Source organism: Parageobacillus caldoxylosilyticus, assembly GCF_019272935.1.
GTDB lineage: Bacteria > Bacillota > Bacilli > Bacillales > Anoxybacillaceae > Saccharococcus > Saccharococcus caldoxylosilyticus.
The window spans coordinates 3,785,362-3,900,704 of record NZ_CP040553.1; the positions used below are offsets into that span (position 1 = coordinate 3,785,362).

A 115,343-nucleotide genomic window follows, 5' to 3' on the forward strand; every position below is an offset into this window, starting at 1 on the left:
GATCAGCGGCAGTGTCACCCTCCAAAAAACGGTTACCGGGCTGGCTCCGAGAATCGCTGCCGCCCGCTCCAGCGTGTAATCAAAACCGCTCAACCCGGTCAGTACAAACCGGATCACATATGGTACGCAGATGACAATATGCGCGATCAAAAATCCGGTCGGCGTTCCTGCCAACAGCAGCGGCGTGAAGTAAATCAATAAGGCGACCCCCAGCACCAATTGCGGTACCGTCAATGGGGCAGTCAGCAACGATACCAGATAACTCTTGCCCGGAATGTCATACTTGGCAATCGCAAGTGCGCCCAGAGTCCCCAGCAGCACGGAAAAGAATGCTGCTAGAAAAGCAAACTTGACGCTGTTCCAGAAAGCCTCGACAAATTCCGGCCGTTCCAGCAATTTCATATACCACTGCAACGAAAATCCTTTTGGCGGAAAACTAGGATAGATTGCGCTAGTAAAAGAAGCCGGAATCGTGACAAGCAATGGGATCAGGATATAAACCAGGCTGATCGCAGCCACCGCAACCCTGATTTTTCCGGAAATTTTCATCAGCGAAACACCTCCCGGTACCGTCCTTTTTCCATCATTCTCGTAAAAATGGTGACGATGGCCAATGTGATGCCAAGCAATACATACGAGACGGCCGACCCGTAAGTCCAGCGTAACAGATTAATGATCTGGTCATATGCCACCACCGGCAGCATCGGCACATTCGCTCCCCCCATCAGAGCGGGGGTCACGTAAGCGCTCATCGACATGCTGAACACCAGCACCATACCGGACACAATGCCAGGCAGGCTGAGTGGCAGAGTGATCGATATAAATGAACGGAATGGACTAGCGCCGAGAATGGCGGCCGCTTTTTCGAGAGACGGATCAATATTGTACAAACTGGTGGCGATGGACAAAATCATAAACGGCAGATACGCGTTCGACAATCCGATGACAACTCCAGCTTCCGAAAACAAAAGTTTCAGTGGCGACTCAGTGATACCAAGGCCTATCAACAGTTGATTGACCGTTCCGTTTGGCAACAGAAGCAAATACCAGCCAAAATTGCGAACCACAATACTGATCAAAAGCGGCGACGCCACCAGCAGGGTCAGCAATCCCCGGACGCGGGGAGAGCATTTTGCCATCGTCAGTGCCACCGGATAGCCGAGAAGCAATGACACGATCACCGTGTACAGGCTCACTTTGATCGTCAACCAGAGAGAATGTAAGTAATAGGGATCGGTGAAAAAGCGGCCATAGTTGCTAATGCTATAGGTTGCATTTGTCCCACCCGGGCCTTCTGTGTCAATAAAGCTCAGATACAGGATATAAAGCATCGGGACCACAAAGAAACCGATGATAAACAGCAACAGTGGCAGCAACAGCAGCACGGCATACAGATACTTTTTCAAATTCCTGCGTTTTCCTGATACAGCCGGCTGCAACCGCAAGCTGACTATTTCTTGACGATCATCATATCTGACGGGTTCCATCCGACCATCACCTCAGTTCCTATCGTCCAGCCCGCTTCGATTGAAGGATGCAACACCTGCATCCGTTTACCTAGCAGTGACACTTCAATTTCCCAAGCAGAGCCTAGATAATTCATCTGGACAATGGTAGCGGTGTGTGAATTGTAGTTGGGATTCGTGTTTTCCACCGGCTGGATCATCAACTTTTCCGGGCGGATGTATAGCTTGACCGCATCCCCCTTCGTACAGGTACGATCCGATCCCATCACATTCTCCGCTTCGACCAGCACTTGGCCGCTATCCTCTAGTTCCACACTGATCATCCGGCTGTCGATCGATTTCACTCTTCCTTGTAATTGGTTTGATTTTCCGATAAATTGAAAGACAAATTCGGTGCGCGGATGGATATAAATTTCGGTCGGCGTTCCGACCTGTTCAATTTTGCCCTTGTTCATCACGACGATCCGGTCAGACATGGAAAGCGCTTCCTCTTGATCGTGCGTGACAAAAATCGTGGTGACCCCTACTTCTTTTTGCAACCGTTTGATTTCGGCCCGCAATTCATGACGCAACTTGGCGTCAAGATTGCTCAATGGTTCGTCGAGCAACAACAACTTCGGTTGCACCACCAGTGCCCGAGCTATAGCAACGCGTTGCCGCTGACCGCCGGACAGTTCGCGCGGATACCGGTCTTCCAGCCCGGTCATTTTCACTAGTTCCAGTGCTTTCTGGATGCGCCTTTTTTTCTCATCTTTCGGCACTTTGCGCAGGGACAGGCCAAAATCGAGATTTTCATACACAGTCATATGCGGGAACAATGAATACGTTTGAAACACCATTCCCAAATCGCGCTTGTAGGCGGGAATATCATTCACTCGACGTCCTTTGATAAACACATCCCCCTGATCGATGTCGAGAAAACCAGCAATCACGTTGAGCGTTGACGTTTTGCCGCAACCGGAAGGGCCAAGCAAGGTGAGCAATTCACCTTGCTTGACCTCCAGATCGATACCGTCTAGGATCACGTTTCGGCCAATTCGTTTGTAAATGCCACGTATTTCCACGTCATTAGCAAGCGCTTGCATATATCCGTCTCCTCTTTCCTTATTTTTTCACGTTCTTTCCTAATTCCGGTGTGACTTCTTTCGCCCATCTATCTGTCCATTGCTCCCGGATTTCAGCCATCTTCTTGAAATCCGGCCGGAAGACAGGATCGCTGTCTTTCAAGCCGATCGACTTTTCATATTTTGGCGCCACTTTCATTCCTTTCAGAACCGGATAGAAACCGCTTTCTGCAATCTGCTTCTGCGACTCTTCGCTAATTAGAAAATTGACAAAATCCATTGCCGCTTTTTTATGAGAGGCATTTTTCACAACCGTCGCGCTGAACGCTTGCAACGGTGCCCCTTCTTTCGGAATCACCATTTTCAGTGGCACCCCAGACTCGATCAGTTCGGCGATCGCATAGCTGCCCATCACTGTTACGTCGGCTGCCCCCTGTTGCACGGCCGGCATCATTTGGGTGGAGTTTTTGTAGAACGTATCCGAATAGCTGGCGAGTTCTTTCGCCTTTTTCAGACCAGGTTCCAGATTGTCGAGGCTGCCGCCGTTCGCATTAGCGAGGTTATAGAGAAGAGCGAATCCCCAGTCGTTAGCGATGTCGGCAAACGCTGTTTTTCCCTTGTAATCGGGGCGAATCAAATCGTTCCAAGACGTAATCGGTGCCCATCCGTTCTTCTCGAAGGTTTTCGTATTGTATGCAGGAGCGATTACCAACCCGAATACGGGTACCCCGATATTATCCACCGCGACAAACCGCGGGTCGACCTTAGTCATGTTAGGAATCGCCGATGGATCTAATTGCTCGGCCAACCCTTTATCGGCCGCTCGTTGCACGTCAAGCGGTACATACATCGCGACATCGTATTGAGGAGCGTTTTTCTGCAATTCGACTTTTGACAGGATTTCTCCTGACAACCCCGGTACGAAATTCACTTTGATGCCATATTTTTCTTTAAATTTCGGTGCGATTACTTCGCGGATCGCTCTTTCAATCTTGCCGCCGTTCCCGGCAACCGTAATCTCCGTCACATCGTCCGACGACTTGTTGGCCGGTTTCGCCTCACCAGGCGGTTTCGCGTTGGGAACTCCACATCCGGCCAGTGCCGCCATCATCATTACGAGTCCAATCATCATCCATCTTTTCATGACACAACCCCCATTTTTTACTCTTTTAGCTCCAACAGTTTTTTCCGAACGTTTTCCAAGTGTTGCCGCATACAGGCAACCGCCCCTTGCGCATCACGTTTTTCGATGCAGGCAAAAATCTCCTTGTGCTCCTGAAGTACGCTTCTTCGTTTCTCTAAATTCCCCATATTTTGATAGAGAGTATAGTTCAGACTTTGTTTCAGCACCGGCGATAGATTGTCGATCACTTGAATCAAAATCGGGTTTTTCGATGCGATAGCAACCGCTCGATGAAAGGCAAAATCGGCATCGACTCCAGCTTCCCCCATTTCCAGCTCGTACTCAAAATCGAGCAGCGCCTTCTTCATTTCTTTCAGATCATGCTGATCGGCTCGTAAAGCGGCCAGCTCGACGGTACCCAATTCGATAATTTTGCGGGTCTCCAGCAAATGCAGCGTTTGTTCCTTTTTTGCGACAATCGAAAGAGCTAACGGATGAATGTAGTCACTGAGGTCGACTTTACGTACAAAGGTGCCTTCACCTTGCCGCGTTTCGATGATCCGGGCGGCCGCCAGCATGCTCAGCGCCTCGCGGATACTGGAGCGACCAACGCCAAACATGTCGCTCAATTCCTTTTCTGAAGGTAGTTTGCTGTCTGACGGAAGCTCGCCCTGTTCGATCAATCGCTTGATTTCTTCGACTATCTCTTCTGATACTTTTTTTCGGCGGACGGGCTTGACTTTTCGCATGGCAACCTCCTTTCCTGCAAGGTAAGCGGCTGTTAGGTCCGCAGACCGCTTTTTGAAAGCGGTTACAGAAAAACAGTCATCGATTCCGTCCGGAGTACTGCTTTTTCAACCGCAAAAATCGTCCGGCGCATTCAGTCGGCAGTGTGGTCGCCCTTCATCTAGCAGCACCCTTCCGTCAATCAGAAATGCGGATAATGCAGCAGATTGTCCATAGCGATCTGTTATCAGACAACCTGATATCCGTATATTTATATTTCTACCAAACATTCGATATCCCTTTTTAATTAACAAAATTTTTATTTAATTCAAAAAATTATAGCGAGCAGCGATGGTGGCTGAAGCTTCCGCATGCCAATTCATTCTGTTATCTATTGGAACGGATTTACAGGATTTTAGTATCTATGTGTAATTTAACTGCTTATTCGGATAAAATAGCGACTTGACCTGTATGCGGAAAATTGTCACGTACGGTTTTTAGAGGGAAAGCTCGTGAGGGACTATCTTCAACCCAACGTAAGTGACCTGAAAAAGGGAAGAAAAACGATCCTAAAAAATTCTATTTTCTATTTTTAAGGAAATATGTATATTTAAGGGTATGAAATAACTTTGAGAAAGAGGTTATATTATGAAAAACGATACTTTTACGTATACTCAATCCCCCTTGATGTTTCAAGGGGGATGATTTTATTGAGAAGTTTGGAATTAGAGTTTGTTTTTTGCAAGCAAAAACTAGAGGTGCTTTTCCTTCAGTTAAAATTAAAATACCCACCTGTTTCTTTTTTAACGACCTGTAATACCTCGGCCCGCCATACTCAGTTAGTTGAAAACTTTAACACATACTCTCCTCTTATCTGCCCTTAAATACCGGCTTTCTTTTTTCTTTGAAGGCAGCGACGCCTTCCTTGTGATCCTCTGTCTGAACCATTAATGTTTGTATCAGCCGTTCTTCCTCCAGTATTTCTTCGAGTGTAGACGTAAAGGAATGTTCGATTAATTTCTTCTGTTTTCCGAATGCTTTACTTGGTCCATGTGCTAATTTTAATGCTAGTTTGATTGTTTCTTCCTGAAGTTTTTCTAATGGGAAAAGATAATTAATGACGCCTAATTGATACAGTCTTTCAGCCGGAATCGGCTCTGCGGTAAAGAAGAATTGTTTAGCCAAATGCGGACCGACTAATCTTGGCAGAAAATAAGAACCTCCGCCATCCGATACGAGACCAACTTGAGAGAAGCTTAAAGCAAACTTACTATCCTCCGCAGCGACAATTAGGTCGCAAGCTAACACTAGATTGAACCCTGCACCGGCTGCGAAGCCGTGAACAGCAGCAATAATCGGTTTTTCTATTTCCTTCATCGTCAAAATCAGTCTATTGAGCCTGCCGATATGTTCATAAACTTGGACGCCGTTTGCTTGCCCCATCGTTTTTACATCGCCGCCAGCACTAAATGACCGGCCTGCACCAGATAAGACGATCACCCGGACATCATCATCGTTTTTGGCATTCTTGATAGCTTCTGTTAAACCTAAAATCATTTCCGGGCTGAAAGCATTTAAGCTTTCCGGACGATTTAGTGTGAGCGACAACACAGGTCCTAATTTTTCAATGACTAAATGTTTTTGAGACATGCCAATCTTCCTCTCTTTTATTCGTTATTTTATCAGCCAGCCGCCATCAACAAGTAAATCAGACCCAGTCATATAGGATGCTTCACTAGAGGCCACAAAAGCGATTACATTGGCAATTTCCTCTGGTGTGCCGACTCTTTGCAGGGCTGTATTTCTTTGAATGGCTCTAACAAAACGATCATTTTGCAACGCATCTTCTGTTAACGGCGTCTCTACAAAACCGGGAGATACGGAGTTGACGCGAATTCCGTATGGTGATAACTCAAGGGCAAGTGATCTGGTAAAATTAATAACACCTGCCTTGGCAGCGCTATAATGGGGAATTTCCGCACCAGCCTGATGTCCGGAAAGGGAAGCAACATTTACAATCGCACGGTCACGTTTTTCCCGCTTTGCTCCTTCTGCCATCACTTTCCCTAGTGCTTTCGAGACAAGAAAGACACTTTTTAAATTGACATGTTGGACATAGTCCCATTCTTGTTCAGACATTTGTAAAATCTTCGTGTGGGTAGAACCGCCAGCGTTGTTCACTAAAACATGCAAATCCCCATATTGCTGCTCTACATACTCCGCTAATTTCTGGACATCTTCTCCATCGGTTACGTCCGCAGGGAAAATGTCAGCCGTTGGAATTCCGCTGTTGCGGTTAATCTCCTGTGCGGTTTCTTCAAGCTTCGTTTTTGTCCTGCCGACTAAAATAACCTTTGCACCTTCCTTTGCCAAACGAAGGGCTGTTGCCTTGCCAATACCACTTCCGGCCCCTGTTACTAAAGCAATGGTTTGTGAAAATCTCATCTTACTGCCCCCTTTGTTTTATCATAACTTTCAACCAGCACTTTCCTACCCTGTCCCCTTTTTGTTGCAATGCGTCAGTCATTGGTTTTGAATTTGTTTTAGTTTACATAATATATTTATGATAAATTAAACCTTTTGTTAAAATGTGAGCCCACCGCCATCAACAGAAAGGGTAGCACCAGTAATAAATGAAGCTTCATCCGATGCCAAAAATAAAACAGCATTTGCCACCTCCTCCGGAGTGCCAATTCTGCCAAGCGCATTTGCCCTGGAGATAATTGGCCATTTTCTCGCGTCCTGCTTCCAGCCATCAATAATTTTTGTATCAATGACACCTGGTGCTATCGCATTAACACGGATGTTGTACTTGCCGTATTCCAGTGCGGCATTTTGCGTTAGCCGTATGACACCAGCTTTGGATGCATTGTAAGCCGCTTGATATTTCTTCCCTTTTAATCCTAGTAAACTAGAAGTATTAATGATCGCTCCACCTCCAGATTTTTTTAACTCAGGAACAGCATACTTGATGCCAAGGAATACGCCTTTTAAATTGACGTCAATGACCCGGTCCCATTCCTCTTCTGACAAATCAACACTTCTCACTTCAGAATTCGCGATTCCTGCATTGTTGAACATGATGTGCAATCCGCCGAATGTACTTGTTGTTATATGAACGAGCTCTTTTACTTGATTGGAGTCCGATACATCCGTTTTCACAAAAATAGCATCTCCCCCAAATTGTTGAATCATGTTAACTGTTTTCTCACCACTTAAGGAGTCTATGTCACTAACGGCCACCTTTGCTCCTTCTTTGGCAAAGCGGATGGCTGTCGCGCGTCCAATTCCTCCTCCGCCGCCAGTAACAATTGCTATCTTTCCTTTCAGTCTCATGCATACACACCCTTTCTATCTTAAAGAGTTGATTAACTTTTTGGCCTATATTATTGGTCCTAGCTTGGCCATCTTGGCTCGGTGCACTTCATCAGGTTCGTCAGCTTGTCTCCATGCCCTTGCGTTCGCCCATGAAGCAGCAAGTGGGAAATCGCAGATACTCCTACGCTTGAATCGCACGTCAATAGCTCCCAAAGCCATTGACGAATTTTGAACGCGCTTACACAAAAAACATTTAGCCGCACCCCAACGACTTTCTTTCTGATTCTGTTGCTGTTCATACGCTCGTTCAGGCAGGCATATACTCTTCCATGAAGTTTATTACCTTTTCCCGTAATTCTTTCATAAGCGATAAGGAAATGAAGTTCTTGCATTTAGACGTGGGAGAATTGATCCTTCCTAAAATACTAACCGGTTGGTATGTTATAACACTATTATACATCTAAATATTAAATATTCAAATTATTATCTAAATATTCTAAAAAGAAATTTGCTACGTGAACCTTCCCGACTAAATCAAAGAATTTTAGTCGGGGCATCAACGGTCTTTTTCTATTGGCTGATTAATAAATTTTCGGCCAATGACAGTTCCGTCAAAACGAATAGCGGAATTGGTTAATCCCAAATCCGCAGCGACAATCACTTTTTTCATGCCAACTCTTCCAAAGAGAAGACATTATTTCTCTCAAAATCACTAATTATTTCTGGAGTCAATAGCAATCTCAATTGCTCTTTAGTCGACCAGCGGTAATCAATGTGTTCCTTTGAGAGAACGACATCTCTATTATTGCTCCTACATAAGTAGGTAAGAATAACTACCTGTCTTGTTGGGTCAGTTTTGAATGTGATTGCATATAAAATCTTTTCAACTGTAACATCTAACCCAACTTCTTCCTTAATTTCTCGTACAAGTGCAGTTTCCAAATCTTCTCCAAATTCTACTTTACCCCCAACTAATTCCCACGTTCCTCCGCCGATTTCATCATCCTTTGCACGTTGTACAATTAATACCTTACCTTCATATAAAATAAGACCTTTTACAACTACAACCATCTTATTTGCATTTGTCATTAGAAGTACCCTTCCTTATAAATACTTATTAACTCTACTTTCACTTTTGTGCTGGTGAATATGAACGACTAATTACGATTTCTGTTCAATCTTTAAAACTTTGACTTTGGCCGGATATGATTCTAAAATCTCTGAATACCACACTTTCACCTTTGTCCATTTTCTATTCCCTTTAGAGTACCAAACCCTTTAATCCATAACTTACTCATATTATATTTGCTTCTTAATTCTTGTATTGTTAACTTATTTGCGTCTTCCTGAACAAAATCTGAGTCTTCAACTAAATATACTTCGCCTTCTTTCATAATTATAAAACCTTCCAAAGTAGCTTCTTGATTAAGAGATTGATTAGTTCTATATTCGTCAAAGAAAAATAATAATACTATAAAACCTAGAATAATTCTTGCTGAAATAAACCTTTTCATACGCTTATCTCCTACCTTTTGTAAGATAGGCCTGCACAGTTACACATGCAATCAAGATCATAAGTCATTGCCAACTTCCTTTTCCTCAACTATCCCGCTTTAAGTAAGTCATTTCTCTTCATCGGTCAGTTCTAGGTCGCAACCCAAATTGAACTATTTGATCCTTGATGGTGAGTAAGCTGGCAAGCCTGTCTGGCTGTAACAAAGAAATTTTTGTTCCCCGATGTTATCCTTCCGATGGTGCCGCATAGATGCGGCATGATGTCTCCCATGAATTTGTTCCAGACTATAATATTGAAATTGTATCAAAAAGCTTTCGGAATCGGAATTTTGATTAATTTGTCATCATGATTGGCTGGAATTCCCCTTCCATCCGTGTTGTTTGTGACAAAGAACAAATGATCTCCCAATATGAATACATCCCGCACGCGGCCTACGTTGGAAACGATTTGTTTATATGTTTTATTTTTTAAATCGAACGCTAAAATACCTTCCCCCCGCAGCTGTGCAACATACAAAATTCCATTATGATAGGCAATTCCAGATGGCGCCCAAGTATGATTCCCCGAATGGAACAAAGGTGCGATCATCCCGTTTCTCGTTTCATCTCCTTGAATAAAAGGCCAGCCATAGTTTCCTTTCGGTTTAATCAAATTGATTTCATCATGTGCACTTGAACCATGCTCCGAGCTATAAAGCCGGCCCGTTTCATCCCATGCCAAGCCTTGCGGGTTGCGGTGTCCATAGCTATAGACAAGAGAGTTGGGATCAGGATTATCGTTCGGTATGGTGCCATCAAGATTCATTCGTAAAATTTTTCCGCCAAGAGATGTCTTGTCTTGGGCAATCATCGGATCTGTAGCATCCCCAGTGGTGATGTACAGTTTTTTGTCCGGTCCGATTTTGATTCTTCCGCCATGATGAAACTTTCCGCTTGGAATTTGATCAAGCAAAACTTTTTGCTCAAACCATTCATTATTTTCTTCCCGTATTTCTACAACACGATTGAATTGCCCGTTTTTATCCTCATATGTATAGTAAAGAAAGGCGTAATTTTTTTTCTCGGGATGAAGCACAAAACCTAATACACCAGCTTCAGATGCCGTTGAAAGCTTCTTTTCTAAATATAGATTCTGTCTAATTTTTTTGTTGCCTGTAATTTTTACAATGGAGCCAGTCCGCTCTGAAATATAAAAAGATGTCCCATCCCAGTCGATCGCCCATGGCACACTTAAATCTTGGGCAATGATTTCCATATTGCCATTGTTACTTGTTTGTTGTACGTTTTGAGAGCTGTTTTCTTCTTGTTTTTCATTTGAACAGCCGATTAAAAGAAAAATGATGCTGATCATGATGAGAGGATATTTTTTCATCCAATTTCCCTCCCAATAAAAATGAATCTGCAGCGTTTGTCATTCCGCTAAAGGTGAAGCGCCATCCATCATCTACATTGAACTTGGCTGCTACGATAAAAATGAATTTCTACTTAAATAATCTTTTTCCCTTCCATTTAACTATGGATAACAGATTTTCTTTGAAAATATTTCATCGTAAGCTTCATTTAAAAAAGAAGGAAGCGTTAGCATATGCCTAATGCTTTTTCATTCGTAGTGGTCTGTAAATATAACACTCTTTTGATTTGTATTATGATTCGTTTTTGTCGTCTGATTTATTGTTATTTTTTTCCTTCCAATAGCTTCCTTCGCCAAAAAACTCCGCACACACTCCATTTAGAGACTGTAGCTTTTCAATAAATCCCTTTACATCACAAGTGTGAAAAGTATCATGCAGTTCGCGATTTTCTTCCGTAACAGAATAAACATGAACTTCCATACATCCATCCCATCTGACATTGACATCGAATTGACCGTCTTCACTTTCCAACTCGAGCGCAACGGTTGCCCCATCCTCGTTCTTATGCTGTGTCTTAATAATCCACATAAAAGCACTTCCTTCTTGTTGATTATACTTGTTAGACCTTTTCACTTAATTTCCAATGGGTAGAGACAGTAGGAAAATATGAGGGAGCCACTTTGCTCCCTTGTATTTAATCCATCATTTGATTTGATACGGAGATAGGCGAACCGGTAGAAGTATGTTGATTTACCCATTCACGAGCTTTATCCAAAACTGCCGATTGGTTTGGAATTTGATCACTATGTTGTGTAATCCAATTCATGCAGTACTGCGGGTCAATATTGTGCTCTAAGCACTTGGATAAGAAAGACTCAACGTTCGACTCATTACAGTTTTTCCATGTCCCGCACGTTTCGTGCCAAATGTCTTCCATTGTTTCCTGTACGGAAGGAGCATCCACGGAGTTTTTCATTTCGTTTTCCTTTGTCATATCACTTCCTCCTTTCATCTGTTAGCATCGTCATTTACAGTATGCCCAAAAACGGCGTTAATTACGCTACTTTAAAATCGATAGATTTACTATATTATTCTCTGTTTATCATGTAATTTAGATTAAATCACTTATGTTTTCTGACAGACTTCTTCTGTCCATGTGCTTCATTTACTCAGTATCACCTTTAGTAGAAAAGTCCTTGTTTTGTCTAACAAACTCCTCCTGATGATGCCCAGCTTTGTATAAAGTTCGTGTTCCTCAGAGCGGAAGTCTACCGCACGCTTCCTTCATATTCCGCGTCACCACAGACACCCTTGCATTAGGCTAACTGCTACTTCTGCGTTCGCAGTTGGGGACTTTCGCGCTATAGACTGCACACACTAAAACAGCTTGCCGGCTTTGTCGGCAAGCTGAAACACTGACTTCTTTTCATGAAAAGTTATTGTATTCGATGGCCGATGGTTCCCATTTTTCCCATTCCCCGTTGTCCGGATCAATGGAAACAAGACGAAGCCAGCCGTTTTTCACTTTTCTACGGAAATGAGGATCATCTTCGAGCAAGTGCTCAATATATTGTCGTGGAGCTTCGATGATGACAAGCAGCCGAAGCGGAGAATGGAACATTTCTTGATCGGATGCCATGACCGACTGCCATGGAAGCCCGGTAAGCAAATCGCTCGCGTTCCCTTGCATGACCCCGATTCCTGCGGTAACCGTTTGTGTTGCTTTGCTGCCGCTGCCATAATAATGAGGGGCAACAGTTGATGCGTAATATTGTAAATTAATCCATTGCGCAACTGTCACCGGACCGGCAATGATGTTTGCAAGCGATTCTCCAAATGGATCCTCGCGCCAATCATAACTGTGCAAAAATGCTCTCCCCTCTAAATGGCAATGTTTCGTTAGCTGACGGCGCCCGATAATAAACGCAGCATTCCCTGCCAGCCCCCATTCCGGACGGATTTCGCTCCAGTCTTCGGCACGGCGATATGCTTCGGCAAGCGGGTCTCTCTTCTTGTCGTTTAAGCCGGGCAACTTCGACAACCGCTCCATATTTGCATTACGGCTTACTTTTTTGAGCTTGCTTTGCAACATATCAAACGCTTTTTGTGCCGCTTCCGAAAGCGTTGGCACATAAAGCCAGCGAAGTTCATCGACCGTTGTTATATGCTCTGCCGCAACAAAAACGGTGTCCTCTGGAATAACGATCCCTTCCTTTGCAAGCCCTTCCCGCACTTCCTTAAGGTTGCAAAGCGCTGCAAACACGCGGGCATTGTATCCCCCAGCCGCTCCGCCGCATGCACCGCAATCTAAAGACGAGGCATACGGATTGTTCGTTGTCATGCTTTCATGACCACAGACAACAACAAGAGGCGCGAAAGAAGACGTCAATCCCATTCCTTTTAATAGCTGTTGAACATATTTTACTTTTTCTTCTGCAGAAAACCCTACTGGCAAGTCGGTTGCTTTTAAGGAGTCATTCCGATGCAATGAAAGTTCTGTCTTCGGTTTACGTTCTAATGTTTCTTGTATGCGGCGGAATAAGCGGCCCGCCTCGCTTGGCGCTATGCTTCGGGCCAGCGTATGCAAACCGAGCCATGGTCCGCTTACTTCTGGAAGCAACATGCTTGCAAGCAGATGTTGTTTCATTTTTTTAAACGTATGACTAATGGAAAACAGTACGTTCCGCCGTCTGCGGTATTCCTTTAGGTTCACCGCCGCTGCATATTCTCGAACTTCATGCTGCGGCTTTGCAATCACCGGGCAAGAAGCATGTGAATAGACGCTGTCCAGTTCGCGCGTTTGGATAGGGAGGCCGAAAAAACCAGCACACCCGTATGTTTCAAATGGGCCCTCCCGTTCTAAATGCCGGCGGAAAGGTTCAGAACGAACATCAATGCAAAAGATGAGCTGAGCGGCTGCCTGTTTCGGCGCGTTGTTTGCAAAAGAGGACGTGATCCTGTTTTTTAGTTGCGCCTCTTGTGTATCTTCCCATGCTTCTAGCCAGAGTTTTTTGCGGACGATTTTGTCAAATCGATCAACAAGAGATAAACGGGCTTGCTGCTCAGTTTGCGGCAATTGCAGCCATTGTTCTGGCGTCAATTCTCCCCAGTGCATCCAAGCCGCCAGAAGCGGAAGGAGAACCGTTTCGTCATCCTCCTTTCGTTTGGCCAATGGCAAATGTGGTGCGATCAACGCCCATTCAAGCGAGAGGCGGATCGCTAAATAATCCATTAGCAGCGCATGCGCTTGGCCGGATTGCTGCGAGCGCCACAATAACATTCCCGCCCATCCCGGCAAGGAAAGAAGATGCGCTTCCAAATAGTCTTTCATCGCTCCATGCGGTATGCCAAGCGCCAGCAACGCTTGTCGCAATGCGTTTTTGGCATCATGCGGCAAATCTTTTAACCGTTTGCGTTGCTGTTTGTTTAAGGATGGATCGTTGATCACAAGCTTTCGCCATGCGTAGTAAAACCCTTTTTCCCGAAATGGCATCGTCCATAAAGCTTGTGATTCATCTAAAAATAACTTGCACCATTTTATCATTTGGTGATCAAGCATCTGAGCCCATTTTTCCTCGCCTTGCTCTTCAAGGAGAACGCTTAACGGCTGGATGAATAAACGTTTGGAATCTCCTCGTAATCGTATCTCTTTTACTTTCGCTGCCAAACTTTTTAATGTTGGAGATGTTAGCACCTCATTCGGAATTTCATCGTGCCAAAGCATTGCGCGAAAAACACGTTCAGCTTCTTCACGCGGCATCAATAACGGCTGCTCATCAAGCCAGCGTTGAAGCCGCATTTCCAAAAACTCCGGATTCAGTTCCCCTTTCCGTTGCGCCGCGCGCAGCATGGATATGGTTGGGTAAAGGTCAATATTTCGCGACAATTTGAAGCGGTACGCAACTTCCTCAAACGAAAGATGTTCCAACCCCATCCACGGATGGCGCGCGACAAAAGTGGCAATAGGCCAAAGCGGAGCAATCACTTTGCTAGCGCTTTTGACGAGCTCGCTTATGTTTATATCTGCTGCGACATCTTTTCTCTGTTGCACGCGCACACTAGAACGTTCAAGCGATACGGTTGCCTTGTTCATCCACTACCCCTTCCTCCTGCAAATAAGTTACAAGATAATGCGGATGGCCTTCCACCGACTCTGAACGCGGTTCGCCTATATGGACGAGCCACATATATAAGTATGCAAATGAATCCGATGAACGATGGACAGAAAACCATATGCTCGCTAACCCGCCGAGCCCGAACATCAAAACGGCTGCCATTTCCGTGATCATCGATGTGCTCGAACTTGGCGGCAACGTTTTATATAAAAGCGCCATGAGACCGCTATGCATCACCTCGGAAGCCAGCGCCAATCCAGCTAATACGGCCACCCCGATCCATCTCCCTTCTTTCAAAACAGCGAGCCGCCCCCACGCAAACGCCAGCGACCAGCCAAGAAGCAACGCGCTTAGCAACCTCGTGTTTTCTTCCGGCGAGGTCATCCAAAACACTAATCCTAACGCAAATCCGAATATGGCTCCGCCAAGCAGCCATGCTTTCGATAACGTCAGCGATGGGCGAAACATTTTATGTGGCCGCGGCACAACCGAGCCGGATTGTAAAAATAACGTTGCTTTAAACAGGCCGTGCAGCACTAAATGAATCACTGCTGCTGCATATGCACTTAATGCACATTGAATAAACATCATTCCCATTTGCGCCATCGTTGAGGCAACTAATTGCCGTTTATAGTCCACTTGAACCAAACTGATCCCCGTGCCGATCAACACTGACACAGAGGCGATCATAAGCAGCAGCATTTGCGAACCATTACCACTAAAAAGCGGAGAAAATCTTGTCAACAACAGACCGCCCGCATTTACCAAACCCGCATGCATCACTGCTGAAATCGGGGTCGGAGTCACCGTCGACTCCAATAACCAGCGTTGAAACGGCCACTGCCCCGCTGGAATGATCGCCGCTAATACGAGCAAAACGTTCACCCCGTCCGCTTCCCACCATTCTAGACCGGCAATGCTTTCCTTTGACAGTGCAAACGATAATCGCCAATATCCCGTTGCTTGCCACAACCATATGGCAGCTGCCAATAAAGCTATCCAGCTCAACAAAAACATCCTTGCCATTTGCATAACCGTTACTCTTACCGGCTGCCATTCTTTTTTCTGCATCGCCAGCAACGTAAGTCCGAGTAATGGCATTCCCCAGCAAAGAACAAGCAATCGTAAATCATCGCTCATCCACGTGATGGAAGCGGCGCTAACCGTAAACGTTAAAAGCATAAAATACATTCGATACGCGCGGTCGCCATGTAAATAGCGTATACAAAACCGCTGTATCATCCAGCCAAACATGAAAATATACAAGGCCATCAACCATGCAAGCATATCAGAGCGCCATGGTCCGATCGCCACATTTTTATCGGCACCAACAAGTCCTGCTAAAGCAACTGCTATCGGCAAAACAAGCAAACTGACATGAATTCGAACGTAACGGACAGGAATGCGAGGGTGTAATAGAAATACCGAGCTGATTAGAGTAACAGCAAGCGTTGCAAACAAGGTAATGAACATTGTTTCACTCAAGGCGATCCTCCTCTCCCTTTAATAACAAAAAAACCGACTATGTCATCCATACTGAGTGCCCCTTTTTAACCTGAAAAAGGTAATGGCCGCTGTATGGATTGCACATAGTCGGTTTATCTTCAACGAATCCTTAATGGATTTTTTGAAGATCTACCTTCCTTTATTTAACCCTAATGCTTCATTCGGTTTACCTTCAACAAATCCACGACAGTCACAGATTTTTTGAAGGTCTACCGACACGTTGAAACTGGTTATTCAGTTATCCAACATAATGATGTTATCAATGTTAGTGATAATATATAAATTTATATAACATTATCTATTATATTATTTTAAAAGTTTTTTCTCAAGATCATTAAATAATTTGAACACCATGATCCGTTCTCCTGTACGAGTGCTTAAATCAGTGTGAAAACTCTTCACTTTTTCCCCAGTTATATTTAGGATAATTTCCTTCAGCTCTTCCTCTCCTGATTCAACCAAGCTGGATCGATTTCTTTTTACCGATAATCTTCCTTCCTTTGATTCACAAAGTGAATATTCGGCAGGGGTTAGAATCCCGTGCAAAGAGACAATAATCATATCTCGCAAAATATCTGTCTTCACAGATACTGAACCTCGTCCAAGGAAATCTTTTTCCCATTTCGTTAATGCTTTACTTATTTCCGCTTCCATAAAGCCTTTTGATTTGTTCATTATGAATTCTCCCCTCTAGCCTATATAAGTTGCAACAATCATTTTCTCTTTCCGTCTACATCTTTATCTCCGTATAGGATGATACGATAGCGCGGTGGGCGGACAGTCGGATGTAAAATCAAACTGCAACTGATATAGCTTCTTAGTCAAGAAATATATCAATCTAATCTTATTCTTTTCTTTGTTACTTAAGTCAATATCAACATCCATAAGTAATTTCGCCCCCACTACTTCATGAAAATAACAGCCTGGACTCACCGTTATTTTCACAAAAAAAGGACTGACAATATGTAAAAGTGCCTAGTTAATTAGAAGATCAAATAAACCTCTTTCGGTTGCTATGTCTAATTATAAATTTGTCTTCGATTATACAGTATGTCAACATTAAAAAGCAATAATATTCCATATGGAGCTTTTTGGGGCAAGTCCATATTACTGTGTAAATTCCTCTTTGATAGACGCCTTCGAACAGATGATTGGACATATGGTAGGGTCCCAATTGCAGGCCAAGAATTTCCCGTTATCCTTCCCGCAGCAATAAAAAACCACTCTAATAAAGCAATAAAGGAAACTTGGAGGACCAAGTTTCCTTTCCTTATTTTGATTCTACCTTCGCAAATTTTGTCGAACCAATATTTTGATGTATGGAAGCCCATGGTCTATTATTTTCCCAATGAACTTTCAGCGCCAATTGAAATGTCTCTGATAAAAACTCATCTGTTAATACTTCCTCTTTTGGTCCTGCAGCTACAATTTGTCCCTCTTTTAACAATAATACGTGTGTCATCTCTTCTACAATTTCTTCAATATAATGAGTGACATATAGTACGTGGCATTGCTGATGGGCAATAATTTCTTTCGTTAATGATAAAATCTCTTCCCTTGCTAAAATGTCTAATCCTATAGACGGCTCATCTAATATAAGCAATTTCGGTTTTGCCATTAACGCTCTTCCGATAAGTACCTTTCTTTTCTCTCCTTCTGATAATGTGTCATACGTTTTTCCCTTTAAGTGATCGATTCGAAAAGATGCCATTAGCTGTTCCGCCTGTTCTCGGTCCTCATTGATCACCTTTTCGTACAATCCTATCGAAGCAAATTTACCGCTGATCACAATATCCTCTACCGTTTCCGATTTTAAAGTTTGACTAAACCGGTCAAGAGAACTGCTAACAAATCCGATTTGCTTTCGCAGCTCAGGCAAGTTTGTTTGCCCGAATGGATGTCCTAAAACAGAAACTTCCCCTTTTGTCGGATATTGATAGCCTGTTACGATATTTAATAGGGATGTTTTTCCTGAACCGTTTAAACCTAATATGACCCAGTGTTCCTTTTCTTTTACTTCCCAATTTATATCCTTTAAAATAACTCGATTTCCTCTTATCAAGGACACATTTTTCATACTTATGATATTTTCCATTTCACACTACCCCTCTATTTTTAAGAATATTATAACAAATCAACAGGCCAGTGAGTAGTTCCAAAAACAAGGCTTTCTTATGCGAATATTTCTGTTCTGTTTAAAAAGATAAAATTGTAACAGTTGACAATTTGTGTCTGCTCACAGATAATACAGTAATAGGAACGTATATTCGCTCATTTATTGAGACTAGAATTTAATGTCGTTCTTACATGTTCATAAAAGGAGCTGGTTATAAGTGGGAAATTCAAATCAAAAAATTACTACGTGTTTCATGTTCAATGGCAAGGCTGAAGAGGCAATGAATTTTTACACCTCTGTATTTGACCAGTCAGAAATAAATAGTGTTTTTCATCATGAAGATGGAACAGTATTACATGCTACATTCACATTAAAAGGACAAACGTTTATGGCTATGGATAATAGCAACAAGCAAGAGCACCCTTTTACTCCTGCAATATCGCTGTTTGTAACATGTGATACCGATTAAGCAGTTATCGCAAGATGGCAAAATTCTAATGCCATTAGCTGCTTATCCATTTAGTGAAAAGTTTGGTTGGGTGGAAGATAAATATGGTGTTTCATGGCAATTAAACCTTGCAAAAAGCTAACAGTTAGTTGACAGCCAATTTTTAGATTAAAGAGGTTATTCTTATGTCATCAACCAACTCAAATCCATCTATGGCTTCACTATTACGCAATCGTTTCATCCAAACGATTATGACAGCTGGTTTGTTTATTCAGGTTGGCATTTGGGTACGCAACTTTGCTATTCTATTATTTGTCACGGAGAAGACAGATGGGGATGCGCTTGCCGTCTCACTCATATCGGTGGCCGAATTTGCACCGATTTTTATCTTCTCCTTTATTGGCGGTACGTTTGCAGACCGTTGGCGACCAAAACGAACGATGATCTGGTGCGACTTCTTAAGCGCTATATCGATATTTGTCATATTAATGGCGCTCCTGTTCAGCACATGGAAGGCTGTTTTCCTCGCAACATTCGTCTCCGCGATCCTATCGCAATTCTCTCAGCCTTCGGGGATGAAGTTGTTCAAAGTACACGTTCCGGGAGAACAGATGCAGGCGGGTATGTCATTATTCCAGACAATGATGGCTATTTTCATGATCATCGGTCCGATATTAGGCACGTTTGTCTTTCAACAATTCGGTATCTACATCTCTATGATGGTAGTAGGCATAGCTTTTCTATTATCTGCTCTCGTACTGACCTTATTGCCTCCCGACCGGATGGAGAAGAAGGACGAAAGTGAGACATCGCTCTGGGATGAAATGAAGCTCGGCTTTCAATATGTGTGGTCGCGCAAGATTCTTGTGACTTTGGGAGGCGGTTTCATGGCTGCTGGGTTAGGGCTTGGATTAATCCACCCGTTGGCCATCTTTCTGGTAACAGAGCGCCTTGGTCTGGAAGAGAATTACTTGCAATGGCTGTTCACAGCCCATGGAGCAGCCATGATTATCGGTGGCGCTGTGGCAATGGTATTCTCCAATCGGATTGCGCCGCACATCCTGCTGATGCTGGGGATGGGAAGCATGGCTGCAGGAATTTTTATGATGGGTTGGTCCACTATGTTCTGGCTTACCTTAATGGCTGAGTTTATCATCGGCTTATTCATGCCTGCTCTCCATATCGGCATTAATACGATTATACTGAACAATACCGATGAAACGTTCGTAGGACGTGTTAACGGAATATTGACCCCTCTGTTCATGGGTTCGATGGTAATCACGATGAGCTTGGCTGGTCTGTTGAAAAAACAATTCTCCCTATTCACGATCTATCAGGCCTCTGCCGCTCTCTTCGTCATCGGCATTCTGGTCATGCTCCCGATGTTCCGAATGCTTAAAACAGCTGAAGCCGGAATAAATAAAAATTAACAAAGCCCATTAGCCAGCCAGGCCGCGGTGCAGCACCACAGATGATGAAAATATTGGTTTGTGTCCATTAAAATGTAAATGAGGGGGTTCTAAAAGTAACCACTTTTGGAACACCCTCTGAGTTCAGAGAAAGCCTCTGTACTTTCAGCCTTGGACAAAAAAGCGATACTGTTATTGAAGTATCGCCACCCGTTAGCCAACCATGAAGCGAGCTTCACCACAGATGATGGAAGTGAATTCGTTCTTCCATGAGAGACACCCATGCCGCATCTATGCGGCACCATCAGAATCAACTCTAAGTATCGGTCTCCAATCCAAATATTTGCTACCTGAAATCCTTTGGTCCTCTTACCGGAGGTTGGATTGAACGGAAAGCCTATTGGCGCTATTTTGTCTTTCAGGGATTCTAATTTTGTTTGATCTTGGTCGATATGCACGACAAAATGATCCAAACGTATCATAATATTGTCACTCCTTTCCAAAAACACTTCAACATTATCTCCATACCTTTTTTGCACGCTCCAGCAAAAATCCTCCTTTGCATTCGAGGGGGATGGACTAAATACGATTATTTCGAATATAGACACTTATTAACTTGTTATGGTATCAACTTTTTGGATTTGCAGGAAATCTAGAAAAACGACAATCCAATCATAAAAATAATTCCAGATACCAGTAGCGTAGTGACACAGTACCCCATAATATCTCTCACTCCTAAACCCGCAATGGCAAGAGCAGGGAGTGCCCAAAACGGTTGAGCCATATTCATCCATGCCTCACCGTAAGCAATAGCCATCGCCGCAATCCCCGGATCTACTCCTAAAGAAGCAGCAGGCATAATGAATGGTCCTTGAACAACCCAGTGCCCTCCGCCAGACGGAACAAAGAAGTTAATTACGCCTGAACTTAAAAAGGCAAGAATCGGAAAAGTATGCTCATTAGAAATAGAAATAAAGGCATTCGTAATGACACCACCTAACCCTGATTGCTCCATCATCCCTCGAATTCCCGCATAAAAAGGAAATTGAATCAAAATGCCAGCTGTACCACGCGCAGCGTTTGTGATTGCTTTCATATATGATAGAGGAGTACCGTGCAACAACAAGCCCGTAAAAAAGAAAAGTAAATTAACTGTATTCACATCAACTTTAAATCCCTTTTAAAAGCGGGTCTGCTTCCATCGTTTAGGACTGGGGTGTAAATATTTTCGTTGAGTATTGTTCCGGGTGAACGTTACGATATTGAATTTACAGCAGAAAATTCGTTCCATTGTCATGATTTGCACCATGCTTCAGCCAAAACGGTCAAAAGATACAACTTCACCTAACAACGATCGTGAGCTTGCATCTTGTGTATTGTAAAAATGGGAATCAATTCGGATTACATCGCTTCTGGCAGAAATGATAATATGTCTCTCTTTCATTATGAATTCTATCTGCCTAGCATTTGTTTTGCATAAAAAACCATCGTGGCGCCTCGCTGATTAGCAGATAGGGGTCAAAACTTGTAATCCTTTCTCTTGTCCAGAATCTAATGCTAACTGGCAGATTATTAAATTAGGAAAGAACTTTTATACAAAAACCATTTGACTATGACATTACGTCACCCTTTATCCTGTAAATAGAAAGGAGGGAACCACTTGGATCGTAATTTTTACCGTATCACCGAGTTTGCTCGGAAGGCTTCTGTTTCCGTTAGAACGCTGCGCTATTACGATAAATTAGGCTTGTTGGTACCAAAGCATAATCAATCAGGTCATCGACTTTATACAGATGAAGATCTAATTCAACTGCAATATATTTTATCTCTAAAGTTTCTTGGATTTTCTCTAAAAAAATTAAAGATTTTCTTAAAGTTGATGCTAAACATTTTTAAAAACGATTAACGCAACAGAAAGCAATGATGAAAAGAAAGATTGCTCAAATCGAAAAAATAATCGAAGCAATTGAAAACGTAGAAAATGCTTTAACGTCAAATAAAATAGATTACGACTCCATTATAAATACGATCCAAGTGATACAAATGAAACCGGAGTGGGTAAATCCATATCTCACTGCCAAAGAGCGAAAGACAATGAGAGAATTGGTAAAACAATCATATTCAAAAGAAGCGTTGCGAAAATTAACTGCGAAAGGTTGGACAGAACAAGACTACAACCAACATATCAATCAATATCGATTATTTAGAGAATCATTGACAAAACTTGTTAAGAAAGGCGCCAGTCCTGATAGCCCTGAAGCACAGGAACTTGCAGAATTTTTGATGGAGATGATCCATCGTCGCTCACAAGGCGACCCGGATATTAAGGAAGGCATGAAAAAGATTTGGGAAAACTTCAACTCATTACCAGATCAAGAGAAGCCCAAAATTTATATGATTCCAGATAATGAAAGAGAGTTCATCAAAGAGGCCTGCATCATATATCACAAGAATAAAAACAGATAAACAGATTCAAGAAAAATGTAACGGCCTTTCCTCGATTGATACCGAGAAAAGGCCAAAGCTTTTCATTGCCTACTTGCTAGGAATATTTGCAAATAGACACTTTTTTAATACGGCGCCCACCTCGGCTGGTCTAGCCAATCATTCTGGAGTCTATCGACTCTTGCACGATTCGTCTTATGCTTGTTAAGACTAAACAGGGCGCTTGCTCCTTTTGTTCTTTCAATATATTAAATCGATAAATTCTTTTTTCTCAATATTTCCGAAATAATGCTTAATATCAACATCTTGCAATGCTTTTTCAATTTCAGATTTCTCATATCGTTTTCCGATAAGTTTTGCTTCGATTTCCCCTATGTCTCCGACTCCAAAAAAGTCACCGTAAATTTTGCAATTTCTAATTATCCCCTTTTGAACTTCGAGTCTCACATCTATTTGGCCTGCCGGGAATCGGTGTGAATGCTGAAGATTAAATTTAGGCGATTTTCCGTAATTCCATTCCCAATTTTGATAACGTTCTATAGAAAGCTTGTGAATGTTAGCCCAATCCTCTTCCGTCAAGACATATTCAGGAATCTCCTTGTCTTTTCCAAAAATACTTTCCAACAGAACGGAACGAAACTCTTCTATTGTCATTTTTTCTTTTAGAAATTCAGAAATATTTGCTACCCGGCTGCGAATGGACTTAATTCCTTTTGATTCAATCTTATCTTTTTTTACATTAAGTGCTGAAACAATATTCTCTATTTTCGAGTCGAATAACAACGTGCCATGGCTGAACATTCTCCCTCTTGTTGAAAACTGAGCATTCCCTGAAATTTTTCTTCCTTTTACAACGATATCGTTACGACCGCTTAATTCCGCATTAACACCAAGTTTTTTTAACGCTTCAATAATAGGTTCCGTGAATTTTCGGAAGTTAAGAAAACTATCGCCATCATCTTTCGTAATAAAACTAAAGTTTAAATTTCCTAAGTCGTGATAAACGGCTCCGCCACCTGACAGTCTTCTGACGACATGAATCCCATTCCGTTCTACATACTCTGTATTAATTTCTTCAATAGTATTCTGGTTTTTTCCGATAATAATGGAAGGTTCATTTATATAAAACAATAGATACGTTTCATTAATATCGAGGTTTTTTAAGGCATACTCTTCGATTGCCAAATTAATTCTCGGATCCGTAATCCCCTTATTATCAATAAACAACATTTTTCCATGCACCTCGATTCAGGAAAATCCCTTACATATTCCGTTTTTTGACTGCTTGGTTGTTTAGGTATTTTTTGTTTTAATTTCATTGATTATTTAGCACATAATTCTATTTTTTATAATTTCTAAAATATAAAATAAATAAAAAATGCTACCTTCCTTTTTTGGCAATCTGGGAGTTCTCCCTCTGTATTCAGATCATTGACAAATTCGCCAGCGCGGTTTCTGTTCGGTTTATCACCGGCTGAAATGAATAAAGTCGATCTAACGGGAAATCGTGTTACTACTCATGTGTTTGACAAATAGATTATCATTTTTTTCTCCCAATGTAAAGCAAATGAGTTGATATTCCAAAAACATAAGGATTTGTCGCTGTTTCTTTTAATAGATCAATAAGTTGAGTGAACTCATGCTCTCCACGGTTTTTCCAATATTCCCACTGTTCTGGTGACAAAGCAGCGCCAATGTTAGTCGAGCCAATTAGATTTAACGTTTCAAAGCCATGTGATTCCATAAAAGGCTTAATATCTTCTATATTGATCAAATGATGAGTAATAATCAATAATAGTACGCATAAATTGTTCACCCTTCTTCAAATTAAAATGACTCTTTCCCTTCGCATCTTTTAACTATTCTTGAGCCATCCTATGTGATTTTGCAACTATAAAAATAAATAACGGAAACTTGGAGGGCCAAGTTTCCTTTTACTTATTTTGATTCTACCTTCGCAAATTTTGTCAAACCAATATTTTTATATATGGAAGCCCATGGTCTATTATTTTCCCAATGAACTTCAGCGCAATTGAAATGGCTTTGATAACAATTCATCTGTTAATACCTCTTCTTTTCGTTCCGCAGCTACAATTTGTCCCTCTTTTAACAATAATACGTGTGTCATCGCTTCTACAATTTCTTATAGTACACGGCATTGCTGATGGGCCATAATTTCTTTCGTTAATGACAAAATCTCTTCCCTTGCTAACATGTCTAATCCTATTTCACACTGCCTCTCTAGTTTAAATTAATATTATGAAATATCCTAATTAATATAAGAAAATTGAGTTATTAGATGTGTCTGATGTTGATGATGGTTTACGTTTAACGGTAAAAAGCAATCGAGGGTTTTCTCCCTGCTGCCAGCATATTTCCTCTCGTCCGCATAATCGGTATATAAAATCATCCGCCAAATTAGGAGTGAGTGAAGTTGTTCATAACTGCACACTTATATTTCGCATAGATAAACTTGTTCTTTATAAAAACGCAACGATTTTTCCCACTTTTCAATGAGCCTCATCCATTCTTGGATATTTTCGCTTTGGTCCATTAGTAAAGCGAGCGGCACTTTTAAATTTAACAAACGGCCATTGATGATAAATCGAGTCACTCCAGCTGGAAACATCCATCCGTTTGTAACATAAGCTTCTATTGCTTCGTAGCTTATAGGCTGATATTTGATTAGCACATATCCTTTTGGAGGAAGATGTTCATCCTCTTTAGGAATACGAATGACAGGATACTGTTTGGAATAATAGGAAACAACTGTATGCCAATAGGCTAAAAGATCGGATTGAATATCCTCTAGATAGAGAAAATGTGATTTATTTTCAGAAGATACTCCTTCTACAAATATAGTTCCTTCTTTTTCTTCACGAACCCATGGCAAGGATGAATCATTCAACATTTTTTCATACCATTCCCCGGTTGAGATGAGGTGATTCCACGCTGTATTGGAAAAGTCTTTTTTCTCCACTTCCTGAACAGGAACTTTTCTACATCCGATAGCCCTTAATGCGCTTAAGCGATGAACTCCATCGAGTACTAAATAACTTCCGTCGTTTAGCTTTGTCACTAGTATTGGATGACGAAGAAATTGATCTTTCCTAATCTGTGTAATGGTTTTTTCAAGCCTAGACGGCTCATATTCTTCGTGTAAACGCAACTGATTAATAGGAACGAGTTTTAAAGAAGTGATAACCTCTTTCAAGAATGACTCCTCCTTTGATTAAATATGTTTATGTTGAAAATGTTACACGTTATGTATCTAAGTAAATATGCTTTGGATGAGGATGGCTCAAAAAATCATGGTGTGAAATTGCCCAACCATACGCTCCTGTGTAACGGAAAAGGATAATATCGCCAATCCGAAGGTGATGGACGAACACATCTTTGGCAAATACATCTTTTGGAGTACAAAGTTGACCTACGATAGTGATGTTTGTTTGCTGTACTCCTTTTCTTGGAAACGGATACGTCCATTTTTCAATCGGAATAATTTCAAATGGATGGTTATGCTGCCAAGAAACAGGAAGACGAAAGTGTTGAGTCCCCCCGCGTACGACTACAAATGTTTTTCCATGATTCTCCTTAATGTCTAATACTTCAACAGCATAATAACCACAAGATGCTGTCAAAAATCGTCCACATTCAAATATAAGCTTCGTATCTTGAAAGTTTTCTTTTTCTAGTAATTCTTTCAACCGGTTAGTAAAAGTATTCCAATCAAATTGTTGGGCCAAATTCTCATAATTTACCCCTATTCCACCTCCTGCATTTACATATGAAATAGACAAATTATATCTCTTTTTCCATTGTTTCACCTTTTGGATATATAGCCTAATTAACTGTAAATGACTATTGGCATCTAATTGATTGGAAACAGAATGAAAATGAAATCCCATTAATTTCAATGATGAGCGTGATAGTGCGAAACGAATAGCATCATCCATTTGATCCTCAGCAATTCCAAATTGTGTCGGTATTCCCGCCATATGTAGCGTTGCTGATGGAAATGGCCCGATTAAATTGACGCGAAGTAATATAGATACAGTAGTTTTTAATTGCTCAGCCATCCATGCAATTCTTTGTAATTCCTGAATGCTTTCAACATGAATCAGTTGCACTTGATGTGTGATGGCTCCTTTTATTTCATCATCTGTCTTTCCGGGTCCTCCAAATATGATTGGTACGGTAGGACTAATCGCTCTTGCTTTTTTAATTTCTCCTAATGACGCAACTTCAAATCCTGAAACCAATGGATAAACAGCTTTCAATATACTCGTTTCTGAGTTTGCTTTCATCGCATAAAACATCTCACAGTTCGCTGGAAGAGCTTCTGTTACCTTCAAAACATGATTCTTTAAGGTTTGTAGATCATAAAGATAAGCACAAATTGGCTGATCACTATTCACACTGAGATGCCTAATTGTTTCGATGACGTTATTCACTCTGACTCCCCTTTCTATATTCCTTTTTGAATTCTAAATTCTCTCTAAGAGTTCGGAAAAAAATGCCACGATCATCGCCGACCACAAAAACTTGAACTCCGAGATTCAACCATTGGACAAAATCTTCATGTGCCCGAGGAATGGCACAAAAAGGAATTTGTTTCTCTATTGATATATGGAAAATTTTTTCGATTTCTTTCTTGACAATACTTGAGCGCGTTTGCCACGGCATTCCAAGTGATTGGGATAAATCTGCCGCCCCCTCTAAAACCATATCAACACCTGGAACAGATAAAATATCTGGTAAATTTTTTAATCCTTCTTCATCCTCAATCATGAAAATAACCATCACTTCTTTATTGGCTTGTTGAATGTATGAGGTTAACGATTCTTTTCCAAATCGAGCCGGTCTTCCACCGTTGAGACTTCTCATGCCGAGTGGAAAGTAGCGGCTCGAACGAACCGCTCTTTCCGCTTCTTCTTTTGTGCGAATATGAGGAACAACAACTCCTTTTGCACCTGCATCAAGCGCTCTTAAAATGGCCCCTTCACTGTTTTCACTTACTCTTACAAAAGGAGTTAAACCAGCCGCTTCAGCAGCTCTAATCATATTTTCTACTGTCTCAGGGTTAATAGACGCATGTTCTGTGTCAATGATGATGAAATCATATCCTGCATACCCTATCATCTCCACGATAAGCGGGTTAGGAATGGAACAAAACAGGCCAAAGACTTGCTTTCCATCTTTAAGCAGTTGTTTGACATGATTTATGAACATTGCTGTTTCATCTCCTCATAAACCACATACAATGGGTTTTTGACTTTCTGTATTCTTAATTCTGTTTCCGGGAACATTCTTCGTTTTGTCAACTGTTCGACCTGAATGGTTTCAGCAAAAAGAGGAAACAGCTGAAAACGTTCGGCAAGATGTGAAAAGCGCTGTTGATACTGAAGAATTACTTCAGCAACCATTTTCCAAAAACTCGCCTCCGGAAAATCGTAATACTCTTCTAAAAACAAGCAAATTTCCGACAAATTAATGAAAAAGAAAGCGTCATGAACAAAATCGCGTACTAACAATAAATCATCCGTTTCAATAAATGAATTACGATTAACTTTTGCATGAATGTCCGGTGTTGGTCTTAATAATGGGCAAAGTGTTGGATCATTCAAACCCTCTTTTGAAAATCGAATACCATCGTGAAAATCTTTTAATGCTAAACGTGTCGGCATTCCATTTTTATGGATCAGTATCATATTTTGCGCATGCGATTCCATCGCGATACCATGCGCATACAGTAAATGGATCAACGGAGTAACGGAAACATTCAACATTTGTTTGACCCATGTTTCCAGTCCATACGTTTTTATCCAATCATCAATAAGCGGGCGTTGTTGATTGGTCATACTGCACATTGCTTGAAAAGGAAACGCTTCTTCATCCTCTTGTAAATAAGAGTGAATGCTTTCTCGCCAAATAGTGGATAATGCACCATAAGTCTTTTCTTTTTCGAATTGCGTAAATACATGTGATTGATAGGATATTCCCATCACTTCTCTTAAAAACACCGTCTTCCATTCATCTTTGAGATACGCATCTTTTTCTTTTATTGTCTGCAGCCAGTCTGAAATTTTTGCCGCGTTCTCCACTGTATGCGGAGCTAAAATTCTGCTTGTTGAAGTATTGGTAATGCTTAATGCCAATTTTACATAGCATTTTTCTGGGCTGGTTTGATTGGTTAATGTCCGAATCGACTGTTGAGGAACGTATCGATCGGTTCCTTCTCCCAGCAGTATCAAACGTCTCTCTTCTATTTCTTTAAAGAAGAATGGAAGAATCATTTCTCTCCATTGCCAAGGATGCACAGGGATAAAATAGTAGTCGTTGGCATCTAGATGATAGGCTGTTATTTTTTGTACAAATCGTTCATAATCCTCTCCAAGTTCAGATTGGATAAATTCTTTATAATTGATAGCTTGAGACATGGATAATTCTATGACACTATGATGTGCTCCTAGCCATATAAGAGAAAAGGAAGGCTGAAAATCTGGTCCAAATTGCTCGTTATCTTCTAGGTTGAATCCGATTCTTGATTTATAGGAAGGATGATACGGATGTCCTTCCATTGCAGCACTTTCGATTTCGTCATAGGTAGCAGGTTGACGGTAATTAACCCTTTTCCGCCGATATTGTGCCAACGCATCTTTTATTAATGTTTGGTTTAGCTCTTCAGCAAATGTTTTAAGTTTTGTTTCATCTGCCTGTATGTAAGGCGCAATTTCTTCTAGAAACAATGAAAATGAACGCGCTTCCTCTTCCACATGCCCACTTTTTCGAATGAGGGACTCGCAAATTCGAATGCGTTGAAAACTCATTTTCCGTTCTCCGCCACATATGTACGTTACCGGATTGCCATCTTTGTCTTTTCCTTTTATTTCAAATTGCATCCTTCCATTGTTTAAAGGATATGTTTGGGCTTTTACTATATTTTCATAGATTAATGATTCTACCAGTTGACGAAAGATTCTCCTCCGAACATTACGGTACTCTTGAGATTGAAATAACTGTTCTAATTCATAAAACCATTCTTCTTTACCTAGAATCATGACTTCCACCTCTATTTCTATAAATTGGATTTGGTATATGAACATATAAAGGAGTTTCGCCACGCTCTAAAAAGCGACTGATTAAATTCGCCTTGGCTGGCAAAGAAGGACTATCTAATAAACGGCCAACGGCACGCTTTAACATATCACTGGCAGTTTCCGTCTCCAGTTCAAGTAAAAAGTTTCGAACTACAGTCCATAACTGATACTCATCTAATTTATTTATTTTGGCTAAGCTGGATACGACATGACTGAGGTGATTGACAAAGAAATAATAAATGAATCGTTTCCATGCTTCTTGATCGCTATATATAACAGGACTCTCTTTTTCTATTAATCCCGAAAAATAACCAAGTTTGTCAGCATGCTCTCGTGAAATGCTAATTCCTTCAAGGTCGCGTACGTAACATTTCTCCGGCCAGCCGTTTTTAAGTATGATCAATGAATTCTGTGCATGTGCTTCAAGGCTGATTCCTTTTTCTGCAAATAAGCATAAAATAGGTTTCAGTGTTACATGTAAATATTGACGCAGCCACTCTTCCTCATTATGATTGTACTGGCGGATTTGCTGTGCCAAAATGCTGCAATCGCTATTTGGGAGGTTTTCCAGTAATGAAGCCGCAACATATAATGATTCGTGTTCATTGATATTTATTTCCGCTGGCCCCTCCCGTAAAAGAACTGCTGTATTTTGAATTAATATCTCATTTTCTTTCTCTGTTAACATCGGGGAAAAAATCGCCCGAAAACCATGTTCTAATAAAATACCAAATGATGAATGGTTATCTTGTCGAAGTAATTTCTTGATCACTCTGCTTGCGTCGATAGTGCGTCGGATTTGTTCTAGTGTATTGGTACGAATAAAATTTGTAATTCGAATATGTAGCGGCAGCTTATAGAAAAAATTATGTGTCGGCACCCATACCGTGCGTACCGAAGCCGTTGGATACACCTTTCTTCCCATCTTTCCCAAGTCAATGATTTTCTTGGTTTCTATCCACTTTTTAATGAATGGAATCATTTTTATATAATTTGCCTGCCACGGGTGAAGAGGTAATAATCGATACTGATGATTTTCGTCTCCAATCTGGCTGCGAATATGGCTCTTCTCTTCTTCCGTAAACTCGTCCCCAAAATCTAATGCATGTCCATCAATAAATTCCTCGAATATTAAATCTTTTGCTACAGCGAAATAGTGCAACGTAAAGGAAGCACCTAATTCTGGAGCATAAAGCGGTAAATCGTACTCTGAAAAACCTTCTGAACTTTTTGGCGTAGGGTGAAACGGATGTCCTAACAACAATGATTGTTCAGACTGTAAAAATACTGGTTTCTTTTGACTACGCTCTTCCTGATGTATCGAATTTTTAAGATAAAGAGCGGTCTTATGGATGCTGTTTTCCATGTGAGATCGTAATTCTAGTTTTTTGCGATTACGTTCCGCTGCATCTTTCTCCAAAAAAGCCAATTCCTCTACAATTACATTCATTACTTCATCGGCATTTGCCGGCATCCATGTTTCATTTTCCAAAGGTTTTACATAAAATGTATCTTCATATTCGTGATGACCAGTTGCTGACCAAAATGAAAAATACCCTAAAAGTTCATACCCGGTCTGTTCTAACAATAGGTGAAACAATGCGCCATCTTTTGTTTTTTTCAATGATAAATCATTACGCTCATTGATGATCCTTGGATCAAAAATCTCTTTTTCTCTTAGGTACGAATTTAATAAACGTTGTACTTCTGCCATTTTTGCTAAATACATACTGGATTTGGTATGTAAACTTGTAAACACGTTGTTTCATTCCTTCCTCTCTTCTAACTTTTACCTATAGATGGATGTTTCATTTTTAGCAACCCGCGGAAGAACAAAGAATGCACTAACAATCAATATCGCTCCCATAACAACAAATACAATGCTTGGAGAAAACATCCCGGCAATCGCAGAACCGCTCAATGAACCGGCAATTTGTCCTGCCACTAATAAGCTGTTGGTTGCCCCAATACTAACTCCTCGATTTTGTCCGTGAGAATATTGCACAACCACAAATACGACCGATTGAATTAATGCACTAAAAGTAAGTCCTTGGAAAACTCTCAACAACAATAAACTGATCATACTTTCTGTATATGCCTGCAAAATAATGCTTACGCCACATGCTAACGTTGCAATCACATAATTGATTTCTACAGATCGTTTATCATTTTGTTTTCCCCACCAAGGCGAGCTTATAAAGGTAGCTCCCCACATGGCAGCTTGTATGAATCCAATCCATGTTGCTGCTAGGTGAGGGGACTGAGAAATATTTTCAACATACGGCGCAAATGCCGTCACAAGACCAAACACAGCAAATTTTGCTGCAAATCCTGCCATAATAAATCCTCGTGTACATTGATGGCTAAAAAGAATATGAAATGTTTGCAACACCGTAAAATGCGTTTGTTTTCTAAGTTTTTCATTAAAGATGTTTTTCTTTGATTGTTCCGTGAGGGTAAAGGCAGCTACAAGAGCACTAATTCCCGTAAGAATCCCCATGGTCAAAAGCAGCGGCCGAAATCCCCATAAATCAACCAATATTCCGCCTAGTAAAGGTCCGACTAGTGCTCCTGCTGCCTCAGCACTCTGTAAATTTCCTAACGCTTTTCCGCGCTCATCTTTTGGTGCCTCCATGCTTACAAAAGCGCTGGACGCATCAACAATTCCGCCGAATGCACCTTGCATCACCCGAATAACTAGAAACTGAAGCGGACTTGTTGCAATCGCCATTAGCAGCAAACAAACACAAAGTCCGACAAGCGCACGCACAACCATCCATTTTCTCCTAAAGCGATCCCCTAATTTGCCCCAAATCGGAGACATAACAGCAAGTGATACAGCAGGAGCGGCAAGAGCTAAGCCGCTCCAAAACTGAATGGATTGCATACTAGTCGCACCCAGTTCTTTCATATAGAAAGGTAACAAGGGAACAAGAACGGTAAGACCTGCTATGGAAATAAACTGTCCACTCCATAAGACATAAAAATTCTTTTTCCATATTTCCTCCTTTATCATGTTTGACAAAGACCCCCATCGTCATTGAAATGGATTTCGAAAGGTTCCGATGCTTGAAGGCATACTTCCTCCACCACTTCCTCTCCGCATTAGCAATGGATGAAGCACTTTCTTGACCGGCCAGCTTTTCCGTTGAAAGAAAAGTTCATGGATGATACTCCGATGTTCATCAGGGATATCGATTTCGCATAATGTTTGAATAAAGCTCTCTTTTACTTCTTGCCAAAATTCAAATTCATCTATCCCATAACTAGTACTTAATGCATCGACAATCGAATATAAGTTCACTTGAATTCCTAAAGTTTGAAAGTATGCAAGAAATGATTCTGGTGACTGATGAATCAGTGTATTTGGCGTATCTTTTCGGATCACATATTCTGGATCATTTAATCCCTTCGTTTCCATCCATCTTGGGAAAATTCTTACCGTATCATGATCTCTTAACAAAAATCCTTTTAAGCGGTATTTGTCTAAGATAAGCACAACGTTCTGCCCATGTAGCTCAGGCATAATTCCATAGCTAAGCAGACGAAGAGATAATTGAAAAAATGCTTCACATAATTCCCTGAATAGCAGACGGATATTCTCACTAGTTAGATCTTTGCCTTTTTTGTTTAACCATAATGCAAATGGATGACGATGTCCTCTTAGGTAGTTATTGGCGAAAGCGGCCATGGGCAGCAGTGAAATATCAGATGAATCGTTTAATTCCTTCGGATACTCTCGAATCTGAAAAGCCAAGTGTCCCGGTTTATCAGAAAACAAATCGTTTCCCTTATTTCGAAACGTCCACCAATGTATCTCGTTACATAGAAATAGTTGCTTATCTATTTCCTTGTTTTTCTCTTTCACCCTCTGAAGCAATTGTTGCCCCTTTTCTCCATTTATAAAGTAGCGTGGGGGAAGAAGCCGCGACGCTCCGAGGGAATATATCCCGATCGGAAGCTTTAGGTGAAAACGCCTTTGCTCTAGATGGGCAAGGGACCGCAGCGAAGATGTTGCAACCATTCCCCCTGTTTCTACTGAAAGTGGAACACAAATCTTTTGATCTATTTCGTTACGGTACAAGTCGGACAAAACATGCTGTTTCTGCCATGGATGAATAGGGAAAGCCATATAATCTGATTTAGAAACGCCGGCCTTATCAAACGCATCGTTCAATCTTTTTTTCTCTTCTTCCTGAAGCAATTGCCACAATAGCGCTTCATCGGCATTTGTTCCACTTCTGATATACGCACGATGAAGAGCAACCCATTTCAGCTTAATTTCGCGGCTGTATTCGGGGCTATATTTCCTGTATTCCTCTGCATTCCATCCCATTTTTGCTTTGGCTGTCGGGTGAAATGGACGATCTCTGAAAGAAGCAATTCGTTCAGTATGCAGCAACGATAAATCATACTTTTCTGGCAAAGATTCATTTGCTTCCATCGCTAAAGCGGTTTGTTGGATGGCCGTTGATATCTCCTCACAAAAACGTTCCAGTTTTTCTGTTGGATAAGGATGAAAATCAGATGCTAAATCCATTAGCGCTTTTATAACATCCAGCGGCTCCATCGATTGCATGAGTTTGGATGGTTTGTCAATAAGATATACTTCATTCTGGGACATACGATAAGGTTGTAAAACAGAGCGACGCACTGTAAAAACAAATGATTTTTCTTTATTTAATGGCACTTCGTACAGCATCTCATCTGATTGTAGTGAGATATGGCAGTAGTACTCTTTTTCAGAGATATCAACTATTTTCCCTTTTGTCGAAAAGCTAAAAAGATCTTCCAACAGGAAAGCATCGATTAACTCTTTTAATATTCGCCGAGATGCACGGGCATTAGTAACAGCATCTTGTCGTTCGGTGAGATGCATATGTACAAATATCTGCTCCTTTCTGTATGCGGTTCATTGAATTAATATAGTGATAATGTTGTACCAATTTGCATGTTCACTGCTCGTTGATATATAGCGTACGCGCACGCAATATCTTCTATCGCCATCCCCATCGGGTTGAGAATAATGATTTCTTCATCATTCTCGCGCCCTACTTTCTTTCCAATCACAATATCTCCTAACTCGGCATATAATTGCTCTTTTGAAAATTTACCTTCAAGCACGAGCTGATGTATGACTTTCTTTTCACGGTTTGCTTGTTCCCAATCATCAACAATAACTTTATCTGCTTTTAAAAACACTTCCTTTTGAACATCCATAATGGAAATATTGCTAATAAATGCTCCTTTTTGAAGCCAATCATATTGAATATATGGCTGATCAGTAACAGTGCACGGGATAATAACTTCTCCTTGTCTAACCGCTTTTTCAGCAGAATTTTCAATGATAAATGAAACATGAGGAAATAATTCTTTCATGTCCTCTGCAAGCTTAATAGCTGCAGCTGGATAAAGATCATAAAGGTAAATGGATGTGATTTGCGGGAATTGTTCAAGCATGGATTGTACTTGCTTACGTGCAATCAAGCCGCATCCAATGATTGCGACTGTTTTAAACCCTTTCTTAGCAAGATGTTTGGCTGCTACAACACTCACTGCTGCTGTACGCATACTGTTGATTAAGCTTGCTTCCAGCACTGCTATTGGATAATTTGTACTCGGATCATTTAAAATGATTAAGCCGCTTGCCCGCTCAAGCCCTCGCAATGTTGGATTATCATGTTTGCTTCCAATCCATTTTATTCCAGAAACAGGATGTTCCCCGCCGATATATGCAGGCATTGCAATAATTCGATCAGCAATATGCCCTTCTTTTCCTTCTGTGCGTAAATAAGGTTTTAACGGTTGGACAAATTGTTTTTGGGCGTGTAAGCATAGCACATCAGTAATGGCATTTACATATAAATCGGATGTATCTCCCCCGACTCTAGCAATATCTTCTTTATTTAGATAGAGTAGCCTAGGCTGGGGAACGCTTTTATTAGACGGCTGTTTTTGTTCTTTATGTATTAACATTTTCACAATCCTCCCTAATCAATTCTTTTTCTTTAATCGAGATAGCCATTCATCGTTATAAACCAAATCTAAGTAACGGTCTCCACGATCCGGGAATATCGTTACCAGTTTTGTATGATGAAGATGAGGAATCAATTTTTCAATAGCAGCAACAACCGAACCGGAAGATCCCCCTGCAAAAATCCCTTCTGTTTGCAAAAGTTTTCTACAACCAATTGCCGATTCATAATCATTTACATAGATGACATCGTCTATTTCATCACGATTCAAAATCTCAGGAACGCGGCTTGCTCCTATTCCCGGTATTTCTCGATTTGCTGGAGGCGCGTTAAAAATAATCGAGCCGACAGCATCTACAGCAATCACTTTCAATTTTGGAAATCTCTCCCTTAATCTCCTGCTAATCCCCATAATGCTTCCAGTGGTACTCACAGGCGCCACAAAGTAATCAATACCATCGGGCAATTGGTCTACTAATTCACTTCCAGCCCCATAGTAGTGAGCCCTCCAGTTGTTTTCATTTGCGTATTGGTTAATCCACAAAGTTTTAGGATTCTCCTGAATGATTTCCTTCACTTTCTGAATGCGTGTTTTTAGATAGCCTCCATGTTCATCCTTTTCAGTAACCATTACAACATTCGCACCAAACTGCTTTAAAATATTGAGATTTGCTGGGGAGATTTTGGGATCCACCACACATGTAAGCTGTAAATTATACACTCTCGCCACCATCGCTAAGGCAATTCCTAAATTACCAGACGTACTTTCCACAATATGGGTATCCGGAGTAATGGTTCCAGCTTTTAGTCCTTGCTCAATAATGAAACGGGCTGGGCGATCTTTCATACTTCCACCAGGATTCATGTATTCTAATTTTGCAAAGACTTGCACCTCCTTTGGCGGAAACAAACGATTGAGTGAAACGAGCGGCGTGTTTCCTATACATTCAATAACAGATTGCCTTAACATGTTGTGTCCAATTTCTGCTGCTACGTTATGTAACATTTTTTCACCTCCTGCATAAAAGAAAATGATTATTATTTTCATAGCTGAACACTAATTGAGAAAAATAATCATTATCGTATTTAAATATTAATTGAAAATGAGTTTCATTGTCAATATATAATTTAAAAAAATTTGGTTTTTTTATTATTTTTTGGTTCATCACCATAAAATGTACTTGTCAAACGATTGACTTTGTGTAATATGGGTTGCCGGTTCCCTTTTGGTACTTTATGGCTAGTGTGGCCCCTTTTTTCGTTGTTGGTATCATCATATCTATTACGTTTATGTTCCGTTATAGAAGTGAATCCAACACTAACCTTTTTTATCCTCTTATCGCTTGCTGTCCTATTAAAGTAGTCTTCGTTCTTTAGGTGTCTGGGGTTTTTATTTGGCTCGCATGATGGGGGGATAAACACACAAAAAGAGAAGGCCGGCACAGGCCTTCTCTTTTTTCATCAAAACATTTAACCAATACCTCCGAGTTTTCCTTCAGAATACAATAATCCAAACTCGTCAACCATCCACCACCCCGGATCAGAAGCAGCGTTTGCACAGAGATATCATTCGCAATTCTACATAAAAATCATCCAAACACCTGTGCAGCGATTCCATATAATGTCCCATTTCGTCGAGGTAATTGCTTTGCATTCATGATCATGATTGGAGGTTGACTTACTTTATAAAAACCGCGTTGCTCCAAAAATAACATAAACTCTTCGTGTCCTGACGGAACATCAATTCTTAATCTTCCTTGGTGATTGCGAGCCAATTCATCTATCAACAAAGAAGCTATTTCGAAATTAGGAGCTACAATTGGACCTAAGATTAGGTTGATAGGTCCCAAGATGGAAAGTCCATAACCGATGATTGTTCCGTTACTATCTTTCACTACTAAACATTCTTTTGCTTGTTCAATCCTATTAACAAGAAACTTACTTCTTTTAGCTCCAACAGCTTTCTCGTCCAATTTTATCATTTGCGTTACATCTTCTTGGCTAAAGGTATTGATTTCAATATCCATTTTATTGATTGAACGAACAGGTATGTAATGATCGCAAAGATATTTATGGACACAATCAACGACGCTGAAACCCATTTTTTCATATAAAGGTTTTCCTTGTTCCGTTGCAATAAGCATAATAGCAGTATCTTTTGAAACGGTATTTATACAAGCTCGGGTAACTATTTTTCCAAGCCCCATCCCCCTATATTCTTCATGAACGATGACCATTCCAATAGAAGCTAAAGAAGTATCATAAGGGATTATAGCCGCACTTGATACAACTTTCCCTTCTTCGTTTTTATGCCCATATATTTTCCCTGACTTCATCATTGTTCGAATTTCATGTTCATCATAATCCCATCCCACTGATGCTGATAGCAATATCAATTCCGGAATATCTTCATAACCAAATGTTACTAAGTTAACGGACGTTCCTTTCATGCCCATTCCCCTTTTGAAACTTTTAATTTACTTCTTCTTTAACTTCATTAGAAGCAAGTTAGAAAACTCCGCTATAAAGCTTTCCATTCGGTATGCACCGCCGACAAGGACAACGTTAAACGCTGTCTTTATTAGTGCAGAAATCAATGGAAACATGGGAGTGTATCCCTTAAATGGAATATTTGCATCTATTTGTAAAGGAAAGAATCGATTTTTGCAAATCTTTCTTTTGTCCGTATGAACCTCTCCCACCTACACTCTGTTTAGAGGTGGGAGAGGAATCGGTGGACATGTTAAACCACACATAGAAGACTGGAAAAGTTGCGACTCTTTTTGGTACCTTGTTCATGCCAGTTTCCCCTAATGTCCATCTTGTTAAGCTACCCGTCACTTAGTATTAAGAACCTTTGTTAGCTCCTCAATTGCCTGCCGAATTTCATCCTTCGTATTGTAGAAATGAGGAGCGATTCGGATTACATCGTTTCTGGCAGAAACAATAATATTTCTTTCTTTCATTATGGATTCTATCCGCCCGGCATCTTCTACATAAAAAGCAGTCATGGCGCCTCGTTGATCAGCAGATAGAGGCCCGACAACTTGTAATCCTTTTTCCTGTCCATAATCTAATGTGAATTGAGCTAATTCATTTAAATAAGAAGATATATTCTCCACTCCTATTTCAAGAAGCAAACGGATAGCGGCCGTAGCTGCATAAGCGCTGATAAAAAATGGTGTCCCGGTCTCAAAACGACGTGCTCCAGGCGCTGGTGTTAGTTGATGAATATCGAATTTCGAATGATTTGCCTGGCCAAACCATCCTGTTACACGCGGCTTCCATTTTTCTGCAAGTTCGGTTTTCATATATAAGAAGGCCATCCCCGGAATACCTAACATGTATTTCCTAGTTCCTGCCGCCAATATGTCAATATCCATTTTCTTGACATCAATGGGGACCTGTCCTGCTGATTGGTAAGCATCAACAAATAAAAGAGAACCTTTACGATGAACAATTTCTGCAATAGCTTTAATATCTTGTTTGAATCCATTGAAATAACAAATATGGGAAATGGATGTAATGAGCGTATCAGACGTTACAAAACGTTCGTAATATTCTATAGGGATGACCCCCTGCTGTGAGGGGATAAAACTCACGTTCGCACCAAACTTCCGCTGGGCAAGCCATACATGACCTACGGTTGGAAAGTCCATGTCTGTCGTAACAATTCTATTTTTCCCTTTTTCAAAAGAAAGAGAGGTGGCAATAGTGGAAAAAATGTCAGAGACTGACCCTAATACAGCAATTTCATTAGGTTCAGCACCAATTAATTTCGCAAAACCTTTTTTTGCTTTTTCGACTTCTTGGATTGATTGACTCCAATTAACCCCCGTCGTCAGTAAACTATTCAGGTACTCTTCCATAGCTTCGGAAACCGTTTTTGATATTGCGCCTTGTGAACAGCTCGCAAGGTGGATCTTAGAAGCTAAAACAGGAAATAAGGAACGGTAACTAGTATACGGATGATCCAAACTTAGTTCCCCCTTTCGATCCGAGTAAACAGTTTCTCTTGGTTGCTTGGCCCCCCTATTATAGTCAACAATAACACTTGATCCCCTTCTAGTTATTACTACGTTAAAATGACTTTACAAGAGTCATTTAAAATTACGTTATACCATACTACCGATAGTTGAAAAAGTAATCATCCCTAATGTATCACCGGTGGAGAAGAATGAAACCTCTATTCCTTCACATTTCGACGCGATCATCCGAACCCCCGGCTTTTATTTCACCAGTGTGAATCCAATATAAATCGCCGCTCCCCACATCACTAGCGCAGAAATCTTATTGAGGACCATCATCAAGCGTCCAGATTTATCCAGCTCCCCTGTTATTCGTCCTGCCACAGCCAGTCCCGTGAACCAGATCCAAGAAACTAGAATGGAAGCAAGTGCAAAAGCGATTTTTTCCGATCCATTGTATTGAAGCGAACTGGTCCCGATCACCCCTACTGTGTCCATGATCGCATGAGGATTCAGCAGCGAGACCGATGCCGAAAACGCAATTTGTTTGAGGGGAGTAAAATTTTCTTTGGCTGTATTTTCGTTGTTGCTATTTTCAGGGGCACTTTTCCAGGTACTCCACCCCATATATAGCAAAAACACTATTCCGACACTCAATAGTATCGTTTTGATCCAAAACGAGCCTAGGATCACCAGAGATACCCCGAAAACAGCAAGGGTGATTAAAAGCGTATCGCACAGCGAAGCAGTAAGAACGACCGGGAGTGCATGGATAAAGCGTTTCTGAAGGGCCCCTTGATTAAAGACAAAAACGTTTTGGACGCCAAGAGGAAGAATGAGCCCAAACGAAAGAATAAATCCGTGAATGAAGGCTTCTGCCATTCCAATCCCTCCTATTGCGTGTCGTATGAAAACAATTATACTCGGATATCGATCATTGTCTCCAACCAATTGGATGGATTTTATACCAACCAAATTGTATAATCGAAACAAGAATTTTGGGAAAGAAAGAAATGTAATCAGCTTGGTTATATCGTCGAAGTCAAGTCAGACGATGTAGCAAGAAATCCCAAACTCAAATATCAATCCATTTTACACGGGAGAGATTTTTCATGATTGAATTAGATTGGAAACCGGACAAATCGTCTCCAACTCCCCTCTATATCCAGATCAAAGAATATATAAAAGAAAAGATTGAAATGGGAGAATGGACCGTAGGGACGAAAATCCCTCCCCAACGCACATTAGCCCAAGCATTGGGAGTGAATCGCAGCACGATCGTTGCGGCTTTGGAAGAATTGATCGCAGAAGGATTGCTGGAAGGGAAAAGCGGGAGCGGTACAAAGGTGATTAACAATACGTGGTCCTTGATGACCTCTACCCCGCCCCCTGATTGGAACTCCTATGTGCAAGCAGGGATCCATCGCCCCAATTTGCATACGATACAGGAAATCAACAAAGCAGAGTTTGATCCAAATATCATCCGGTTGGGAACAGGGGAGCTTTCTCCTGATTTGTTTCCACGTAAGATGATGAAACAAGTATTTAACCGGTTGTCGGACCGCATTGATTCACTTGGCTACGAAGAACCGAAAGGGTTGCTTTTTCTTAGGGAACAACTTAGCGGGTATTTAAAAACCATCGGGATCGAGGCTTCCCCGTCTTCCATTTTAATTGTGTCAGGTGCCTTGCAAGCATTGCAATTGATTTCAATAGGTCTATTACAGCAAGGGTCTACGATCTTTCTGGAAAAGCCATCGTATCTGTATTCCCTGCATGTGTTTCAATCTGCCGGGATGCGATTATTCGGACTTCCTTTGGATGAAAACGGGGTTCAAACAAAAATGATTACGGAACAAAAAAAGCGGCAAAATGCTTCGTTGCTTTATACGATCCCGTCCTTCCATAATCCAACCGGAATCTTAATGTCCGAAGAAAGACGAAGAGAACTGATTGACGTATGTGAACAGGAGCGGCTGCCGATTATTGAAGATGACGTATATCGGGAACTCTGGCTCGATTCGCCGCCTCCCCCACCTTTGAAAGCCCTCGACAAAAATGGGCTTGTTCTATATCTGGGCAGCATATCGAAAACATTGAGCCCAGGTTTGCGAATCGGCTGGGTAGTCGGACCGAAGCCTGTCATTGAACGATTGGCGGATATTAAAATGCAAACCGATTACGGATCCAGTTCCTTGTCTCAGTGGGCTGTTGCGGAATGGCTATCAAGCGGGCTCTATCATCAACATCTGGAAGAGGTCAGAAAAGAATTGAAGATTCGCAGAGAGGTGATGATCGATTCATTGCAGAAGCATCTTGCCGACATTGCGACGTGGTCTGTTCCCAAGGGTGGTTTTTATATATGGTTACGCTTATTGCCTTCGCTTTCTATACGGGAACTTTTTGAAAAGGCGTTAGAGCGGGGAATTTTATTGAATCCGGGAAATGCCTATGATCACCATGCGACCCAGTACCTTCGACTTTCTTATTCCTATGCTTCTTTAGCTGACTTGAACAAAGGGATCTTTCGTCTTTCGAAAGTGATTCGGCAGCTGATCTCATAACCTTTTGTCGCGTAAAAAATCCAAACTTGGATTCACTTTTAGTACTGTATGCGACATTACTAAAAAGGTATAGACAAGTTTACCAAATTGCCCTAGATAGAGGCTGCACCTGTTGTCCGTCAGAAACCCTAGAGGAAATGAACAATGATAAAAAACCATCCGCATTTGCGGAAAATTACGTAAGCCCAGTCAAACTGATAAAAAGTCCCATATTATAAACTGAAGACAAATAAATGGAGGTGTCATTAAATGAGTGCTGGAGGATATGCAGGTGCTGGCTTTGCATTAATCGTCGTCCTGTTCATCTTGTTAATCATTGTTGGCTGTGGCTGTATGATCGGCGGCTTTGGTAGAGGATATGGATATGGCTGCGGTGGTTATGGACCAGGATTTGGATTCTGGTAATTCCCCCTTCTTATGAGGATTGGAGAATTGCTAAATGCTTACACTCCCGTTAATTGTTGAACTACGAGTGCCATGGTTGAACAAGACACACAAAAAGACTGATTTATTTCAATCTTTTTCTTTTTGTGTGGTCTAAAAAACACCGGAATTTAGCAGGCCAAATTAAAAAGAAGGAGCCTTGCTTCTCCTTCTTATTTTTTATGAACAAAAAGAGCCTACTCAAAGTGAAGTGACCCCTGTCAAGTAGACAGGAATAAAAAAGCACATTTAAGCAGCCTGAGTCCTATATTCATAAGGACTCAGGTTATTTCATTTCTTTTGGAAACGTTGATGGTTATAAAAACGAATATATTTGTGTACAGCATATTTCACCTCTTCGGCCGTGCGGAAAAAGCACAGATGGAAACACTCTGACTGGAAATGGCTGAAGAAGTTTTCCATACATGCATTATCTAAATAAATCCCCTTTTCTAGACATACTGGCCCTTTATATTGTATTGTTTAAGTAAGATGTGATATTGTCTTTTGATGTGTACTGAACTTTTTTAAATATTCATTCTCCGCACGTAAACGTTCCCGTGCTTGTTCAGGTGTGAAAGGATTTTTTCTTGGTCTACCTTTATGTAAACCTTTTGTCTTTCCCGTTTCTCTTCTAATCCTTGAATTCCTTCGTTTTTATAGTGAGTAACCCATCTATGTAACACGAAAGAAGAGATGTGAAATGGATCCATGATTTCACAATTCGTCCATCCCTCCTAACAAATATTTCTTCACCACATCTAATAAGTTTTTCTGATTTTTCCCATAAAAATATCCCCTTCCATAGCAGAGACAGTACATCCCTTTCTTTTTTCTGTCTACTATAAGGGGATCCTATCATTGTACTGGTTGTTTTTTAGATTATTCTAGAATATCCGTTTTTTCAAAGGTTGGGTAATGATAGTAGGCATGGACTTTTTGTGTTTTTTCGTCCACATAGAAAATAGAATAGCCTTTTATAGTGGCTTGTTCATCATATTCCACAAAGACGATGACCCCTTTATATTTTTTTACCCCATCAATATCTACATCATCTAATTGCGTTCCATCCTCTGCTAAGGTTGCGGTAAACTGATAATGGTCGGGGAAGGCTATATCATATCGGTACATGGTTTTCCCGTCCAACGCGCTAACGATTTTCACTCCTGTAACCTTTAGGAACGCTTCCACTTCCTCTTTGCTCATGCCTTTATGGAGAGTGCTTTTCACTTGGTCGTAAGTGAGTGCTGCGTTCGTTTGCTTCTGCTCATTGGCGGATGATTTTGTATTGGTCGGATGTTGATTAGTCGTATTTTTGAATTCTTGTAGCTGTTTTGAACCGATGGAGGATTGTGCAGGTTGCTTCGAAGTGACAGTAACGTTGTCTTCTTTTGCTGTTGGATTTTGCGTTTTGTCAGCAGGAGCGGTAACAGCCTTGTCATATTTTGGCGATGGTGTGTTTTGCTGTGGGGTATCTTTTTTCTGATTAGCAATGTTCCCGCTCTGAACAGCCGCTTCTTTGACTTGACTTCCTTCTTGTTGTACCATTTCTTCTGACGAACAGGAACTTAACAACAATAAAGGAAATAAAAGAAAAGCTGTGAATAATTGTTTTTGCATATGATATGCTCACCTCCTGTTATATAAATTGTATTCGACGTAAAATACTTTTGTACCTCTAACTCCGTTTATTTGCTCTTTTTGTTAAGACCGATTGCTTTTTGGCTTTAACAGCTCTTCATTTGCAGCTTGTCGATAAGTTGAATGCAGAGAAAGCCTCTGTACTTTTAACTTTTATATTTTCTCCGCAATAATGAAAAATCTATGCGATTTAAATTGAACAAACCCGTTTTTATGTATTTCAAGATGGATTTGATAAAGTTGATCAAAACGTTACTCATCATATCCTCTTTTGCAATGTTTGAGTGTCCACTTTTTCAACAGCTAACCATTTATAAATAGTTAAGGACAATCATACAAACGTTTCACAAAAAAACCCATAGGATAAACAGCAGGAATATAGAAAGGAATGATGTACTTTGAATGTGGAAGGAAAACATATTATCATTGATGCATTTGATTGCGATTCCTCTCTTTTAAATAACATGACACATTTAGAACAATTGCTGACAAAAACGGCACAAGATGCAGGCATGGAGGTTTTGTATTCGTATTTTTACCAATTTAACCCACAGGGAATAACAGGAATGCTTATTTTATCCACTTCGCATATATCCATTCATACATGGCCTGAAGAAGGATATGCATCGTTGGATTTTTATACGTGCGGGAAACAAGACCCTATGGACCAAGTTGAATCTCTGTTAAAAGGACTTTCTTCAAAAAGAGCGATGGTTTACTCCCTTTTCCGCGGAGTGACACAACTTCAACTTATTTCGAGCAAGGAAATGACGCCTTTTGATTCTTCGAAAGGAGGATAGCTTCCCATGAACTCAAGAAAGCAAAAAACAAAACCCTGGTTTTCTCCGGAATATGACCGCCGGTTACATTTCTCTTCCACTTCCCCAACACCGCGGGAAGACAGCAGCAACGAAAGCAGCCGCGGAGACAAATGGGATCGCATCGGATTGCAAGAGCTTTTAAATGTCAAGCATAGGAGCTTATTTAAAGAAAAAAGCGCGTTTCAAAACATCCAAATTATTGAAGCAACCGATTTAAGAATGTATTTAGATCAGCAATTGCAGTTTAGTTCCTTAGATGAACGAATTTACCATGAAGCACTTGTACACCCCGCCTTCACTTTGGCTTCCAATCATGAACGGGTACTTATTTTAGGCGGTGGGGACGGTCTGGCGTTAAGAGAAGTTCTCAAATACGGCGATGTGAAACATGTTGACCTTGTTGATTTAGATCCGTTAGTATTAGAGGCTGCTAAAAAAGTCAAAAGCTTAGCATCTCTTAATCAATATTCTCTCTATGATTCCCGAGTAACCGTTCATCCTCAAGATGCCGTAGACTTTCTCGCTTCCAATCGCTCTCCTTATCATATCATTATCGTTGATTTTCCTGACCCGACAGATCAAACGATTAGCGATCTTTATACAACAGAATTTTACTCCCTCCTAAAACGTTCGCTTGCTGATGACGGAGTGTTTGTTTGTCAATCCAATTCCCCTGAAGATACGCCAATTGTCTTTTGGAGCATCGGAAGAACAATTGAAAGCGCAGGGTTTCAAACGCTTAGCTATCACACTATTATTCCTTCTTTTGGAGATTGGGGTTTCCATATAGGGGCAAAAAGATCCATCTCGTGGGGGAACAAGTACGTTCAAGTACCGTGCCGCACTTTGCCTGCTAATCTAAAAAAATTGTCCTATTTCCCTCCTAAAATTTTAGCAAAGAAAAACCACGCTATCGTAAATTCAAAGAGAAACTCCATATTGCACAAGATATTTAAAAAGGAAAATTTATACTTGTGAGTAAAACAGAAGTCATTTCCCATTTAAAAAAGGAGTTGGCCCAAAAAATTATACTTTTGGCCAACTTTTTTCTAAAAATGGGCAACTCCATAACGAAGTTGCCCAATTCTTATAGTTAAATAGAAGAACGGAAACACCAATCGATGAATCCTAAATACTAAGAATGATGTGGATGATTCTCATGAGATTTGTGTTCTATATAAATAACTCCTTTTAATGGCTTTATTTGGTTTGTTCTATAACGCATCTTCAATATAATCTCTTGATCACGTTTTTGAAACATACAATTTCTGTCTTCGACTTCATAAGCTTCGTAAAGTTGATTGTTCTTACGTCATTGCGCTATCAATGACATAGGTTCTATTAAGTGGAGTTTTTATTTTTTATTTCATTGGTTATTTAGAACATAGTTTTATTTTTATAATACAAAAGAATTTGCGCTTGGTTGAATTTGCGCTTGGTTTTGGGATATTTAGTAAGATATAACAAAATGAATATTATTAATATTTTTTGTTTTACGATGAATAACCACTTCGGCTATTGTTGTATTTTTGTTGTATTTGTCTAATCCTTGAAATCGGTATAAATCGACTTCCGACACGCCACCTCTTCCCCATCATCCGTCTTCTTCCCTTGAAATTTATTTCGTTCTCATATGATACGGTCCTCTGCTGCTGTGCGAATGAGCAAGTTAAATGGTATAAATGCTTAAGCTGATTGTAAATCCTTGTTTTTGAAATTTTCAGAGTTATACATGGACAAAAACTGAAATAAAGCATAAATAATACAGTAACGATTAGTCCGATTGGGAGTGAAATGTAATGAAAAGGATTGACTATAGGAGAATGAAGCAAATACGTGCTAAAAAAATAAACACTTTTCAATCTTCAGGAGTTCAAAAAAAATCTATAGCCCGCTGTTATCAATGTATAAACAAAAAAAGGACAGAAAAGGGTAATCATGCTATTTACGAATCAGATACTGGACCAAGCTATGTTGATACAGTTGAGCAAATTCCCCATTCTGAAGCTAATCATGTTTCTAAAAGGGCTGGTTCCACTGATATTAAGCATGTTTTTCAGACTGGCCATGCCGATAACACAAATGCTGAGCCTCAAACTGATTCTGCTTTGGAACCTGTGCATACTTCTGAATCTGGCTTTGCGGATGAAATGAATAATATGCTTGCCAGAGAGAATATTGATGAACCCAATCGAGCTGATGATGCAGATGAATCTCATCAATACGGAAAAATACGTTCTATGACGATAAAAAGTCCATTCTCCACTTTTGTAGAAATTGACGATTTTCTTCATCCTCCTGTCTTTGGCGGTACAGTTCAACATACGGCTGAATTTCTTGATCCAAACAATAGACAAACTCCTCAATTAGACACAAAACTATTTCATACAACAACTTATTATCCTGAACAGCCTTATTGTTGTTTAATTTCCTCTAAAATTCACGAAATGATATTTTTCACTGACACGGTCCGCACTTATGGCACGAAGAACAAAAAAAATCATTATAAATCAGTTGTGATTCCCGTACATGACTCACTATTTACAAAAACAAAAGAAACAGATAATCAATCCTGTAATTCCCATGATTTCATACAAATTAGAGTTCCGGTTGTAGTCGGGGAATACGAAATTGAAATATGTTTAGAAGAAGATGTTGTGTTTGAAGAAGAGATTATGAAGGTTAATGAAATCTCTAAAGAAGTCGTACTGACAAATTGCAAATTCGTACCTACACAATTTTCTCCATCATTGGATAATGGGATATGTACAGCATTAAAGGGAAATTTATTTATAGAAGGATATATACATCAAAATATTGAGTATACCGCAGTTTACAATAGAAATACGGGTTCCATGCAAAAAGCCCCGGTAACTCATTTACGTCAATTATGCCAAAAAATTGTATTGGATTTAATCATTCATTTACTGCAAGTACAACCAGTTCGAGTCAGTTATGATGGCAAAGGGATCTAGAAGATAATCGAACGTATCTACTAATTTAAAAATGAGAAAAATCACTATTATATTACCCTATACTTTCAAATGAATGCTGAATATTGTATTAACGTAGAGCTTGAGAAAAGCTCAAAAAATATAAGGAGTGGATTAGTTATGAGTGGAGGATTTGGCAATAAGTGCGGACAACCAACCCCAGCTTGTCCAGTAACAGCGACAGAACAAATTCCATTATCCAATGAAAATACCCCGGTTATCCAAACACCAGGTCTTACGCCAATTCTTAAAGTTCCGGTTGTACTAGCAGAAAAAACCATTCAAGTTGTTGTAGAAGCAGACATTCCACTTAGCCCAGCAGCAACTGAAATTAAGAGAGTGACAAAGAATGTATTTCTAGAACAAGTGAAACTGGTACCTGTTAGATTTGAGCGTATTGGCGAAACTGACTTTTTTAGAGTCACAAGAGCTAAATTATTTGTATCAGGATTCATTCGGAAAGATATTGAATATGCTTCCAGTGCATGTAATGGAGCACTTCAAGATCGAATTGCGGAAGTTGCGTTCTCTGGTTTTACAGAAATTACAGCTGATCAGTTCCTCACGTTCCCAATTATAGGTGTTTCAGAAGACAGCAAGGCTTTCTTCCTTAATGAGAAAAGCGACTTAACTCCTCGCTTAGATAAATATTTCTTCCAAAATCTCGTCAAATATAATGAACAACCATACGGCGAATTAGTAGCTGCAAATTTCTACGAACTTGATTTTTCACCAGTTAATGTAGACATCAAAGGGCAATTTAGCACGTTACGCGAAAAAATCGTAATGGACCTTACTTTAAAAATATTACAAGTCCAACAAATGCAAGTTCAGGCTACACAAATAACTCCTGCTCTCCCTGAAGGTACTGTTGATTGCTAACAAATCTTTCACTAAGGGGGATGGAAGGTTAGACATATTTCGATTTTGGCACGATCTAAATCACCACATGGAATAAATTTTTGAAAAGGTAAAGCAAAACCTCCTGTGAAGTAGAGCGTTGTACAGGGACGCGTTCCATGCAGCTCGCGTTGACATACTAAGCTATTCATGAGACAAGGAAGCTCCTTTCCAGAGTTATTCTATCGAAGGAATGCTTCCTTGTTTCTTTTTCGATGGATTTATAATCATCATAGGAAGTGTCTTAAACTCTACTTTACATCGTCATAATAAGTATTTGTTGAAACAATCAGGTATAGGTAAACATCCATCTTACTGAATGAGGACTATTCATAGTATTAGAAAAGCTCTAAGCATTACTATTGTTACAGGGCTTAATAACCAACCACATTTTGGATTTATCAATCCCATTTGTTCCCGATTGTTAGGCTACGTTGCGCCTACACATATCCCCCCTAAAAATTTGTCATTTTATAAAAGTAACGATTAATCTATACCGACAATTTGACTGCGGCGTTCGAGCAATACCACATCCCGCCATACTCCATTTAACTTTCCTATACGTTGTCGTATGCCGACTCTACGAAATCCAACACTTTGATGTAATCGCAAACTTGGTATGTTTTCAGGGAAAATTCCCGCAGTTAATGTCCAAAATCCTTTTTCCTCGGATTCTTTGATTATGGCTTGTAGAAGTTGCTTCCCCACTCCTTTTCCACGACTTACGTCTCGAACATACACACTTACCTCTCCCACTCCTTCATATACACAGCGATCTGATACTTTACTTATCTTACACCAGCCTTGAATGCCTTCTTCGTCTTCAGCGACTAAACATAAATTTGCGACAATGGTCGATTTCCATTTTTCGAGCGATGGTGCTGTCGTTTCAAACGTTGCTTGTCCTGTCGCAATTCCTTGCTCATAAATTTCCTTCACTTGCAGCCAATCTTCTTTACGGAAACTACGAATGATCATGATTCGCAATCACTCCTTATGATTATAGAATAAAAAATCCCGATAACGCCGCCATCGTCATAAAAGAACCTATAAATGCCAAGACTAGCTTCTTTCTAAAGATACTGTATAATCATGTTTTCTGCGGTAAGCTTGCCCCTGCTGAGCTGATCATCAGCGTCATGACTGGTCCCAATGTTATTCCCTTTGCAATCATCATCTGTAAGAGTGGGAAACGACTTACTCAACTATTTTTTCTTCCCCAACGAGTTCCGATCTGTTACACCACATTTTTTAAGGTTTCATTGCTTTAATGATCGCAGAAACAATGTAATCCGCGACGTTCGCTCCAGGCACCCAATCTTTGATAAACTCCCTCGATTCATCTTTTGGTTCAATGGTGATCTGTGTGAATCCACTCTGTTGTAACAAGGATTCTAACTCTCTAATCGAGGCTGCTCCTGATACGCAGCCCGAATACAAGTCATCCATATTGTTTTTAATTTCCGCTGGAAGTTCTGCCGTCGCCACAACGTCGGAAATGACAAGGCGCCCTCCTGGTTTCAGCACACGATAGGCTTCCTTGAACACTTGAGGCTTATCTGGAGAAAGATTAATGACGCAATTGGAAATAATGACATCGACCGAATCATCTGCCACCGGTAAATATTCGATTTCTCCTAACCGAAATTCGGTGTTGGTAAAGCCACCCTTGGCAGCATTGTTGCGTGCTTTGCTGATCATTTCTGGCGTCATATCCACACCAATGACGCGCCCGGTTTCTCCGACCTGCCGAGCAGCCAAAAAGCAATCGAAACCGGCACCACAACCAAGATCCAACACCACATCTCCGGGGTTCAATTCTGCAATTGCTAGCGGGTTGCCGCAACCAAGTCCAAGATTAGCTCCTTCTGGCACGGCAGATAATTCCTCATCCGAGTATCCTAGTTTTGCCGATGCCTCATTAGGTGTACCACCACATCCGGAAGAGTCTGAACAACAGCTTCTAGAATTTACTTCCTGCAGCGCAATTTGCTTATAGCGGCTGCGGACATTTTGCCGTATTTGATCGTTATTCACATGATTCATAAGTTATCACTCCCTTAAATGAAAAAATATGATAACGCTGCCATTGTCATGACAGTACCTATAAACGCAAAGATTACTAGCTTCTTTCTAAAAAGACCGTGTAATAATTGTTAAATCCAGTAAACTTGTACCTAATGCAGGTACTAACGCCATACCCTTGGTCATCCACATTTGCAAAATAGGATATCGTTGAAAACGGATATACATCTTATGGAATGAATCCCTGAATAAAGTGAATAACGAATGAGATAACAGTAAATAGCAAGGTGTCGTAATCACCATGAAGTTTTTCAAAACCTCTCCCCACATACATCCCCCCATTCATTTATTTGTAAAACGCAACTATTTGTTTATTTTTTATGAGCAAGCTTTTTTACTTGCCCATCCCTATCGGTTTACAACATACGCTCGATTTTGCCATGCACTCATTCAACAATTTAATCGAACGAATCACTGTTTCTTTCTCAAATTCTGTCATATGCGAAAACACTTCTTCTAAATATCGATTTATTTCTCGATCAATGGTTGTTGCTATAAACTTTCCCTCGGTGGTTAACGATAACGTATATACCCTTCGATCTTCAGGGAGTGGCGTTTTTTTTACTAATCCCTTTTTCACTAAATTTTGAATCTGTCTGCTGAACGTGGTAATATCCATTCCCAATACTTCAGCCACTTGTTGCATGGAAGGAGACTCTCTTTTGTCAATTTCATAAAGAATATGGCTTTGAACAAGAGAAATATCTACAGCATCAATAGAACAGCAATTTTTATTCAACAATCCGAAACGACGTGTCATCACTTGAAACAACTCTCTAATGTTTTCCATTTTTTCACCTCTATAATTATTTATATCATATTATTTGCAAATTGCAATTTTTTGTTTTAAAAAATAAAGAAAATTTTATCGACATGCCTCGTCTTTGGTTTTGTATGAAGTATTTATAAATAAAACCAGCCGAGAAGAATCTTCTCGGCTGTCATTTAGTCTTATTCGCCTGTTTCAACAAATTTTTTGATGCGCGCGCCGATTTCATCGCGAACACGACGGAATACCGCTAATTTTTCCTCCTCGGTTCCTTCCGCCTTTGCCGGATCATCAAATCCCCAGTGTACGCGTTTCACATTTGGCGGGGTTACTGGACAATGGTCCGCTGCATGACCACATAATGTTACTACCAAATCCGCTTTATTTAACATTTCCGGATCAATGATATCCGATGTCTGGTTGGAAATGTCAATTCCTACTTCTTTCATGACTTTTACTGCGTTTGGATTTAATCCATGCGCTTCAATACCAGCGCTGTACACTTCCCACTCGTCGCCAAGATATTTTTTTGCCCATCCTTCTGCCATTTGGCTGCGGCAAGAGTTTCCTGTGCATAAGAAGTAAATGATCTTTTTGTTTTTCATGTTTCATTCCACCTCTGTTGTTAGTATGATACTGATTCTGTTTTAAAGTATTTTCGTTGAAACCATAGTGCCACGTTGACTAACGCAATCATGACAGGCACTTCCACCAGTGGTCCAATAACAGCTGCAAATGCTGCGCCAGAATGGATCCCAAACACGCCAACAGCTACGGCAATCGCTAACTCAAAGTTATTGCTGCCGGCTGTAAAGGCAAGCGTGATGGTTACAGGGTAGCTCGCCCCAATTTTCTTCCCTAAGAAGAAGGAAACGAAAAACATCAATACAAAGTAAATCAACAATGGAATGGCGACTCTCACGACATCTAACGGCAAGCTTACGATAACATCTCCTTTTAAAGAGAACATGACGATAATCGTAAACAATAAAGAAATCAATGTAATCGGACTGATTTTTGGAATGAATACTTTTTCATACCATTGTCTGCCCTTTGCTTTTACCAACAAAAAGCGCGTCAACATTCCGCCAAGAAACGGAATTCCTAAGTAAATGAACACCGACTTAGCGACTTCCATCATTGTAATATGAACGACAGCACCTTCTAGTCCTAACCATTCTGGAATGATCGTCACAAACACATACGCATAAACAGAGAAAAATAGCATTTGGAACACAGAGTTAAACGCCACAAGCCCAGCTGCGTACTCCCTGTCTCCTTTCGCTAAATCATTCCAGACAATCACCATAGCAATACAACGTGCCAGACCGATCAGGATGAGTCCGACCATGTATTCTGGTTTATCCGGCACAAATACGATCGCCAACACAAACATAAGAATCGGTCCAATCATCCAGTTTTGTACGAGCGATAACACTAATACTTTCACATTTTTAAAGACGCGTCCCATCTCCTCGTAGCGAACTTTTGCTAACGGAGGATACATCATGAAAATTAAGCCAATTGCAATTGGAATCGATGTCGTTCCTACCTGCAAACTGTTCATTACGTCTATAAAACCCGGAAAGACGAATCCTAAGCCAATTCCTACTGCCATAGCAAGGAAAATCCAAAGCGTTAGGTATCGATCCAAGAACGATAGACGTTTTTTCCCCATATTATTCATGTTTTCCCTCCCAATTAAATTAGTAGGTTAACAACCGCAACGGAGCGTAGGATTGGTCTCCTCAATCTTACGAATATTCTCTGTTTGATCTGGAACGTGTTGCAGAATATCTTGGATGAAATCATATAACTCATTTTGTGGATTGAGGGAATAATAAATCCACTGTCCCCTCCTATCCTCTTTTACTAATCCTGCATCTTTTAACTTGCGAAGATGCTGACTAATAGCGGGCTGACTCATGTCAAACACTTCAAGAAGCTCGCATACACAACACTCCCGTTGTTTTAAAATTGCCATGATCGTTAAACGTGTTTTATCACCAAGCAACTTTAAAACGTGTGATGCTTTTTCTATTTCCACTACTGTTTTTGGCATGGGAACACCTCCTATTATTGTATGATTATATAATCATTTACTTATATATAAACAAAAATGAAATATGATACTCTTCAATTCCTTTATTGGCCATTTTGTTCCTCTCATGCTAAATAAATAATTTTACATCTTCCATATTCACGACATAGATATGGTAGTATAACCATACTTACTCTTACCTTAATAAGTATATAACTACATACTTATATAAAACAAGAGAAAAGAACGACTTTAACATCATCTTTACAATTCAGACGAAAGTGTGAAAAATAGAAGTAAACTTTCCTTATCTCCGTCTCTATTTGTTATTCTTCAGAATGAATGAGATCATGTCACTCTGCCATGCCAATAATCCAAAATAAGATAGTAACTACACAGTTGCATAAACTATTTACTACCTAACTTATCTTCTTGATTTTAACCACTCCCTTTAACAGTTTAAATGTTGCTAGAAATATATTTGCAGCTTGTGGACTTTATCGACAAGCTGTGCCGCCTACATTCATTGTAGGCGGCACATTCATTTACGAATCCACTCTGTTATTCCATTGGAAAATCACGATGGAAATGAATTTTACCGTTTTCATCACGAATTTCGACCGTCACTTGTTTTAATCCCGGATCAACCTTGAGTACACCAAAATTAAAGAACCCACTTTCAGCATACAGTTGCTCCGGCCCAAATGTAGGATCAAGTGTTGACGGCTGACCTAGGCCCGCACCGATCGGTCCGCTTACTAGTTCACGATAATCAATTGTGCCGTTATGGTCAGGGTCATACTGGATAATATCAGCAAAATGAACATCAGCTGTGACAAAATATACGTTTTTCATTTTATTCTCGATAATAAATTTAGAAATCTCCGCAAACTCATGTTCATACCCTGTTTTATCGTTCGGATTGATGTTGTCGCCATTCGCCCATCCATCGCGTGCATTTGGTTTCCCAGTCGGAATGGAAATCGGCACGGAAGAAGCAATAAGTTTCACCTTTGCATCTGAATTCAAGAGTTCTTTTTTCAACCATTCAAGCTGCTCTTGACCAAGCATTGTCTTGTCCTGACCATCTGGTTTCGTATCTGGATCACGGTAACTGCGATTATTTAAAATGAATAAATCAAGTGTATTACCCCATGAAAACTTATGATAAAGCTTCCCGGATGAACTCCGCTCGTCCAATATTGGCCAATAATCCGTAAAAGCCTGAAATCCGGTTGAGGCAAGCGGCTCAAATGGTCCAGAAAAGTCATTCGTTACCTCATGGTCATCCCAGATGGCATATACACTTGTCGATTGAAGCAATTTTCTTAAGTTTGAGTCGGTACGATTTTCCTTATATTTCGCCCAGAAATCCTCAATACTTTTTGATGGCGGATTCGGAACAGCCGGCGTAGTATTATCAGCGTAAATCGTATCCCCGCTAAACAAGAAGAAATCCGGTTTCAAATCCGCCATCGCCGCAAAAGATTTAAAAGGCGGGATTTTGCCCTGGCCGCCTGTATCACCACCCCAAACAATCGTCAATGGCTTCCGTTCATTTTCAGCCGGAGCGGTTTTAAATCTTCCACTCACCTGATGTGATCCAGGAAGAGCCTGAACACGGTAGTAATAAATCGTGTCTGGTTTCAAACCCGTCACTTTTACTTGTACGGTCAGATCATGTTCGGAAGTTGCTTTTTTGGTTTTCACGATGGCTTTTTTAAAAGCAGCATCCTCGGAAACTTCAAATCGCACCTTTGCGGGCTGGCTTGTCCTAGCCCATAATACCGCGGATGTATCCGTCACTTCGCCGCTGGCCGCCCCGTGGGAAATATACGGTTTCTTGTTCAATTCTACTAATTGATCAGGATAATTCGTAAACATTCCATCAACACCAAGGGATAATTGCTCGACCATTTCCTCCTTCGTATTCACGGTATACGGATGGACGACCATATGACGTTCATGGGCTTCCTGCATAAACGTCGGGGTGACGAGCGATTTATCCGGTCCTACACCTTCCGCATATTCCGCTGCTCGGTTAAAGACATCATCCAGATTTTGACCTTGAATCATGTCTGGACTATAAAGCTGAATAAGAGGAATATCCTTAGGAACCATCTCCTGTAATTTTCTTAAGCTCGCTTCGCTGAATGATTGGAAAATGACTTTACCTTTTTTCAAGTAACCGTTCTTTTTCAAGATCTTAACGAGTTTTTCTTCCATGCCCGGATAAACGTCAGGCGACTTTGTTTCTATGTACAGAGCAACTTTCGGATCTTTCTTTTTGATAAAATCGATTACTTCCTGAAGGGTTGGGATTTTCTGCCCGACATATTGTTTTTTTGCATACTCAGGGTAAGTCTTGTTAAACCAAGAACCGGCATCTAGCTTCTTAATTTCGGCTAATGTAAAATCTTTTACCCGCCAAGGGGCGCGGTCGGGATATACTTCTTCTACATTCGTTGTTCTTGCCAGCGTGGAATCGTGAATAGCAATTAACTCACCATCTTTTGTCATATGCAAATCCAATTCGACATAATCTGCTTTCATCTTAATTGCCTTTTCGTATGCTGCCAATGTATGTTCGGGTGCATAACCTGAGGTGCCGCGGTGGGCAATGACAGCAACATGGTCAACAATCGGTTGCAGCATAGATGACTGCTTAACTTGTTCATCAGCTGCCATCGCTTCCGGAGCATAATTCGCGAGTAACCCTAACGATAAAGAAAGTGATAAGCCAATCATTCCTGTCCTTTTCACTGCTATCTCGCTCCCCTCTAAAATTTTGATGATTTTCGACCATCTTCATTGTAAAAAATAGATTTAAAGGTAATATTAAAATAAATTTGAGATGATGTATAAAATTTTGTGTAAAGCATTTTACTAGATCAAAATAAAAAAGGTAGGGTATTCTCTGATTGAACCCAAACATTCCAGAGAAAGGAGAACCCTACCTATGTCTAAAAGTATACCGAATGTCGACTGGGCAAATCAACTGGAAAGTGTCATTCGTCAGTTTGTAAAGGAAAAATTAGAACTGATCATGCGGGAAGAAATCAAGAATTTCCTCGAAATAGAACAAGCCGGAACATCGAATATGAGAAACGGCTACTATCAACGAAATCTAGATACGCAATATGGCCGGATTGAAGGTCTTTTGGTCCCTAGAGACCGAAACGGAGAATTTCAAACGCAGCTGTTTGCCCCTTACCAACGCCACACGGGCTGGCTTGAGGAAGCCATCATCAGGATGTATCAAAGTGGCATGAGCACACGTGAAATTGGCAAGTTTATTGAACGAATTTTAGGCAATGCCTATTCTCCTGCAACGATCAGCCGTATTACCGATGTAGTGAAGGAAGACATCGAGAAATGGCACACTCGTCCACTGCACAAGCGTTATTCTGTCTTATATTTGGATGGTTTATACGTAAAACTTCGTCGCGAAACCGTGGAGAAAGAAGCCATTTATGTGGTGTTAGGGGTGAATGAAGAAGGATATCGCGAAATTCTTGATTTCTTTGTGGGAGGACAGGAAAGCGCCTATGTATGGCAGGAGATTCTTCAACAACTATACAACAGGGGCGTCAAGGAAGTGCTTCTGGGCGTATTCGATGGACTACCGGGGTTGGAGGAAGCCTTTAAGGCGGTTTATCCGAAAGCCGATGTGCAGCGTTGTGTCGTTCACAAAGTCCGCAACACGCTCCATCGTGTTCGGAAAAAAGACCAATTCGAAGTGGCCGAGGATCTCAAGCTGATTTATCGCGCGCCGAATAAGGAGATGGCGTTACAAATGTTTCAACAGTTTGAGTCGAAATGGTCCAGCAAATATCCAAGAGAAGTTCAATCTTGGGCCAATGAGTTGGATGTCCTCCTTACATTTATGGATTATCCAAGCAGTATTCGAAGTGTGATTTACACGACCAATGCCATCGAACGAACGATCAAGGAGATTCGGAAACGCCTAAAACCGATGAACAGTTTGAATAGTTTAGAAGCCGCTGAAAAAATCGTGTATTTGACCATTCAAGATTTTAATGAGAAATGGGCAGGGCGAAAGTTGCGAGGATTTGCCGAAGCGCATGAAGCCCTTCAACGAATGTTTGAAGAACGTTATCATTAACCAAATACTGTAAATAAACAAAATAGGGGGATTCTCCCTTTCCACACAGGAGACTGAATATTCAGTCTCCTGTGTGGAGGAAACTAGTTCCCTATTCATTCCAAATCCATTTCAGAGAAACCCTACCCCCATTATATTACACAAAATTCTTGACGGTACCAAATTTGAAGATTTGTTAAATAAAAAACAGAAAAATAAACGATAGAGTTTATCGTAAATTCATTTTGATGTTATCTTCCAATTTAAATAAAAATAGAGGCATTACGAAAATCGTAACGCCTCTACATACTTTGATGCAGTAGTGAAACAGAAAGGATAAAACTGTTTCTGTTTATTACCGCCCCCTGCTTCAGAGAGCTTTGAGCGCATCTTGTATAGGTTGATTACCACTGAGGAGCTCAAATGTTTTGTTTTTGGTATTTTCCATATCAAGACAAGATACAATTACTTGTGCGACATCTCCACGCGGGATATCTCTTCCTACAATGCTTTCAAAATGCTCAGCGATTTCCACTTTACCCGTAGGTGGTTCAAAACTTAGATACCCAGGGCGAACAATGGTATATGTTAATCCACTTTCTATTAAGTATCGATCCGCTTCCCCTTTTGCTTTTAGATAATGAGCCAAATTTGGTAAAGCATCCGGATTACCAGATCCATACGAACTAAGCATGATAAAATGAGAGATGCCTTCTTTCTTTGCTGCATCAATAAGGCGTTTTGCTCCTTCTTGGTCTACAGAAATGGTTTTATCCGGACCTGTATGTGAGCCAGAACCAGCAGCGAAAATCACCGCATCTATACCTTTAACAGCATGAGAAACATCTTTTTCAAGATCAGCCAATATAGTTTCCTTGGCACCAAGCTGTTTCAATTTTTCTGCTTGAGCTGCATCTCTAATCATTGCGTAAGCTTCATGTCTATTGCTTTTCCCGAGCAGCTCCACGATCAATCGACCCGTGTGTCCATTTGCGCCTGCGATAAGTACTTTCATATTCCCACCCCTTTTCTAATGAATGGCTTTATACTACCATTACCACCAGTTCCATAGCCATGTTAATCGGTAAGCTTTTTATTCCTACTGTACTGTGGAGGATGCGCACTTACTTTACTGCATAGCATCATTTTGAATCAGTTTGACACACCATATCCATGATTATTTTTTCGTTAATGAATGGCTATATGTATTCCCTAGCTCATACGCTCGATGGAAAAGACTCTCATAATGTTTTTTGACTTCCTCTTCATTCTCAATATCTTCCGCTAACGTGTTATACAGAAATGCCACTTCCGATTGAGGAATACCTGTATAGCCGGCTAAACCAGCATTCAAATAATGAGAAATCATCGTAACGAAATTTCTTTTTTTAAGACTTTCTTCTGTCTCTCCGACAAGCGGAATCCACAATACCTTTTTGTGTGGAAGGCGCGTTCCTCCATAAGCAAAACCATAGTTCCATACCCGGTCTATATATCCTTTTACCATTGCCGGTAATGAATACCACCATAACGGGAAGATGAAGGCTAATCCATCGTTTCTTTTCAATCGTTCCATTTCTGCGTGAACACGAGGAGAATATGTTTTATTCGGGTTGTCCCAATCAGGTTCATCTTGTTCGTATAACAGCGGATTGAATTCTTCACCGTACAAATCCGCAATTTCCACTTCATGTCCAGCATCTTTTAACCCTTGAATGAAACGCTCGGCAATTGCAAAAGTAAGGGATTCTCTTCTGGGATGTGAGACAACGGTCAACACTTTCATAGAACCAGCTCCTAAATATAAATCATTTTTGGATGAACTATCTTTAAATTACCATTATCTTCATTTAACTATCAAATGATAGGCTTCTTACTCCAGTTATTATACCCGTTGAACGTGTAAGAATTCATTGACGGCAGGATAATGGCACATTATAATCATAGTAAATAGATATGATTTATATAATTTAATTTAAGAAAGAGGGACGGAAAATGAGCAATATTTTAAACGAAGTGTTGGCCGCGAATAAAAAATATGCTGCTAATTTTGGGGACAAAGCAAATCTGGCGATGCCGCCGAAGCGCCGATTTGCGATTCTGACCTGCATGGATGCGCGCCTCGACCCAGCCAAGTTTGCCGGACTTACGGAAGGCGATGCTCACGTGATCCGAAATGCAGGAGGCCGGGCAAGCGACGATGCGATTCGTTCCCTTGTAATCTCGTACAAGCTGTTGGGAACACGGGAATGGTTCGTGATTCATCATACCGATTGCGGTATGGAGACGTTTACCAATGACATTATTCGCAATTTGCTCGCTAACAGTTTGGAACCAGCTGAGTTTGATGGGAAAAATTGGCGTGATACAGGAAGAGGACCCGGTTCCAGAGCGGGGGAATACATGGAATTTTTGACGATCAGCAATCTTGAACAGAGTGTTATTGACGATGTTGAACGGATTCGTTCTCACCCTCTTGTTCCGGGCTACATTACGATCTACGGTTTTATTTACGACGTGAAAAGCGGTCGTTTGATTGAAGTACCTGAAGCTAACCGCATTGGTCGGGCAACCATCTGATCATCCGTGTTTTTGTGATCCGTAATCGGTAATTTTCTTCTGCAAAAATGAAACATTGTTGATATAGATATAACATCGTTAAAAGCATGAATTTGTTAATGGTGATTTTGAGTCTCCCTTCCCTTTTGAATTTTGAATCTTTTGAATCGATCACCATGATTCTTCATTATCGTCTTCAATAGTAATAAAAAAGCGAAATGTCCTGTTTGGGCAAAGTTGCTAAACCCAAACTTTCATCATAAATAAAAGAGCTGAATTCGTTACAACTCAGCTCTTTTATTCTTTATAAAATAGTATAGGAACCAGACTGCATGGTTTTGCTCATCTGCTGCTGCACGACGAAAAACTTCTTTGATATATGGATCATTCGTCTCATCAGAAATATCTAGATAAAAATCAACAGTTTCTTGCTCATCTTTCAAAGCATATTCTAATCCTTCCACGTAGGTATTAGGACATTCCTCAATAACTTTTACATCAGGCTGCATACCTGTCAGATTTACATATATTTGTGTAAATCGTTGATAGTGTTTTATTTCATCGTTACGAATTTCAAGAATTTGAACCCTTTCCCTATCCGTAGGAGCCATTTTTGCTAATTTGGCATAACATTGAATGGCGCTATACTGTCCATTTATTGCCTTTTCAATGTCACGTATTAATTTGTCTGATTGTATGCTTGATTGCCTGTTAGGGTCAGCAAAGTTGTAAAGATATGGATACATTATAGACCCTCCCCCAATATTTATTCAACTTCATATTATGATGAATATAACATTAGGTGCATGTTTTACGATCCCTCCCTTTAAATAAAATTCCTGATGAAGGAAATATCCATCATGGACGGGATCAACCGTAGCAATCCTTCAAGCTCTTTTGGACTAAAGGGACTTCGGTGAAAGAAAGTTTACATTTTATCGAAAAAGCTTAAGTGCTTATTCCTATCTCGGATACAGGGGGCGGGATGACAAAAGAGCAGAAACAAACATGTACAAAATTCCTTGAAAAGTAAAAGAGCTGCCGCGGCAGCTCCTTCAGTCATATTTACTAGCTCATCAAAGTTGGTATTTTGTTCAAATGTCTTCATGTTCTTATCTCAAGAAAGCAAGACACCCGAGAGAAATAATCAACATTCCAGCGATTTTGTTTACTGATTTTAAATAAGGTGTGATCTTATTTTTAAAAATACTTACACTGAAACTTAAAAGGAACCACCAGAAAATCGCTCCTAGAAACACACCAGAGACAAATATAAATGCAGTTGAAGGCGAACTAGCTGTTTTATCAAAACCTAATCCAGCAAACATAGCCACAAAATTTAAGATGGTAGTTGGATTCGTAATCATGAGAAAAAGAGTAGACAAATACACCCTAATTAATCCATTTCCTTCCAAAGAAGCTGCTCTTTCAGCAGGTTTTGCCAGAAAGATTTTTACTCCTAAATAAAGAAGAAATACTCCTCCTATGATTCTTAAAATGAATTGCTGTTCCAATAAGAAAGAAGAAACAACAGAAAAACCAAAAGCTGCAAAGCTAGCGTAGATCATATTGGCCGTTGAGGCTCCTAAACCGGTAAAAAATCCTGCCATTTGACCTTTCGTGAGGGTTCTTTGAATACATAACAATCCTATTGGTCCCACTGGAGCAGATACGGAAAAACCTAAAATGATGCTTTTTAGTAACAACAACCCCTATTTTCTCCTTGTTATTATTCTTAAAGTTTGATAAGCAAAATTTTATCACATTTCAAATCTCTACTGCATCACGGATTATGAACATGGATCAGTGCGGCTATCATGATTCTTAGACTTCTTAATCATATAGAAAAAGACTGTTGATAAAAATCAACAGCCTTTTTCTTATAAGGAATCGCAAGTATCTGCTGCCAGCGGCTGCGGGCAAGCTAAGGCCGCTGCCTGTTGCAGGATGGATCTGATTGCTTCCGTTGCCCAGCTGCAAAGATGGCGTTCACAACATTTCACATTGATAATATGAGAAAAATCATTGTTACTATGGTGACGAAGTAAAAAATGAATAATTTGTGAACTGGTAAAATGTACCTACCATTTTCCGCAGAATTTTGTATGATAAAGTGGGATGGGGTTTGTTGGGAGGAGGCATAGAAAATGGCAAAATCGGAATTGTAACAAACAAAAACAAGCACTAAAAAAGCAAGAGACACCGTTAAAAGGCACACTTGCTTCCATGTTCTTACTCGGATTTCTCATCATTTTCTCATGGATTACCGTTTATTTCTTATTCTTGCATCGCTTATAAGTTTTCGGACCACGTCTGCTTTTGGGGCTGGATCGGTTTTCGGGCGGTGACGATCGGCACGGTGACAACAGCGTTTTTCATTTTAACCGAGCAAGTATCGGTATTAGAACAGCTACGTTAATATGAATTTAACCGCTATTTACTGAATGTATAGTTTTTTAATTTTGAATAATTATCATAATTTCAACTTTTTATTTAAGAAGAATTATGTCAAAAAACAAATGTTTATGCCAAAAAAACCAATCATTCATACTTAACATCTGACATTCCTTTTTATTAAAGTTGAATTCATTAAAAAAATTTGTCATGTAAAGGAAGGTGTAAATATGTTCCTCGACATTGTAAAAAACGTCCTATTAAATTTATTTTTTATTCTGATCCCGGTTTTCATTCTTGCATTATGGCTTGAGGAAAGAAACGCACCTGAAAAAATAAGGAAGTACATTTTAACACTCGCTTCCGCCATTATCATCATTCTTTGCATGACATTTCCTATCAATTCCAACATCGATACAGAATACATTTACGATTTACATCAAGTGCCTCTTTGGTTGGGCAGTTTGTATAAAGGGCCGATCGCCAGCCTTTTTCTTTGTATGGTGACGATTGGCTACCGCTCTTTTTTTGGCGGAAAAGAATTCATGCTGACCGCTATTACATCGGTCGCCATTATGATCGCCGGCATAGCCTTATCGAAAAAATTTTTGGCCTTGTCTTCCAAACAGCGCATTTTGCTTGCTTTTCTATTATCCGCTGTTTCCGAGATGCTCATGGTCGTTTGGATCCAATCCTTTCATCACACATTGCCGGCTTCTTCAGCGTTTTGGCTCTACCTGCCTATTCAGCCAATCAGTATGATTTTCACATGCTATCTTAAGGAAATTTTATATAAAAACAGCGTATTAAGAAAACGGATTATCCGCGCGGAAAAAATGGAAGTGGTCAGCCACTTAGCTGCTTCCATTTCCCATGAAGTGCGCAATCCCCTAACGACCGCGCGAGGGTTTATACAATTGCTGGAGCAAAGCCATTTATCGCAAGAAAAGCGGAAACAATACATTCGCATTGCCATCGAAGAATTAGATCGCGCTCAAGCGATTATCACGGATTATCTTACATTTGCCAAACCTGCTCCGGAAAGCGTAGAAAATCTAAATGTGAAAACAGAAGTTGAACGCGTCATCGATATTGTGCGTCCGCTGGCAAACATGAATAGTGTTGAAGTCCAAACGTCGCTCATTCCTTGTAACGTCAAAGGGGAACGCCAAAAGCTTCAGCAATGCTTGCTCAATATTATCAAGAATGCTATTGAAGCAATGCCAAATGGCGGCACACTCGAAGTTTACATTTCTATCGAAAAAGATCAAGTGCTTATCCGCATCTCGGATACAGGGGTCGGAATGACCAAAGAACAAATCGAACGCCTTGGGGAACCATATTTTACAACAAAAGGAAGAAGAGGTACCGGACTTGGAATGATGGTCGTCTATCGAATTATCGAATCGATGGGTGGAACGATCCAAATTGCAAGCGAAGTCAACAAGGGAACACAAGTATCATTATATCTTCCACTCACGCAGTCTCTGCATACCCCTTCTGTGGAGCAAAAACATGATATCTTTGCCGCTTCATGAGACAAATCATGAAGCAGCAAGCCTTTCATTTAAAGGTATCTCAAAAACTACAAAACAACGATATCCTTTGCTAATTTATCTATAAAGAAGAAGGATCAGATGACCTTCGGAAGGAAGATCAAATGACCTTCTTCTTTTTTACTTCCCCCAAGTGAATCATGATATTCAGAAGAATTTTTGCAAACGAAACGAACGGATTTCGTCCTTTTTCACTCCCCCGTGAGGAAGCGTCCAAAAATTGGATTTTCCATCTTGCAAACGCACCATAAAAATCAACCATATACTGCATCATTAGGCGAACCTCCCCGCCTAAATGCTAGGCATTATAGACGGAACATCCTTTGGCGGTTTGGACAACTTGTCTGGTGTTTAAATGTTTAAGATGATCAAACTTTTTGAATCAAATTGGAAATAGATGCCAAAACCTCCCGAAAGTTGGCTATCGTAAGCTCGAATGTTTTAAGTCCGCGAGAGATAATTTTGTTTTTAATCGCCTTGTTTTGACAACTTTTTCTAGATAACAAACCTCTTTCTCACGAGTATGTTTTATGTTATGATTGTAGAACATTCATACATTGTAACCAAACCCAAGGGATGGATATGATCATGATTTCCAATTGGAACGGTGAACATGCATGATCATATGAAATCGGATCACTTTTAGAATTCTTATTTCAATATATCAACTCTCTATCGTTACCAGAAACACCGTATGTGACCAAAAATCGGCACTGAAATGTTTCTTTTTGAAAACCTATTTTGCTATCGATCTTTGCGGAAATTCGTGCGCACCTGCAGCGTTTTCACTGTTTTCATCGGACCTGCTGGCTTGGTGAAGCCCTTTCATCTTTTTTGTTTTCCCACGCAGCAAAATGGTCCCGGGAACAGGGATTTCCTGCCTTTCATGCACAGCTGTGAAAAGATTTAAAAACACGGTATCCCCAAATTGCGCTGATCGACAGTACTGCCCTCGGAGCAGCTTTACGATTCACAGGCAAAGCGGGGGGAGTATTCACCTGCTACCACTTTGTTGAAAGGATATATAAGCTCCATCTCTGCATACTCACTTACCAAGGGAATCCAACCGCGAATCGGAATGATGCGGCAGCGCCAAAACTGCTTCCTTCTTTGCAGCAATGGGACATCAAATTTTGTATTAGGCAATGCCGCGTATGACAGCGAAAAGATTCGTCAAACAACAGAGCAATCAGGAATCATATGGATTTCCTCATCAACCACTGCAATAGCAAGGAACGGAAAGATGCCTACGAAGAGGCCTTTCCTGCCTTTTTGTGTCTTTTTGAAAACGGGGTTGACCAATGGTTGTTTGAACTTCGTCGCAAGACGGAATGGATGTTTAATGAGTGAAAGTGTGACGGATTGGAGCAGCCACGATGGTGTGGATTTCATTGATGTTTACTATATGTATTATGCTGCATCCTTATGCGTAGCTTCGAGTTTTTCTCTAGTTTTACAACACCATCATTGTAATATATAAATCATTTAGTTGTAAAGGAGTATCATTCAAAAAAAATGCATGAATTTGAAAGGAATAGACACTCATTTTACAGTTTATATTATCATTTAGTTGTTGTTACAAAGTATAGAAAAAAATGCATCTCGAAAGAAATGCATCACCGCTTGAAAGAAATCGCCGAAGATATCTTTTCCCGTTTTAAATGCAAGCTAATCGAAATGAATGGAGAAGAAGATCACATACATTTATTGTTTAAAGCACCTCCACAAGTCCAGCTTTCTAAATTGATTAACAATTTTAAAACTGTTTCATCTCGATATATTCGCAAAGAATTTCAGAATGAGTTGTCAAAGTATTATTGGAAACCATATTTTTGGAGCAACAGTTATATGATTTTCTCGACAGGGGGGACTCCACTAGAAGTAATTAAAAAATATATAGAAGAGCAAGATAAACACTCCTTGACTCCCCCCTCCTAAATGCTTCGCATTATAGAAGAGGAATGCGTCGAGGTTTTTGGGTTCAAGGGGCGCCGTTCCAGGGGGATTCAGGCATCACTCCGATGCAAAAACGAGAAAGATACGCGAAACTCTTGCCATCACATTGTTAAGGACCAAACAGCCCTAGTGGCAAATCACTGGGAAAAGCGTGGAACGGAGCTATGTTTTTCATAGCGGCAACTTAATTCCCATACACCATGTTCATTAGGATCATACAATACAACTTGTGCTCTCTTTGTGGCAAAAAAATCATATTTAGCTAAGCATCCGCATATCATACATTAGCCTATCGGAGAGGTGAAACCATATGTGGAGTAAACCTAATATGCCGGGGCATTTTGCTGAAGACAGAACAAAAGCGATGATTTTGCCACCAGAACAATTTGCAGCCCCACCAGAGCCTCTTTCAGAAAAAATGTTTATTGAGCGCTCCCTTACTGAAAATAAATTTTGGCTTCGTATTATGAAGGAGCATGCATTGTTTCTTGGGGAAGGTATGAATAGAAATGATAAAGATTTAATTCAACAAACAGAACGTTTCTACCACTATTTTGAACAACAAGAAAAAAGGGCGCATCAAACGCCAGAATCAGTTGAAGCAGTTAGAAAACTGAATGAAGACAGTATCCAGTTGGTGTATGGATTTAGAAATTTCAAAAGAAATCTTCTCATTCTGATTATAAATGAAAAAGTTCGGGGTTTTAATTTTCCTCTCCTTGTTGACCATATTGCTCGTGAAGCAGAGTATTTTATGAATAGCCTTCAAAAATTTAACAATGGCATATTAGAGCCTATTCAAGACGCCATTATCCACGAGAATGTTTTTTGGCTACGCATTATGATGGAGCATTCCCGTTTTATCGCTTCATTACTAGACCCATCTGAGAGAAATTTGGTGGCTACTGCACGAAAATTTGGCGACGATTTTGAAACCTTGTTAAACCAAGCTAGAGACGTGGAATCCATGCTTTATCATAAGAAACCGACCTATCCGATCATCGGAAAGATGAATAAGGATAGTGAAAGTGCAACGGAAGAATTAAGAAACTTCAAGAAAGCGGGGCTTGAGCTAATTAAAAGTTCCCAGATTCGAAACATTATTAATCCTTTACTAGCTGACCACGTTCTTCGCGAAGCTGAACACTTTTTATTCATGATTCGTGTTCTTGAAGAGCGGTTAAAACAAAAACAGAAAGAGACCAACATGTAAATTTTTTTAGGATAAAAGCCCTCTTTATTGTATATCTATTCTTATTTTAAGATTTTATCCAAGAAGCTCCCCCCACCTCTAAGCAGAGCATGGGTGGGGAGAGTTCAATCAGACGAAACTTTAGATGCTTCGTTTGTCCTTTTCAGCCATGCATATATTGTTTTCACATCTTCTTGATCAAGATCTGCCACTTCTCCACGGGCGCCGATTCCGGGCATGACCGTTGCCGCAATGGTTCCGAGGTGTTTTCGCTTCTGAAACCAGGTAGAAGAAGCTTCCATGGATTGAATACGATTTTTTAACATATACATGGCTTTCATGTTGAAAAAGCCGCTTCTTAGTGCAAGCTGATGAGGCGAAATCGCCCAGCCGGCCGCTTTATAACTTAAGTAGCCGAAATATGAAACGATGGGAAGCCACAACAAAAGCAACAGCCCCCACGGACGCAAGAAATAAGCGGCGATGCAAACAGGAAGAATCAGCACATATAAAGGACGGGCCGTGTAGCGGATGCATGCTCGCTTTGGCAACGCATTGAATTCATGGTGGATGCTATACTCCGGGAGACAGGAAGAAATAACGGAAGCAATCCGTTCTTTCTTTATTAACGGGCAGAGTATAATACTCCCGTGATGGCCGCCATCCAATGCCCCACCCGCATGAATGATATAAACGGAAGCATACCCAAGCCAGCGGCGAATCATGTTTTCTTTTATTACAATCCCTTGAACCCGTGCGACAGGCGTTGTCACTTTTCTTCTTTCAAGCAATCCTCTCGAAATGACGATGTCTTCATCTATTTTTTCCACCGTAAAAAAAGCGTACCGCAGCATATTTTGAATAATGGATATCATATAAGCGGCAATAAAAATCAATAAAACAGCCATCATCGTATCAAATAAACCATGCGCGAACATCGTTTGCGCATCTTTATATAGCATCTCATAAGGAATGAGATCGTCAAATTGGGAGATAAAAAGGAAAATGGCAGCAATAACGCTAAGTGCCCCACCGCTTGTCACCGCTACTTGAAAAACTTCCCAAAAACTCATCGAAAAAATGATGTTTTTCGCTTCTTCCTGTAATGGTTGATGGATGGAGACAAAAGAAGATGCAGTATTTTCATCCAACAGCATCATTTCATCATTTATCATTTCCTTTGCTTTTCGAATCCAACGTTGAATTCGTTCCGCTTCTTCCCTTGTTACAGCCGTTAATACCACTTCGGCTTCTCCTAACTGATTTCCCGCTGTTTCTATATTGACTTTAACGACTCCTGCCAATCGTTGCAGAAAACCTTCGGAAATGGAAACGCCTTGAATGCGTTCGAAAGGAATATATCGTTTTTTTCTTACAAACACACCATGTTCAATGCGCAATTCCCCTTCTTCCAACCGATAGGTAAAACGGAGCCAAGAAACAATTCCGATCACAATGGTGTACATGACAACCGCCGATGGCACGGCGATATCCCACATCATGGAAATGGTTCTATTCCCGACTATGACGAGAAGGAGGAGCGGAAAAAACGCGTCTTTCAATTGCTTAACAATATTGACGATGACAGAAATGGGATGAAGCCGTTTTTTCTCAGACATCGTCATCCGCCACCCTTGCCAATCTGGAAATAGAATAGCGCAGCTCCTCTGCTTCCTCTTCATCGAGTGCCGGAATTTCATGCACCGTTGCGGCTGTCGAAATCGTTACGGAGGCCAGTTTGTATTTTTTGAACAATGGCCCTTGCTTAGAATCGACGTGCTGCACGCGAATCATTGGGATCAACGTTCGCTTTACCGTAAACAAACCTTGTTGAATCTCGATTTCCTGCTCACGCACTTCATAGCGCCAGCGCCGCCAGCGTAATCTTGGGATAAAAAAGAGGAACAAATAACCTTCTCCTATAAACAAAAGAATCAAGATAGGAATAATCCATTTCGGCCCGTCAAAAATGATAATCAGGACAATGACAGCGGCAAAAGCGGCAAAAGAAACAGCCAATCCAATCATGCCGTATATCCGCCATACCGATAATGCTCGTTCGGAGATTCTTTTTCTAGGTTCTCCATTCATGATTTCTCTATCCCCCTTAAACAAAGACAATCCATCGACGTAATGGTTATACGTATTTAGTATACAAGAAGTTTCCATCTTTAACTATCTGTTACTGTAGAATAACAAACTTTTGGAAAAGCAGGAGAATGAGCATGTTTCAAGAAAAATTATAGGATGCGAAGCCATTGGAGAACGTGAATGATAAACCACTACGCCTATATTGTTCGTCCGCTGCGAAACCATCGCCCTTGCCAAGGCATTTGGTTTATACTGCAGCTCCTTCATCACTTTTAATACTTTTTCACGCGTCTCTGGACTTGCAACCCCTTTTCCCGAAATGACGCGCGAAACCGTCGACTTCGAAACACCAGCCCTCAACGCGATGTCTTTAATGGTGTAGCCCACTAAAGTTAACCTCTATACCGTTTGGTCCGGTTCGTTTTCAAAGCCGCTTTCCAAGATGGATATTATACATGCATTCATTTGTCAAATCATTTGCAACTTCGTCATGAAAAAAGGCACGAATCAAATCCGTGCCTTCCGCCGTAACGAATCTATTTTTTTAAAACAGCGTCCATATCCGCGCTGGCTGTTTCTGTTTCCCATCGATGGCGTCACCGGATATAAACAAAAAAGCCAGGCGGTCATTTTGCCTATGCCGCATGGTTTAATGAAACAATCCGCTTTTTTTCGCTTTTGCATGCAGCGAATGCATGTATTTATTCAACGGTTCTTTCAGAAACGTACCTAATAAGAGAGCCAGGACGGCAAACATCATGAGACGAACCGCATCGTTTTTCACTTTTCCCCACACAATGCCGCCGACTGCTTCGCGCATCAAATCAATCGCATACGTAAACGGCAAAAACGGGTTGATGTTTTGGAAAAATTCCGGAATAAGCTGAACCGGATACGTCCCCCCTGCTCCGGCGATTTGGAAAACGAGCAGGACGATGGCCAGCGCCTTGCCGACGTCGCTGAATACTGATACGAGCGTAAAGACAATGACAATAAACACAAAGCTGCATAACAGCCCAAAGAGGATAAACCAGCCGGAGTCATGAATATAAATATTCTTTAAAAGAAATACATCTCCTAACGTGACAATAAGCGCCTGAATACTGTTGCATGTCCAAAACGTCAGCAGCCGGCCAAAATAAATTTCTCTGCTGGTATACCCTTCTGCCTCATAAGGTTCGGTAGAAAGCAACGACACTAACAGCAGACAGCCCACCCATATGGACAAGACGGTATAAAACGGGTTCATCCCCGATCCATAGTTCGGAAGCGGAAACAATCTATGCGTCTTTAAGTCGACGGGATGGGCCAAAAATTCACCTTTTGCGCTTGGATCATTTTTTAATAAACGAATGATGTCGTAGATGTTTGTTTCTTTTTTCAATTTTGCAAGAAAGGAAGCGATATCGTTGACTTTCCGCGCAAGAAACGGATACTGGTCGCTTGCCGTCTGCAACATTTCTTCCCCCTGCTTGAGACCGCTGCCGGCGTGCTGAAGAAGCCGCTCTAATTCCAGAATGGTGTTGGCGATGTCCGCGAGCATGCGGCGGGCGTCTTGAAGCGTCTGCTTCGTTTCGTTCATTTTTTCTTTCATGAGTGGTGCGATATGTTGCTCGTATTCATTCATCACCCGATCGACTTGCTTAACCGCAGCTGCCGCCCGCTCATTTAGGTCGGTGAGAAGATGGTTGCCTGGCTGCGCCCCGTTTTCACTTTGCTCGTACGCTAACTTGGCAAGGCGCTGTGCTTCTCTTAAATTGGATTTTATGCCTGTCAGACGGCCGGACAATTGTTCCATATTGGCGGAAGCCGTGCGAGAGAAAGCTCTCTTTTCGATCATGTTATTGAATATGCGAAGCTGTGTTTGCGCTTCATCTGCCATTTGTTCCCCAGCTGCGGCCATGCTCTGGACGTCGGAAAGCCATTGCCGCTGCTGGGCAAGGGAAAGGTTTTCTTGCAGCTTGTTAGTTGCGGCATAGATGGACATGGCGATTTGCTGCAGCGTACGCAAATTTTCCGCGATTTGCGGCGTCAATGTCTTTGCTTTTGCTTCCGCTTTCGTGAAAAACTGATTCGTTTCATCAAGAAACGCAATGCCGCTGTTGACGATCCGTTTCGCTTCGGGAAGCGTTTTTTCCGCTTTATTGACGAGCCGTTCCGCCTCTTTCGCGTCGGACATCGATTGGTTTAACAACCGCTTGATTTCCGGCAGCTTCGTCTGCAGCTGAAAAATCAGGGTCTCAAAATGGCGAATATCTGGCAGCTGTTGTTCTAATGCCACCCCCGCTTCATGAAAGATAGAAAACAAAACGCTGTTGACAACAGCGACAAATTGATCGCTTACTTGCTCGGTGATGGTGCTTGCTCCTTTGGATGTGATTCTCGGCGCAATCGCGTTCTTTTTGTCATTTTCATAGTAATGAATGACGGCCTGCTCCGGCCTATCTTGCACAATGGTAGCCAATTTTTCTGAAAAATCGCTTGGAATGACGATCGTCGCAAAATAATCGCCATAGCGGACGTTTTTCATTCCTTCTTGTTTGCCAACAAATTGCCAGCCTAAGTCATGATTGTTTCGTAGCGCCCTGACAATTTCTTTTCCGGCGTTAAACGCATGTCCTTGAATTTTTGCCCCTTTGTCTTCATTGACAATTCCTACTTTAATGTTTCTCGTGTTGGCGTACGGATCAATAGAAGCTTCGATATTCACCCACGCATAAAGCGATGGCAGAAGAAGCAATCCGCCTACCAATACCGCCGCTACCCAGTTTGTTGCTATTTGCTTCATATCGTGAACATAAAGATTCCATATCTTTTTCACGAACCTCAACTTCCCTTTAGTGTGATTAAACTGCTTTTGTTAGTATAAACCAATGAAAAAAAACTAAACATAAGCGGCGGATTGGAAACAAGCACGGTATGTTTACAAAAAAAACTGCTGGCTAACCAGCAGACACACATACCATATTATTTTTTATAAAACAGCCATAATGCGCAAAACAATAGTATGATTCCCGTCATTCTTCTCATGTCAAAAGGAATTTGCTGCCCGCCAAGCAAGCCAAAGTGATCGATGATGGAACTCATCACCAACTGTCCGGCGACAACGGCCATGATAGAAGTAGCAACCCCGACTTTCGGAACGATGAGCACCATGACAACCACGTAAAAGGCCCCGAGCACCCCACCAAGCAGCTGCCACTTCGGCACGGAAAACATTTGCAGCAAGTCTCCTTTTCCAAAAAACAATTGCAATAAAAATAACACGATCGTGCCGATAAGAAAGGAAACGAATGCTCCTTCCATCACGCCGACTCTTTTGCCGAGACCGCCGTTGACGCCAGCTTGCACCGACGTTGCCATTCCTGCGACGATGGCAAGAATCATCCATAACCACTTCATTGCTAATCCACATCCTACATAATAATGAAAAACTTTACTAATTATCATATCATGGAGGATAATGACATGGAAGAAGTTATTTCCGTGATTTTTCAAAACGACAAAAACAGCAGACGGGCCAACCCCATCTGCTGTTTTTGTTATATTATTTATGGATGAGCAAATTTTGCAAAAGCGCCGATCGCCCATTTCAAATTTAGAGATCGATCATTGCATTTCCTTCTGTTCTTGCTAAAATAATAGATGTTGCTTTTCTTGTTGCACCATGTATACCGATGGTGTTTTTTGCATGTACCTTAACGATGTAAGGAGAGAAACATATGAACATTAGAACTATCGTCGTAAACGGCATTTTAGCGGCTGTGTACATCGCAGTGACGATGCTGATTCAGCCGTTTGGATTTACTAACGTGCAGTTTCGCGTCTCGGAAATGCTGAATCATCTCGTCGTGTTTCATAAAAAATATTTCTTTGGCATTGTGTTAGGCGTCTTTTTTGCGAATTTGTTTTTCTCGCCGATGATGGCGTACGATCTCGTTTTCGGGGTCGGGCAGTCGGTCATCGCCCTCCTGATCACGATTTTTTCGATGCGGTATGTGAAAAATGTATGGGCGCGGATGGCTGTCAATACGCTGGTGTTTACGTTTACGATGTTCTTGATTGCCTGGGAGTTAAAGCTGGCGTTTGACCTGCCATTCTTTTTCACCTGGCTGACAACCGCAGTAGGAGAATTTGTCGTCATGGCGGTTGGCGCGCCTATTATGTATGCGGTAAACCGGCGTGCACATTTGGATAAATTAATGGAAACATAAAGCGGCAAGGTTTTACCTGCCGCTTTTTCTTATGTTAGACGAATTTGCTCCTGCGTCATATCATAAATTACGTTGTCGCACCAAGCACGTCGCCAATTGCAAGCCCTATTATCCGCCTTTCATCCGATCAATCCATTCCATCTCTCCCTGCCGTCCTTTCAAAAAGAAACAATATGTGTAGGAAATACTACGATGCTACATATATCTATCCCAATTCCTTCGGCCAACTCGGTTGCTAGGGCAACATAAATAAGCGCCAGCTTTTTGTGGCAGATTAATCATTTTCCTCCCTTTCTCCTGACAGCGCCAACGTGCCGATGAATCCAGCCAGCATCACAATAACAACAACCCCGGTCAGGATATTCACTTTATGCGAAATCACTTTGCCGTTTCGATACAGCAATTACCAAATTTTCGCTGCAATGATCCCTAGTAAAATGCCAATAATAGCACTGGATAACGTACCGATTAGATAATATTCGGCAAACTGCTTATGCTCAAACTGCTTAAAACGGGTCAGCGTTTTTAATGCCGCCAAGAATGCGAGTCCCTGTGGCATATCCATCATCATAAAAATCACAATTAATGTCCGTTCTAGCATCCCGATGAGTTGACCGATTTTGGCTGGAGAATCATGAAAAAATTGTTCTGTTTTAATTGTGGTGATTTCCACTTCTTTTTTTCCACTATTCTCATGTTTCGTTTTTACTTCGATTTTCTCATCTGATAAACGATAAATCCCTTCTTGCAGCTTGTAATTGGGGGCGAATTCCCTTAATAAAATTTCCAGAAAATGCCCGGCTCCATAAGTCGCTAAAACAAAAATGCATGCAGTGGCTGCCGCTTTTTCTGCGAAAGTCTTTCCAATAATGTCTAAAAACGCTGGCGGTTCAAAGATACAATAAAAAGTAAACAAGATGACCAAAAGGTGAAGCATTTGGTCCATTATAAATAAAAGCGCCTGACTAATAGTTTTATTAAATACCATATCTAATTTTATTTTGCCGTAATCAATGATAAAATGGCAGATGGAAATAAGCACAATAGCTTGTGCCAGCATTAGCAGCCCGGAAAGTGAAAACGATGGAAATATTTCTAGGGCAACAATGCTCGCGACCGCCATAAGAATAGTATGGACAGCTAGATGTTTTCCTAAATCGGCAAGCGGTTGATCATGTCGTTCCTGAACTAGTCGATCTGAATGGACAATAAAATCTCCTAGCAAATGAGCAAGATAAAAGTATATCCACAATGTTATCCCCCTACTTCTTTAAAAGCGTTTGATATAATATCAATAATTCGGTAAAGCTCGCTTCTGTCGCCTTTACCTTCTGGTACTCCGCGCGTTTCAGCAAATAGCTGACGGTCGAAATAGGGGATTTATACCCCAAATGTCTTCCGATTTTTTCATATGTCCATCCCGGAAACTGCTCGATCAGATGAATCACTTGTTTTTGTTTGTCTGTCCAATTTCGCTTTGTTTCCAGAATCCATCCTAATAAAGTGTTAAGTGGTTCGAATGGAAGCGCCTCAGCTAAAATATAAAAACTTGTTGTATTTTCATTTTCACTCCATATTTTTGTTTTTTCCTTTTTTTCCTTCAAATGTTCCCTAGCCGCAAATGCGCACAGTACTGCACTTCCATTAATCGTATGAACGTCCGTTGTGTCCGTTTCTAGTTCCCCTATTCCAATTCCAGAATAAAATGGACACTGATGAAAGCAGGATTGGGAATATATATATTTAATCAGTGGATATGCGCTGGAGAAATTTCCAATGACTCCAACAAGCTCATCGCCATTTCGAATAACAAACGGGACAAGCAAATCTTTATGGAACCGCTTGTTTATCGCCTCTTTCAAGTCATTTAAAATCATTAGCAGCCGTTTCTTGTCCATTTGTCTAGAATGTTTTACATCCAACGCAAAACATACAGCCGGTTTCATAAGATCTCCTCTTTTTGATTGATGTATATATATCAATATTACTATTATTGTTGGGAAAACATCAAGAAGCGCATCGGCTCATTTAGATAAAGGGGAACAAAATTACGGCATTGAACTGGTGATCCACTCAATGATTAGCGCCAATACCGCTAGGCAAACCGTTATCACGGTGGAACCAATCAATATATGCCGCTGTAGTTGGATATACTTCTTTCTTTCTTTTGCTGCATAGAAGGCATACGCCATAAAACCAGCGATAATGGATCCGCCCCATCCTGCCAATCCGATTGGGGTAATTAACTTTTCCCAATCGAAGATCCAAAAATACATAATAATTAGATGAACAGCGATGATAGAGAAAGTGATCAGCGGTTTCATTATTTTTAACATCCGTTTCCCCCTGCACATGATAGTGATGGTTCTTTCTCTATTTGAAGCAAGCAGCGATGCTGCTGGCTGTTCATGTATTTTTTTCATACCGTAGCTATGCAAAAGAATGGCGATGATGATCATAAAAAGACCGATAATAGCCCATCCGCCAGGAAGCGGAGCGGAAAGGAACGCCACCTTGCCAATGACCGTAAACAATACAATCCTAATCTTGTTGAAACAGATTAGCTCCTCTTCGAATAATATCCTCGCCGAATTTTTGCCGCAGCTGCTCCATTGTCTTCCATAGCGCTTCTCTTTTGGCCTCTTCTTCGTAATGAAACAAATCTAATTGTTTCATGGCTGCTTTTTTATCAAATACATCAAGCGCGGCAATTCCTAACAGCCTCACTGGATTACCGTTCCAATGTTTCTTTAATAAATATGCCGCATACTGAAAAATTTCCTCCGCTTCCTGAAATGGATTTTCCCATGTTTTGCTGCGGGTGATCGTTTGGAAATTGCTGTAGCGGATCATAATTTGGACGGTGGAAGACACAACCCGTTTTCGCTTCATTCGTTCGCTGACCGATTGCGCCAACTCACGGAGCACGTCAAGAAGAATTCGCTCTTCTGTTACGTTATAGGGAAGTGTTGTAGAATTCCCAATTGATTTCCATTTTTCGCCCGCTTCAGGGTCGACTGGACGATCATCAATGCCATTAGCCCGCTCCTTTAAACGGATGCCGTTGATACCAAGCAGTTGTTGAAGCCTCTCCTCTTCCGCCTTTGCTAATTCTCCGATCGTAAAAATGCCAATAGTATTTAATTTTTTCGCTGTTTTATCGCCAACACCGTGCATCTCTTTGACCGGCAATGGCCACAGTATGTTCGGGACATCCCGTTTGCGCAAAACGGTGATGCCTAACGGTTTTTTCATTTCACTGGCCATTTTCGCCAAAAATTTATTTGGCGCGATGCCAATGCTTACAGGAATATGCAGAGTCTGCAGCAATCCCTGCTGAATATATTCAGCGATCTCCAATGGCGAACCAAGCGAATCACATTCGGTAATATCCAAATATCCTTCATCAATGGAGGCAGGTTCCAGAAGCGGGGAGATACGACGCAAAAACTGAAACACTTTGCTACTTGTTTCGCGGTATAATGAAAAATCGGGTTTTAGCACGACAAGGGACGGGCATTTTTTCTTTGCCTCCCATAACGGCATCGTTGTATAGATGCCAAAGCGCCGTTTCGCGATGTAATTTGCCGCTAAGACAATCCCTTTTCTTTCTTTTGGATCACCAGCAACAACCACTGCTTTTTCCTTTAACGAAGGATCGCGTGCGATTTCACAGCTGGCAAAAAAAGAATTGCAGTCGACGTGCAAAATGATGCGCCCTTGTTTTCGGTACATCTTTTGCATATTACTTGCCCCTCCTATGGGTGGTGGGTAGTATGGAGATCTTTTCTGATTTATTTTACTTTATTGTTTTCTTTTTTTCTATGTTTTTAATTGATTATTTAGAACATAGTTTTCTTTATTAATATAAAATGATGCGATGCAAAACAATGAATTGTAGTAAAAAAGGATAAAATAAAAAACATTTGGAGGAGAAAGCTGAACATAGAAAGTTTGATGGCTCTGTTTGCTGGGTATGCGATTAGCGATTTTTTCCGCCCATATATCTTGTTCCATCATTGATATTTGGGGATCGGAATGCTCCCGTTGCTGCTTCTTTTGCAGGGATGGCAAGCGCGGGCAATTGCCGAAAAAAACGATAATGCGCCGAAATGGTATAAAGAAAAGGGAAATCGAAAAGCGCGAATATGGGCTTTCTTGATATGCCCATTCCAAATCCCCTGGGATGACGAAGAGGATGGAAATAATAAAATAAAAAATGGAGATGGTAACCCAACTCCCATCTCCATTTTTTATGTTTGGAGCTCTTTTATTTCAGTTTTATCGGCACAATTTTGCCGTTTTCTATGGCCGCGACGCTTTGTTGCGATTCAAATCCGCCGTCATCTCCGATTTTCGAAACAACATATACTTGTTTGTCTTGCGGAATATGTTCAAGGCCCTCTTGCATATGTTTGCGGATGGCAACAGGGTCATCCACCGTGCCTGCTGCTTTCATCGCTTCGACAAATGCATACATCGCCAAATAATTAAAACCAGCTTCCGAGCCTGGATCTTCATTGAATTTGGCGCGGTAGTTTTTCACAAACGACGGAACTCCCGGACCGTCCGATTCCACTAATGGCATGACGCCAATGGATCCTTCCAGCACATCGTAAGATCCCGTTACTTTTTTCATTTCGTCTAGCTTCGCTTGATCCATAATGATAAAGCCGCCTTTAAATCCCAACTCTCGCGCCTGTTTCGCCACTTTTGCCGTCGGTTCCGACGGACCGCCGATAAATAAAACATCCGGTTTTTCCTTTAACGCATTGGTGACAATCGTAAAGAAGTCCGTATCTTTGGAAAAGTCAATGGATGTTTTATAAACGACTTTTCCTCCTTGTTTTTCCCAATATGGAAGCAACGTTTCCGTCCAGTCTTTTCCGTATTGCGAAGCGGTTGGTAGCGCGGCAAGTTTTTTGCCGAAACGCTTCATCGCATATTTAGTAAACGGAGCCACATAGCTGTCATAACGCGGCGGTATTCTTACCGTCAACGAATTCCCGGTTTGCGTGATTTTCGGCTCGCTCGTATAAGCGCCAATAATAAACTTGTCCGTTTCGTTAAATACTTGCAATGCCATGACTCCGCCGCTGTGCGGAGTAAACACGATCGGCGTGTGATGTTCTTGAACGAGGCGCTTCGCATTCGATGCCGTTTCGTTTGGCAAATACTTGTCATCTAATGCAACGACATTTAATTTATATTTTTTTCCGTTTACTTCAAATCCACCGTTATTGTTAATCTCCTCTGCCGCCATTTTCAACCCATTTAATGTCCGCTCTCCGTAATAGGCGGCAGGACCGCTTAACGGACCGCTGTATCCGATGTTGACGATGTTGCCATCGCCGCTTCCGTTTGTCTCATTATTGCCCCCGCTTGATGTATTCCCTGTTTTGGAGCTGTTGCACGCTGCTAATGAAAACACCATTACCAACATAATAATTGTAGCGAGAAACCATTTCATCTTCTTCATCGTATCCCCCCTATTTTGCAATGAACAAAAGATTATTATAAATATTCAGATAATTAAGAGGATAGTGATCCATCACCTCCTTTTCATGTGCCGATATAGGCCTTGCGAACATCATCATTAGCAAATAACTGCTCCGCCGTTCCTTCTACCACAATCGTTCCGTTTTCAAATACATAGCCTTTATGGGCAATGCTAAGTGCCGCATGAGCGTTTTGTTCGGCTAATAAAACCGTCGTTCCTTCTTGATTGATTTGCTTGATCGTTTGAAACATTTGTTCGACAATGAGCGGAGCCAGCCCGATCGATGGCTCATCCAAAAGCAATAGCTTCGGGTGTGACATTAACGCCCTGCCGATCGCCAGCATTTGCTGCTGGCCGCCGCTTAACGACCCGGCTGGATCGTTGCGCTTTTCTTGCAAAATTGGAAACAGTTCATACACATGTTGCAGAGACTGCATGATTTTTCCCTTCTCTTTTCGGTAAATGTAGGCACCCATCAATAAATTTTCATAAACGGTCATGCGCGGAAACAATTTTCTTCCTTCAGCACATTGGACGATCCCAAGCTGTACGATGCGATCCGGAGGAAGATGATCGATCCGTTCCCCTTGAAAAACAATTTCACCTTGGGAAAGTTTGTTTAGTCCGCTAATGGTGCGGAAAACCGTGCTCTTTCCCGCTCCGTTCGAGCCTAACAGAACAACGATTTCGCCCGGCTCAACGGTAATGTTGACATGGTTGACGGCGGCAAAGCTGCCGTACTGGACGGATACGTTCCTTAACTCAAGCAATCGCGCTCCCTCCTAAGTATGCTTTAATGACGGTTTCGTTGTTTTGAATTTCCTCTGGCGTTCCTTCAGCGATTTTTTCCCCATAATTCAAGACCATAATTTTATGGGCGATTTTCATGATCATCGACATTTTATGTTCAATGAGACATACGGTAATTCCGTGATCCACCATCTTGACAATCAATTGTTCCAATCCTTCTGTTTCATCCGGATTGACGCCTGCAGCCGGTTCGTCGAGAAGGACAATCTCTGGTTCCGTCGCAAGCGCCAATGCAAAAGCGGCACGTTTTTTCTGCTCTTGCGAAATGTTAGCGACCATTTTATCAGCGACATCGGTTAAACCGACAAACTCCAACACTTCCATTGCTTTTTCCTTGCACTCAGCTTCTTCTCTCTTTAACCGTTTCGTCCGGAAAACGGCGTCGAACAAGTTAGAGGAAGTTCTCAATCGATGGCCGATCATGACGTTATCGAATACGGTAGATTGTTCAAACAAATGGGTCGTTTGAAACGTGCGGGCAATCCCCAGCTTAGCCCGCTGATTGGCCGGGAGGCGGGTAATATCCTGCCCTTTAAAAATAATCTGACCCGATGTCGGCTTATAAAACCCGCTGATCAGATTGAAAAAAGTCGATTTCCCCGCTCCGTTCGGTCCAATAATCGCATTTACTTTTCCTTCTTCGACGGAAAAGCTCACATCATTGACAGCTACCAACCCGCCGAACCTTTTCGTCAATTGATGGACTTCCAGTAACATGCTCACCCCTCCTTCACTTGCTTTTTATTTTCAGAATGGCGGGAAATGACAAAACGGTTTGTAGCAGGCATCGTCCGTACTTGAGGATTGCCACTTTTTTTCACACGTTTTGCTTTCCAGCGGATCACCCCGCCGACAATGCCTTGCGGATAGAAGATGACGAGCAGTGTCAAAACCGGGCCAAAGATCAACATCCGATAGTCTTGCAAAAACTGCAGCTGCTGAGATAGAAACGTAATCAACAGCGTACCGACGACCGGTCCAGCCATCGTTCCAATGCCGCCGACAATTAAATACGTAAGGAAATCAAACATCACGGAAATATAGCCGATATCCGGTCCAAGAAAACGGATAAAGGAAGCATACAGCGCTCCTGCCAAGGAAGTGAAAAAGACCGATAAGACGAATGATGTTAATTTATTTTTCATCGTAGAAATGCCGATCGTTAGCGCCAAATCCTCGCTGTTGCGAATCGCAATATACGTTCTTCCCGTCAGCGAATAAATGATGCGGTACATGACAAAAACGACGAGAAGCAAGAAGAACAGCACTAAATAATATTGCGACACAGGAGTCTGGAACGAAAGCGGACCGATGTTTGCCGGAGCAGGAATGCCGATAAATCCGCGCACCCCTCCCGTCAGGCTGTCCCATTTATCGATGAGAAGGTAAATAATATACCCGACGCATAGCGTATAAATGGCAAAAAAGTGTTCCTTTGTCCGCAATGCGACTAAACCGACGAGCAAGCCGATCAAGCAGGAAATAAGACAGGATAAGAAAAAAGCCAGCCAAAAATGCAGCCCTGCTTTGACGGTTAAAATCGCGAGCGTATAAGCTCCAATCGCAAAAAATCCCGCATGGGCAAGCGATAAATAGCCCGTATAGCCGGCAAACAAGTTTAACCCGTAAACAGCGATCATCCAAATAAACGAGATCGTCATCATGTGCAAATAATAGTTGTTCGGAATCAAAAAAGGAAAAACAAGCGCAAACGCAATCACCAGTATGAGTAATTTCCTTTGTTTTAACACCGTCGCCATCATTGTCCCTCCCTGGCAAATAGTCCAGTCGGTTTCACCGTTAAAATAATGACGAGTATGACAAAGGCGATAATGTCTTTATAATCGTTGGAAATATAAGTTGCACCTAAACTTTCGCTAAATCCCAAAATATACCCGCCGATAATCGCTCCAGGAATGCTGCCCATTCCGCCAAGAATAATAATGACAAACGCTTTTAAAATGACGAGATGGCCCATTCCCGGAAAGACAAGATTAATCGGAGACGCCAAGGAGGCGGCCAACGCCGCGAGGCTGCCGGAAATCATAAACGTCATCATCGCGACTTTGTTCGTGTTAATGCCGACTAAATTCGCTCCTTCACGGTTTTGCGACATCGCGATAATCGAGGCACCGATAAACGTCTTTTTCAGGAAGAAATAGAGCAAAATCATGATGACAATCGTGGAAACAATAATGAGGACTCGTTGCATCGTTAAGGTGAGACCAAGTACGGTGACAACGTTTCCATAAGGAGTAGACATCGTTTGATAGTCTGCCCCCCACACAAATTGGGCGAATGCTTCCAAAAATAAGAGGATGCCAATTGCTGCAATTTTATCATGAAGGGGTGGAGCGTCACGAAGTGGATAAAAGACAAGCCGTTCCATCAGTACGCCAAGCAATCCGATCGCAATCATTGAAATGAGGATGGCCAGCCAATACGGAAGCCCCGCCTGATTCATCATCGTTAACGTCACATAACCGCCCATCATATAAAGCGCGCCGTGGGCGAAATTCGGAATATGTAAAATTCCGTAAACAAGCGTTAATCCTAAGGCGACCAAACTGTAAACGGTTCCAACAGTCAGCCCATTTAACAATTGTTGGATCAATAATTCCATCCGTTTCCCCCCTTGATTGATTTAGCTTGTTTATTGAAATTTATTTATCGTTTCACATGATTATACATTTATTGAGATAATTTTTTGCCGATATATCATTTTTAAGGAGATTGATAGACGGAAAGAGAATGGGAGGCTTCTCTTTCCTATTTTTCCTTAAACGATTCGCGATTTTTGATTCCGTTTAAAATCAAATCGACGTAAATGTCTGCCAGCGCTTCTTCCGATATTTCTCCATCCGGTTGAAACCAGTAGTAGCTCCAGTTTGTAATGCCTAAAATGCCAAATGTAATCATATCCGGGGTCAGCGTCGGCTTAAATTCGCCGCGGGCGATTCCCGCTTCGATCAACTGCTGGTAATGTTCCCGGAACGCCCGCCGCTTTGCTTTAATTTCTTGCAAATGATCTTCATGCAAATGCCGCATTTCGCGGAAGAAAATGCGTGCGCTTTTCCGCCTTGCTTTAATATTGCGAATAAGCATATAGACGATTTCGTACAGTTTTTCCGTGCAGCTTTTCTCTTTATCTTGTAAAATGCGTTGTTGCTGCTGCAAAAGATCTTCCATATAGGAGATGCATATATCTTTTAGCAGCTCTTCTTTGCTTTTGTAATAATAATAGAATGCCCCTTTCGTTACGCCCATGACTTCGACAATTTCTTGCACTGATGTTTCTTTAAATCCTTTGCGGTCGAATAGTTCGATGCTTGTTTTAATAATTCTTTCTTTCATAATGTTGGCTCTCTCCAATGATTTATTCCCGTTCAATAATTGTGGCAATGCCTTGCCCGCCGCCGATGCATGCCGTAATGAGCGCGTATCTTCCGCCGGATCGCTGCAATTCATACACCGCTTTCGTGATTAAGATCGCACCGGTTGCACCGAGCGGATGGCCATGGGCGATCGCGCCGCCGTTGACGTTCACTTTTTCCGGATTCATATTTAATTCCCGGTCGCAGGCGATCACCTGGGCGGCAAACGCTTCATTGATTTCAATCAAATCCATATCATCTAATGTCAATCCGGCTTTTTTCAACACTTTTCTTGTCGCCGGCACCGGACCGATTCCCATAATATTCGGATCGACCCCGGCAACCGCATAAGCGCGAATAACTGCTAATGGCGTCAACCCCAGTTCTTCCGCTTTTTCTCTCGACATAATGACCAATGCCGATGCGCCGTCATTTAACCCCGAGCTATTTCCCGCTGTCACTGTTCCGCCTTCCAAAAACGCTGGCGGCAGTTTAGCCAATGCTTCCATCGTCGTATTTGGCCGCGGATGTTCATCTGTATCAAAGATGATTGGCTCTCCTTTTTTGACCGGAACGGTAATCGGGACGATTTGTTCTTTAAAACGTCCTTCCTGCATCGCCCGCGCCATTTTTTGCTGGCTTCTTAGCGCGAATTCGTCCTGTTCTTCTCTGCTGATCCCGTATTTTTTGACAAGGTTTTCCGCTGTAATTCCCATCGGCGGATCGCCGATTTCTTTTGGCGACAGCTGCGACTTGCGGAAACTCGGCGGCGTCGAGCTGTACGGTTTTTCCGGGCGGTCCATTAAGTACGGAGCGCGGCTCATGCTTTCCACTCCTCCGGCGATATACACATCGCCATCCCCCGCGCTGATCGCCTGTGCCGCCAGGTTTACCGCGTTAATGCCGGAACCGCATTGTCTATCCACGGTAAGACCGGTAAGCTCAAGCGACAACCCCGTTTGCAAGGCGGTAAGCCTCGCGATATTCCCCCCGCCGCTTAACACGTTGCCCATAATGACGTCGTCGACCATTTCCGGGACGATGTTAGCCCGTCGCATCGCTTCTTTGATGACTTCCGCGCCAAAAATATGCGCCGGCACGGTCGCCAATGCTCCGCCTTGTCTGGCAATCGCCGTACGGACGGCGGAAACAATGACCGCATCCCGTTTCATTTATGTCACTCCCATTCATTTTTTATAAAAATCCCGGTAACAAAAGGGTTTTGCTGTTACCGGGACGAATGTTGCAGCCAATTAATAGACAGAAAACACGACTTCTCCCTTGACGACTTCTTTTCCGTCTTGATTGACAGCCGCCACATCAAAGCGCAATGCGTGATCCTCTTTTTCTTTCACCGTCGCTTTTAACGTGACGACGTCATTTAAAAACACCATTGATTTAAAACGGACGGAGTAGTCTTGCACAAATCCTTCTTCATAATAAGGGGTAAACAATTTGGCAAGATTGCCCATCGTCCACATTCCATGGGCGATAATGCCCGGCAGCCCCGCTTTTTTTGCCTCTTCGTCAATCGTATGAATCGGATTGTAATCGCCGGAAGCGCCGGCATATTTAATGAGATCGAGGCGGGAGACAGGAGGAAGTTTGACTTCTGGCAACAACTCTCCTACTTTTAATTCGCTGATTTTCGTCATACTACCATCGCCTTTCTCACTGCTTCCGTAATAATAATTGTCGAGGTGGACGTAAAAATCACGCTTCCGGATGGGTCTTCCCCGTAATTCGTGATGACTAAAAATCCGAGCTCGCCCATGCTGCTTTGCTTTTCATAGTAATCTTCCACTTTCGCATAACAATACAGCTCTTCCCCGACAAACAACGGTCTTTCGTAATGAAACCGCTGTTCGCCGTGAATCAGTCCTTTGCTTGGAAGCTTAAGCCCTTCAATCACGCCATAGTCAAACACCCTTGGAAATGTCGGAGGCGCAATGTTTCTTTGATAGCGTGATTTTTTCCCCGTTTCCTCATCCCAATAAATCGGATGTGGATCACCGATCGCTTCGGCAAACTTTTTCACCGCTCCCCGCTCAACGACGTTTTTTACTTTATTGGAGCATTTTCCGATATGTTCGGCAAACATGCGTCGTTTCCCCCTATTCCGTTAACATTTTGGACCTCCGGCTACATATAGCACTTGTCCGTTAATAAAGGAAGATTTTTCATCGGCGAAAAACGCCACCGCCTGCGCGACATCTTCCGGCTTGCCGCTTCGTCCGACCGGAATGTTCGCGACGCTAGCCTGAATTAACTGTTCAAACGAAATGCCTAACCTTTCCGCCGTTGCTTTTGTCATATCGGTTTCAATAAATCCAGGAGCAACCGCATTCGTGGTGATGCCAAATTTGCCCAGCTCGATCGCCAGCGTTTTTGTAAAACCTTGAATGCCTGCTTTCGCCGCCGCATAGTTCGCTTGCCCGCGGTTGCCAAGCGCGGAAGTGGAAGAAACATTAATAATGCGTCCGTACCGTTTTTCTACCATGTATTTTTGAACGGCGCGCGCACAGTAAAACGCCCCTTTGAGGTGAACATCCATGACCGTGTCCCAGTCCTCATCCGTCATTTTAAACAGCAAATTGTCGCGAATAACTCCAGCGTTATTGACGAGAATATCGATCGATCCGAATTGGTCGACAATCTCTTTTACCGTCGTTTCCACTTGTTCGCGATCGGTAACGCTCGCGACTTTTGCATATACTTCATAGCCTTTTTCGCGCAATTCACTTTCGGTGGCGTGCAACGCTTCTTCATTTAAGTCAATGAACGCCACTTTCGCTCCTTCTTCGGCAAAACGCGTAACAATCGCCTTGCCGATTCCGCGGCTTCCTCCTGTAACGAATGCGACTCTTCCTGTAAATCTTTGACTCATGCTTGCTTCCCCCTTCTATTCGATAGCGCTTTCAAATTTTTATAGGAATTGCCCCAATTTGACATGCCCTTTAAGCAAGTTTCTTGCAATAATCATGCGCTGAATTTCATCGGTGCCGTCATAAATGCGCCAAAGTCTGGCATCACGATACCAGCGCTCAATCGGCATTTCTTTCGTATAGCCCATGCCGCCGTGAATTTGCATGACGCGGTCGACGACGCGGTTGCCCATGTTGGCGCCAAACAGTTTGGCCATCGATGCTAAATGGCGGTTGTCTTCGCCTTGGTCGAGCGTAAACGCCGCGTTTAACACGAGCCATTTCGCCGCTTCAATTTCGACGGCCGAATCGGCGATCATCCATTGAATCGCTTGTCTTTCCGCAATTGGCTTGCCAAATGTCACGCGCTCTTTCGCATAGTCAATCGCCATTTGTAGCAGCCGTTCTGCCGCTCCGACCGCGCGGGCGCCGACAATCCAGCGGGCATATCCGATCCACTCCAACCCAAGTTTATAGCCGCCGTGCAGCTCCCCTAAAATGTTTTCTTCTGGAACGCGCACATTTTCAAAGATTAAGCTGGCAGGTGTCGACGGCCCCATCGTATGTATCGGTTCGGAACGCCAGCCCATCTCCCGGTCGACGATAAAACAAGTAACCCCTTCCCGTCCGTTTGTTGCTTGATGGCGTTCTTTGTCGGTAATGGCGATGACCATCACAAAATCGGCTTCGTTTCCTCCGGTGATAAACGTTTTTTCTCCGTTTAGCACCCATTCGTTTCCGTCTTTGACCGCGGTCATTTTAATGTTTCTGGTGTCTGATCCTGCGCCTGGCTCCGTCATGGCAAAGCATGATTTTTTCTCGCCGTTAATGGTCGGAATCAAATATTTTTTCTTTTGTTCTTCATTCGCGTAATAGAGAATGTTATCCGCCGACCCGCCAAACCGGAATGGAACAAACGTTTTTGACACTTCCATTGTCACAATCGCTTGCATGACGTGTCCGAGGTTGGCGCCGCCGTATTCTTCCGGTGTATTAATCCCCCAAAAACCCGCTTCTTTCGCTTTGAGCTGCAATTCTTTCAACTTCTCCTCAGACAGCCCCGGTTTTCCTTCCCGTTCGTTTCGCAATACTTCGTTTTCTAGCGGCATTAATTCTTTTTCGACGAATTTGCGAATGGCCTTTTGCACCATCCGTTGCTCATCAGTAAGACGCAAATACATGTATGTCCCCTCCATTTCCCTCTCTAGGCCACTTTTCCTCCATATTAAATCGATGCAAAACCCTGCAAATTATACCAACCGGTTGGTATGTTAATCCTATTATATTCTAAAGTTTTAAAAAATACAATATTTTTTGATTTTAATAGAAACCATTTTTTCGTTCTCCTATTCAGGACAGAAAGAATATAGAAAAAACAGGTGCGGCCGCCGATTATTCAGCTCGCACCTGTCATATGCGAACGCACTTTTGCCACCATTTCTCCAATTCCGCCATGAATGACAAGATCAAATACGTCATCCATTCTTGTTGGTGTTTTATTAATGATCACTTTATACGTACCGGGAGACTGAGTAGCTACGTAAAATGGAATTTGGTTGACCGGCGCTACTTCCAGGCTTGTTCCCATCGCAATAAGCAAATCGCTTTCTGCCGCCGCGGCGAACGCTTCCTCGATTCTTGGCACCAATCCGCCAAACAGCACCACATCCGGTTTTAAAATTTCATTGCACTGATTTCCATTTGCCGCTTTCCGCTCGCACCGCGGAACATCATGGCGGTTGATAAACGCTAAATCATACTTTTCGCCGCATTCCGGACACGTTGCCGTCTGCAAAGTGCCGTGCAATTCGATGACGTTGGTGCTCCCTGCCTTTTTATGCAGTCCATCGATATTTTGCGTCAAAATAGTCACCTTTTTTCCCATCTCTTCTAATTGGCGAAGGAACCGGTGGCCGTCGTTTGGCGCAAAATTGCCCATTAGTTTTAACGAAAACATTCGTTTAAAGCGCCGCCAAAAATCAACAGGATCTTTTTCAAAATAGTATTCGGATAAATAGTATTCGACATTTTCTTCCTGCGCATAGATCCCATTTTCGCTGCGGAAATCGGGAATTCCCGATTCCGTACTCATTCCCGCACCAGTTAAAACCGCAATCACGTCGGCGCGAGCGATTCGTTGTGCGAGTTCTTTTATGACATCCACGTTTCTCTCCTCCTTCAACAAAAAAGTCCCCAAAAAATACGGGGACTTTTCTAAGTTCATTTTACGCTCTTTTTTTCAGAAAAGCAACGATCGAAACGATCAAAGCAATGACGGCAATCACTAAGGTAGCAATCGATAATCCATTTTCGTTTTGCTCGTTGTTGGTTTTATTTTCTGACTGAGCTTGATGCTGCGCCGCCTGTTCGCCGTGGCTGTGCATATCGTGTCCGCTTTGCGCCGCAGCCGCTTGGCTGATTTCCGTTACAGAATGAGGAGTTTGTGAGTTTTCCGTTCCCGTCCATTCAACAATGGTGCCATCTTTATAATATTGATACGCATCCCAAGCGACCTTTCTTTCCTTATCTGGGTTTTTCGCAACAAAGAAAAACTGTTGAAATTGTCCTGGCAACAGCCCTTCTCCTTCCGCTGTCCATGTGACCGTTTTTACCTTTCCAGACGCGTCTTTTTCCAGCGTCACTTCCCAGCCTTGCTCCGGTTGATAAGATACCAATTCCATGCCGTCCGGAATTTTTAATGTGACTTTCGTTGTCGGAACATCTTTTTCGACTGGGATTTTGACCGTATACGTTTCCCAAGCGCCAGGTGCGGAGATGTTCGGCTTTACCGTCACGTGAGCGCTGGCAATTCCTGTGCATAATAAAAAGGCTGTCACCATCAAAACCAGTACTTTGGAAGTCTGTGACCATATTTTTTTCATCGTTGGAATCTCCTCCTCATTTATTTATTGGCTTCCTACATAACAGGCAAAAGTGGCGTCCACGCTTTGCAGCGACGTGGTCAGGATATGCACATGAACGTTCCATCTTCCGGCCATGCTAATCGTTCCCTTTGCCTGATAAATGCCGGAAGCAACTTTGAATGCTTGAAATGTCGTTTCTCCCATATCTATGTCTTTTGGCGTCAACGTAACCGTGACTTGCTCAATATCCTGAACAGCTCTTCCCTTCGCGTTTTTGATTTTTATTTGAAATTGATTCGTTCCTAATACATTAGGGGTAATATGCAGCGTCACTTGATAGCTCCCAGCTTCCTTCGTTTGCGTAAAAGGTCCCGGCGAAGCCGCTGCAGGCGGCAAATTCGTCAACATAGCAGCGAGCAGCATCGCTCCGATGCCGAGGCCAAATTCAGACCATACGGTTGCCCCTAATACGCTTTTCTGCTTGCGCTCCGAAAGCCAGTTCACCGTCGCAAACATCAGCATAACGACAAGAAGGAGCACTTTACCGAGAAGCACTTTACCATATATCGTTTGAAACAGTGCATCAAACGTTGGAACTTGTTGTAAAGCAGCGTAAATGCCTGTCATCATTAGCATGGCGACCAATCCAATTGCCCAACGTGAAAAACGGCGAACCGCCTCCCAATATTTACTTTTCGCGGTTCCCGGTATGTCAAAAGGCAAAATCACCGCGATGATCACTAAGCATCCAACCCAAACGGAAGCGCTAAAAAGATGAAGAAAATCCATCACACGCGCAACAAGCGGATGAGACGAAGCGGCGGCGTGACCCGTCCATGCTTTGGCGAAAAGAATGCTGGTCCCGAGTACGAATGAGACAATCGCCCATCGTTTCAAATGGTGTTCCTTTTTCCCAAACGTTGCCGCATAACCAACTGCAAATAATAACAATAAGAGCACACATTGAATGATCCATATGGCCCCAAAATCCGTATGAAGCAGCATCTTTTTCACAAGCGCGCCCTCTAGCGCCTGAAGCCACGACACATCCGCTTCCACGGTAATTTGCAGTGGCAAACTCAACAGCGTAGCCAGCACCGTTAAACTATACGCCGCCCAATACAGCACCCGATCCCGGGTCGAAAACCGCCATGTACCCAATGGAAGATATATAAACAATTTAAACCAAAGCAAACTTAAAAATAGCGATAACCCTATGTAAAAAAGTCCGCGAATGATGATCATATCGAATTTGGGAACATAGCCGTTTCTTTCCGAATCGGACAGAGCGCCGTTATCGCTGCTTTGGCCGATTTGAAATGGAATCGTCCCTTCGACAGGATGGCCGTCGCTAGAGACCACTTTCCATTTTACGACATATGTTCCGTTGGCCAACCGATTCGGTACATTCCCTTCCAGCACATGTGGATTGGTTGCATCGATGCGAACATCATGCAAGAGAATCTCGTGTCCAGTTTGATTGACAAGTGTGAGCGCATAAAAAGTAGATTGAATGTTTTCGTTAAATTCGATGCGAATGGTTTTCGGATCTTCCATCAACTGTTCGTTTGCCGCCGGCGTCGCTGCGACAATGTAAGCATGGGCCAACGATCGGGCAGGAAGCGCTACCAACACGGCTAAACAGAAAATACTGATCCATCCCCACCGTAACACCTTTTGCCAATATGACAAATCATTCCCCCTCTCTAGGTAGAGTGAAACATCTGCACGTATATCATGACCGCACTGCATGGTCAGTATAGCAGAAGGATGTGAAAAAAGTGTGAGGAGACAATGAATAAAACGAGAAATGTCCCATATCATCGACAGAAAATAACTATTATTTGCAATTGATCAACTTCTCTGCTTTATTATATTATCACTTTACCAAACTAAAATAATACGATATGATGAGAAAGGAACGAAAGCAACCATGACTCACAAGACATAGTAATTAGGGAGGACATACGATGACTGCAAAAAAATGGGGACTATGGATTTTAACCGCCTTCGTCGTTGGAAACATGGTCGGCGGTGGCATATTTATGATTCCGGCAAGCCTGGCGCAAGTCGCAAGTCCAATGGGGGCAGCACTCGCCTGGCTCGCAACCGGATTGGGTGTCTGGATGATTGCACTTGTATTTGGCAGTCTAGCAACAAGAAAACCCGAGCTAAAAGCGGGACCGCAGAGCTACGCGCAAGCGATGTTTTCTTCATCAAAAGCAGGAAACATCGCAGGATACAGCATGGCTTGGGGATATTGGGCGGCAAACTGGGCGGCCACTGCGTCCGTCATTATTTCGTTTGCCGGCTATTTAAGCACGTTTTTCCCAATCATGCAAAGCAAGCACGTACTATTTACGATAGGAACGTTTCCATTGGAAGTCGGAAAAACGCTCACCTTTGCGGTATGTACAGCGGTATTGTGGGGAATTCACTGGATTCTCGCCCGCGATTTTCAACGTGCTGGGAACATTAACATTTTAGCGACAGGAGCGAAAGTGATCGGGTTCCTTCTTTATATTGTCGCAACGGTTTGGGTGTTTAACGCCGCGAACTTAGGTAGCGGATTTGCATTCATGGATGAAAAAGGACAAGCGGTATCCGTACCAAGCCAAATCAATGGAGCGGCGATTACAGCACTATGGGCGTTTATCGGCATTGAATCGGCCGTCATGCTGTCAAACCGCGCCAAATCGCCGAAAGACGTGAAAAAAGCCACATTGCTCGGACTCATCATTTCTGTTCTCATTTATATCGGAATTACGTTATTGACAATGGGAGCACTGCCACAGGAGGAATTAAAACAGTCGCAAAAACCGCTCGTGGATGCGCTGTATGCCGTTATCGGAAGCAACGGAGCGTACATCATGGCCATTTTGGCGCTCATTTCCCTATTCGGCTCGACAATCGGCTGGATTGTCGTCAGTTCGGAAGTTCCGTATCAAGCGGCAAGAGAAGGATTGTTCCCTGCTTTCTTTGCCAAAACAAACAAGAGCGGCAGCCCTACCCGTTCTTTGTTCATCACGAATTTCATGACGCAAATTTTTCTATTTTCGACTGTATCGGGAACAATGAACGAAGCGTACAATTTTGCCATTGTCGTCGCGACGCTTGCCTACTTAGTTCCGTATCTCGTCTCAGCCTTATATCATCTGAAATTAATCATTACGGGAGAAACGTATAAAAATACAAAGCAAATTCGCATGCGCGACGGTATCATTACATTGGCAGCGCTAGTTTACTCGATTTGGGTCATCAAAACGGGAACAGCGGATTGGTATACATTTTTCTTAGGAATCGGTCTATTTGTGGCAGGGTTAATCTTATATCCGCTGCTTATGAAACAAAAACCGCACAATGACCATAAACATGCTGAATTAAAAGAAGCGTAAAGGGACCAACGAAATCGCTGGTCCCTTTTGCTTTTACTTTCTTTACTCCTACTCTATCTTTATTCGTTAGCTTATATATACATCGTAATCCCGCTTTTTCACTCAGGATCCGCCTTTCGATAAATATAGTTCCAAAAAATCGGTAAATCAACTTAAATATCGAATGCATTTGAAATGGTCCTTTCCCATTTGTGATGATTCCTAACTTCAATGATTTTCTTTTTAACTCTTCTAACATCCACATAAGATTAGGAAATGGAACACAGCTTTGATGAAAATGCTTTAAATAATCTTCCAACAGGTCCTCCCAAGTAAGTCCATGAATCTCAAACTCTTTGACAATCTGCTGATAAACGGTATCTTTCCAAACATACCCTCGATCATCTAGTTCAATAAATCTAGCTATATACCATTCTTTTGGAATATGGCTTAACCAGTGCTGCAAGCGCTCATACTGGTATTTGATAAACTTTTGTATGGAATCGTCGCGATTTAGCAATGTGCCGTCCAAATCAAACATAACCGCTATTACCATCACCCACCGCTTCCTTTCTATCCATGAAAGAGAATGCCAATAAAAAATAATTCCGAAAACAGCTGTTCCGACCTTATAAACTTTTGAAAAAACTAGATGGACCAGATCCGGTTCATTCTTCAGCGGGAACGTTTCCATCCATCTGCTGACTCTTTGCTTCTTCAATCGTTTTAAATACCCTCGAAAACACTTCCTCAATCGTTTTCTCATTTTCAACACCATTATACGGAGCATATTTCCAATACCGATGTCCATTCCCAGTGCGAAGATATCCCGTTACATAATAATGATTATATTCTCGTTTTACATCTTCCTCATATATTACTGATTCGTCGATAAAGGTTATGTAGTTTTCACAAAAATCTAGATAAAAATGGTAAAAAAGAGCCCGAAACAAATGCAACGGGCCCATATTAATAGGACATGCTCCCAGCCACAATCAAGCCGACAATAATAGAAACAATAAGCTAAACCCGACCGCGAGATTGCCTTCCTCTACTTTCTTGGCTAAGTTGGTCTTTGGCGTGAAGATGTACTCAAGCACAACATACACGAGAATTTGCGTCACAATGCCAATGACACCCCATAGAAGAGCATCAGGCAAACTGACGCTGTTGCTCCAGGCGGCATAAATGACAATCGCCAATCCTAACGCTTTTCCCCACAATTTCAGCGCTACCGCCATATTGCCTCGACGAATGAGTTCACGCTCGGAAAATTTCGTCGTTAAGGTGAATAAGCCGATGCCGATTCCCATCAGCGCAAGTCCTAACACGGTGTAAAGCAGAAAATTCATCACATACGTCATTTTCTTCATCCTTTCATCATGATAGGTAAATAATAGGACAAGTTGTTCGTAATCATTCCCCCGCGCGCAAGCCAATTCCAACCGCTTTTCCGTTGATTAAAAAACACGTATGCAATAGTTTCACCGTTTCATATCCGTTTACCGTTTTGACAACGGTTTCTGGTAACGGAACATATTGCTGATAAACAGGCGTTTCGTCCTTATATGTCTGCTGGATATCGGCAACGATCAGTTCTCCTTTGCCGCTTTTGATTACGACTGTGTCGCCTTCGCGCCCGAACGACGGTTTTTGCACATAACATACATCATTTGCTGGTCAAGAAAATACTCTTCGTCTAAATAAGTCGGAAGAAAATGTTCGGAAATCCATTGGCGCTCCTCTTCCGTGAAAAACGGATTCCCTTCCTCGTACAGCCCCCAAATAAGCGCCTGTACCGCTTTCGACTGCAGCAAAAACGCCGATGGCGGATTCGACATATGGCTCTCCATCACGATGCAATAAACAGTATGACTGCCAAATCGCATACCGGACCGCTTCGGCGACATAACGCACTTCTCCTTTGTTTGGCGAAAGTAAATGAAAAAAGGAAGCTACCCGTTCATTGATATCAAACGTTTCGCGAATAAACGTCGGGGTATCTGCGTTCAATTCGATCAACTTAAACGTTCCACCGACATGTACGAGATCGGCCCGAGCGATCACGGTTTCCGCCGGAAGCACGGGAATGCGTAAAAACGGGAGCTCTTCTTGATGAAATCCTAACAGCCGAAGAGTTTCGTCAGATAATTGGCGCAACAGCTTCGCCGTTTTTCGATACAGATGACCGATGCGGTTTGTTGCCGTTCGTATTTGCTCCTCTTCCTCCTCTGTTAACATATGGTAGTCTAACAACGCATACTCCGCATCGTATAAGTCGGCCCAAAAATCGGGTATTGCTCTATAAAACTGGGCGCGCCGCTGGCAGTGTTGTTCAATGGAATACATTGTTACCCTCCAAAAAAGCTGCCTTTTGTCCCCGAACCGATTCCGGATTTTGCCCTTGCCTTAAATTCAGCGCTATGCTGATAGCTTTTATACGCCGCGGAACGCTGCAGCTTGCGCTTAGACGGATAATAATGGCCTCCATAGTAATAATGGCGGTAATGAAAACTGTCATCATCATCACAGACATACGTCCCCGTCGCGGAATCCCACTCCCAATCGTCGCAGTCCCGATCCTTCGGTTTCGGCGGCAAACTTTCATCGCTGCAGGCCGTAAGTGAAGCGGCCATCAATGTCGATAGCACGCCAATCATCATCTTCTTCGTCTTGTTCATCAGTTATTCTCTCCTTCTTCTATGACCAATCCTGTTGCAGTCACATAAAGAACATACACTTTGCGGTCCTCGTCAATTTCCGCGCTGTCTCGAAGCCATTCTTTCCCGTGAAAATACGTAAACGAACTCCCTATATACGCCATCACATCGAGGGAACAGAGATTTAGTATGTACATAGGTTTGCATCAACGCGGCAATACAAGCGCCAATAATTAAATACTTTCCCGTATCAAAAAACTCATCAATCGAATGTTTGAGCACTTCCTCCAGTCGATGAAACAATGACGCACGTTTAACATTTTCCCGTACATCCAATGCAGCGGCAGCTTTTAGTTGATTAGACGGAAATAAAAAGCTAATGATAAAAGCAATGATCAAAGCGTCCACAAAGCCAATCCCCATTCGCAACGCCGCGATGGTGCTATCATTTCCAAACGCCATATACGTGGACAAAATGACGATCGGATTAATTAACGGCCCCGTCAACAGAAAGCCGACCGCAGCATGCAGCGGCACTCCTTTTGCTACCAGTCTCCGCACAATCGGTACAATTCCGCATTCACACGCAGGGAAAAACGCGCCAACCACACACCCCATCATGACGGCGAGAAACCGATTTTTTGGAATCCAGCGCCGGATTTGCTCTTCCGCAACAAAAATTTGGATGCATCCGGCAATGATCACACCAATCAGCACAAACGGAATCGCCTCAATGATAATGCTTAAAAAATCGTACTAAATTGTTGAAAAGAATCTGGGAGTTTCATCGACCATGCTACCCCTATAAACTGACTGGCCAGCATGAAATAAGCAGCAATCGCAATCACGACGATTCCGGTTACATCAATCAACGTAGAAGAAAACAAGCGATACATCCCCTTCCCCCTGTACATTTTCATTATTCATTCCGAGTGTTAAAACGTAATGATTCCTATTTATAAAAATTATATGCCCGTTGTTTCTATTACATGTCTACTTTCTCTATCTCTATATGCCAAACCGCTATGATGAAGTGCCTTGGCAACAATAAAGATCGCGATGACGGTCTTTTTTGCAATAAATCTATCGGAAATAGCCATTTATCCAAACAATCTTGCTATTCTCCTTTCGACGCAAAAGCGATTTGTGGAAGAAAAATAAAGACCTCCCCTAGAGTGAAGTGACCCCTGTCAAGTAGACAGGAATAAAAAAGCACATTTAAGCAGCCTGAGTCCTATATTCATAAGGACTCAGGTTATTTAATTTCTTTTGGAAACGTTGATGGTTATAAAAACGAATATATTTGTGTACGGCATCCTTCACCTCTTCGGCCGTGCGGAAAGAGTACAGATTAAAACACTCTGCCTTGAAATGGCTGAAGAAGTTTTCCATGCAGGCATTGTCCAAACAGTTTCCTTTCCTGGACATACTGGCCTTTATATTGTATCTTTTTAGTAGATTGTTGTATTGGCGGGATGTATACTGGAACCCCTGATCACTATGAAGGAGGAGTCCATTTACATTCCGTTTTTTTATGGCCTTTTTTAGCGTGTCGATGACCAGTTTGATGTCATTTCTTTGACTGATATGGTAGGCCACGATTTCATTGTTGTATAGATCTTTAATGGCGGACAAATAGAGCTTTTGCCCATTAAAAATTAAATAGGTAATATCTGTCACCCATTTCTCGTTTGGCTTGGACGCGTGGAAATCTCGGTTTAGATGGTTGTCCGAAATCACATAAGGCTCTTTCTTTCCGTAATAAGGCCGTTTCTTCCGAATCACTGCCCGAATTCCCATCTCCCTCATCATCCTTTGTACTCGTTTATGGTTGATATTCAGTTGGTATTTCCGTTTCAGCCAAACTTTTACTCTCCGATACCCATAGATTCCTTTCACTTCTTCATGGCACTCTTGGATTTTTTCCTTTAGCTGCTCGTCTTCCAAGTGCTTCGGAGAAGGGCGTTCCTGTCGTTTTACCCACTTGTAATATCCGCTTCGAGACACGCCTGCTATTTCACATAATCGTTGAATCGAACCATAACACCCGGCCATTTCTTGAATGATCGCGAACTTCTTGTGAGCTGGTACTGCTTCCATTCCCCCTTTCACCTCTTTAAGAGCTTTTTTAGCATCTCTACTTCCGCCTCAAGACGCTTGATTTTCATTTCAGGATCTTCCGGACGAGTTCTCGGTCTTCCTTTGCCTGGTCCTTTTGCCTTTCCTCGTTTTTCCTCTAGCCCTTTCATTCCTTCCTGTTCATAGCGTTTCACCCATCGGCGTACCATGGACTCATCAATCCCTAATTCTTTCGCCACCGTTTTATATCCCATGCCCTCTTTCCAATATAAATCCACCGCTTTCTTTTTAAACTTTGCATCGTATGTTTTTCGTATTTTCCCCATAGAAAAATCCCCTCCATAGTAGACAGATTAATTGGCTTTCTTTTTTCTGTCTACTATAAGGGGATCATATCAGAGAAAGAGGAGGCTTTCGTTTACTTCACATCATAACCTTGTTCTTCAATTGCTTCTTTTAATTTATCCAAGCTGACTTTCGTTTCATCGTAATCGACATCAACCGTGCCTTTTTCCAAATGCACTTCGACGCGGTTGACTCCTTCTAGCTCTTGTAAAGCGTTCGTGACCGCCATTTTGCAATGGTTGCATGTCATTCCTTGCACTTGTAATGTTGTTGTCATGATGGGTTCCTCCCTTGTTTTTATAGTTTTACGCGCTTCAAGCGAAGTGCGTTTGTCACTACCGATACAGAGCTAAACGCCATCGCCGCTCCGGCAATCCAAAGTTCCAACAGCCCGGCGGCGGCAACCGGTATGCCGATCGTATTGTAAAACAGCGCCCAAAACAAGTTTTGCGGATGTTTGTCATCGTTTTGCGGCTTAACTCGACCGCTTTCGGAATATGCGCCAAATCACCGCCAACTAACGTGACATCGGCCGTTTCGATGGCAACATCCGTTCCCGTGCCGATCGCCATGCCGATATCGGCTTTCGCCAGCGCCGGAGCATCATTAATGCCAGCGCCGGCCAGCGCCACCCGTTTGCCTTCCCGCTGCAGCTTTTCGACAATGTTTGCTTTGTCTTCTGAAAGCACCTCAGCATATACATGGCCGATTCCCGCTTGTTTGGCGATCGCTTTTGCCGTCCGTTCATTGTCTCCTGTCACCATGTACACATCCATCCCAAGTTGTTTCAATGCTTGAATTGCCGCTTTGGCATTTTCTTTGATCGTATCAGCGACGGCGATGATGCCGGCAAACTCTCCATCGATCGCAACGAGCATCACCGTTTTTCCTTCCGTTTCTAATTGTACCATTTTCTCTTCATGCCGCGACATGTCGACGTTGTTTTCTTTCATTAACTTTTTCGTTCCGACAAGAACACGTTTGCCATCAATTGTCGCTTCAATACCATGACCGGCCAGCGCCGCGAAATGCTAAAAACAGCTTCACCGCGATTTGTTGTCGTTTTCCATATTCAACAATCTTAAGTAATTTTTTTCTTGTCGAAATATATTTATCGCATTAGTCACCAAATCACCTCATTTATTTTTTACAAATATCTAATTAGATATACATCTAATTAGATTCACAAAAAAATATCTATAAATCAGTTTATGATCCAAAGTTCTGGGGGATTCAATTCATATTTATTATTTTCCCGATACATAAAGTGATTCATGACCAACTCTCTTCTTAAAATAATAGTTGGTGGTTTTAAGCCAAGTTTACCTGCTATCGCCTGGCCATGTAAAGAACCGTGCCGCAATAGTGCAATAATGCGAATTCTTGTAGGATCATCTAAATTCTTGTAGAAATTAACAAGCCTACTTAACTGCAATACAATCCCTCCAAATACAATCATTATCTAATTAGATAATAATCTAATTACAATGTTAAAACAATCTTTGATAAAATAAAAACTTATCATTTTTTACGAATCACCATTCCAGAAAACAAAATAAAAAGCACTCGAAGGAACAAGTGCTTACCTTATACTGAAAATGGCCATAAATTATTAAATCGCAGGAGGTCCCTGTCCCATACGACTCCATTCTTCTTTTGCAGAATCATAAACTCCATGAACCTCTAGGCCGGCTTGACGCATGAGAACCGTCCTTTGTCCACGGCAATGAATGATATGCTTGATGAGCAGTGAAAGTATTGCAGCATCCGACCAATCCCTTCCAAATGCATTCTGAACTTGCTTGGAGAATTCATCTGTCCACTGTTGCTTTACCGCTTCTGCTGCGTCGTCACTGATTTTCCGAAAGCTTTCAGCGATTTCCTTCGCTGAGAACGGAACAGTGGCTGAGTCTTTCATCATTTCAATAGTAAGTCCGAAGTGGGAAAGAAATTCAGGGATACCGGTTACGATATGCCATGCAATTCTCCTCAAAGCGCGACCGTTCCTCCATGGGAGCACCATAACTGTTTTACTTGCTTTCATGAATATTAGCTGATAAAATGTCCAAGAAAAAATCGATTAAGATAGAGAGGAGACAAATGGTGAAAAAAAGAATAGTCATATATGGGATAATTTCACTAGTATTATTATTTTTTTTATTCGGTACATATAGGTTAATGAATTCAAGAACATACCAGTTATTTGGAGAATTAACTAGTCACGTAGATACAAACCAAAAAGTAGTTGCGTTGACTTTTGATGACGGACCGACAAAAAATGTAGAGAAAATATTGCCTCTTTTGCATAAATACAATGCGAAGGCTACCTTTTTTGTCATTGGAAATGAACTGAAGAAAAATCTAAAGTTAGGAAAAGAGATAGCAGAATCTGGACATCAAATGGGAAATCATACGTATTCTCATCAACGAATGATTTTCAAAAAGCCTTCTTTTATCAAGCAGGAAATTGAAATGACCAACCAATTGATTCGAAAAACAGGTTATAAAGGTGAAATAGACTTTCGTCCACCTAATGGAAAAAAACTTATTGGTTTACCCTATTATTTGAAAAAACATCACATAGAAACCATTACATGGAGTCTTGAGCCCGACACCTATTATTCTTCGGTTTCTGACAAAGTGAACTATGTAAACAAAAATGTAAAACCAGGAGCCATCATTTTGTTACATCCAATGTATGATGATACTGGTAACGAACTAAAAACTATTGAAGGAATATTAGATTCTTTATCAAAAAAAGGTTATCAATTTGTCACGGTTAATGAACTACAGAAATTAAGTAATGAATAGGAAATTGCTATGAACCTCTCCCACCTTCATCCCATGAAGAGATGGGAGTTTCTTACCATCTCCATCGAAGAAGCTTCCGCGCGGAAGAAGGCGGTCTCCTTCCACTCGATGAATGCATCGGAAGCCTTCTGGATGGGTCAAGTAAAACATCGGCACCACACCGATGGGGCGGTCAACCCTTCTACTACTTCTTGCTTACGCAATCCGTAGACACGTCAGCTTCGTTTGTACATTCCAATGAACAAACGTACCATGTAGCGATTTGCTTAATATATTTTTTGCCCCATGAATGTCCCGATGTTCTTCATACCCACACCGGCACACAAACAGGCGGGAAGACACTTTTTTTCTCTTTTGGCAGACAGGACATGTCTGGCTCGTATATGACTCCTCGATTTCATGCAAGCGAATGCCATGTGGAGCCAGCTTATAAGCGAGATACTTCTTCACTTTCCCGAATGGCCAATTCGAGAGCTTTTGCGCTTGTTTGCGGCTCGTACGTTTTTTCTTTCCCGTGTTCCGCTCTACTCCTTTGACGTTTCCGATATACACATCGGAGGCGGACTGTTTCAAACACCAGTCGACAAACTGTTTCGTTATTTTATGGAGCGCATCCCGCAGCTGTCTTTCGGATTTGGATAACACGTATTGTGTCGCCCGCTCATACTTTTTCCATCGGCGTGATCCTTTTTGACATTTCGATTGGCGCCGCTGGACCTCCGCCAGTTTTTTATTCCGCAGCCGGTGAAGGGAGCGTATCTTTCTTCCCGCGATGAGGAGGGCTTGCCCGTTTTCGCAAAACGCGCCGATGGTGTGTACTTCCCCAAAATCGGCTCCAACTGTCTTCCCCGGTTTATACGCTTTTCCTTTTGTCCGTCTTCATACGTCACGGCCAAATAAAGACCTTGATCCCAGCAGCATTCGATTTCTTTGATGGTTCCCTTTAGCAGATGCGACGCATACACGACAATTGGCTTTTTCCGTTTTCCATGATGAATGCCCATGAAGAATTCGATTTTTCCGTTTTCGTAAACCTTGAAACCGTCTTTCGCCCATTTCGTTGGGAAGTACTTCTTTTTCTTGTAGGGATAGCGGGCAGGATGTCCTTGTTGGATCGCGTGGTGTGCGGCTTGTCTTGCGAAGAGGTATTGGTGGCAGACTGCTTGAATCGATTGGCTGTGAAGATGGAACTTCCTTTTCGTTTGTTTTTGCATCTCGCTTTTAGTGATCCAGCACCCATGTTGGAGGAAGTGTTCTTTGACTAAGCGGAGGCATTCATTCCAAACACGGGCGGATTCCCGATTGCAGGCGGACAAGCGATCCAAATCCGCTTTCGTTGCCTGAAAAAACACTTTTTGGCCACGAAGCATGAGAATCCCTTCTTTCCAGTTTGATTATAGGACATATGTTCGTTTTGGAGAACCAAAAACTTCCCGATTCCTCTCCCTCCTTTACTCCGTTTAGAGGAAAGGAGACTTCTCGAGAAAAATGTTAAAAGCTTCATTTAACAATAAAAATGGAGTGAACAAACTGTTACCAGTTTGCACTCCATTTTTTATGTCATTTTTAATTTTCAACCATTTCAAAAAGTCCTTTCCGCCGTGAAAGTGGTCAGCGAGCATCTAGGACATTCCTCTGCCTCGATGGCATTAGACGTGTATTCTCCAGAACAAGCAACTCAAAAATTCGCCAAATCCCTACAGAAATAAAGCGGGATCAAGTGTGATCACGCAAAAAAGCGGGAGCAATCCCATAATGGAAGAAATAAGAGTGATAAAAAAAGAGAGCATAAAGCTCTCCAATTATTTTTTAAATACGTGGTTTCCTATTACAACTGTTGTTGGTCTACTATCCAGCCAATGAGAATGTGAAGTTTTTGGATTATAGAAGAACAGTGAACCATAACCTTTTGAACGATCGTAAGCTAACGCTTCTTCAACTGCTTTAATACTTTCAACATCAGCAGGTTGATTGATTGTACCGTTACTAACTGGTGTGAACTGTCCAGGCTGATAGATTACTTCTTTAATAGAATTAGGAAATTGAGGATCGTTAACTCGGTTCAACACCACTATCGCAACAGCGACTTTTCCATCATATGGTTCACCTTCAGCTTCAGCTCGAACCAATCTTGCAAGTAAATCTTTTTCGTAAGGCGTCGCATTAGTTACTGGTTTATATTCATTTTTCCCTGGTATTACAATATTTTGACCAACATAAATCAAATTAATATTTTTGATTTGTGGGTTAGCCCTTGATAGTTCATACAGAGTTACTCCATGTTCCTCTGCAATTTCGCTCATTGTATCTCCACTTTTAACTTCATAAGCAAAAGCAGGAGGGGCAATTAGCATAGATAATCCTAATGCTGTTATCGCAATTAGTTTTCTCATAGGGTTTTGCACTCTCCTTCATTTTATATTTAGCTCGATTCTCTCTATCTCACGAACTATATATTTTTTATATCCGAATAATATAAAACGTAAATTACGTAGAGGTTACATTACTATTACAAAAAAATAAAAAGAAGTAGGAACGAGCCTACTTCTTTATAACTCATTGATATAGTTTTCCATTTCACCTTCACCAATTTGGTCTATGGTCATTTTGTAAACCTTATCTCTGTAATTAAGCAAGTCCAAACATCGTGGCTTAAGCAAAGAACAGGTCTGCATTCTGGTGGCTAGTGATAGAACTAAAGCAACGATTGCAAAGGTTACTTGGATGGGGAGTGTGGTCAAATCTAAAGTAGATAAAGTTATCGTCTCGAAACTCCGTAGCGAGAATATATTGGTTACAGACGCTTGGAGAGCTTACAAGACGTATGCCAAAGAAAAAGGATTGCAACATTATCGAATCAAATCTGATGATGGTACACATGTCATCAAAGGCATCTACCACATTCAGAATGTAAACGATTTTCACAGCCGCTTAAAACAATGGATGGACCGATTCAAAGGTATGGCAAGTAAGCATCTTGACAACTATTGGCTTGGTTCTTATTCGTGGATAGTCGTGATCACGAGAACACCAAACAGAATATTAAAGATATGCTGTTATCTGCTTTCCCGTTTGAAATGAACGATACATATGAAAGCATTCGCCTCTTTAAATTTTCAATCTGATTATTAAGTTTGAAAAATGCAGTTTAATTTAGTTAGAAAATTAAAGTGATTTTAGAGAAATAATGGTAATATAGAGTTAGACTTTTTGTAAGGGGGGAAACTTGTGAAAATAAATTCATATCTTATACGATTTGCCTTTCTAATAGTCTTAATATTTGGCGGAACTTTTACTTTTCACTATTTCAAAACGGGAGAACTGTTGCTGGACCAATTAATGGGGATTAGTGTAGGTGTCATCCTCTTATTCTTTTTGTTTATTTGGAGAATAAGGAAACAGCATGCGTCTTCTCAAAATAAAGAGAACAGTTAAAGGGTATGAATGAGCGTAGTAAGTAAAAAGACCATCCCTATAAAGGGTGGTTTTCATTTTGATTGACATATTTTTAGCGAAGACAAAAAGTGCCCCACTTTAAAAGAAACAACCGAGAAAAAGAATTTTTCTCTTTACACTCTTTCAAAATAGGACAAATGAGTCAAACATCAACAAGAAGCTTTAATATAGCCTTTTTTATTTACTTAATGACTCGCTTAGCACCTATACTCGCATCAAATCCCTTTGGTGTTGTACCCCCATATTTATAAGGGCTTCCTACATAACTTGCTGCTACTGCCGCAACTTCCTCCCCATAGTTAATCGTTGCTGATGCATTGGAAACTGTACCAAAGATAATGCCGCTGCTATAAACATGAAGTGAGCTTCATCACAGATGGTGGAAGTATGTATTGTTCTTCCATGGGAGTTCAACAAGTGATTTTTCGTTAAATTTAAAAACACTAAACACTAATGAAATAGTTTTCTTCAGGAAAGTCACCTACATACTCTAAGCCATTATTGGAATAGAACTCTTTTAATTTTTCATTTTCAGCCCAAACAGTCTAAATGGATCGTCTTATTTAATCCTTGGGCAAATTTATATTTACGGCTTGTCCAATCTCGTTTAGATTTAAGCTTTTTAACCATTTCAAAAAGACCCTCTCCGGCGTGAAAGTGGTCAGCAAACGTCTAGGACATTCCTTTGCTCCCAATGACGTTAGACGTGTATTCTCCCATAACGCCGGACACGCAAGAAGAAACAGTTCAAAAATTCACCAAAGCCATACAGAAATAAAGCGTGGTCAAATGTGGTCAATCAACCTAAAAAAACCTCGCTTCATGCCGAAGCGAGATTAACGAAGATTGAATCCTTTTCCTTCTACAAATTCTTTCATATACATGCGCACCTGGTTGCTGAGCATGTTGGCCATCTGCCCGGTCCATGTATCGCGGCGTTTGCCGTTTGTCCGTTTTTCGTAATACGCGGAAACGATGTCGTTATATTGTTTCAGCTGCTCTTCGAATTTACTGCGGTCTTGTTCATACGTTTCTTCATGGTATACGTGTTCAAACGGCAGGCGCGGTTTTTTGTCAGGCTGCTGCGCCGGGTAGCCGACGGCAAGCCCGAAGAGAGGAATGACCCGCTTCGGCACTTTCAACAGCTTGCACACTTCCGGCAAGTTGTTGCGCAGCCCGCCGATATAGCAAACGCCGAGCCCCATCGATTCGGCGGCGATGGCTGCGTTTTGCGCCGCCAGCGCTGTATCAACAAGCGCAACCATAAACTTTTCCGTGCTCTCGAGCGATGGCAGCACCTCTTTTTGTTCCACTTCGCCAATCACTTCGTGGCGGTGAAGATCGGCGCAAAACACGAAGAAATGGCCATTATGTTCGACATAAGATTGATTTCCCGCTAATTCCGCCAGCTTTCGTTTCATCTCTTTATCCTTAACACCAATGATCGAATACGCTTGAATAAAACTCGATGTCGACGCGGCTTGCGCGCACTCGACGATCGTACGAATTTGCTCGTCCGTTAACGGGCGGTCTTCAAATTGACGAATCGAACGGTGCCGCAAAATCGTTTCAATGACTGGATTCATAGCGAATGCCTCCCCTATCAATTGATGGCTTTGCTTTTTATAATACCAAAAAAAGAAAGAGCCAAAAAATGATTGGCTCTTTCCAAGACGTTTATTTATCATCACCATCAGCATCAACAATATGTCCTTTGCCATTTTCCACATAGTGTTTGAGCATCGCCATTTTGTTATCCCAAAATCGTTCATAAAAGGACAGCCATTCCTTTAATTCCAACAACGGAGTTGGTTCTAAACGGTATCGCGTTTCCCGCCCGACCTTTCTCTCCTTCACAAGTCCGGCATCCGCTAAAATCCGCAAATGTTTCGACACAGCCGTCCGGCTGATCGGAAAATGGCCGCAGATGACGGTAACGGGCATTTCCTTATCGGCCAACAATCGTAACAGCTTGCGGCGGGTAGGATCAGCGATGGCCTGAAAGACGTCATGCTTGCGTGATAAAGCAGCCATACTACGCCTCGACATACGCGCCTAAAGATTTGCAAAGCTTGGCCCATCCCTGATCCATCCGATTGCGTACGATGGTATGAGATTCGCCAAATTCCGTCACTTTATTCGCATCCCAGCCGGAATGAATAAGCGTAAACTCTGTTTGCTGCTTATTCAGCTCTTTTAGCTCAAAAGTAACGGTCCAGTCTTTCCCCCAGCGAAAAGACAAGCGATGAGGCGGATCGACTTCGATTACTTTACACGGGGACATTCCAAAAGGTCCGGCGTTTAGATGAAACTCATGACCGGCAACCGGCTGAAGATCATTGGGCATAAACCAAGCCGCAAGCCCCTCTGAAGTAGAAACCGCCTCCCAAACTTTTTGAATCGGCGCTTGAAAAACCATCGTGTGGCGAATATGTGGCAACATGCCGTTCGCTGTATTTTGTGTTGTCATTGTTTCAACCTCCACATTTTAGTTATGAAACTTTTTGGTTTCATTTTGATTATACGAAACCATTTGGTTTCATATCAATAGTAAAATGGCGAGTGTACTACTTATCCTCCTTCAACTTTTCACAACAAATTGGCAATAAAAAAGAGACGGTCAACGGAATTGGTTGCCACCTCTCCAAAAACGCCGAAAAGAGCGCTTGTCGATCACGACGCGCCGCTTTCCTTAATTATATTTATCAACCACCTTTTTATAAACGGCATAAGAATACACCATCGGTACGATTGCGATACAGACGATAGACGCAATAAGAAGCACAGCGCGAATGGAGGATGGGGCAAAAGCGGATACGATGATGATGATTCCGCCAATGAAAAATACTTTGCCGCCAAACCGGTGTGTGCGCGCCCAAACGGTCTCATTCGCCAGCGTCCACGGCGTGCGGATGCCTATGAAATAATTCGCTTTGATTTTTGGCATATAGTTTCCGAGAATGATAAAAAGCAGACCTAATCCTATATTTGCAATCCAATCGATATTGACATGATAGCCGAGCCCGCTGAAAATAATAGAAAGATGACCAGCGCCGAAAAAAGTCAGCGTTACATTCACGAAAATACGATACACTCCCTCAAATTTTTGGAAATTGTCTTTACGCGGATCAATTTTCGGCACGCCCATTAGTATTCCGTAAATCAACATCATTAAAACCGGAGTAGCGAAAACGGCAAAAAGCTTTGATGAATAGCCATCCACTTCCCCCGAAAAATTCCAATGAATCGGAACTTTCTCCGGCAGCTGCGGATATGCCCATAAGGAAAATCCTGCACTAATGATGATCAACAAGAAAAAATACCAATGCTTTTTCATTCCCTCTTCCCCTTTCCTTCTTGCAAAGATAAAAGCCACGTTAACACATCTTGCAAGACGGTCGTGTTAATCGAATAATGGATGTACTGCCCTTCTTTTTCGGCGTGCACTAAATCCGCCTGCTTTAATAAGTTAAGATGATGGGAAATGCTTGGTTTGGAGATGCGGAAATGGTCGGCGATTTCCCCCGCCGTCAAATCTCTGTTTTTTAACAAATTTAAAATGTCTCTTCGCGTTGGATCGGCTAGCGCTTTATAAACAAGGTTCATTTTCATATACGTTCACCGTGTTTATTTTGTTATTTAGAAAATTATCTAATTGTTTAATTATATTATATAAAATATTATGATTTTTGTTAATAACCTGAGAAAACAAAAAGAGAATATCATGTGTTCTCCCCATCAACGAAAAACTATACTTCTACCATCATCGCATCATAGGCGATTTCAATGGACAGTCCTTGTTTTTGCAACGGTTTTTCTGCTTCTTTGAGATCATCAAAGCCTAATCCGTTCATTTCTTCGATATGGGTCAATATGGTTTTTTTCGCCTTTCATTTGCGAATAATATCCAACGTTTCTGCTCTTCCGGCGTATCGATTAAGACGTCCGGACCGTGCACAAACAGCTTGGGCCACTCCGGCCGTAAGGGATTCCTTTCGCACGCGCCTCGACGCATACGCGGCATTGGGGAATCGTCACCGCTTCACCCGTTCCTAAAAATTCTATTTTATGTCCTTTCCTCGCTTCCATCATTATTCAGAAACAACACTGTATTTGTCCCCATCTAAACAAAACGTGATACGATGCTGAAATAACGGAAAACAACACAAGAAAAAAGAGCACTCAAAGGGTCAATAACATCACCAAAGCAAAATAAAATGGAGAGTTTTGCAACCATTTCCCTCCCTGTAGTATGAGTAATACAATTGTACCTATTTAATCTGAATTTTACAAATATTTTTGTCATAAAAGAGCGCTCCATATCGGAACGCTTTTTTTACGGTTACTCGACAAATTTTCCCTCTTGATAATCGCGGATCGCTTGGCGGATTTCTTCTTGCGTGTTCATGACAAACGGTCCGTAAGCGACTATCGGCTCGTTAACCGGCTCGCCGGCATAAAGGAGAACGCGCAGCTTTTCATTGGCGGTGACGGTAATTTCACTTTCCGACTCGCCTTCAGCGCGGCTTAAAAATAATACTTGCCCTGCTTTTCCTTCGGTGGCATCAGCGCCGAATGCACCGCTCCCTTCCAAAATGTAAAGAAATCCGTTGTAGCTTCCCGGTAAATCTTGCACGACGCTTGCTCCCGGCTCCAGCATCATTTCCACCATTGTTACAGGAACATGGTTGAGCGTCGGGGCTTTTACTCCTTTCGATGACCCGGAAAAGACGCGGATAAGCGCCCCTTCTTCTTGGCGGACCGGCATCTCTTCGGCCTTTAAATTTTGATAGCGCGGTTCGGTCATTTTTTTCTCGCTCGGCAAATTAATCCATAGTTGCAAACTATGCACGGTCGAGCCTGGCGCCGGATCTTCTTTATGAATTACTCCTCGGCCTGCCGTCATCCACTGCACATCCCCGGGACCAAGCGTACCGTGACCGGCTTTGCTATCAAAATGTTCCAGCTGTCCGTCAATCACATACGTTACTGTTTCAATGCCGCGATGCGGATGAAAGTCAAATGTCCCTCTTTGGAAAATATCCTCCATCAGCATCAAAAACGGATCGTACTCTTCCCAATTTCCCGGCTCTAGCACCGGCCCGCTGCGATGGATCGGGCTGTTTGTTTCGATTTGCACCGTTTTCACGCGGCGGATGCGACGCTGTGCTGACATTCTATTGTCCCCCTTATGGTTGTTCGAAATCGAATTTTTCATCTGTATCGTACTCCACACAACGGATGAATGCAAACGATTTACTTTGTTACATCATGTATTCCTATATCATTCAAATGGACAGGAAATTGGCTTTTTTCATTTGTTGCTACTGCCTCATCATACTCCTCGCATTTGGAACACCATCAAGCGGAATTTCTTTGCGATATTCGAACATCGTTGCCAGGAGTGTGAACATGTCTGCGGCGCAGACAATTCACTCCTTTCTCTCCTTTATTTTACAATATTTTTCCCTGATAAGATGCTTATATTATTTACTGATGTATTATACTTTTATCTAAAAAGCATATTATTTTACAAAAGCAATCGAGTTGCATTATGATATCAACGTTAAAACACTATGCCATTTATTGCGATAGGCCATACATGGATGTACATAGTGTTTGACAAACTATTCACAGCAGTGAAAGGAGAATGATCATGGCTAAATTACTGTACATTACAGCAAACCCAAAACGGGAAGAAGAATCTTACAGCTTATCCGTCGGCAGAGCGTTTCTTAACGCTTATAAACAACAACATCCACAAGACGAGATTGTCGAATTAGACCTTTATCGTACCGATATCCCTTTCATTGATACCGATGTATTAAACGGCTGGGGCAAACTGCAACAAGGACAGGCATTTGAACAGTTAAGCGAGGAAGAAAAACAAAAAATCAGCCGCATCAATCAGCTAACCGATCAATTTATCAATGCAGATAAATACGTGTTTGTCACACCGATGTGGAATTTTAGTTTTCCGCCGAAAATGAAAGCTTATATCGATACCATTTGTATCGCAGGAAAAACGTTCCGTTACACAGAAAATGGTCCGGTAGGGCTGTTAACAGGAAGAAAAGCCATGCACATTCAAGCCCGCGGTGGAATTTATTCAGAAGGACCAATGAAAGAAATGGAATTTGGAGACCGTTATTTACGGGCGGTGCTCAACTTTATCGGCATCACTGATGTTCAGTCCATTTTTGTCGAAGGAATGGCACAATTCCCGGATGAAGCCGAGGCAATTAAACAAAATGCAATCAAACAAGCTGAACAAGCGGCAAAAAATTTTTAACGAACTGATGACCTGTTCCTTTGATAAGGGGCGGGTCATTTCTATTTTAAAAAAATAAAAAAGCTTGCCGATTGTATCGGCAAGCTGTATGATTCCAAATTTTTTAGTATGTAGCCAATAATAATGGCGGAGGAGGAGGGATTCGAACCCCCGCGGGCTGTGACACCCCTATCGGTTTTCGAAACCGACCCCTTCAGCCAGGCTTGGGTACTCCTCCGTATGTAGATGATGGAGCCTATCGGATTCGAACCGACGACCTCCTGCGTGCGGGGCAGGCGCTCTCCCAGCTGAGCTAAGGCCCCATCACGAAATGATCGGGAAGACAGGATTTGAACCTGCGACCTCACGGACCCGAACCGTGTGCTCTACCAAGCTGAGCTACTTCCCGATTACAACCGCTAACGTTAACGGCAATTAGTATTCTATCTAAAAAAAATAATATAGTCAATACTTTTTTAAAAAAAATTTTTGCCTGGGCATGCAGGGATAGACAAATCACGTGTTCACAGCAGTCAAAGTGGCAGAGAGCATGCAAAAAAGGGACGAATCTGCTTCCAGCCGTCCCTTTTTTTAATATATATCTCTTTTTGTAAACACTATAAACGAGATTGCGAGCGCCGCAAGCCCCCACACCGCTAACACCGTCATGGAAAATCCGAGCGTCATTCCTTCAATCGGCGGCGCTGTTCCGCTAATGTAATCCGTAAGGCGAAGATTGACCATAAATAAATATTTCGCCGAATGCCAGGAAGATACCATATTGGACAAAATCGCGCCCGAAATCAATGCGGCAAGCATAATCCCCATCACCGCAGCGGTGCTGCGCACCAAGACGGAAAGCATAAACGTCAATGTCCCCACCACAATGCACACAAACCAGGCAAGCCCCAACTCAATAAGCACATACTTCCACTGCGGAAGCATATGAACATTTGCTGTATTCAGTTCTTCTCCTTGAGCGACAAATCCTGTCAATAATGGCAGCCGCCATCCTTCGTATCCGAACACCGCTCCAGAAATGAAATACGACAGAAAAGCAACCGTAAGCAAAATAAACGAAATCGACAATAACAGCGCGATGTATTTGCTGAGCAAAACCGCCCCTCTTTTAACCGGCCTTGTCAACAAGAGCTTAATCGTGCCCCCGCTCGCTTCCGACGATACTAAGTCAGCGGCGACGACCATGACAAGAAGCGGAAGAAACAAATCGATCGCGTTTTCGATAAACATGCGCATAAACGTTGGCGCACCAGGAGCGGATGGGTTGATGTCGTGCTCTAAATAGTATTGCTGCTGCTTTAGGCGAATTTGCAAATATTTTCGCCATTCGTCAGAAATACTGCTCGAATTGAGACGGTTTTGCGCGTCGATAATCTGCTGCTGCAGCTGCGTCCGCCAATCCGTCGTTCCGAGCCGTTCCTGCATTTCCTGCACCCGCTTATATTGCGCGTATGTAAAAAGGGCAACGAGCACGGCGACAATCGCCGCAATGACCCATAACCGCTTTTTGCGGACAATTTTTAACATTTCGTTGTACACGAGGTTACTCAATCGTCTCCCCTCCCGTCAATTCAATGAACAAATCCTCGAGCGTCGGCAGTTTCGGCTGAATTTCATGGACGGCGACCCCTGCTTCGACAAGCTTTTTGTTCCAAACGGAGAGTTTTTTTGGTTCGTACGGAGTGATCAGCGTATCCCCATCAATTCGAAAAATCGACGTTTCCGCCGCTAATATCGCTTTCGCCATTTCCAGCGGCTCGACCTTCCATGCGACACGCGCTTGCTCTTTTAACAGATGTTCCACCGTATCAACCCGAAGCAACGTCCCTTTGGCCATAATCGCCACGCGGTCGCACATTAATTGAATTTCACTTAACAGATGTGAGGAGACAAGCACGCTCAATCCTTCCGTTTCCGCCAAAAAGCGGATAAATCCGCGCATTTCGCGAATGCCGACAGGATCAAGCCCGTTGGTCGGCTCGTCCAAAATCAGCACTTTCGGCTTTCCTAACAGCGCCTGTGCAATGCCAAGGCGCTGCCGCATTCCGAGCGAATACGTGCTAACACGATCATGGATGCGGTTTTGCAAGCCGACTAACTCCACCACTTCCACAATCCGTTCTTTTGGAATATCGCGAACCATGCGCGCGAAATGTTCGAGGTTTTCCCAGCCGCTTAAATACGGATATAATTCGGGATTTTCGACAATACAGCCGATGTGGCGGATCGCTTCGGTAAACTGGCGCTCCAGGTCATAGCCGCAGATGGAAATACGCCCCGCTGTCGGCTTGATGAGCCCGACGAGCATGCGGATGGTTGTCGTTTTTCCCGCGCCGTTTGGCCCTAAAAAGCCGAACACTTCCCCCTCTTTTAGTTCAAAGGAAATTCCTTTAATAATTTCTTTGCGGCGAATCGTTTTGCGCAAATTTTCAACGATTAAGGTTGCCTGCTTCGTCACTTTTTGTCCCCCTCTGTGAATGTAATTAAAGAAGCGACGCGTTCGCCAATCCGTTTGTATCCGTCTTTATTCGGATGAAAGTGGTCGCTGTATAAGTAATCATTCACATGCAACGCAAATAAATCGAAGGTCGGGACCGCAATAATATTCGGATAGCGAGCCGCCGTTTCTGCCGAAGCAAAGTTCCACTGCCTTACGATCGCTGATGTTTTCTTCGCATCGCCGAGGTCGCTAAACGGATTGTAAAGACCGATGTAAAAAACAACGGCATCTTTATTGACGCGGCGAATCGTTTGAAAAATGCGGTCTAAGTTGCGCAAGTACGAGTCTTTTGCCTGCTCGATTTGCTTTGGCGTAAGCCTGAGCGCTTCTCCACCTTGAAACAAATCGTTCCCGCCGATGGTCATCACAACGATATTGGCTAGTTTTAGCTGCCGCTGGATCTCGGTTTGCCCTAATTGCTTAAGAAGTCCATCAGACCGCTGTCCTTTAATGGCCAAATTAGTCACGCGAATCGGCTTCGTTGTTTTTTTGCGGAGCTGATCGACCATATAGCCGACATATCCTTTTCCGCTTTCGTCTCCCGTTCCTCTTGTCAGCGAATCGCCGAGGGCGACAATATAAATTTCACGGCTATCCGCTTTTTTCTCTTTTGTATATTTTGTCGTGTCTGCCGGCGGCATCGCGGTGGAAAAAAATTGATCTTGAATGGTCATGGCAAGACCGCTAATCCATAATATTCCTGCCAGCACCGATACCATCGTGATGGTGCTTACAATACCGCGTCGCATGCAATCATCCTTTCTGCTTTTCCTTTGTTTTTTTATCATACAACATTTTCACGGATGTTGACTAATCGGGGATTCGCGATGACATAAACGTTCTATCCAATAAAAACAGCTTGGTGATGTCACCAAGCCCATTATGTTCAAATCATTTTCACAGATGCTTGTTCGTTCAAACCGGCATCCCACACTCGATCGATTTCACCTGTTCATTGTTTAAAATACAATGGAAACCGTTCTCAAAAACAGCCTTGCATCGGCAATTGCAACGCATCAGAAATAGCATAACAATTCTCTTATTCTAACCTTGTTGGATTGTCTTTTGTAAATAATCGACAATTCCCATCGAACATACTTGAAGATCGAGACGGATGATATCGTACGCTTCGGATGTCGATGGAATATTTTTTTCTTGCAAAAAGGCGCTGACCTCTTGATATAGCGCTTGAAACACCGCTTTCGTCTTTTCTTGCATCGGCGCGTCGTGTTGTTCCGCCATCACCTTTTCCCCCGCTTCAACAAACTTCGGAAGCCAAAAACGAAGCTGTTCAAACGCTGCACGAGGGTTTTCCAACATGCCAAAATGACCGAAATAAATGCGTTCAGGCTGGAGCTGTTCGAGACGCTCAGCCGATTGCAGCATCGCCTCCGGCCGAAATTGGTTCGGAGAAGTGGACGGCAAACAGTATTCAAGCCCATCTTTCAGCAACTGCGGATAAAACACCCCGATCGTATCGCCGGTAAAAACGCCGCGGCTGCGCGAATCGTAAATCGAGAAATGATGGTTGGCATGGCCAGGCGTATCCAAAAACGTCAATGTGCGCTCATTGCTGAGCGTAAGCGTATCGCCATCTTCTTTTACAATGAGACGATCCTCTGGAACCGGCAAAACGGGAGAAAACAATTCATCAAAATTCTCCCTATACACCGCTTTCGCCCCAGCGATTAACCGTGACGGGTCCGCTAAATGGCGCTTCCCTTTCGGATGAACGATGACGCGGGCGTTCGGACATTTTTCAAGCAGCGCCCCAGCGCCGCCTGCGTGATCCAAATGAATATGTGTCACAATAATATAGCGGATATCCGCAGGATCAATCTGAAGCGTTTCCAACCCTTTTAATAAATACGGAACGGAAGGGCTTGGACCTGTCTCAATAATCGCGATCTCTTCTTCGTGAAGCACATATGTACCGGTGCGCTGTGCAACTCCTAAATCATACAAATCAATCATTGAAATGCCATGTCCTAAATCAACCGGTTTTTGCATAATGTCATCTCCCATTTTTTATACATTTTTATATTTATTTTAATATTCTAACAAATAAAGAAGAGAATCTCCACCAATAAACAAGACATAAACGATTTCCGATCATTGATCTTCCATCGCTTATGTCTTATATAAGTTAATCGTTAAATTTCTACCGCCCAGTGCGTTACGTCCATGCTGTCGGATAGGAGATATACTTGATATGCCTGATGAACAGGCTGTTCCGCTGTTTCTCAATCCCAGCATCAAGGTTACAGAACCCTTATATCCTCTATCCATCCGCCCCATTTTTCCAATCTGTGACATGTACTTTCGTTTATTTTTATGACGCAAGATCATTAGATAGCGATACTCTCCGATGATTGCGAACCGCCAACCATATCGAAACCGCCCA

The 115,343-nt window shown here is 41.9% G+C and carries 112 protein-coding genes, 3 tRNA genes and 9 pseudogenes (2 of these 124 only partly in view); 22 read left to right on the forward strand and 102 right to left on the reverse strand.

What is annotated here, in order from left to right; genetic code table 11:
• The 17 genes from BV455_RS19200 to BV455_RS19280 form a co-directional block, all read right to left on the reverse strand.
• Positions 1 to 549 carry the 5' portion of an ABC transporter permease gene (locus BV455_RS19200; protein ID WP_017435392.1) on the reverse strand. Its footprint begins 246 nt before the window's first position, so the window shows 549 of its 795 coding nt (coding positions 1–549); the start codon lies at positions 547 to 549; its stop codon lies beyond the left edge, outside the window.
• Positions 549 to 1,487 (reverse strand): ABC transporter permease, encoded by a 939-nt coding sequence (locus BV455_RS19205; protein ID WP_218687575.1) that lies wholly within the window; start codon positions 1,485 to 1,487, stop codon positions 549 to 551. The genes BV455_RS19200 and BV455_RS19205 overlap by 1 nt, the downstream gene beginning before the upstream one ends.
• Complete coding sequence (locus tag BV455_RS19210) at positions 1,451 to 2,551, reverse strand: ABC transporter ATP-binding protein (RefSeq protein ID WP_061578696.1); 1,101 nt, start codon at positions 2,549 to 2,551, stop codon at positions 1,451 to 1,453. Before BV455_RS19210 ends, BV455_RS19205 begins: the two co-directional genes overlap by 37 nt.
• Positions 2,552 to 2,570: 19 nt before the next feature.
• A complete protein-coding gene (locus BV455_RS19215; RefSeq protein WP_218687576.1) occupies positions 2,571 to 3,674 on the reverse strand; it encodes an ABC transporter substrate-binding protein in 1,104 nt (367 codons plus the stop codon).
• A gap of 17 nt (positions 3,675 to 3,691) precedes the next feature.
• A complete protein-coding gene (locus tag BV455_RS19220) occupies positions 3,692 to 4,402 on the reverse strand; it encodes a FadR/GntR family transcriptional regulator (protein ID WP_017435396.1) in 711 nt (236 codons plus the stop codon).
• A gap of 847 nt (positions 4,403 to 5,249) precedes the next feature.
• A complete protein-coding gene (locus tag BV455_RS19225) occupies positions 5,250 to 6,029 on the reverse strand; it encodes an enoyl-CoA hydratase/isomerase family protein (protein ID WP_042411469.1) in 780 nt (259 codons plus the stop codon).
• A gap of 24 nt (positions 6,030 to 6,053) precedes the next feature.
• The gene (locus BV455_RS19230; RefSeq protein WP_042411465.1) at positions 6,054 to 6,824 is read right to left on the reverse strand and encodes an SDR family NAD(P)-dependent oxidoreductase; all 771 of its coding nucleotides are present in this window, start codon (positions 6,822 to 6,824) and stop codon (positions 6,054 to 6,056) included.
• A 138-nt stretch (positions 6,825 to 6,962) separates the two neighbouring features.
• Complete coding sequence (locus BV455_RS19235; RefSeq protein ID WP_017435399.1) at positions 6,963 to 7,715, reverse strand: SDR family NAD(P)-dependent oxidoreductase; 753 nt, start codon at positions 7,713 to 7,715, stop codon at positions 6,963 to 6,965.
• A 648-nt stretch (positions 7,716 to 8,363) separates the two neighbouring features.
• Positions 8,364 to 8,786 carry an NUDIX hydrolase gene (locus BV455_RS19240; RefSeq protein WP_042411459.1) on the reverse strand — a complete coding sequence of 141 codons (423 nt, stop codon included), beginning with the start codon at positions 8,784 to 8,786 and terminating at the stop codon, positions 8,364 to 8,366.
• A gap of 146 nt (positions 8,787 to 8,932) precedes the next feature.
• Positions 8,933 to 9,211 (reverse strand): hypothetical protein, encoded by a 279-nt coding sequence (locus BV455_RS19245; RefSeq protein ID WP_223845271.1) that lies wholly within the window; start codon positions 9,209 to 9,211, stop codon positions 8,933 to 8,935.
• Between the two features lie 305 nt (positions 9,212 to 9,516).
• Complete coding sequence (locus BV455_RS19250) at positions 9,517 to 10,584, reverse strand: PQQ-dependent sugar dehydrogenase (protein WP_061578691.1); 1,068 nt, start codon at positions 10,582 to 10,584, stop codon at positions 9,517 to 9,519.
• Between the two features lie 271 nt (positions 10,585 to 10,855).
• Positions 10,856 to 11,152, reverse strand: a complete 297-nt coding sequence (locus BV455_RS19255; protein ID WP_017435405.1) for a hypothetical protein — start codon at positions 11,150 to 11,152, stop codon at positions 10,856 to 10,858.
• A 106-nt stretch (positions 11,153 to 11,258) separates the two neighbouring features.
• Positions 11,259 to 11,558 carry a hypothetical protein gene (locus BV455_RS19260; RefSeq protein ID WP_017435406.1) on the reverse strand — a complete coding sequence of 100 codons (300 nt, stop codon included), beginning with the start codon at positions 11,556 to 11,558 and terminating at the stop codon, positions 11,259 to 11,261.
• Between the two features lie 432 nt (positions 11,559 to 11,990).
• Positions 11,991 to 14,657, reverse strand: a complete 2,667-nt coding sequence (locus BV455_RS19265; RefSeq protein WP_042411456.1) for a DUF2309 domain-containing protein — start codon at positions 14,655 to 14,657, stop codon at positions 11,991 to 11,993.
• Positions 14,632 to 16,152, reverse strand: coding sequence for an NADH dehydrogenase subunit 5 (locus tag BV455_RS19270; RefSeq protein WP_042411502.1), 1,521 nt, complete (start codon positions 16,150 to 16,152; stop codon positions 14,632 to 14,634). Before BV455_RS19270 ends, BV455_RS19265 begins: the two co-directional genes overlap by 26 nt.
• 339 nt (positions 16,153 to 16,491) lie before the next feature.
• A complete protein-coding gene (locus BV455_RS19275) occupies positions 16,492 to 16,860 on the reverse strand; it encodes a Na-translocating system protein MpsC family protein (RefSeq protein ID WP_042411453.1) in 369 nt (122 codons plus the stop codon).
• Between the two features lie 595 nt (positions 16,861 to 17,455).
• On the reverse strand, positions 17,456 to 18,280 hold the full coding sequence (locus BV455_RS19280; protein ID WP_042412388.1) for an ABC transporter ATP-binding protein: 825 nt from the start codon (positions 18,278 to 18,280) through the stop codon (positions 17,456 to 17,458).
• Positions 18,281 to 18,518: 238 nt separating this feature from the next.
• Between BV455_RS19280 and BV455_RS19285 the strand changes: the two are divergent.
• Positions 18,519 to 18,891: pseudogene (locus tag BV455_RS19285) on the forward strand (VOC family protein).
• Between the two features lie 43 nt (positions 18,892 to 18,934).
• Positions 18,935 to 20,179, forward strand: a complete 1,245-nt coding sequence (locus tag BV455_RS19290) for an MFS transporter (protein ID WP_042412390.1) — start codon at positions 18,935 to 18,937, stop codon at positions 20,177 to 20,179.
• An 89-nt stretch (positions 20,180 to 20,268) separates the two neighbouring features.
• Here BV455_RS19290 and BV455_RS19295 read toward each other — a convergent pair whose 3' ends face one another.
• Together BV455_RS19295 and BV455_RS19300 are read right to left on the reverse strand one after the other, a co-directional pair.
• Positions 20,269 to 20,697: a hypothetical protein gene (locus BV455_RS19295; protein ID WP_017435413.1), complete on the reverse strand. Its 429-nt coding sequence runs from the start codon at positions 20,695 to 20,697 to the stop codon at positions 20,269 to 20,271.
• A 113-nt stretch (positions 20,698 to 20,810) separates the two neighbouring features.
• Positions 20,811 to 21,320 carry a TIGR00366 family protein gene (locus tag BV455_RS19300; protein ID WP_244404789.1) on the reverse strand — a complete coding sequence of 170 codons (510 nt, stop codon included), beginning with the start codon at positions 21,318 to 21,320 and terminating at the stop codon, positions 20,811 to 20,813.
• Between the two features lie 498 nt (positions 21,321 to 21,818).
• Here BV455_RS19300 and BV455_RS19305 point away from each other — a divergent pair, with 498 nt between their 5' ends.
• On the forward strand, positions 21,819 to 22,064 hold the full coding sequence (locus BV455_RS19305; protein WP_042412393.1) for a MerR family transcriptional regulator: 246 nt from the start codon (positions 21,819 to 21,821) through the stop codon (positions 22,062 to 22,064).
• Positions 22,065 to 22,078: 14 nt separating this feature from the next.
• Positions 22,079 to 22,624: a TipAS antibiotic-recognition domain-containing protein gene (locus tag BV455_RS19310; protein WP_081804226.1), complete on the forward strand. Its 546-nt coding sequence runs from the start codon at positions 22,079 to 22,081 to the stop codon at positions 22,622 to 22,624.
• Positions 22,625 to 22,843: 219 nt separating this feature from the next.
• Here BV455_RS19310 and BV455_RS19315 read toward each other — a convergent pair whose 3' ends face one another.
• The 16 genes and pseudogenes from BV455_RS19315 to BV455_RS19385 form a co-directional block, all read right to left on the reverse strand.
• A complete protein-coding gene (locus tag BV455_RS19315) occupies positions 22,844 to 23,833 on the reverse strand; it encodes a lipoate--protein ligase (protein ID WP_218687577.1) in 990 nt (329 codons plus the stop codon).
• 310 nt (positions 23,834 to 24,143) lie between these two features.
• Entirely contained in the window at positions 24,144 to 24,419 is a 276-nt protein-coding gene (locus tag BV455_RS19320; protein WP_201028861.1) for a hypothetical protein, read from the reverse strand.
• A gap of 122 nt (positions 24,420 to 24,541) precedes the next feature.
• Positions 24,542 to 24,830: pseudogene (locus BV455_RS21025) on the reverse strand (molybdenum ABC transporter ATP-binding protein); the annotation flags it as partial.
• 225 nt (positions 24,831 to 25,055) lie between these two features.
• The gene (locus BV455_RS19330) at positions 25,056 to 25,817 is read right to left on the reverse strand and encodes a ParB N-terminal domain-containing protein (RefSeq protein WP_042412285.1); all 762 of its coding nucleotides are present in this window, start codon (positions 25,815 to 25,817) and stop codon (positions 25,056 to 25,058) included.
• 49 nt (positions 25,818 to 25,866) lie between these two features.
• Entirely contained in the window at positions 25,867 to 27,057 is a 1,191-nt protein-coding gene (locus tag BV455_RS19335; protein ID WP_081804224.1) for a type III PLP-dependent enzyme, read from the reverse strand.
• Positions 27,050 to 27,835 carry an HpcH/HpaI aldolase family protein gene (locus BV455_RS19340; protein ID WP_061578998.1) on the reverse strand — a complete coding sequence of 262 codons (786 nt, stop codon included), beginning with the start codon at positions 27,833 to 27,835 and terminating at the stop codon, positions 27,050 to 27,052. Before BV455_RS19340 ends, BV455_RS19335 begins: the two co-directional genes overlap by 8 nt.
• Positions 27,826 to 29,664, reverse strand: coding sequence for an IucA/IucC family protein (locus tag BV455_RS19345; protein WP_061578999.1), 1,839 nt, complete (start codon positions 29,662 to 29,664; stop codon positions 27,826 to 27,828). Before BV455_RS19345 ends, BV455_RS19340 begins: the two co-directional genes overlap by 10 nt.
• Entirely contained in the window at positions 29,651 to 31,462 is a 1,812-nt protein-coding gene (locus tag BV455_RS19350) for an IucA/IucC family protein (protein WP_061579000.1), read from the reverse strand. Before BV455_RS19350 ends, BV455_RS19345 begins: the two co-directional genes overlap by 14 nt.
• Positions 31,463 to 31,492: 30 nt before the next feature.
• Positions 31,493 to 32,719, reverse strand: coding sequence for an MFS transporter (locus tag BV455_RS19355; RefSeq protein ID WP_218687578.1), 1,227 nt, complete (start codon positions 32,717 to 32,719; stop codon positions 31,493 to 31,495).
• Positions 32,720 to 32,740: 21 nt separating this feature from the next.
• Positions 32,741 to 34,582, reverse strand: coding sequence for an IucA/IucC family protein (locus tag BV455_RS19360; protein WP_218687579.1), 1,842 nt, complete (start codon positions 34,580 to 34,582; stop codon positions 32,741 to 32,743).
• A 41-nt stretch (positions 34,583 to 34,623) separates the two neighbouring features.
• On the reverse strand, positions 34,624 to 35,679 hold the full coding sequence (gene sbnB, locus BV455_RS19365) for a 2,3-diaminopropionate biosynthesis protein SbnB (protein ID WP_042412108.1): 1,056 nt from the start codon (positions 35,677 to 35,679) through the stop codon (positions 34,624 to 34,626).
• 18 nt (positions 35,680 to 35,697) lie between these two features.
• Entirely contained in the window at positions 35,698 to 36,684 is a 987-nt protein-coding gene (sbnA, locus tag BV455_RS19370) for a 2,3-diaminopropionate biosynthesis protein SbnA (protein WP_153018003.1), read from the reverse strand.
• 583 nt (positions 36,685 to 37,267) lie between these two features.
• A complete protein-coding gene (locus BV455_RS19375) occupies positions 37,268 to 38,134 on the reverse strand; it encodes a GNAT family N-acetyltransferase (RefSeq protein WP_175244541.1) in 867 nt (288 codons plus the stop codon).
• A gap of 21 nt (positions 38,135 to 38,155) precedes the next feature.
• Entirely contained in the window at positions 38,156 to 38,284 is a 129-nt protein-coding gene (locus BV455_RS20730; RefSeq protein WP_280638363.1) for a hypothetical protein, read from the reverse strand.
• 231 nt (positions 38,285 to 38,515) lie between these two features.
• The gene (locus BV455_RS19380) at positions 38,516 to 39,655 is read right to left on the reverse strand and encodes an aminotransferase class V-fold PLP-dependent enzyme (protein ID WP_218687580.1); all 1,140 of its coding nucleotides are present in this window, start codon (positions 39,653 to 39,655) and stop codon (positions 38,516 to 38,518) included.
• Positions 39,656 to 39,907: 252 nt separating this feature from the next.
• Positions 39,908 to 40,528: a LysE/ArgO family amino acid transporter gene (locus BV455_RS19385; RefSeq protein ID WP_061579752.1), complete on the reverse strand. Its 621-nt coding sequence runs from the start codon at positions 40,526 to 40,528 to the stop codon at positions 39,908 to 39,910.
• A 230-nt stretch (positions 40,529 to 40,758) separates the two neighbouring features.
• Between BV455_RS19385 and pdxR the strand changes: the two genes are divergently transcribed.
• Both pdxR and BV455_RS19395 read left to right on the forward strand, forming a co-directional pair.
• Positions 40,759 to 42,210, forward strand: a complete 1,452-nt coding sequence (gene pdxR / locus BV455_RS19390) for a MocR-like pyridoxine biosynthesis transcription factor PdxR (protein ID WP_218687581.1) — start codon at positions 40,759 to 40,761, stop codon at positions 42,208 to 42,210.
• Positions 42,211 to 42,459: 249 nt separating this feature from the next.
• Positions 42,460 to 42,615: a YjcZ family sporulation protein gene (locus BV455_RS19395; protein ID WP_017437171.1), complete on the forward strand. Its 156-nt coding sequence runs from the start codon at positions 42,460 to 42,462 to the stop codon at positions 42,613 to 42,615.
• A gap of 309 nt (positions 42,616 to 42,924) precedes the next feature.
• Here BV455_RS19395 and BV455_RS21030 read toward each other — a convergent pair whose 3' ends face one another.
• Positions 42,925 to 43,056: an IS3 family transposase gene (locus BV455_RS21030; protein WP_082791640.1), complete on the reverse strand. Its 132-nt coding sequence runs from the start codon at positions 43,054 to 43,056 to the stop codon at positions 42,925 to 42,927.
• Between the two features lie 459 nt (positions 43,057 to 43,515).
• Positions 43,516 to 44,253: a hypothetical protein gene (locus tag BV455_RS19405; protein ID WP_061579897.1), complete on the reverse strand. Its 738-nt coding sequence runs from the start codon at positions 44,251 to 44,253 to the stop codon at positions 43,516 to 43,518.
• Positions 44,254 to 44,678: 425 nt separating this feature from the next.
• Here BV455_RS19405 and speD point away from each other — a divergent pair, with 425 nt between their 5' ends.
• The 4 genes from speD (at position 44,679) to BV455_RS19425 (ending at position 48,970) form a co-directional block, all read left to right on the forward strand.
• Positions 44,679 to 45,074: an adenosylmethionine decarboxylase gene (gene speD, locus BV455_RS19410; RefSeq protein ID WP_232620798.1), complete on the forward strand. Its 396-nt coding sequence runs from the start codon at positions 44,679 to 44,681 to the stop codon at positions 45,072 to 45,074.
• 147 nt (positions 45,075 to 45,221) lie between these two features.
• Positions 45,222 to 46,073, forward strand: a complete 852-nt coding sequence (locus tag BV455_RS19415; RefSeq protein WP_223845275.1) for a spermine/spermidine synthase domain-containing protein — start codon at positions 45,222 to 45,224, stop codon at positions 46,071 to 46,073.
• Positions 46,074 to 46,894: 821 nt separating this feature from the next.
• Positions 46,895 to 48,070 (forward strand): BC_2427 family protein, encoded by a 1,176-nt coding sequence (locus BV455_RS19420; RefSeq protein ID WP_061579898.1) that lies wholly within the window; start codon positions 46,895 to 46,897, stop codon positions 48,068 to 48,070.
• A 138-nt stretch (positions 48,071 to 48,208) separates the two neighbouring features.
• Entirely contained in the window at positions 48,209 to 48,970 is a 762-nt protein-coding gene (locus BV455_RS19425; protein ID WP_042411260.1) for a CsxC family protein, read from the forward strand.
• A 504-nt stretch (positions 48,971 to 49,474) separates the two neighbouring features.
• On the opposite strand, the gene BV455_RS19430 is transcribed toward BV455_RS19425, so the two are convergent.
• The 7 genes from BV455_RS19430 to BV455_RS19460 all read right to left on the reverse strand — a co-directional run bounded on the left by BV455_RS19430 (position 49,475) and on the right by BV455_RS19460 (position 56,571).
• Entirely contained in the window at positions 49,475 to 49,966 is a 492-nt protein-coding gene (locus tag BV455_RS19430; RefSeq protein WP_061579745.1) for a GNAT family N-acetyltransferase, read from the reverse strand.
• Positions 49,967 to 50,239: 273 nt separating this feature from the next.
• The gene (locus BV455_RS19435; protein ID WP_042411255.1) at positions 50,240 to 51,034 is read right to left on the reverse strand and encodes an arsenite methyltransferase; all 795 of its coding nucleotides are present in this window, start codon (positions 51,032 to 51,034) and stop codon (positions 50,240 to 50,242) included.
• Positions 51,035 to 51,407: 373 nt separating this feature from the next.
• Entirely contained in the window at positions 51,408 to 51,863 is a 456-nt protein-coding gene (locus tag BV455_RS19440; RefSeq protein ID WP_017437718.1) for a MarR family winged helix-turn-helix transcriptional regulator, read from the reverse strand.
• Between the two features lie 161 nt (positions 51,864 to 52,024).
• Entirely contained in the window at positions 52,025 to 52,447 is a 423-nt protein-coding gene (gene arsC / locus BV455_RS19445; protein ID WP_061579746.1) for an arsenate reductase (thioredoxin), read from the reverse strand.
• A 20-nt stretch (positions 52,448 to 52,467) separates the two neighbouring features.
• Positions 52,468 to 53,529: an ACR3 family arsenite efflux transporter gene (arsB, locus tag BV455_RS19450; protein ID WP_061579747.1), complete on the reverse strand. Its 1,062-nt coding sequence runs from the start codon at positions 53,527 to 53,529 to the stop codon at positions 52,468 to 52,470.
• A 27-nt stretch (positions 53,530 to 53,556) separates the two neighbouring features.
• Positions 53,557 to 53,904, reverse strand: a complete 348-nt coding sequence (locus BV455_RS19455; RefSeq protein ID WP_017434553.1) for an ArsR/SmtB family transcription factor — start codon at positions 53,902 to 53,904, stop codon at positions 53,557 to 53,559.
• Between the two features lie 540 nt (positions 53,905 to 54,444).
• The gene (locus BV455_RS19460) at positions 54,445 to 56,571 is read right to left on the reverse strand and encodes a glycerophosphodiester phosphodiesterase family protein (RefSeq protein WP_235605579.1); all 2,127 of its coding nucleotides are present in this window, start codon (positions 56,569 to 56,571) and stop codon (positions 54,445 to 54,447) included.
• 271 nt (positions 56,572 to 56,842) lie between these two features.
• Between BV455_RS19460 and BV455_RS19465 the strand changes: the two genes are divergently transcribed.
• A complete protein-coding gene (locus BV455_RS19465; RefSeq protein ID WP_131874374.1) occupies positions 56,843 to 58,009 on the forward strand; it encodes an IS256 family transposase in 1,167 nt (388 codons plus the stop codon).
• A 349-nt stretch (positions 58,010 to 58,358) separates the two neighbouring features.
• Here BV455_RS19465 and BV455_RS19470 read toward each other — a convergent pair whose 3' ends face one another.
• Both BV455_RS19470 and BV455_RS19475 read right to left on the reverse strand, forming a co-directional pair.
• Positions 58,359 to 59,003, reverse strand: coding sequence for an SDR family oxidoreductase (locus tag BV455_RS19470; RefSeq protein WP_042411246.1), 645 nt, complete (start codon positions 59,001 to 59,003; stop codon positions 58,359 to 58,361).
• A gap of 162 nt (positions 59,004 to 59,165) precedes the next feature.
• Entirely contained in the window at positions 59,166 to 59,774 is a 609-nt protein-coding gene (locus BV455_RS19475) for an NAD(P)H oxidoreductase (RefSeq protein WP_042411244.1), read from the reverse strand.
• 209 nt (positions 59,775 to 59,983) lie between these two features.
• On the opposite strand from BV455_RS19475, the gene BV455_RS19480 reads away from it, so the two are divergent.
• Positions 59,984 to 60,568: a beta-class carbonic anhydrase gene (locus BV455_RS19480; RefSeq protein WP_042411241.1), complete on the forward strand. Its 585-nt coding sequence runs from the start codon at positions 59,984 to 59,986 to the stop codon at positions 60,566 to 60,568.
• Between the two features lie 260 nt (positions 60,569 to 60,828).
• Here BV455_RS19480 and BV455_RS19485 read toward each other — a convergent pair whose 3' ends face one another.
• Complete coding sequence (locus tag BV455_RS19485) at positions 60,829 to 61,293, reverse strand: ferritin-like domain-containing protein (protein WP_061579749.1); 465 nt, start codon at positions 61,291 to 61,293, stop codon at positions 60,829 to 60,831.
• A gap of 366 nt (positions 61,294 to 61,659) precedes the next feature.
• Entirely contained in the window at positions 61,660 to 62,256 is a 597-nt protein-coding gene (locus BV455_RS19490; protein WP_017434547.1) for a LysE family translocator, read from the reverse strand.
• 409 nt (positions 62,257 to 62,665) lie between these two features.
• On the opposite strand from BV455_RS19490, the gene BV455_RS20555 reads away from it, so the two are divergent.
• The gene (locus tag BV455_RS20555) at positions 62,666 to 62,845 is read left to right on the forward strand and encodes a hypothetical protein (RefSeq protein ID WP_071532927.1); all 180 of its coding nucleotides are present in this window, start codon (positions 62,666 to 62,668) and stop codon (positions 62,843 to 62,845) included.
• Between the two features lie 326 nt (positions 62,846 to 63,171).
• Positions 63,172 to 64,479 (forward strand): ATP-binding protein, encoded by a 1,308-nt coding sequence (locus tag BV455_RS19495; protein ID WP_042411238.1) that lies wholly within the window; start codon positions 63,172 to 63,174, stop codon positions 64,477 to 64,479.
• Positions 64,480 to 64,597: 118 nt separating this feature from the next.
• On the opposite strand, the gene BV455_RS19500 is transcribed toward BV455_RS19495, so the two are convergent.
• On the reverse strand, positions 64,598 to 64,771 hold the full coding sequence (locus BV455_RS19500) for a hypothetical protein (protein WP_218687582.1): 174 nt from the start codon (positions 64,769 to 64,771) through the stop codon (positions 64,598 to 64,600).
• Between the two features lie 356 nt (positions 64,772 to 65,127).
• Here BV455_RS19500 and BV455_RS21075 point away from each other — a divergent pair.
• The 3 genes and pseudogenes from BV455_RS21075 to BV455_RS19510 all read left to right on the forward strand — a co-directional run bounded on the left by BV455_RS21075 (position 65,128) and on the right by BV455_RS19510 (position 67,666).
• Positions 65,128 to 65,892: pseudogene (locus BV455_RS21075) on the forward strand (ISNCY family transposase).
• Between the two features lie 120 nt (positions 65,893 to 66,012).
• On the forward strand, positions 66,013 to 66,435 hold the full coding sequence (gene tnpA / locus BV455_RS19505) for an IS200/IS605 family transposase (protein ID WP_017437212.1): 423 nt from the start codon (positions 66,013 to 66,015) through the stop codon (positions 66,433 to 66,435).
• 328 nt (positions 66,436 to 66,763) lie between these two features.
• On the forward strand, positions 66,764 to 67,666 hold the full coding sequence (locus BV455_RS19510) for a DUF2935 domain-containing protein (RefSeq protein ID WP_017437211.1): 903 nt from the start codon (positions 66,764 to 66,766) through the stop codon (positions 67,664 to 67,666).
• Between the two features lie 104 nt (positions 67,667 to 67,770).
• Here BV455_RS19510 and BV455_RS19515 read toward each other — a convergent pair whose 3' ends face one another.
• The 5 genes from BV455_RS19515 to BV455_RS19535 form a co-directional block, all read right to left on the reverse strand.
• The gene (locus BV455_RS19515) at positions 67,771 to 69,264 is read right to left on the reverse strand and encodes a PH domain-containing protein (RefSeq protein WP_174407507.1); all 1,494 of its coding nucleotides are present in this window, start codon (positions 69,262 to 69,264) and stop codon (positions 67,771 to 67,773) included.
• Entirely contained in the window at positions 69,257 to 69,736 is a 480-nt protein-coding gene (locus tag BV455_RS19520) for a PH domain-containing protein (protein WP_017437209.1), read from the reverse strand. The genes BV455_RS19515 and BV455_RS19520 overlap by 8 nt, the downstream gene beginning before the upstream one ends.
• Positions 69,737 to 69,820: 84 nt before the next feature.
• Positions 69,821 to 70,123 carry a LacI family DNA-binding transcriptional regulator gene (locus tag BV455_RS19525; RefSeq protein ID WP_061580001.1) on the reverse strand — a complete coding sequence of 101 codons (303 nt, stop codon included), beginning with the start codon at positions 70,121 to 70,123 and terminating at the stop codon, positions 69,821 to 69,823.
• 262 nt (positions 70,124 to 70,385) lie between these two features.
• Positions 70,386 to 72,557, reverse strand: coding sequence for a YhgE/Pip domain-containing protein (locus BV455_RS19530; protein WP_218687583.1), 2,172 nt, complete (start codon positions 72,555 to 72,557; stop codon positions 70,386 to 70,388).
• Between the two features lie 146 nt (positions 72,558 to 72,703).
• Entirely contained in the window at positions 72,704 to 73,138 is a 435-nt protein-coding gene (locus BV455_RS19535; protein WP_017437207.1) for a DMT family transporter, read from the reverse strand.
• 320 nt (positions 73,139 to 73,458) lie between these two features.
• On the opposite strand from BV455_RS19535, the gene BV455_RS19540 reads away from it, so the two are divergent.
• The gene (locus BV455_RS19540) at positions 73,459 to 73,950 is read left to right on the forward strand and encodes a QueT transporter family protein (protein WP_017437205.1); all 492 of its coding nucleotides are present in this window, start codon (positions 73,459 to 73,461) and stop codon (positions 73,948 to 73,950) included.
• A 274-nt stretch (positions 73,951 to 74,224) separates the two neighbouring features.
• Here BV455_RS19540 and BV455_RS20735 read toward each other — a convergent pair whose 3' ends face one another.
• The 19 genes from BV455_RS20735 to BV455_RS19630 form a co-directional block, all read right to left on the reverse strand.
• Entirely contained in the window at positions 74,225 to 74,353 is a 129-nt protein-coding gene (locus BV455_RS20735) for a hypothetical protein (RefSeq protein WP_017437204.1), read from the reverse strand.
• Positions 74,354 to 75,202, reverse strand: coding sequence for a DUF3307 domain-containing protein (locus BV455_RS19545; RefSeq protein WP_061579999.1), 849 nt, complete (start codon positions 75,200 to 75,202; stop codon positions 74,354 to 74,356). It lies immediately after the preceding gene.
• A 10-nt stretch (positions 75,203 to 75,212) separates the two neighbouring features.
• The gene (locus BV455_RS19550; RefSeq protein WP_218687584.1) at positions 75,213 to 75,896 is read right to left on the reverse strand and encodes a SatD family protein; all 684 of its coding nucleotides are present in this window, start codon (positions 75,894 to 75,896) and stop codon (positions 75,213 to 75,215) included.
• Between the two features lie 102 nt (positions 75,897 to 75,998).
• Positions 75,999 to 76,484, reverse strand: coding sequence for a hypothetical protein (locus tag BV455_RS19555; protein WP_218687585.1), 486 nt, complete (start codon positions 76,482 to 76,484; stop codon positions 75,999 to 76,001).
• A gap of 7 nt (positions 76,485 to 76,491) precedes the next feature.
• Complete coding sequence (locus tag BV455_RS19560; RefSeq protein WP_017437199.1) at positions 76,492 to 77,694, reverse strand: DNA polymerase IV; 1,203 nt, start codon at positions 77,692 to 77,694, stop codon at positions 76,492 to 76,494.
• Between the two features lie 526 nt (positions 77,695 to 78,220).
• Complete coding sequence (locus BV455_RS19565; RefSeq protein WP_218687586.1) at positions 78,221 to 79,429, reverse strand: ABC transporter substrate-binding protein; 1,209 nt, start codon at positions 79,427 to 79,429, stop codon at positions 78,221 to 78,223.
• A gap of 83 nt (positions 79,430 to 79,512) precedes the next feature.
• Positions 79,513 to 80,220 carry an ABC transporter ATP-binding protein gene (locus BV455_RS19570; RefSeq protein ID WP_218687587.1) on the reverse strand — a complete coding sequence of 236 codons (708 nt, stop codon included), beginning with the start codon at positions 80,218 to 80,220 and terminating at the stop codon, positions 79,513 to 79,515.
• Positions 80,213 to 80,977 carry an ABC transporter ATP-binding protein gene (locus BV455_RS19575; RefSeq protein WP_017437195.1) on the reverse strand — a complete coding sequence of 255 codons (765 nt, stop codon included), beginning with the start codon at positions 80,975 to 80,977 and terminating at the stop codon, positions 80,213 to 80,215. Before BV455_RS19575 ends, BV455_RS19570 begins: the two co-directional genes overlap by 8 nt.
• Positions 80,978 to 80,979: 2 nt before the next feature.
• Complete coding sequence (locus BV455_RS19580) at positions 80,980 to 82,020, reverse strand: branched-chain amino acid ABC transporter permease (RefSeq protein WP_218687998.1); 1,041 nt, start codon at positions 82,018 to 82,020, stop codon at positions 80,980 to 80,982.
• Positions 82,020 to 82,883, reverse strand: coding sequence for a branched-chain amino acid ABC transporter permease (locus tag BV455_RS19585; protein ID WP_218687588.1), 864 nt, complete (start codon positions 82,881 to 82,883; stop codon positions 82,020 to 82,022). Before BV455_RS19585 ends, BV455_RS19580 begins: the two co-directional genes overlap by 1 nt.
• Positions 82,884 to 83,029: 146 nt before the next feature.
• Positions 83,030 to 83,614, reverse strand: coding sequence for a TetR/AcrR family transcriptional regulator (locus BV455_RS19590; RefSeq protein WP_042410220.1), 585 nt, complete (start codon positions 83,612 to 83,614; stop codon positions 83,030 to 83,032).
• A 22-nt stretch (positions 83,615 to 83,636) separates the two neighbouring features.
• A complete protein-coding gene (locus tag BV455_RS19595) occupies positions 83,637 to 84,806 on the reverse strand; it encodes a thiolase family protein (protein ID WP_061579995.1) in 1,170 nt (389 codons plus the stop codon).
• Between the two features lie 81 nt (positions 84,807 to 84,887).
• On the reverse strand, positions 84,888 to 85,289 hold the full coding sequence (locus BV455_RS19600) for a MaoC family dehydratase (RefSeq protein ID WP_061579994.1): 402 nt from the start codon (positions 85,287 to 85,289) through the stop codon (positions 84,888 to 84,890).
• Positions 85,286 to 85,735: a MaoC family dehydratase N-terminal domain-containing protein gene (locus BV455_RS19605; protein ID WP_017437189.1), complete on the reverse strand. Its 450-nt coding sequence runs from the start codon at positions 85,733 to 85,735 to the stop codon at positions 85,286 to 85,288. The genes BV455_RS19600 and BV455_RS19605 overlap by 4 nt, the downstream gene beginning before the upstream one ends.
• Before the next feature lie 21 nt (positions 85,736 to 85,756).
• On the reverse strand, positions 85,757 to 86,521 hold the full coding sequence (locus BV455_RS19610; protein WP_061579993.1) for a beta-ketoacyl-ACP reductase: 765 nt from the start codon (positions 86,519 to 86,521) through the stop codon (positions 85,757 to 85,759).
• A 39-nt stretch (positions 86,522 to 86,560) separates the two neighbouring features.
• Positions 86,561 to 87,739, reverse strand: a complete 1,179-nt coding sequence (locus tag BV455_RS19615) for an acyl-CoA dehydrogenase family protein (protein WP_017437187.1) — start codon at positions 87,737 to 87,739, stop codon at positions 86,561 to 86,563.
• 215 nt (positions 87,740 to 87,954) lie between these two features.
• Positions 87,955 to 88,722: an NAD-dependent protein deacylase gene (locus BV455_RS19620; RefSeq protein ID WP_218687589.1), complete on the reverse strand. Its 768-nt coding sequence runs from the start codon at positions 88,720 to 88,722 to the stop codon at positions 87,955 to 87,957.
• 61 nt (positions 88,723 to 88,783) lie between these two features.
• Positions 88,784 to 89,440 carry a YcnI family copper-binding membrane protein gene (locus BV455_RS19625; protein WP_218687590.1) on the reverse strand — a complete coding sequence of 219 codons (657 nt, stop codon included), beginning with the start codon at positions 89,438 to 89,440 and terminating at the stop codon, positions 88,784 to 88,786.
• A gap of 24 nt (positions 89,441 to 89,464) precedes the next feature.
• A complete protein-coding gene (locus BV455_RS19630; RefSeq protein WP_218687591.1) occupies positions 89,465 to 91,114 on the reverse strand; it encodes a copper resistance protein CopC in 1,650 nt (549 codons plus the stop codon).
• A gap of 278 nt (positions 91,115 to 91,392) precedes the next feature.
• Here BV455_RS19630 and BV455_RS19635 point away from each other — a divergent pair, with 278 nt between their 5' ends.
• A complete protein-coding gene (locus tag BV455_RS19635) occupies positions 91,393 to 92,817 on the forward strand; it encodes an amino acid permease (RefSeq protein WP_218687592.1) in 1,425 nt (474 codons plus the stop codon).
• Here BV455_RS19635 and BV455_RS20560 read toward each other — a convergent pair.
• The 12 genes and pseudogenes from BV455_RS20560 to BV455_RS19695 form a co-directional block, all read right to left on the reverse strand.
• A complete protein-coding gene (locus BV455_RS20560; RefSeq protein WP_409993885.1) occupies positions 92,762 to 93,490 on the reverse strand; it encodes an HAD hydrolase-like protein in 729 nt (242 codons plus the stop codon). The two genes, BV455_RS19635 and BV455_RS20560, sit on opposite strands and share 56 nt — an antisense overlap.
• Positions 93,465 to 93,764: a hypothetical protein gene (locus BV455_RS19645; protein ID WP_218687593.1), complete on the reverse strand. Its 300-nt coding sequence runs from the start codon at positions 93,762 to 93,764 to the stop codon at positions 93,465 to 93,467. The genes BV455_RS20560 and BV455_RS19645 overlap by 26 nt, the downstream gene beginning before the upstream one ends.
• Before the next feature lies 1 nt (position 93,765).
• Positions 93,766 to 94,160, reverse strand: a pseudogene (locus BV455_RS19650) (DUF350 domain-containing protein).
• 5 nt (positions 94,161 to 94,165) lie between these two features.
• Positions 94,166 to 95,145 (reverse strand): annotated as a pseudogene (locus tag BV455_RS19655) (glutathionylspermidine synthase family protein).
• 2 nt (positions 95,146 to 95,147) lie between these two features.
• Positions 95,148 to 95,477: a hypothetical protein gene (locus tag BV455_RS19660; RefSeq protein WP_017437178.1), complete on the reverse strand. Its 330-nt coding sequence runs from the start codon at positions 95,475 to 95,477 to the stop codon at positions 95,148 to 95,150.
• Positions 95,478 to 95,615: 138 nt separating this feature from the next.
• A pseudogene (locus BV455_RS19665) lies at positions 95,616 to 96,352 on the reverse strand (permease); the annotation flags it as partial.
• A gap of 322 nt (positions 96,353 to 96,674) precedes the next feature.
• The gene (locus BV455_RS19670; RefSeq protein WP_081160856.1) at positions 96,675 to 97,556 is read right to left on the reverse strand and encodes an IS3 family transposase; all 882 of its coding nucleotides are present in this window, start codon (positions 97,554 to 97,556) and stop codon (positions 96,675 to 96,677) included.
• An 8-nt stretch (positions 97,557 to 97,564) separates the two neighbouring features.
• Positions 97,565 to 97,861 (reverse strand): transposase, encoded by a 297-nt coding sequence (locus BV455_RS19675; RefSeq protein WP_042409082.1) that lies wholly within the window; start codon positions 97,859 to 97,861, stop codon positions 97,565 to 97,567.
• Between the two features lie 92 nt (positions 97,862 to 97,953).
• Complete coding sequence (copZ, locus tag BV455_RS19680; protein ID WP_017436658.1) at positions 97,954 to 98,157, reverse strand: copper chaperone CopZ; 204 nt, start codon at positions 98,155 to 98,157, stop codon at positions 97,954 to 97,956.
• Between the two features lie 20 nt (positions 98,158 to 98,177).
• Positions 98,178 to 98,960: pseudogene (locus BV455_RS19685) on the reverse strand (HAD-IC family P-type ATPase); the annotation flags it as partial.
• Positions 98,961 to 99,177: 217 nt separating this feature from the next.
• Positions 99,178 to 99,315 (reverse strand): annotated as a pseudogene (locus BV455_RS21035) (metalloregulator ArsR/SmtB family transcription factor); the annotation flags it as partial.
• Positions 99,316 to 99,492: 177 nt separating this feature from the next.
• Entirely contained in the window at positions 99,493 to 99,873 is a 381-nt protein-coding gene (locus tag BV455_RS19695) for a DinB family protein (protein ID WP_244404777.1), read from the reverse strand.
• A gap of 110 nt (positions 99,874 to 99,983) precedes the next feature.
• On the opposite strand from BV455_RS19695, the gene BV455_RS19700 reads away from it, so the two are divergent.
• The gene (locus BV455_RS19700) at positions 99,984 to 100,691 is read left to right on the forward strand and encodes a polysaccharide deacetylase family protein (RefSeq protein ID WP_218687999.1); all 708 of its coding nucleotides are present in this window, start codon (positions 99,984 to 99,986) and stop codon (positions 100,689 to 100,691) included.
• Between the two features lie 195 nt (positions 100,692 to 100,886).
• Here BV455_RS19700 and BV455_RS20565 read toward each other — a convergent pair whose 3' ends face one another.
• Both BV455_RS20565 and BV455_RS19710 read right to left on the reverse strand, forming a co-directional pair.
• Positions 100,887 to 101,501 carry an RNA-guided endonuclease InsQ/TnpB family protein gene (locus BV455_RS20565; RefSeq protein ID WP_245005365.1) on the reverse strand — a complete coding sequence of 205 codons (615 nt, stop codon included), beginning with the start codon at positions 101,499 to 101,501 and terminating at the stop codon, positions 100,887 to 100,889.
• A gap of 992 nt (positions 101,502 to 102,493) precedes the next feature.
• Positions 102,494 to 103,084, reverse strand: coding sequence for a cell wall hydrolase (locus BV455_RS19710; RefSeq protein ID WP_061579981.1), 591 nt, complete (start codon positions 103,082 to 103,084; stop codon positions 102,494 to 102,496).
• Positions 103,085 to 103,325: 241 nt separating this feature from the next.
• Between BV455_RS19710 and BV455_RS19715 the strand changes: the two are divergent.
• A pseudogene (locus tag BV455_RS19715) lies at positions 103,326 to 103,816 on the forward strand (IS1595 family transposase); the annotation flags it as partial.
• 1,167 nt (positions 103,817 to 104,983) lie between these two features.
• Here the strand turns inward: BV455_RS19715 and nfsA are convergent.
• The 7 genes from nfsA to BV455_RS19745 form a co-directional block, all read right to left on the reverse strand.
• On the reverse strand, positions 104,984 to 105,733 hold the full coding sequence (gene nfsA, locus BV455_RS19720) for an oxygen-insensitive NADPH nitroreductase (protein ID WP_017436669.1): 750 nt from the start codon (positions 105,731 to 105,733) through the stop codon (positions 104,984 to 104,986).
• Between the two features lie 91 nt (positions 105,734 to 105,824).
• A complete protein-coding gene (locus BV455_RS19725; RefSeq protein WP_017436670.1) occupies positions 105,825 to 106,181 on the reverse strand; it encodes an ArsR/SmtB family transcription factor in 357 nt (118 codons plus the stop codon).
• Between the two features lies 1 nt (position 106,182).
• Positions 106,183 to 106,617 (reverse strand): SRPBCC family protein, encoded by a 435-nt coding sequence (locus BV455_RS19730; RefSeq protein ID WP_017436671.1) that lies wholly within the window; start codon positions 106,615 to 106,617, stop codon positions 106,183 to 106,185.
• 222 nt (positions 106,618 to 106,839) lie between these two features.
• Entirely contained in the window at positions 106,840 to 107,484 is a 645-nt protein-coding gene (locus BV455_RS19735) for an SdpI family protein (RefSeq protein WP_017436672.1), read from the reverse strand.
• On the reverse strand, positions 107,481 to 107,753 hold the full coding sequence (locus BV455_RS19740; RefSeq protein WP_026078594.1) for an autorepressor SdpR family transcription factor: 273 nt from the start codon (positions 107,751 to 107,753) through the stop codon (positions 107,481 to 107,483). Before BV455_RS19740 ends, BV455_RS19735 begins: the two co-directional genes overlap by 4 nt.
• Positions 107,754 to 107,896: 143 nt before the next feature.
• A complete protein-coding gene (locus BV455_RS20740) occupies positions 107,897 to 108,019 on the reverse strand; it encodes a hypothetical protein (protein WP_017436674.1) in 123 nt (40 codons plus the stop codon).
• 470 nt (positions 108,020 to 108,489) lie between these two features.
• The gene (locus tag BV455_RS19745; RefSeq protein ID WP_017436675.1) at positions 108,490 to 109,323 is read right to left on the reverse strand and encodes a pirin family protein; all 834 of its coding nucleotides are present in this window, start codon (positions 109,321 to 109,323) and stop codon (positions 108,490 to 108,492) included.
• 480 nt (positions 109,324 to 109,803) lie between these two features.
• On the opposite strand from BV455_RS19745, the gene BV455_RS19750 reads away from it, so the two are divergent.
• Positions 109,804 to 110,439: an FMN-dependent NADH-azoreductase gene (locus BV455_RS19750; protein ID WP_017436676.1), complete on the forward strand. Its 636-nt coding sequence runs from the start codon at positions 109,804 to 109,806 to the stop codon at positions 110,437 to 110,439.
• 124 nt (positions 110,440 to 110,563) lie between these two features.
• Here BV455_RS19750 and BV455_RS19755 read toward each other — a convergent pair.
• The 8 genes from BV455_RS19755 to BV455_RS19790 all read right to left on the reverse strand — a co-directional run.
• A tRNA-Ser gene (locus BV455_RS19755) sits at positions 110,564 to 110,656 on the reverse strand.
• Between the two features lie 12 nt (positions 110,657 to 110,668).
• Positions 110,669 to 110,741 (reverse strand) — tRNA-Ala (locus BV455_RS19760).
• A gap of 12 nt (positions 110,742 to 110,753) precedes the next feature.
• Positions 110,754 to 110,827, reverse strand: a tRNA-Pro gene (locus BV455_RS19765).
• A 182-nt stretch (positions 110,828 to 111,009) separates the two neighbouring features.
• On the reverse strand, positions 111,010 to 111,990 hold the full coding sequence (locus BV455_RS19770) for an ABC transporter permease (RefSeq protein WP_017436677.1): 981 nt from the start codon (positions 111,988 to 111,990) through the stop codon (positions 111,010 to 111,012).
• Positions 111,983 to 112,897, reverse strand: a complete 915-nt coding sequence (locus BV455_RS19775) for an ABC transporter ATP-binding protein (protein WP_017436678.1) — start codon at positions 112,895 to 112,897, stop codon at positions 111,983 to 111,985. Before BV455_RS19775 ends, BV455_RS19770 begins: the two co-directional genes overlap by 8 nt.
• On the reverse strand, positions 112,894 to 113,688 hold the full coding sequence (locus BV455_RS19780; protein WP_081162074.1) for an SGNH/GDSL hydrolase family protein: 795 nt from the start codon (positions 113,686 to 113,688) through the stop codon (positions 112,894 to 112,896). Before BV455_RS19780 ends, BV455_RS19775 begins: the two co-directional genes overlap by 4 nt.
• 295 nt (positions 113,689 to 113,983) lie before the next feature.
• A complete protein-coding gene (locus BV455_RS19785; protein ID WP_042410181.1) occupies positions 113,984 to 114,949 on the reverse strand; it encodes an MBL fold metallo-hydrolase in 966 nt (321 codons plus the stop codon).
• Positions 114,950 to 115,271: 322 nt separating this feature from the next.
• On the reverse strand, positions 115,272 to 115,343 hold the final stretch of the coding sequence (locus BV455_RS19790) for a sulfite exporter TauE/SafE family protein (RefSeq protein ID WP_017436682.1). 813 nt of this gene lie beyond the right edge of the window; 72 of the gene's 885 nt are visible here — the last part of the coding sequence; its start codon lies beyond the right edge, outside the window; its stop codon occupies positions 115,272 to 115,274.

What these genes read in the sequence shown, in the direction of transcription:
- BV455_RS19645 (WP_218687593.1), bottom strand. Translation starts at nt 93,764, where the DNA reads ATGGGCCCGTTGCATTTGTTTCGGGCTCTTTTTTACCATTTTTATCTA.
- BV455_RS19730 (WP_017436671.1), bottom strand. Translation starts at nt 106,617, where the DNA reads ATGACAACACAAAATACAGCGAACGGCATGTTGCCACATATTCGCCAC.
- BV455_RS19460 (WP_235605579.1), bottom strand. Translation starts at nt 56,571, where the DNA reads ATGGCAGCTGATGAACAAGTTAAGCAGTCATCTATGCTGCAACCGATT.
- BV455_RS19395 (WP_017437171.1), top strand. Translation starts at nt 42,460, where the DNA reads ATGAGTGCTGGAGGATATGCAGGTGCTGGCTTTGCATTAATCGTCGTC.
- BV455_RS19750 (WP_017436676.1), top strand. Translation starts at nt 109,804, where the DNA reads ATGGCTAAATTACTGTACATTACAGCAAACCCAAAACGGGAAGAAGAA.
- BV455_RS19520 (WP_017437209.1), bottom strand. Translation starts at nt 69,736, where the DNA reads ATGAATGGAGAACCTAGAAAAAGAATCTCCGAACGAGCATTATCGGTA.
- BV455_RS19405 (WP_061579897.1), bottom strand. Translation starts at nt 44,253, where the DNA reads ATGCAAAAACAATTATTCACAGCTTTTCTTTTATTTCCTTTATTGTTG.
- tnpA (WP_017437212.1), top strand. Translation starts at nt 66,013, where the DNA reads ATGCATGAATTTGAAAGGAATAGACACTCATTTTACAGTTTATATTAT.
- BV455_RS19240 (WP_042411459.1), bottom strand. Translation starts at nt 8,786, where the DNA reads ATGACAAATGCAAATAAGATGGTTGTAGTTGTAAAAGGTCTTATTTTA.
- BV455_RS19575 (WP_017437195.1), bottom strand. Translation starts at nt 80,977, where the DNA reads ATGTTACTGGAAGTCCATCAATTGACGAAAAGGTTCGGCGGGTTGGTA.
- BV455_RS19275 (WP_042411453.1), bottom strand. Translation starts at nt 16,860, where the DNA reads ATGAACAAATCAAAAGGCTTTATGGAAGCGGAAATAAGTAAAGCATTA.
- BV455_RS19235 (WP_017435399.1), bottom strand. Translation starts at nt 7,715, where the DNA reads ATGAGACTGAAAGGAAAGATAGCAATTGTTACTGGCGGCGGAGGAGGA.
- BV455_RS19270 (WP_042411502.1), bottom strand. Translation starts at nt 16,152, where the DNA reads ATGTTCATTACCTTGTTTGCAACGCTTGCTGTTACTCTAATCAGCTCG.
- BV455_RS19355 (WP_218687578.1), bottom strand. Translation starts at nt 32,719, where the DNA reads ATGATAAAGGAGGAAATATGGAAAAAGAATTTTTATGTCTTATGGAGT.
- BV455_RS19225 (WP_042411469.1), bottom strand. Translation starts at nt 6,029, where the DNA reads ATGTCTCAAAAACATTTAGTCATTGAAAAATTAGGACCTGTGTTGTCG.
- BV455_RS19725 (WP_017436670.1), bottom strand. Translation starts at nt 106,181, where the DNA reads ATGGCTGCTTTATCACGCAAGCATGACGTCTTTCAGGCCATCGCTGAT.
- sbnA (WP_153018003.1), bottom strand. Translation starts at nt 36,684, where the DNA reads ATGTTACATAACGTAGCAGCAGAAATTGGACACAACATGTTAAGGCAA.
- arsC (WP_061579746.1), bottom strand. Translation starts at nt 52,447, where the DNA reads ATGAAAAACAAAAAGATCATTTACTTCTTATGCACAGGAAACTCTTGC.
- BV455_RS19585 (WP_218687588.1), bottom strand. Translation starts at nt 82,883, where the DNA reads ATGGAATTATTGATCCAACAATTGTTAAATGGGCTGACTGTTGGAACC.
- BV455_RS19290 (WP_042412390.1), top strand. Translation starts at nt 18,935, where the DNA reads ATGTCATCAACCAACTCAAATCCATCTATGGCTTCACTATTACGCAAT.
- BV455_RS19485 (WP_061579749.1), bottom strand. Translation starts at nt 61,293, where the DNA reads ATGTATCCATATCTTTACAACTTTGCTGACCCTAACAGGCAATCAAGC.
- BV455_RS19660 (WP_017437178.1), bottom strand. Translation starts at nt 95,477, where the DNA reads ATGAACAAGACGAAGAAGATGATGATTGGCGTGCTATCGACATTGATG.
- copZ (WP_017436658.1), bottom strand. Translation starts at nt 98,157, where the DNA reads ATGACAACAACATTACAAGTGCAAGGAATGACATGCAACCATTGCAAA.
- BV455_RS19470 (WP_042411246.1), bottom strand. Translation starts at nt 59,003, where the DNA reads ATGAAAGTACTTATCGCAGGCGCAAATGGACACACGGGTCGATTGATC.
- BV455_RS19610 (WP_061579993.1), bottom strand. Translation starts at nt 86,521, where the DNA reads ATGAGTCAAAGATTTACAGGAAGAGTCGCATTCGTTACAGGAGGAAGC.
- pdxR (WP_218687581.1), top strand. Translation starts at nt 40,759, where the DNA reads ATGATTGAATTAGATTGGAAACCGGACAAATCGTCTCCAACTCCCCTC.
- BV455_RS19780 (WP_081162074.1), bottom strand. Translation starts at nt 113,688, where the DNA reads ATGCGACGCGGTATTGTAAGCACCATCACGATGGTATCGGTGCTGGCA.
- BV455_RS19785 (WP_042410181.1), bottom strand. Translation starts at nt 114,949, where the DNA reads ATGCAAAAACCGGTTGATTTAGGACATGGCATTTCAATGATTGATTTG.
- BV455_RS19375 (WP_175244541.1), bottom strand. Translation starts at nt 38,134, where the DNA reads ATGGGCATGAAAGGAACGTCCGTTAACTTAGTAACATTTGGTTATGAA.
- BV455_RS19540 (WP_017437205.1), top strand. Translation starts at nt 73,459, where the DNA reads ATGAACATTAGAACTATCGTCGTAAACGGCATTTTAGCGGCTGTGTAC.
- BV455_RS19420 (WP_061579898.1), top strand. Translation starts at nt 46,895, where the DNA reads ATGAAAAGGATTGACTATAGGAGAATGAAGCAAATACGTGCTAAAAAA.
- BV455_RS19595 (WP_061579995.1), bottom strand. Translation starts at nt 84,806, where the DNA reads ATGAAACGGGATGCGGTCATTGTTTCCGCCGTCCGTACGGCGATTGCC.
- BV455_RS19250 (WP_061578691.1), bottom strand. Translation starts at nt 10,584, where the DNA reads ATGAAAAAATATCCTCTCATCATGATCAGCATCATTTTTCTTTTAATC.
- BV455_RS20560 (WP_409993885.1), bottom strand. Translation starts at nt 93,490, where the DNA reads ATGGAAACGTTCCCGCTGAAGAATGAACCGGATCTGGTCCATCTAGTT.
- BV455_RS19590 (WP_042410220.1), bottom strand. Translation starts at nt 83,614, where the DNA reads ATGAAAGAAAGAATTATTAAAACAAGCATCGAACTATTCGACCGCAAA.
- arsB (WP_061579747.1), bottom strand. Translation starts at nt 53,529, where the DNA reads ATGAATAATATGGGGAAAAAACGTCTATCGTTCTTGGATCGATACCTA.
- BV455_RS19215 (WP_218687576.1), bottom strand. Translation starts at nt 3,674, where the DNA reads ATGAAAAGATGGATGATGATTGGACTCGTAATGATGATGGCGGCACTG.
- BV455_RS19265 (WP_042411456.1), bottom strand. Translation starts at nt 14,657, where the DNA reads ATGAACAAGGCAACCGTATCGCTTGAACGTTCTAGTGTGCGCGTGCAA.
- BV455_RS21030 (WP_082791640.1), bottom strand. Translation starts at nt 43,056, where the DNA reads ATGGAAAACTTCTTCAGCCATTTCCAGTCAGAGTGTTTCCATCTGTGC.
- BV455_RS19245 (WP_223845271.1), bottom strand. Translation starts at nt 9,211, where the DNA reads ATGAAAAGGTTTATTTCAGCAAGAATTATTCTAGGTTTTATAGTATTA.
- BV455_RS19515 (WP_174407507.1), bottom strand. Translation starts at nt 69,264, where the DNA reads ATGTCTGAGAAAAAACGGCTTCATCCCATTTCTGTCATCGTCAATATT.
- BV455_RS19345 (WP_061578999.1), bottom strand. Translation starts at nt 29,664, where the DNA reads ATGATTCTAGGTAAAGAAGAATGGTTTTATGAATTAGAACAGTTATTT.
- BV455_RS19535 (WP_017437207.1), bottom strand. Translation starts at nt 73,138, where the DNA reads ATGAAGTGGTTATGGATGATTCTTGCCATCGTCGCAGGAATGGCAACG.
- BV455_RS19670 (WP_081160856.1), bottom strand. Translation starts at nt 97,556, where the DNA reads ATGGAAGCAGTACCAGCTCACAAGAAGTTCGCGATCATTCAAGAAATG.
- BV455_RS19500 (WP_218687582.1), bottom strand. Translation starts at nt 64,771, where the DNA reads ATGATGCAGTATATGGTTGATTTTTATGGTGCGTTTGCAAGATGGAAA.
- BV455_RS19360 (WP_218687579.1), bottom strand. Translation starts at nt 34,582, where the DNA reads ATGCATCTCACCGAACGACAAGATGCTGTTACTAATGCCCGTGCATCT.
- BV455_RS19340 (WP_061578998.1), bottom strand. Translation starts at nt 27,835, where the DNA reads ATGTTCATAAATCATGTCAAACAACTGCTTAAAGATGGAAAGCAAGTC.
- BV455_RS19560 (WP_017437199.1), bottom strand. Translation starts at nt 77,694, where the DNA reads ATGCAAAAGATGTACCGAAAACAAGGGCGCATCATTTTGCACGTCGAC.
- BV455_RS19440 (WP_017437718.1), bottom strand. Translation starts at nt 51,863, where the DNA reads ATGGAAAACATTAGAGAGTTGTTTCAAGTGATGACACGTCGTTTCGGA.
- BV455_RS19625 (WP_218687590.1), bottom strand. Translation starts at nt 89,440, where the DNA reads ATGAAAAAAATATGGTCACAGACTTCCAAAGTACTGGTTTTGATGGTG.
- BV455_RS19315 (WP_218687577.1), bottom strand. Translation starts at nt 23,833, where the DNA reads ATGTTGTTTATTGATAATAAGGGGATTACGGATCCGAGAATTAATTTG.
- BV455_RS19740 (WP_026078594.1), bottom strand. Translation starts at nt 107,753, where the DNA reads ATGAACCTTGTTTATAAAGCGCTAGCCGATCCAACGCGAAGAGACATT.
- BV455_RS19310 (WP_081804226.1), top strand. Translation starts at nt 22,079, where the DNA reads ATGATGAAAAGAAAGATTGCTCAAATCGAAAAAATAATCGAAGCAATT.
- BV455_RS19710 (WP_061579981.1), bottom strand. Translation starts at nt 103,084, where the DNA reads ATGAGAAAACTAATTGCGATAACAGCATTAGGATTATCTATGCTAATT.
- BV455_RS19605 (WP_017437189.1), bottom strand. Translation starts at nt 85,735, where the DNA reads ATGTTTGCCGAACATATCGGAAAATGCTCCAATAAAGTAAAAAACGTC.
- BV455_RS19475 (WP_042411244.1), bottom strand. Translation starts at nt 59,774, where the DNA reads ATGAAAGTGTTGACCGTTGTCTCACATCCCAGAAGAGAATCCCTTACT.
- BV455_RS19580 (WP_218687998.1), bottom strand. Translation starts at nt 82,020, where the DNA reads ATGGCGACGGTGTTAAAACAAAGGAAATTACTCATACTGGTGATTGCG.
- sbnB (WP_042412108.1), bottom strand. Translation starts at nt 35,679, where the DNA reads ATGTTAATACATAAAGAACAAAAACAGCCGTCTAATAAAAGCGTTCCC.
- BV455_RS19745 (WP_017436675.1), bottom strand. Translation starts at nt 109,323, where the DNA reads ATGTCAGCACAGCGTCGCATCCGCCGCGTGAAAACGGTGCAAATCGAA.
- BV455_RS19510 (WP_017437211.1), top strand. Translation starts at nt 66,764, where the DNA reads ATGTGGAGTAAACCTAATATGCCGGGGCATTTTGCTGAAGACAGAACA.
- BV455_RS19600 (WP_061579994.1), bottom strand. Translation starts at nt 85,289, where the DNA reads ATGACGAAAATCAGCGAATTAAAAGTAGGAGAGTTGTTGCCAGAAGTC.
- BV455_RS19495 (WP_042411238.1), top strand. Translation starts at nt 63,172, where the DNA reads ATGTTCCTCGACATTGTAAAAAACGTCCTATTAAATTTATTTTTTATT.
- BV455_RS19480 (WP_042411241.1), top strand. Translation starts at nt 59,984, where the DNA reads ATGAGCAATATTTTAAACGAAGTGTTGGCCGCGAATAAAAAATATGCT.
- BV455_RS19220 (WP_017435396.1), bottom strand. Translation starts at nt 4,402, where the DNA reads ATGCGAAAAGTCAAGCCCGTCCGCCGAAAAAAAGTATCAGAAGAGATA.
- BV455_RS20555 (WP_071532927.1), top strand. Translation starts at nt 62,666, where the DNA reads ATGGGGTTTGTTGGGAGGAGGCATAGAAAATGGCAAAATCGGAATTGT.
- nfsA (WP_017436669.1), bottom strand. Translation starts at nt 105,733, where the DNA reads ATGAATCCAGTCATTGAAACGATTTTGCGGCACCGTTCGATTCGTCAA.
- BV455_RS19255 (WP_017435405.1), bottom strand. Translation starts at nt 11,152, where the DNA reads ATGTGGATTATTAAGACACAGCATAAGAACGAGGATGGGGCAACCGTT.
- BV455_RS19455 (WP_017434553.1), bottom strand. Translation starts at nt 53,904, where the DNA reads ATGCCAAAAACAGTAGTGGAAATAGAAAAAGCATCACACGTTTTAAAG.
- BV455_RS19280 (WP_042412388.1), bottom strand. Translation starts at nt 18,280, where the DNA reads ATGGAAAATATCATAAGTATGAAAAATGTGTCCTTGATAAGAGGAAAT.
- BV455_RS19230 (WP_042411465.1), bottom strand. Translation starts at nt 6,824, where the DNA reads ATGAGATTTTCACAAACCATTGCTTTAGTAACAGGGGCCGGAAGTGGT.
- BV455_RS19210 (WP_061578696.1), bottom strand. Translation starts at nt 2,551, where the DNA reads ATGCAAGCGCTTGCTAATGACGTGGAAATACGTGGCATTTACAAACGA.
- BV455_RS19550 (WP_218687584.1), bottom strand. Translation starts at nt 75,896, where the DNA reads ATGAAACCGGCTGTATGTTTTGCGTTGGATGTAAAACATTCTAGACAA.
- BV455_RS19385 (WP_061579752.1), bottom strand. Translation starts at nt 40,528, where the DNA reads ATGGCAGAAGCCTTCATTCACGGATTTATTCTTTCGTTTGGGCTCATT.
- BV455_RS19430 (WP_061579745.1), bottom strand. Translation starts at nt 49,966, where the DNA reads ATGATCATTCGTAGTTTCCGTAAAGAAGATTGGCTGCAAGTGAAGGAA.
- BV455_RS19565 (WP_218687586.1), bottom strand. Translation starts at nt 79,429, where the DNA reads ATGAAGAAGATGAAATGGTTTCTCGCTACAATTATTATGTTGGTAATG.
- BV455_RS19435 (WP_042411255.1), bottom strand. Translation starts at nt 51,034, where the DNA reads ATGAATCATGTGAATAACGATCAAATACGGCAAAATGTCCGCAGCCGC.
- BV455_RS19465 (WP_131874374.1), top strand. Translation starts at nt 56,843, where the DNA reads ATGTCTAAAAGTATACCGAATGTCGACTGGGCAAATCAACTGGAAAGT.
- BV455_RS19675 (WP_042409082.1), bottom strand. Translation starts at nt 97,861, where the DNA reads ATGGGGAAAATACGAAAAACATACGATGCAAAGTTTAAAAAGAAAGCG.
- BV455_RS19425 (WP_042411260.1), top strand. Translation starts at nt 48,209, where the DNA reads ATGAGTGGAGGATTTGGCAATAAGTGCGGACAACCAACCCCAGCTTGT.
- BV455_RS19260 (WP_017435406.1), bottom strand. Translation starts at nt 11,558, where the DNA reads ATGACAAAGGAAAACGAAATGAAAAACTCCGTGGATGCTCCTTCCGTA.
- BV455_RS19205 (WP_218687575.1), bottom strand. Translation starts at nt 1,487, where the DNA reads ATGGAACCCGTCAGATATGATGATCGTCAAGAAATAGTCAGCTTGCGG.
- BV455_RS20730 (WP_280638363.1), bottom strand. Translation starts at nt 38,284, where the DNA reads ATGTTTCCATTGATTTCTGCACTAATAAAGACAGCGTTTAACGTTGTC.
- BV455_RS19735 (WP_017436672.1), bottom strand. Translation starts at nt 107,484, where the DNA reads ATGAAAAAGCATTGGTATTTTTTCTTGTTGATCATCATTAGTGCAGGA.
- BV455_RS19615 (WP_017437187.1), bottom strand. Translation starts at nt 87,739, where the DNA reads ATGTATTTGCGTCTTACTGATGAGCAACGGATGGTGCAAAAGGCCATT.
- BV455_RS19635 (WP_218687592.1), top strand. Translation starts at nt 91,393, where the DNA reads ATGACTGCAAAAAAATGGGGACTATGGATTTTAACCGCCTTCGTCGTT.